The following is a 93,978-nucleotide window of genomic DNA, read 5'->3' as shown; positions in this document are numbered from 1 at the left end:
CCTGCAATTTCACTCTAATCCATACATACCAACCTTATCAGGTAGCGACTATACCAACACAGCCCGACCAAACGTTTCTAATCCCATGCTAAAAAACAAGACGCCCAACCAAAAATACAACAAAATAAAAACATTTGACACATTTTAGAAACAAAATTAAAGTAGAATATCTACGCTAAATTTTCTATTCAAAATAATAAATCTAACACGGGAACAATAAGAAAATGTTTAAAAAAGCGATTTTAGCATCACTCATTTCAGCAGTATGCGTACCAGCACATGCACAACTCATTATCTCTGAATATATAGAAGGCAGTAGTAATAATAAGGCTATTGAGCTTTATAATACTGGCACAGATACCATTAACTTAGACGGTTATGCACTCTCTTATTACTTCAATGGTAAAACGACCGCAGGCAGAACCATCAACCTTGAAGGCTCCATAGCAGCAAATACCACCTTTGTTATTGCACACACTAGCGCAACGGCAGAACTTGCGAATAAAGCACAACTACTCTCAGGTGGCAGTTGGTACAATGGTGATGATGCCGTAATACTGAGTAATGCAGGTAATACAATCGATAGCTTAGGCCAAAAAGGGGTTGATCCTGGTAGTAGCTGGTCTGATTCAGGTGTGAGCACTAAAGATCGCACTTTAATACGCATTAGCAGTATTTCACAAGGTGATAGTGACGATAGCGACGCGTTTATTCCTTCTGAACAATGGACAGCATTGGCAAAAGATGACTTTTCTAATATTGGCAAACATAACAATGAACAACCACCAGAACCGCCGACGCTCACTTGTAACGAAAACAATGTACTCATAAGTACAATTCAAGGTAACATCGATGAGAGCCCATTATTAGGAGAATATGTTGAGATACAGGGTGTTGTTACAACAGCACTGCAAGGGGACGACCAACTCAAAGGTTTTTTCATACAAGAAGAAACCACTCAGTATGATAATGATCCTCTCACTTCAGAAGGAATATTTGTAGCCTATACAGGCTCCACTGTGACTGCTGGAGATGTAATCAAACTTTCAGGGAAAGTGCACGAAGAGTACGGACAAACTCAAATTAATTCTGTCAATGGTATTACCAATTGTGGCACAGCACCGGTATCTTCAACGGATATCACCATGCCAGTACTTCCAAGCCTAGAAGCATACGAAGGTATGTTGGTTAATGTGACCAATGAACTCATTGTAAATGATACATATGGTTTAAAACGTTATGGTGAAGTGAAGCTCGCCAGTGAGCGACTGTATCAAGCAACTCAACTCGCCCTACCCGGTGAGCCAGCTAATGCATTAGAAGTACAAAATAAGCAAAAAGAGCTGACCCTCGATGATGGTATTTCAACTCAAAATCCAGAAGTGATCCCCTATCCAACTCCAGAGCTTGATGCTTACAATACTATGAGGCTAGGAGATAAAGTCAACAATATTCAAGGCGTATTAGGCTTTGGGTACGGGCAGTATCGTATTCACCCAGTACAGCAACCGAGCTTTATACAACAGAATCTCCGTACTGAAGCTCCTCATGTAGCCGAGCGGGGAGATTTGCGTATTGCCAGTTTTAACGTCTTAAATTACTTTAACGGTGACGGCCAAGGTGGCGGATTTCCAACGCCCAGAGGGGCCGACACTCAAGAAGAATTTGACCGTCAAAAAGCCAAAATAATCACTGCTATGCTTGATCTAGATGCCGATATCATCGGTATTTTAGAAATGGAGAACGATGGTTTTGATGAACTCAGTGCACTGGCCGATTTAACCTCTTCATTAAATGCACAAGATAGCACCAATCAATATGCTTATGTCAATTTGAACACCGCACAAGTCGGTGGCGATGCCATTATGTCGGCACTCATATACCGAAGTAATAAAGTCAAAGAAATAGGTAATCCGTCATTTACTGAAGCCGAACCATTTGATTACGGGAACCGTCCACCTGTCATGCAAACTTTTGAGTCGCTGGCCAGTCAAGAAGCGTTCAATGTGGTTATTACACATTTAAGATCCAAAGGGAGCTGTAGCCGTGCTGAAGGGTTAGATCAAGACCAAAATGATGGGCAAGGTTGCTGGAACCTTACTCGTATCAATGCAGTAAAAGCACTCTCAGCGTGGGTTTCAACTGAACCAACGGGCATATCTGATCCTGATACATTGATCTTAGGTGATATTAATGCCTATGCCCAAGAAGATCCTATTCGTACCTTCACTGAGCAAGGATATACCAATATCAAACAACAGTTAAATGGCAATACAGCTGACTATTCATATGTATATAAAGGACGCATTGGAAGCCTTGACCATGCCTTTGCCAGTACAGAGCTTATGAATAAAGTCATAGCCGTATCTGATTGGCATATTAATGCAGATGAACCAGCTGCACTTGACTATAACACTGAGTATAAATCTGATAAGCACAAGGCAAGTTTGTATTCAGAGCATGCTTATCGCTCTTCAGATCACGATCCCATTGTGATTGAACTTAATACGACGCCTGCCCAAGATATCATTGAAGGAGAATTTACAGATATCAATGGCTGGTTATGGTGGCAACGTTTTTCTATTGAACTTCCTGAAGGGTATAATACTTTAGAAGTGAATATTGAGGGACAAGGTGAAGCCGACTTGTATGTTCGACATAATAAAAAGCCTTATTTTCTCAGCTTTGATTGTCGTCCATATCTTTGGGGCAGCAATGAACAATGTACCTTAACCAATGCCCAAAGCGGTACGTGGCACTTTGGTATTCGCGGCATATTCCCCTATCAAAATGTCACACTAAAATATAAAGCAACGAAATAATATCAGTTGTATTAGGGGTTGTGTTAAATAATCGCTATAAGATATCCACACTGCAATAAAAAAAGCTGGGTTACTTAAACCCAGCTTCTACTGTTATCTGATAAAAGGTGACACCCTACAGCACTAAAACCTCATCAACTTTAACACCAATCATCTACTCACTTATTTTACATAAATACGCAGCTGGTCTTGCTCTGCACCACTGTATCGCGTGTCTAAATAAGGCCAAATATCAAATTTAGTGCTGTGCTGGTATAACGATGCACCAACAGTAAGGTAAGCATCGGCTCTAGAGGTATGTTTAGTACTCAATGAAATGTAAGAATAGTCAAGCCCTGTACTGCTGCAACCACTTACTTCATCATGCCATAAATATGCAGTATCGTAAGGCACCACGGGATAACTTAAACTAGAAACATCACTAATTTTTACGCACAAGCTACGCTGCAGTTTTTTCTTATTAATGAAAGCAACCTTGTTATTCTCATCAATGGTCATAATACCGACTTGCATTGACGTCAAAATACTCTGCCATTTATCATCTGTAAACACACCTAACTCAGTCGGTTCCACTAAGTGTTTGGTAACGAGAGTGTCTTGTGCATCCTTATGATTGGCGACCAGTGTCCAGCCTCCATCAAGGTTAGTCATATCACAATAAGCATTAAATCCATTATCTTTATGTAAGCCTGAGGGTTCTACATAATATATACCATCTGACGCATTAGGTGTTTGTGCATAGATTGATGCACAAGTAATGGCATTTGGATCTAGCGGTGTTGGCTCACTTAAATCAATGTGACCTTGCACAAATTTACCATAATATTCCAACTCACCAATCACGATAGCATTATGACCATAATTAGATTTAACAACCAACCTAACGTATCGGCCAAACGCGGGTTCATCCAAAGTAACGACACTTTGATTGACATTTTGTAAGGTAAAGCTTTCGTGATCCTCAAACGTTATATTGTCATTTGAAACTTGAAGTGTTACTTCCTGAGGCGCCATACCTCCTTTTCGTGCACCTTCATAAACAAATAATTTGAAGCCAGAAATGTAAGCAACTTGCGTAAAAGCAACTTGCAACCATTGAGGAGTATTCTTTTGATAACCAAGCCAAGCACCATTGCTTACTTTTCCTAAAGAATCAACATTCACCTTAGTGGCACTGTCATAGCCATCAAATGCACTGGCAGGTACATATCCCGGGTAGAACGTACTTGCACTATAGTGGCTGTCATTGAGTCCATTCGTCTTGTTTAGTGCTATATTTTTATTTGTACCTATTTCTTCCGCAGGGATAAACGTAAGCCCAGGGTACAAGTTTTCATTTCTAAAACTAAAAGTATCTCCACCGTATGCCGTGTTGCTGGTCGCAAATATCTTACCTTCAAAATCTAAAATACTGACCGATTCATTTACATGTGTCACTTCGCTGTCAGCGGTACGCTCTTCGTGAATAAATAATCGACTGTCGTTAATCCTTGTGCCACTGTGATTTAACAGCTCAGTTTTTACAATCAGTGACTCTCCATTAGGCATAGTTACATTACTTGATGGTGAATAAACGGCTAAGTAATTAACAGATTCCGCAGTAAAGTTAGTACTAACATTCTCTGCATAATCTAATGTAATTTTATAACTCTGCCTGGTTAAATCTGACGTCCTGACATTAAATGCATGGGCTGAGTTATTGCTCGTGGCACTCAAAAATAGCTTTGGAACTTGAGGGAACTCTTCTTGAAACACCAGTAGCTTATTCTTATTTGTTAAATTCAGCGTCCCCGCTTCCAGTATTGTGCCATCACCTAATGTATAGCGCCCTTGGCCTATAACTAAATAAGGTACGGTCTCTGTATCATGATGTTCATTTGCCGTACTCCATTCTCTAAACTTTACAGAGAAATTATGACTGGATGTTTTCTGAACACTTATGACTCCCGCTTCTTTGTCTCTATAAGAAGGCGCCCCCATAATAAGGATTGGCTCACTAATTTCATTAATAGCAAGCTGGTATGCTTGATCTGTTACTTCAATCGTGCCTACTGAGTATTCCATACCAGTACAAGTGCCAGCAAACATCGCACCAAGTAACATACATTTCTTTAACATCTTTATCCTTATTAACATTCGTCTTATTGTGTACTAAAACTCTAAAAGCACTCAAACATAGCGTTTACATTGACATCAAACGCTAATTTCACCTTGCAAATAATCGATGGCTTGACCTGACAGTACCACTTTTTCTCCTTTCACATTGCACTCAACAACACCTGTTCTTGCAGAAAGCTGCTTACCAACAAGCTCTGTCTTGTTGAAGAATTCAGCCCAAAAAGGTGCTAATTCACAGTGTGCGGAACCTGTTACAGGATCTTCGTTTACACGTAGTTTAGGAAAAAAGCAGCGACTCACAAAATCCACATGGTCTCCTTTGGCTGTGACGACAACACCTCGTTTGTCAAGCTGCTGCCATGCGCTAAAATCTGGGTTCAACGCGTTCACCGCTGCTTCATTCTCGAGTACAACCACATAGTCAAACCCAGATCTTACTTGGCAAGGTGTCATATTACCTAGCCCTTTTAACAAAACGTCAGGTGCATCAATTGGGTGGACCATAGTCGCAGGGAACTCCATTGAATACCCACCCGTTGCCTTGCTAACGTGAAGTGGACCACTGCGCGTTAAAAAGCAAATCTGCTCACGGTAATATCCCAAATGTGTAAATAATACATGTGCAGTGGCCAATGTAGCATGACCACACAGATCAACTTCTTCCATTGGTGTAAACCAGCGCAACTGATAACTATCCCCTTGGGCAACGAAAAAAGCCGTTTCAGATAGGTTATTTTCTTCCGCTATTTTTTGTAATAGCACATCATCTAGCCAATCTGTCAACGGTATAACAGCGGCAGGGTTACCTTCAAAAGCTTGAGTCGCAAATGCATCAACTTGGTATATAGGCAATTTCACTTTTTACTCCTTGGCGTTTTTAAACGTACTTGATACTTATTTTGGTAAAAGAAAACACGTGATAATTTTATACCTTAGTGATTTCACTATTTAAACGGTTTATTCTCACTGCTCAAAACTCAGATATGAAGTAAATATCGCATTTATTATATTTTATCATCAATACCTTACAAAAATACAACATAAATTAGTTGACACTAATTACTTTCACCCTCAACCTGTGGCCCACAGCACACCTGACGTATAAAGTCAGACCACTAAAACGCCATCAAAAGACAAAGAACCTCGCAACAATGAGTTATATGTTCCTGTATTTTAACTCCTATTACCCATATGAGAACCTATCATGGCCCACTGTAAATTAGATGATAAGATAAAACCTAGAACAAACCCATAATCGGTAATGACAACAATCATTGATGTAGGTATATCTGACCTATGTAACACATCTCGTTCAAAAACAATTTTTAGAACACTAAAAAGAGTATTAGAAGGTTAACGTTACTCCACTTTTTTCATTTCAGATCGCTTTGGCTGCTAGGCCTTTGTAGCTTGGAAATACAATAAAACACCATAAATAATAGATGTAATATAAAGTTAACTTTCAACAGCCCCCCATTTTGACTTTTATCACGTAACCGTTTCAGGTAAAAACACACCACACTCTCCTTTGAAATTGCATGTACTTGCATGTATAGTGCTTAACATAGATATGTAGAATTGGACTAAAAATGTCTCAAAATGTAGAAGAACATACAGTTGATGCTTGGATAGCCTTATTTCGAGCAAAAGAGCACGTTCTTAGTAATGTTGAAAAAGTATTCAAGCAAAATGGCCTACCATTGTTTCTGTGGTATGACGTGCTTTGGGAGCTTGACAAGGCGGGTAGTAAAGGCCTCAGACCTTTTGAAATAGAACAAGGGATGTTAATACCGCAATATGGCATGTCACGATTGTTAGCTCGGATGGAAAAAGCAGGGTATATCGTAAGATCTCCTTCTTCGGTTGACGGTAGAGGACACCTAGTGTCAATCACACAGTCTGGGAGTCAAACTCGCCAAAAAATGTGGCAAGTTTATTCTCAAGAAATTCAGAGTAGTGTCGGTGATAAGCTCACTGAGGAGGAATGTCATTCACTTCGTTCTATACTCGCTAAACTCTTTGAGCGAAGTGTTACAGAGGTTGAAACGAAGTGAAAAATGACTAGTACGTTGAAATACGAACCTTTTACAACAAAATTTTAATTGTGGTCTAATTTAACATATGCAGAGTCACTTATATAAAGTGAACTTAAAGCCCGTTGCATCTAGTCACTTTTTATACTCTGCAAGTTTTTCTCCAAGCGTAAAGAAGCATTCTTATGTGATCCATGACAAATAAGGTTATCTTTACCATGTATAGGAATACATGAATGCACGTAAGGGAGGTGATTTTGTATGTCTATTTTGTCATAGGCGTTTATTACATCTGGGTAAAAAAGTATAATTTTATTTACTCTACCTTTTTGAAGTAACTCAATATTTTCAATATTCACTCACTACTTTAAAAACTTTACCTGTACGCCTGAACATTTCCTATATTACGGAGTTTATAGGTTGGCCCCTTATGTAGCTTAAAACACCTTTATGGATACCATTTTCATTGAAAACAACTTTGTCATCTGACAGAGTCACTGCTATTGCGTGATTAGTTGGGTATCCATCTAATACTTGCAACTCTTCAAATAAAAGACGCGATCCCTAGACAGGAACAAATATGTTTTTTGATCAATCCTTGCGTTGCTCTTTCTAAGGGAATAAATCATAACTCTCATGTAATCCAGTATCATAAAGCAAGGAGCGGAAGAGTTCATTATATATACCGCTTTGTTCTGCGTATTCCTCATTTTTATATTCCACCTTAAACATTGATGATAATTTTGCTCCCGCAATAACAGTTTTTCCTCGAACACCTCAAAGCTACTCATAACCGTATTTGTTATGCCTTACTTTCAATCTAGCACCTAACTGTAACTAAACCTGTCAAAATTAGCAGTCTCAGAGTTAAGTGGCTATACAAGCTCATGTAATCATTGGGTATTTATTAACTCATTGTTACACCGCGTGTAATACCTTCGCTAATTTGTATATTGCCTGCGTCATATGCAAATTCTACAACTGCAGACATAGATTTAGATGCAACTGCATACTTGCTACTTGACAGTGAATGCACCTGCATTTAATATAGATGCACATGCATTCATATTTAATTTTAAATCTTTAATTATAGGACGACCCAATGAAAAAACTGACATCGGCATTTTTTATAATATTTACGTTATTCTTAAGCACTCATTCCGTTTCACAAGAAGTGAGTGTAAATAAGATCTCAAATAATGTTTATTCTATGTTTTTATACCACGTTCACTCTTTGGTAGTAATTGGTGATAAAGGTGTGTTATTGACCGACCCTGCAAACTCTGGTCGTGCGGCTGAACTTAAGGAAGAAGTTGCTAAATTAACCTCTTTACCAATAACAAAAATTGTACTGACTCATGAACATTATGATCATGTAGGTGGTACCGAAGTGTTTAAACATGCAGAGGTTTACGCCCATAGAGCAACAGAGCCTGTATTTCGTTTGGATGTGACAGATCAAGCTCCAAAAAAAGTGCATCATTACCTTGATGATAAAACCAGCTTAACTGTGGGGGAAACGCAGGTAGATTTGTTGCACTACGGCGCAGCAGATGGCGTGGGAATGCTAGCGGTACATTTACCTAAAGAGCGCGTTGTTTATTCAGCAGACCTTTACGAAACTGGTGCAATAACAAAAGGTGCGTTTATAGCAGACACCAATTTTCTTGGTAGTCGTATTTTGCTAAATTCTCTGATTGATTTTAACCCTAAATATGCAATCACTTCGCATTCAGCTGAACTTGACCCTCAGCATTTAAAAATCGCGGCTCAATTTTATAACGACCTATATAACGAAGTTCAACCTGTGTTGCTAAAAGCAATGTCAAAAGGGTATGGCCCGTTGATGCAAGCGGTTGGTTCCCTACCACAACAAGTGAAATTACCACATCACAAAGATCTGGGTAACTACAATGATTTGTCTAAACATGTAGAGCGTATGGTATTTTCAATATTCCACGGAGGGTAGTAGTACAACATTATTTTCTCCCTTTAACAAAAGCAAATGTAGATTTACCTTTGTTAAAGCACACAATCAGTTTATTACCCATGCACATATTCTGTTTGTGGGCTTCGTATTGTCATTTATCTATGGTTTATGCCATAAACTATGGCTAAATAACCTTGAATCTGGACTGACTAAAGTTTAATTTTTTGCTCACTAGCTTGGTTCAGCGACTTTTTTAGTTGGCCTCAACCTAAGTTTTAACAGTATGGTTGCTGAAAAAGAGATTGAGCCAGTCATGGCATTGGTATCTGTTGCAATATTGATAGGGATACTAACAATGACCCTCCTCCTTATTGAAACTAAAGAGAATCCATAGCACAGACATTTAACGCATTTTAGTAGCCTAATTATTATTCACTGGAAAAGGCTTTTAGTCAGTCGGAACAAAGATTAACGTTATTTATTGAACGCTTAGGAATAAAGAAGTCAAAGTAATGTTTTTGTTTGTTCCCTTTATAAATACTTCAATAAACTCACCATATTTATGTCAATATTGAACTGTAGCGCAACCACGTTGCCCAAGCTTATACCATGAATATAAGCTGCATATGAGCTCACCTAATATGCTAATCTAAGTCATTATTTCCCTTTTTAAAGCTGATTTAAAAAAGGTATATGGACTCCTACATTCATTTATCTGCGCTGGCACAACTGCTACCTAAAAAGTATAGTTTGGAGTTAGATAAGCTATTTTTTGGACGGGGAACACTCGAACGACGGATGCCTTTCAAGTGTTTTTCCCATCTTTATGTAGTTTGTTAAAAAGGTGATCAGTTAACGGCCTGTTTTACCCGCTTTGAGTGAATCAAATACCATGATGTGATACGTCTCAATAGATCGGTCCTTCCCATTATTAAGCACCAGTGAGCGATGTAATTGATTCACGGCTAATTAGATCGATAGTTATTGGGTTAACCCCTAAACGAGCTGGATACTCTCCCAGTATAATGATGCGACCTTCAATCACCATGTCTATATCTTCAGGCACTGTAAAGGTACCACTTTGTAGTACTCTTCTGGCATGACCTAATTTAATAGTTAGACGATAATAGCTACTTCTTGCCCCGCCGTGCCGGCGATATAACTATTATCAGTATCAACTGCCAAATCATTTAACAAGGAGCTTGCAACAGTGATTGGCTGTGGTAGGTAAATTATTTTGGCTGACTGTTCATTTTTTATATCCAGTCTACCAGCTTTCCTGAGCGGTCTGGGTGAGAAGCATCCCGCGGCTATAAAATGTCATTCTTGTCTACATTTAGGCCTAAAACGTCATGTAAGCCGTTATTTCCTGTTTTTGGTGCGCATGCCCATACTTTATTCGGGTAAGGTTTTACTGAGCCATTATCCATTAATTCAGCGAGCTTTACTTTGTTACCATAAAAGCCATGAATGCTAATAAACTTACCACCATTTTCACTAATGGCTATGTTACCGGGTTGAGTAAATTTAGGTAATTCAGCATACATTTCTAGCTTAGAAGTAGCCCGTGCTATGTCAGGGACAATACTGCCACTAATACTGTTGAGATGCCCTTTAAGTGGTTAATATTTAACCACGCAATTTGGCGATAGGTAAACAGAATACGACAAAAGCGACACTGATAAGTAATGCCGCTTTTTTAACTAACTTTCTATACAATTAGAAAGTATAAGTTAATGTTGCACTGAACTCATGAGCTTTTAGATCTGGAAAAACAGCTTGGTCACCAAGTGGGTCTAGGTTTGTTTGTGAGTCTTTAAAGTCAATATATTGGTAATCTAAACCAACAGAGACATTTTCCGTTAACTGATAATTGAAGCCGGCACCTATAGACCAAGCGAATTCGCTTGAGTCATTGCTAGGATAGCAAAACAGTGGGTTATCTGGACAAGCAGTAAGCGTAGAGAAATCGAGAGTTTGGAACCAAGGCTGAATATCTAATTCTGCATTTACATCATGTTTAGCAGTACCTACACCAGCTTTAATGTACGGTTTGAAGTTTTCTGCTGCCATGTCGAATTCGTAATATGCGTTAAGCATGATGGTGTCAGTTTCATTCTTGCCTAGTACTTGGAAGGTTTGATCAGCTAAGCCACCTGCTGGATTGGCTGGTTGAGGTGTGCTATCTGTTTCGTATTCACGAGTACGCCACTCTAGCTGTAGAGCAAACCCGTTACCAAAGCGATAACCAACACCGAGCCCATAAAGGCCGCCGCTATCAACATCATAGCCATTAACTGGCGTGTTACCTTGGTTAGTACCACGTTGTACAGCATTGTCTCCCGCAAAAGAAGAATGACCAGCTGTTAAGTTAATAAAGTAGCTTGGCTCAGAATTTGCGAAACTTGATGCACAAAAAAGTGCGCACGCTAAAGGAAGAAATGTTTTCATGATTATGTAACCCCTGTTTAAACCTTAAATTACTTAAAACATACACCCCTAGGGCTGTATACATTTATATTTGCATTATACATGCAAATGCATTTACCTTTAAATTATAGATGCACTTGCATTTATAATCAAGAGAAAAGCAATGCTCGTTCATGGACAAAGTGGTGCGGGTGTTGATTAAATACATCAGTTCAGAGATAAAAACGTTAAATCTAACTTTAAATCAAATGGTTATAAATTTAAAAACGCATATTGATCAAGTGGAGAAAATTACCGCCTCAAAGCAGGCTTTTCTAGTAGATGATAAGATGGATAAGCCAAAAAACTATTAAATTAGTCACTTTGGCTGTAAGTGGATATGCGGTATTGGCTGTATTAGACTACCAAGTAATTTTATCGATTCTTGCATTGTCACACACATTAAAGCCAGTCAACTAGGTAAGTTACTCCGTGTATTGGAAGTAGTTTATGCAAACCTAGATGCTAACTTCTTAATAGAAGTCATGACTCCAAGAGACAACCTTCCTAAATCAATTGCAATGGAAGCTGGTACATCTGTCGAAGAAAGTGAAATAGGTAACCCTAATTAGTCGCCTGCGGAAAAAGTTTAACTAACCCTAATATATAAAAGGAAGCTTCCTCCACATGCAAAGATACATGGTATATATCATTGCTATCAGCTTAGTAATATTCAATCACATTCACCTCCCTATTTTATGAATTTTCCCGTACGTTATCCCTTTTTCGATTCATAATTCCTTATATTCCTCACATATATCGGTGCCACATAGCAGCGAATAGGGCCGATAAACATAATACCTTGATTTAAAGGTAAAAATATATTTTTAATAGAAAACAATAACCTAAGCAAAAATATAAAAATGTAACCTGCTGTAATTACTTTTTCGTTAAGTATGAACTAAAGTTTATATGCTCAAAATTTGTAAACAAAAGGTAAAATTACAAATATAAAAAATTGAAACACTGGACAAAAATTAACAACAAGGAGCTATCTACATCAATGTGTTATCTCCTCTCATCCATATAAGGAACTATCATGACCCATTATAAATTTGGTAACGAGATAAAGTCTAAAACGATCCCGAAATCGGTAAAGGTGGCGGTTGTTGGTGCTGGTATGTCAGGTCTATATAGCGCGTGGCGGTTAGAAAAAGAACATAAAACACAAGACTTCGCGATATTCGAACGCTCAGATAGAACAGGGGGTCGCTTAGACTCCGATCTCATTAACTTTAAAAACCAACATACAGGAGAAGGTCAACCTGAGTTCATTACCGTCAAAGAAGAGCAAGGCGGCATGCGCTTCTTATTCGAGGGAATGGATGATTTAATGGCACTCTTTTTGTCGTTGGATCTACAGGATCAAATAGTTCCTTTTCCTATGAACAGTGATGGAAACAACCGTCTATATTTTCGTGGCGAGAGCTTCTCTGTTACAGATGCACAGCAAGATAACTATGCTATTTGGTCCGAGTTGTACAATTTGGCGCCATCTGAACAAGGCGTTAATCCGAAAGACATCATCAATGTAGTATTTAACCGAATTTTACAAGCTAATCCACATTTTGATGCGCGCCCTGAAGTACGCGGTCCTGAATTTTGGCAGGCATTTCGCTTAGATTGTCAGTGGCAAGATAAAGGTCTGAATGAATGGACTTTATGGGACTTATTCTCAGATATGGGTTACAGCCAAGAATGTATCACCATGCTATATCGCGTATTGGGTTTCAACGGCACCTTTTTATCGAAAATGAATGCTGGTGTCGCTTATCAATTGTTAGAAGATTTTCCTGCAGATGTACAATTTAGAACTTTTAAGGATGGCTTTAGTACATTACCTAACGCACTCGTTGATCAGATTGGTACTGAGCGCATTCACTTACAGACCAGTATTGAAGAAATTGATCACGACGAGGCATCTGGAAAATATATATTGCACTATATCCACATAGATGAACAAGGTGGCGAACATCGCAGTCAAGTCCATGCTGAAAAAGTTATTCTAGGATTACCACGCTTAGCGTTAGAACGCTTGTTTGTAAAATCAAATGCATTTAATCGATTGCCTAAAGAGCACAGTGAAAAACTCTGGAATACACTGCAAACCGCGTCCAATCAGCCATTGCTGAAAATTAACCTATATTATGATAATGCTTGGTGGGGTCGAGGGATAACAGGCCGTCCGGCGGTTGAGTTTGGACCCAACTTTGCCGACTTACCCACGGGATCTGTTTATCCATTTTATGCGGTAAACGATGAGCTTGCAGCGGCACTTATGTATGAAGAAAGAGATACCGACCCCAGTAAAAGTGTGCAACATCAACTTGATGCTATCAATAGTCAAAAATACGAACGCCCCGCCGCACTCACCATTTACTGTGATTATTTAAACATTAACTTTTGGAGTGCATTACAAAACAAAGGCGAACTTTATCATAACCCGAAACAAGAACAATCGGTAGAGAATGTCCCCAGTGACATGTATCCCGCTTCAGTTGCCGTGGTGCAACAGGCAACTAAGTTCTTCAAAGAAATCTTCAATACCCACTATGTGCCAGAGCCTATATTAACCAGTGCACGAATTTGGGAAGGCAGCGTAAATTTTGATCTTCCTGTAAGCCAACAATTTGGCTACGGTGTACACCAATGGGCCGTAGGCGCAAACGACAGACAAGTCATGGAAGATTTAATTGAGCCCCTTCCTAACTTATTCACCTGCGGTGAAGCATTTTCTGATTATCAAGGTTGGGTTGAAGGTGCTCTGCGCTCGACGGATCTGGTACTTGAACGTGGATTCGGACTGGCGCCTTTAAGTGAAGCATATGAAAGCACAACACATGTTTCTCCTTCAACCGCAATCAAAGCTGTATATGAAGAAAATTCAGCAAAACTGATCAACCAATACATTGATGGTCAATTTTCAGCAAGTGATGCGCCAATTGATAAACACCTCGACGAACACACGGTAATAGGGGTGAATTTAACCTATTTTGACAAACCATAACTTCCCTCGATAACAGGCGGTATTTTTGCCGCCTTTTTTGATCCAATTCAAGGAGCTGCAATGAATAACGTTATCAATGAATATTGTGTTGCTGATTATTTAAAAGATCGCCTCGAAGAAATTGGTGTTGAACAAATGTTTGGCGTAGCAGGTAATTATACAGCCGCTTTGCTCGATACTATTTTAGCCGATAAAGAAACGCCAATTACTATTTCCGGTAATGCTAATGAAATTTGTGCAGGATTTGCTGCTGATGCGTATGCGAGGCTAAAAGGTGTCAGTGCATTGTATGTTACCTATAGCGTTGGTGCTTTTAGCTTACTAAATACCATCGCGGGCTCATTTGTTGAACAAGTCCCGGTCATACTTATTAATGGCGCACCAACCAATAAAGAAGATCAAATATCAAAACAAACTGGTTTACTTTATTCACATACAACCGGGTATCAATTTGTTGATATTCATATGTTTAAGCCTATTACGGTAGCCGCTGAGCGTATAACTAACGCACAGCAAGCCCCTTTTCAAATAGACTCTGCAATTACCGCTATGCTCACTCAAAAGCGACCTATCTATTTTGAAGTCGCTGAAGATGTGTGGCGAACCCCCTGCGTAAAACCAACAGGAAAACTCAGCAGTGGTGTGAATGCCACAATAACCATCAGTGAAGCGGCTAATGCAGCAAAAGCAACCATTAATATGATGTTAAAGCGGCCAAAAAGTATTTTTTGGGCTGGCGTAGAGCTACAACGTTATGGGCTACAAGATAAGTTTTTGGCTTTGTTAGATGTGATCAACACCAGCCATACACTGCCGGCAAACCATATTCATTTCGTGACGTCTGCAATGAGTAAGTCTGTCATTGCTGAAACTCATCCTTGGTTTGAAGGCTGTGTCACACTTAAAAATGAAGAAATTGATACACTGGTTGGTGATGAAGGTGCACTCATTGGTATTGGCGCTTGGACCACCGGAAAAGATACAGGTAATGAAGACATACGCAGCGACAAAACGATTTTGGCAGCCCATGACGGTGTACATGTTGGTGCTGAGTTTTATCCATCAGTACAGCTTAGCGACTATTTAGATCAACTTATTGTCGCTTTTTCTGAACTCGAAATACAAAAAAACGCTCCCTTTTCGGGCCTACGACTAAAACAACAGCCTCCCCTCTTAGCCACCCAGTACCATGCTCAAAACACACTCGGGTATGACAATTTTTACCATACTTTAGGCCAATGGCTTTGCACAGATGATATCATGGTGGTCGATGCTGGTTTTCCACTTATCGGTGCCCAAAGTGTAAAAATTCCAAGTCAAAATGGGTTTGTAGCGCAGGCTTCTTGGCTATCTATTGGCTACTCGGTGCCAGCTGGCACCGGGGTTAAATGCGCTTATCCAGACAAACGCGCCATTGTAGTAGTGGGCGATGGCGCATTTCACGAAACGTGTCAGGCCGTTGCAGATCAACATGCCTACGGACAAAATACGGTGGTATTTGTTATTGCCAATGGCATTTATGGTATTGAGCAATACCTAGTTAATCCAAATCCTTTTAGAACACCGCCAGTCGATTATAAAGACCCACTCTTAGATGAAGTGTACCCTTATAATGAGCTGCCAAGTTGGAATATCGCCAATTTAACCGATGCTTTTGGTGGACAAGGCCGTAAAGTCAGTCAATTAGGAGAATTACTCAATGTTATGGAGGAAATTCGTGCTAATCCAGATACCAATTTCTTGGTAGAGGTGGTGATCCCAAAAGACAATGTGCCGAAATCCATTGCCATGGAAGCAGATACAGCTGTGGGGGAGGATGAAATAGATAATCCAAACTGGCCGCCATCTGGTAAATTTTAACCACACTAAATAATGAACAGCCTAATGTAACCCACCCTTAATGATGATTGGTCTAGCACTGATCATCATTATCCGGTTAGTTAATATTCAAGCTTCCCAGTTCACCCTATTTTTATGAATTTCGCCGTACTTTCTCACCTATTAGGCTCATAACACGTTATATTCTAGATATTGTACCTGTTAGGAATATCTATGACTTTTCATAAAAAAACGATCGCACTTGGCATTGCTGCATGCATCAGCACATCACTATACAGCCTGCCAGCTTATGCATCTGACAAACAAACCACAAAAGCTGAAAATAAGAAGCAGCAAACGATTGCTGACCTCACTAAAAACCATACTAAGCACGAAGGTCTTTTTACCTTATTTCAAAGTAATAAATCAGGCGCCGTTTTACTACAGTTAAACGAATCACAACTAAACAGCGAGTTTATACACTTTGCCCAAATACTAGATGGTTCTGGTGACTTTGGGTTCAGAGGAAACTACCGCGGCGGCACTGTTTATACATTCAATCGCGTCTTTAATCGCATTGAAATTCGCGCTGAAAATCAACATTTTTATTTTGATCCTAACAACGCAGTTAGCGGTGCCAAAGATGCAAATATTAACCGCCCAATCGTTGCCAGCGTAAAGATTAAAGCACACGATGAAAAAAGCGGCGATATCCTCATTGATGCCAAAAGTATTTTTTTGACAGAAGCCCTTAAGCAAATAAAACCATCTAAAAACCCCAAGCAGAAACCGGGAAAACGCCGGACACTTGGTAAGTTAAGCAAAGATAAAACAAAATATTTAGCACTGCATAACTACCCTAAAAATACCGATTTAAGCATTGAATATGTTTATGATAACGGTGCCCCAGTAAGACCGACGGTTACCAGACCAACTAGCGCGGATTTTGCCTTTACTGACGATCGAAGTATTAATATTCATGTGCGCCACAGCCTAGTCCCTATGCCGGAAAATAGTTTCAAGGCCCGTTTTGATGACCCCCGTATTGGTTATTTTGGTCAAACAAAATATGATATGACATCACTTCAAGACCCGACCCCATATCGTGATGTCATTAATCGCTGGCACTTAGAGAAAAAAGATCCAAACGCCGCAGTATCTGAACCGATAGAGCCCATTGTTTGGTGGATTGAGAACACCACACCACTAGAATACCGAGACACAATCAAACAGGCAGCATTAGCGTGGAACCCTGCATTTGAAAAAGCGGGATTTAAAAACGCCATCGTAGTGAAGATACAGCCTGATGATGCTAAATGGGATGCAGGAGATTTACGTTACAATGTAATGCGTTGGACATCGTCTCCAAAAGTGCGCTTTTCAGGCTATGGTCCTAGTTTTGCAAACCCAAAAACAGGCCAGATCCTAGGGTCAGATATTATGCTTGAGCTATCAAGCTTTAGACGCCGTTTAGATACACTTGATTTATTCAGTGGCACACAAGCAACAACATCTAACGACCATCATGACCACTCAGCATTGTTCGAATCAGCACAATTTGGACAAGCAGCCTTAAATGCCTCTTCAGCGAGCAGTGCTGATAAAGCACGCTTTATCAGCGAGTACTTACATTATTTGGTGCTACATGAAGTGGGTCATACGCTTGGGTTAAACCACAATATGCGTTCAAGCCAATTGCATTCAAAAGACAAAGTGCAATCAATTATGCCAAGTGACAACCTTCCTCTGACTGGGTCTGTCATGGAATATCCGGCGATTAACTTTGCCCCGCATGGAAAGAAGCAAGGGTTGTACTACACCACTATGGCTGGCCCATATGATAACTGGGCCATTGAATATGGTTACTCTAGTGCACTAGACAATGCGCACGCAGAGCAACAACGCTTAAATAAAATCTTAGCGCGCTCAACTGAACTGGGTAATGCGTTTGGCAACGATGCGGATGATATGCGTGCACCAGGCAAAGCCATCGACCCACGCGTTAATATTTATGACTTATCAAATGACGCAATCGGCTACGCCACCGATCGTTTAGAAACAGTAAATATACTGGTCTCCGATTTATTAAATCGCTCTATTGTTGAAGGTGAATCTTATCAAGGCTTAGTGACCGACTACGCGCTACTAAACCGTGAATATCACAACAATGTAGGTGTAATTTCTCGCTATATTGGCGGCGTATACGTAGAGCGTGATTTTGCGGGTCAAAAAAATGCAAAGACCCCATTCACACCCGTGCCTGAAAAAGAACAACGACGTGCTATGCAAGCATTAAGTAATTTTGTGTTCGCACCAAATGCATTCTCTGTCGATCAAGCGCTGGCACAACACCTGCAAACTCAACGCCGTTTCTTCTTTAACTACTCAAAAACAGAAGATCCAAAGTTTCATGATATGGCATTACGCACACAAAAATCGGTGCTCAATCATGTGCTTCACCCTGTTGTGTTAAAACGTATTGTAGATACCGAACTGTATGGTAACGAATTTAAATTAGATGAAGTATTTGCTGAATTGACGAATGCGATTTTCAAAGTCGATGCAAGAAAAGACGTTAATAGCTTTAGACGCAATCTACAACGTGAATATGTAAATCGTTTAATAAAAATTGCCAATAACGACAAGCTAGGTGCAAGCCAGCAAAGCATTCAAGCAATGGCCCGTTACAACCTGAAAGAAATTAAAGATATGATCAAGCGCCGTAAAGGTGACACGGTCAGCGCTGCGCATAAGGAACAACTGATTTATTTGATTTCTAAAACACTCAACCCAAATGGGAAAGCATAATTATGATGCAATAAGTCATAATTCCTCCGCTTACAAATGAGCTGTATACTTGAAAAAACGGTGCTAAATTAGCACCGTTTTTTATCTAACTTTCCAGTGTTTTTGAGTGGTTCTGACACCACGATAGATACGTTCAACTTACCATTAATCATACGCATTCTGAACAAGCTCATACACCAAATAAATTTCAAGCATCAACTTAGCGTGCACCACCAATAAACAAGTGTGAATAGCGCATTAAGATTGGTAATATTCATGCGAGAAAAACAGCTTTAAATCACGGTAAAGGGGGGTGAAAAAATAGACTAGAGAGGTCCATTCTTCAGCATTACCAATTAACCCAGTGCGTGACAATCTACCGAGTAATGCACCCACTACATCCCTTTTTACATTGAGTTCTCGTACACAATGATCGAGTGCGTCTGAGTATTGCTCATGCGGGTTTGGTAAACTGTCATCATCAGCCACTCGCTCTGGTTCTTTAACGTGTAAGTCGTCAGTGTAAGGTAACCCCCCTTCCGACAAATAGTGTAAAATCATGATCTCGCGATAAGATAGCTCAGAAAAAATCGCCAATATTTCTTGATAAAAATCAGGTTGGTGCTCAATAATTCCTTGGGTTTCACTAACAATAAATAAGTTTTTTAGCGCATTCACTTTGGCTTCAACAGATGCGCGCTCCACAGCTTCAATCGTACGAATTATACACGCCAAGTAACTCGGGCTTTTTAATTTTGCTTGTTCAATAGACAGCATGTTGCTCTCTAACATCGACAGGATCTGCTCTTGCTGGCGTTGCTCAGAGCGCTTTTTTAACGCCGAAAAAACTTTACCAGCGACTTTTGCTTCGGGGGCGATTAACCCAGTCATATTAATTCCTTTTTTATTATATATTGTGGCTCTGCTCGTTAACTTTAGCACCTTAAATACAACTTACCTGCAAGTCATCAATATTGAATTACTCAATTGCCATTATATCCAAAAACACGGCTACCCAATATATCTTTCCAATGACCTTCTCGTGTGCGAATATAATCCGCAGTCATGTGCGTATCTGCGATTTCTAATATACTAAATTGAAAGTGATGAGCATAATCAGGCCCATGAACCTCCAATACCTCAATTAAACGTTCATTGTATCCATGACCATGCTTTGAGTAGTCACACCAACGCTGCCAAATACCTTCGCAACCCGTTGCACTTCCAACATAATGCTTACCACTTGCTAGGTCGGTAATTAAATACACCCCAGACACACTTTCTAATGCCGTTTTCCAACTTTGTACTTGTTGCTTCACAATAATATCTAGATGCGCTTTTGACAGCTTTGTAAATTGATACCCTTTGAAATGCTCAACCGCCAATCGCTCTGGCATTAATGTATGCACCGTCATATCGTCGCACCAATTCTCTGCCAATAGGTAAGATTGCCTGCCTGTACGCTGAAACGCGACTTTTAACCGGCCTGCATAATCACTTGTGCCTTTTAATTTTTCTGTCGTATACACATAATGATCATTCGCCCAGCGGTTGGCAATAACACGGTAGGCACCAACAAATAGCCAGGTATTTGATTCGGGCAGTTGTATTAATGCCACAATATAATGGCGATTAAAGTTTTGCTTATTTTGCACCGCTTGCCATGCGTCAAACCTATCAGCAAAATACATATCTAACGGATTCTCATCTCCATTATTAACAGCGAGGTGTATTTTGGTATTTTTAGCGATTAAGTCTTTATCTAGCGCATTTAAAAATGTAAATAATTCCATATACTCTCTTATTTAAATAGAGTGAATGACCTCTTATTTATTCACCCACTCAAGATGGTTACGTTGAAATGTATTCATTCCAGTTTCTCGAATTTTCTCAATCCAGCTTTGTGCTTTATTAATGCCGACTTCAAAATGTTCTACCGCCGATTTTTGCAAGACGCGATGCTCATTTTGAATTGTGGTTGGCATTAGCGCAGCATCATCAGTATTAACACACACTGGAACAGCGCCTTTTCGTAAACCAAATCGGTTGAATTTGCTCCCAGTATTTAACCATGCTTGCTCTGGTGGGTCCCACCTAAAAATAGGATGTTCATGATAGTGCTCAAATCGACCGATATATATATTTGATGTTGGACATGCCTCTATCATTATTTCTTGTGCTGCATATTTTTCCATTTGCAGATCTTGAATAGCTTCAAATAATTCTAATTCTGCGGCCGATATAGAGTCATAAAATCGCCCTTCATCAACGCGATAAGGCTCTCCACTTTGTTTGGCTAAACAATCAATAATGACAGGGGTCTTTCTTAATTGATAGTATGCATCCTGTCTCACATGAGCCAGAATATACTTTCTCCATAACGTCATTTCTTTTTCAGACAAAGAAGCAGTCTGCTTAGGGTTAAAATCCACAATCCAATGCTGATAACCTGGGTTTAAAGCGTGCACCTCTGGAATGGCATGATGCTCTGTACTTAATTTCAATGTCTCTGGACAATTGCGTCTCAATTTCCATGCCTCATAAAGAGTACGAGCGGTATAAACATCCTCTTCATGTAGTTTGCCAGACCAATAGTTAATTTTTTCTTGTAATAAATGTAACACCCCAGTAAAACGCGAGGCTTTTTGAACCACTTCCAATGCTTTTTGATATCCCCATACCAAATTATCTACGTGATCTCCCAAAGTCACATAGGCCACCCGCTGCCTATTTGCCCAAAGTGTAGGTATAACACCCAAAGCCAGTGCATGGCCCAGCCTATCACCTGCTTTAAAATCACAAAAGTAAACAGCTTCATCAACGGCTCTTAACCCAGATAATAAATGGCTAAAATCTTCCCCTGCATGCACCGTTAAAAATGGTCGTTGAAAGCGTTTACTGAAAATATCAACCGTTGGATGTTTTGCACTTCGAATAACCCGCAGTGCGGGAGCAAACACTTCTATAGGCAAGTCATTTTCATTGCCTGCTACGTCATATCCGCGAATAGCTTTGCGTAAATCAATACTTTGCGGTGCTTTTAAAAGCCGATTTGCATTAAATGTTTGAACATCTTGATCCGAAAAAGTGACCGAGCCCTTAAACCGCTGCAATGCGCCCACTTGTTGTTTTATCTGAGCCCTAAGCGACTTATGATAACGATCGTCACGCTTGATACCATGGTGCTTTAAACTACGAGAAAAGTGCACCACAAAATGGATATTTTCAGCTAAAGCGTGTTTATAGGCTGATGACAAAGCTAAGTGAAGTATCTTGGAGTCTAACTTTGCTTGTTTATCTAATAGCAAATTAGGCGCAATACGAAACTCCCGAAAAGTGCTTTGTTCAATATCCGCAGATAAACTATCAAACATGTGAGTCATTTGATTAGGCCGATTTCGCTGTTTTCTCGCACTAAAATTAGATGTTTCCACAAACTGACTCAGCCCCGTCCCCCATACGACCATATAATTACGCAGGACATTTGCTACTCGCACAAATTGTGCCGCCATGTTGGGCGCTGACGTATTAAGCACCCCTAGGCAAAACAACAACCAACGTCTATCAGAACGAATTGGCCGCTTATGTGCGCTCATAAACGCTTTTTGTGCCAAGTTAGATGCGCCTTGAGTACGTAAGTAATATAAACCCAACTGAGTAGACGGCTCAAATTGGGTCACGGAGGTATCAATTGGCGTATCACTTCCCTCACTTGTAAAAGCACGCTCAATTAACTGACCACCTAACACATCACACCAGCGTGGTAAGCTATCCTTTGCATAGTGGCCGCTCTCAAATAAGGTATATTCAGGTCGTGTAGGCCAACCGGTATTTGGCAGCGACTCACCATATAGCGCAAAGCTCAGTAATGACGGCCCTATGTGACCATGCCCACCTAAATGCACATGATTGTCAGCATATGGCTTTTGTAGTTCTTCATTGGTAAATGCATGAGGGCATTGCCGTGAAATCACGCACTCTATAATATCGTGATCGCCAATCTGATAGTCTTGTGCTATATCCGTGTAAGCTTGCGCAATAATCCAACTGCCATCAACTAGTGACAACAGCTCTAACCATTGTTCTAGCTTATGTGGCTTTACATCAAAATGATCTCCCTGCCACTCTAAAAAGGTATTGGCTAAGCGAGATAATACCGACTGAATGGTTACTCCAGGTTTATCATACCCAAATGCAAGCAGCTGATTTAAAATATCTTCTTTACGTAAGTTACGCTGAATATAGGGCTGATAATTTGCAATGTAACGCGTCAAATTGCTGAAAAATGCATGCCCCAATTCACCCTTTTTATGCAATTGTTCAATCGCGCTATCAGAGGATAAAAAGGCAATATCACACAGCTGAACATCGTTAATTAAAATCATGATTGATGCTTCTCAACCACTTCTTTTATCACCACTAAAACATTATTAATGAAATCTCCATTCACTTTTTTAAGTGAGTCAAAGTTTAACTCCGTAGTTTCATCTAAATATAAATACAATTCACCTAGCGCTGAATTGTATTTAATGCGCTTTTTCATTTCAGTCAAATTGTTTGGCCGACACAGAGCTAAGCTGTGAAGGTCATGTTTCAAAATGTAGGCTTCAATACTCGTAACTATGCTATCCGAATGAATAGAAATTATTCTCTCACCTCGACGCTCTTCAAACGAAGCCTCGGCTTCTACTAACTCTAAAAGAGTAGCTGGTGCTCTAACATCACGTTTTCCTGTCTTCTCTGGTTGCTTCTCTTCTTGAGTTTTTCCCAGCTTCACTCTTGGTGGAACAGCCGAGTCATTTGTCTCATCAGCTCTTATTAAAGTAAACAGCGGGTGAGCCTTTAAACTGCTGATAAATAATCGCTTGACGCTGCTTTCATCCGCTTCCTGCGCTTCTAAAAGGGCGGTATTTCGACCGAGCGTTCGGTCGTATTTTCTAAATTCTTTAGGATCTCTAATCGTTTGCTGTCGTGGTGTAATTGCAACACTGGCGTGCACGGCTGTACTTTCTATCATTGCGGTATGAGCTGCATTAACGAGCATATACTCGAAGCGTTTTATATGATCGGTCAAATACTCGTTCTCGTAACTTCTCCCTTTAATGCTCCCTTTAATGAAATTATTAAATCTAAACGAATGAAATGCGGTAAACGTCTTATTAAACATATAAGCAAAGATGGGAATGAGTTTTTCACCGTTTATACCTTCAAACAAAGCTTGGTGTTTATTACGCCAGTTTAAAATTTCAACTTCAAGCACATCACAAATGGCATCTTTTCCAATCGCACCCGAATTATCCATATTACGAACAAACGTAAACTCATCTTTATCCTCAATTCTGTCACCTTGATCATCAATACTTTCATCTTCAAGGGCTTTTGTCGGTGACATATTAAAGATGCTATAAAAAGGCCTGCGATTTAAAATGCCTCTTACATTATCTGCCACTTTTAACCCACTGCCAGGCATTAAAAATGAATACACCAAAACCTCAAACGCTCTGCTTAAACAAACAAATCGATAGTTATTTACTAACGTTGAGTACGCATCTTCTTGGGTATATAAGGTCACCAAGAGTCCATCCAAACTACAGCTAGCAACTCTTGTTTGCTCTTTTTTAGCAACTGAGCCATCGACACCTTTGGTTGGCTGCAAAGTCGCTACTACATCAGCTGTAGTAGAAATTTGCAGCTGTTTAGACACCATACTTTTGGGGTGATAAAATTCCAGCGGCGGCATACTCATAAGTGCTCTATCGGTATAGGTAAATGCCGCCTTCAGTAACGCTACATTATCTTTTTTCCAACCATCAACGCCCTTATCACCTTTTAGCTCTGCTGCTTCTTGATTACTTTCAATACCCAATGCATGCATTTGAGAACGTAAGAACCGCTTGTCCGCCCACTGAATATGATCTTGTTTAATCTGCTTCTTTGGATTAAAACTCGGTAAATCCAATATATTAAACAAGTCATTTTCAGAGCCATTTTTAAAGGTTAGATAAGAGTTTGCATTGGTATACGCTAGGCCTTCTTGTTTTTGCTCAGCCCAGTTGATGTAGTTTTTCCACAGTTTATAGCTTAGCGATTTATCCGTCTTTGCCAGCACTAACTCATTAGGTGGAATAGCACGCGCCAGTTGTGTAAATTCACGGGCAAATTCAGGTTTGGGCCAGTGATGTAATACTTCTTCGTTTAAACAAAGCGGGTAAAATTCAGCGTAAATACTTTTAACATAATCACGATACTCATAATACTGACTTTGTTTATCTCGCATACTTTTATCTGGTGCACTACTATCTGGCGTAGCTTTAAAGCGCAGTGTCGGGTAAATATAGTGTATCGGTAGTAGCGTGATCCGCATTTGGCTCGGAAACACTTTGGTCAAATAGGCCTTGGTTAAATCACCAGCGAGTTCTTTCCCTTTTTCTACTTGTAATCCATCTTGAGTATCTTTCCTGTACGCTTTTTCATCAAAGTGAATACCCACCATTTGTTCATAAAGACTGTAATCACCACTCACAATGGGTATGATATATGGGCAGCCTAATAAACGTCTAACTTCATCAACCACTTCATAAGCCCGACCCAGTGCCATATCAACATCATCAATGGGTAACGCCAAAGCATTACAACCCAATATATGCAAAGCACTTTCTACATAACTGTGAAAATGCTTTTCAACACTGATCCCCGATTTATATTGCAAGATTTTATCTATACCTGTACAGCCGTCAAATTCTTCCTTTTTTCCTAATGAATCAGCCAGTTTCTGTAATGCCTTGTAAAAGCCACTTTTAGTTGCTTCATCGATTTCACGTATTGGCGAATGGCTCGCTTCACCAGTGAGACACGACTCTACGTCACTGTAAATTTGCGCTATGATCACATTGGCAAAATTATCTTGGTCAATCAGCATAGTGGGATCTATTGCGGGCAGAAAATAAATACTGGATGTCGCAAAATTCAAGCTTTGCTGACAATGTACCCGCCACATAGCTTGGCAATTTCTTAAAAAAACCGTTTTACCTGTTCCTCTTGTACCATTCACTAATATTGCATTGTGTGAGAGCCAAGTTTTATTTTTATCTTTAACCCGACTACTTTTATAAGCTTGTGCATCTAAAACAAAGTTTTGCAACTTTTCAAGCAACTTATCTCGTGCCTCAAATTGCCAAAACTCTTTGTATTCTTGATCTTCATGCGTATCCAAAGAGATAAAGTCGTCACGATATTCTTCTTTAATTAAATCTAATAAATATTTCGTAGCCATGTTACTTCCTTAATCCCTTAATCCAACTCACCGCGCTATCATGTACTTTATAATGGTCGCCCATCACTTCTTTGTCTCTTCGGTTGGTGCCTTGCTCAATCATTTCAAATAAATGTGCAAACGTTTGCTCTTGTATATAAGGTAAATCAGTCTTATTACCCTGACTACACGCAATTTCATACTCACGCTTTAAGCGCTCCAAGTGATGAACAAGCGTTTGGTTGCGAATTGAGCTTGAGGTATAACCAAACAGCCTATTGCACATATAAGTGATAAAGAAGCCAGCAAAGCATAATAACCCGGCGACAGCCACTGTCTCCTTACTGAACCCAAACAATAAGATCACAAAAAATGGCACGTTAAATAGGCATAACATACAAGATTGTGTTTTCTGCCATTTATCTTTTTTAGTTTTGCTATTAAAGGGGAAATTTCTGAAGCTTACTGCGATAGCTAATAATATAGAGGGGACGCTACTCAATATCATCCAATTAAAGTCATAGCCATCCCACAATACAGTTTGCGAGAATATCGCTAAACCTTTAAACAGTTCGGATGCAGAAAAGTAACTTAACAAGGTCAAAGCCCAAATAACAAATAACACCGATAGGCTTCGGGTCAATTTACTCAGTTTATTCATTTTATTATATGCGGGGAGGTAGATCTCGCATATTAACCAATTAATTTCGCTAATTACCGGATCATCATTACTCCCTTCTTTTACTCTACCGAGATATTCTGCTTGAGTCATATTTACCTCCTATTTTATTGTTTTTATTCATTCCATGGTGACTTTAAAACGTGAGCATTATATTTATGACTCTAAAAAGTAATCACTATCAAGTGCTTTAACTTCAAATCGATACTTGGTACTCACCCCTAAATTGTGGCTGAGCATCAGTGCGCTAAGCTGCTCGCCATCGACTAGCACAATGCGTTTTTCAATCATGTTTACGTATGCTTTGGCTTCTTTACTAAAACCACTGGTGGTGATAAATACGCCTTTTTTTGCACGATGCATATCTAGTGCCCCCGCAAAGGCTTGAATATCTGGCCGGCCAACCGTTTTATCCGTGTATCGCTTAGCTTGTAAGTAAATCATTTCAAGGCCGAGTTTATCTTCTTTGATAATACCGTCAATGCCGCCGTCTTGCGTATATTGGGTGGCTTGCCCTGCATCTTGACGGGAGCCGCCATAACCCATAGCCAGCATTAAATCGACCACGAGGTTTTCAAAAAATAGCGGGCTGGCTGCCAATATTGAATTAAGTAACTCATCACGTAATGAAGTATTCATTGTTTCAACAGCTGATTCAATGACCTCTTGTGGAGTTTGCTCATCATTCTCCACCGGCTTTTGCGTCTCGCTTTCACAGGATGTGACATTGGCTTTTTTTGAACGCTGAACAAAATCGTTAAACGACGAAAATTGCTTTAAATATGCATTATTTATTTGCTCACCACAGCTCAAAGCGGCTTTACCAGCATCACTGATAACACAATAGGCACGCTTCGGCTGTGTGATAAGCCCCGCTTGTACTAAATAGGTTTTTGCCCAATTTAAGCGATGATTTGAATAGGTTTGTTTACCGCTGGGTATGCGCTGTTTCAATTCCTCAGCTGTGAGGTTAAGCTGAGTATATACTTTATTTTCAATCTCACCCAGCTTCACAGGGTGAGGGTACTGCGCATTTAAAACATGCAATAATGGTTGCATAAATGCTTGATAATTAGGTACTGACATTGTCCTTACGCCCAGCAACTGCTTGGCTCTCCTTATAACAAAACGGTAACATAGTATGTAATTTCATGACGATGCGCAAACAATGTGCGTTTAATGGTAACACTTAGGTGTTCGATATTTAGGAGCCATACTTAGCCAAATGCCCACTTCTACCTATATAAAAAACGGTGTTAAGTTATGTGGTTCCTGAACAAGTTCGTACCTCACTTTTCAGGACGACGGAATGTGTAACAGCACTTCGATTACTAAGCATTTTTACTAAATTCAGCTCAAAACTTCCCCCTGCCGTCATCCCAAAACTGAGGAATGAGGTGTTTGGGATCCATGCTTGCGCAAATACCCACTCCGCTTGATAAAAAACCCACCGTAGTATGTTTACCCGATCTTGAACAAGCTGATAGCGCTCTTAAAGGCAACTGGCTTAGCGTTTTCTATGTATCTTTATGGTGTAAACCTAAGCGCTGTTTTGCTTTGGCTATAGAATGATGGAGGCGCTGTTCCAGCGGCTCCATAGAGACTAAATTAGTCAGGTACTCAGCAACATGAATATCGCCTTGCTCCATGCCTAACAATTCGATTTGCTCTTGTTTTTTACTGGTGCACAGAATGATCCCTAAAGGTGGATTTTCATCTTCTTCTACTTCATATTTATTGAGCCAACTCAAGTACAGTTCCATTTGGCTCTTATGGCTGTGCTTAAACTTCTCAAGCTTCAAATCGATGGCTACTAAGCGCTTTAACTTGCGGTTATAAAACAATAAATCAATATAAAAATCATCATTGTCTATCTGAATACGCTTTTGTCTGGCGATGAAGGTAAAACCAGATCCAAGTTCTAATAAAAATTGCTCAATGTCACGTAAAATAGCATCTTCAAGATCTTTTTCTAAGTAACGATCATTCAACTCTAAAAAGTCTAATATATAAGGGTCTTTCAGCACCAATTCTTGATTAAATTGCCCTGATGCACGCAATTCTGACAGCTCAGACACAATAGCATCATCTGGCTTTTTGGCTATGGCTGTGCGTTCAAACATAACAGCGCCAATTCGTTCGTCAAGTGTCCGTGTTGACCAACGTTCTTGAATTGCCATCGTAGTATAGAAATCACGCTTTATCGGGTCATGAATGCTACTTAACCTCAGCTCTGGATAAGTGAATTTGCCCAATAAAGCTATTTTTCTCACTCTCGGCGTTGCTTTCATTTGTAATAGCCCGCTATTACTGCATAAAAGCGCCTTGATATTGAACAAAATATCATCATTGGGTTGTACGTAAGTTTGTTTACAAAATATTTCCTATTCCAAAACCCTTATCCAAATCTGAGGTTACTTAAAATAACAAAATGGCTCCAACTCAATTGTGCAGACACTGTCTGCACAATTGATAACTCTCTAAAAACATCATAAAATTTAACCATTTGCATTAAGTTACGTTGACCCCAACCTCTACCAAATTGTGCTGTTAGCGACTTAGATAAAGTAGATACAACCTGTTTGCCATAATCTGCCCGCTCTCCTGCAAGCACCTCTTGGCTGATCCGCTGACCAACATGCCAATACAGTAGCGTCAGTTCATTATTTACTGCAATTGCTGTGCGTTGTTTTGCTTGCGCAATCAAAATTGACACATCATCAACAAAGCCATGGTTACTCGGTTATATCTTGTTGGTCATCTCCGGCCTTAAATAAAAGTATTCACACTCAATTAGTTTAACGTTTTAAGTCACCTGCATCCAGACCTCTCGGCAGAGGTAAAAGATGCAAAAAAAGTATAAGCCTATCAGGAAATTCATAGCGACACCTTGCTATATAAAAACTACAGAATTCGGTGTTTGAAAACCATGTTCAATATGAGTACCAAAAAACAAAGCTATGACTCACTTAATCGTGTTCCACAACCATACTGAGGCACTCTGTATTCAGCAAGTTAACTTGTTGGCTGTTTTTCAAGCGTATTAATGCTCACATGTGGCCATTTGATTAAGCCTTGACCATCCCGTCTCTCAAAGAAATCAAGCATAACAATTTGTGAATATTGCAGTAACATTTTAGGCTCACCATTTGGGTGCTTTTCTGTCAGTTCATATATCCAAAGTGTTGCTTCAACTTGATCGGCATTGGCTTGGCGTACCACAAATGGAATATTATTGACCCCACCGCTGGCGAGCCTAGAGTCTACTTTCAACTGTGTGACATTAGCCACTTTACCTTGTTGGAAAAAAGGCAAAATTGCTTTATTTAGCAAATCATTAGGCTGCGTCGGGTCGAACACATTTTCAAATAAATGTTTATGAAAATGTAAGTAAGGTATCAAATATGGATTTTCTTCTAAATTATCATTAACTCCTATCGGTAAACCACTAATCTTGGGGATTTCAAACCCAGTCTTACTTTGTGCACTTTGGCCTAACGCCATCAACGAATCACCATGGGGAATACTTGATAATCGAGCGATATTGAGATCATCCGTGGTATGGTTTTTCATATACAGCCACAGCCCCGGTTCATGATGAATAGCAAGCCCAGATCCACCAGCAAGCCCTGAATCAGGAAAATCAGCTGCTGCAATTTGTTCTATTTGCTGCACATAATCGATAGTTTCTACTTCTTGGTCACCATTCATACCTCTGTTCGGGACGTTTTTATCCACCAATTGGAAGGTAAGTGTTTCATTATACTGATTATTTAGAAGCCGATAATCAAGTTCACCAGTAGGAAACGGTAGCGCTATCATATTCCAACCATGACCACTAAATTGCCCCGTATTTTTCCACACTCCCGGTAAATTAGAAAATGGGCCAAGTGCTTCCTCTTGACCCATTACCGCTTTTAACACCCGCTGAGACGGTTTTTGCTCATTACTTGCTGAATCCGACATAATTTGCTCCTGCTATGGTTAATGCATAGTGCCCCTATGCTTGACTATGGTTTTAGCAAGTAAATCGTTTTTTGGGTATTACAGTCGATTACAGTTTATATATCATCTATTTACCAGATACAAAAAAGTCAGCATACTTTAACAGAACATGCTGACTTTACAGATGTTAGCGCGCTCAGGCTAACTGGCGATAACAGTCAGTTACATATTCCCCAGCTCCATCATCATTGCTGTATACATACGTAGATTTAACTTAATTTGTTCCACCGTTAAATATTCATGCTCAGAATGACCAGTATATTTTTTACCGGGCATGGATGGACCAAAGCTCACCGCATTATCAAACAGCTTGGCGTTAGTTCCCCCCCCAATTGATACAAACCCTGCATCTTCATCTTGGGTATAATATTTAAATATATCGAGTAACTTTTGTGCATGAGGGGCATTATCAAGCAACATCGGTTCGCCTATATCAACCGTAATATTCGCAAGTGTCACACCGTGTTGTTGCTGCCATTTTGTCACCGCGGTACTAATTTGATGCGCCAATATTGCTTTCTCTTTGCCAACAGGTCTGCGTAAATTAATAGCCACTTCCACAATATTACCACTGCGCTCAATGAGTGTGGGCGACACTGTCATAGGCCCCATAAAGTCATGCTCATAAGCTATATTACCAAATTGCTTACCATGTAAATCTAAGCCGATGAGTTGTCCTACAAAGGTGAGTGCTTGACCATCGCTATTCTTTTCAAGTTCAACCTCTGAGAGTAACGCTGCTAAGTAAGCTATCGCATTTACACCAGCAGCTGGTTCTGAGGAGTGGGCTGATACCCCCTTACTCGAAATTTTTATCCCATCTGCGACCACATTAAACGCAAATTTAGCTGCGCTTAGCTGCATTGCCTTTGCTTTTAACTGTGTGATCACCCCCTCGCTTGCATTATGCAAAACAACACTCGCATCCTCTGGGATTTGACTTTTAAAAGCGCCCCCCGTTAATTGTGATACATAAATACCTGTCTGCGCGGATGTAGCATTAAATGTCGGAGTCACTAAACTCCAGCCTTTTTCCGCAACCACAACAGGGTAGCTTGCGTCGATTGTTATAGCGTATTTAGGCTGTTGGTAAGTTTTCATAAACGCTTTAAGCGGTGCCCAATCCGACTCTTCAGCCAAATAAATCATCAGTTCCAAACGGTTTTCTAGCGCAATGCCTTTGTCTTTTATTGCTTTCATTGCGTACAGCGCTGTCGCAATAGGGCCTTTATCGTCTTCGGCGCCCCTGGCAATTAATTTGCCTGGCTGTGACGTCATATCAAGTAAATAAGGGCTTTTCTGCCATTTTTTTGCATCTGCTGGCTGCACATCACCATGTGTTACAATGGTCACCTTCTCACGCTGCTGCCCCAGTCCAATTAATACGGTATAACCCAGATCTTGATAATCTAAACCAAGTTCTGCAGCTTTCATTTTCAATAATTGTTTAAAGCCAATAAACTGTGGATTTTCAGGCGCTTTAATGCCTTGTTTATTGACTGTTTTAAATGACACCATGTTCGCAAGTGTGTGTATTTGCGTTTGCTGATAAGTATCCACCGCGTAGTCAGCGACCCTTTTGCTAGCATCTTGTAAATTTGCTTGTACGTTGCACGCAATCATTGATAACGCAAATAAAGAAAGTCGTTTCACTGGGTTTCCTTAAATAAAAATGGGGGCAAAGCCCCCGTTAATAAAATTCACGCTGGGTATTAAGTATTACCAAGCGTTTTTATCCATTGGTCGACATCAGCTTCTACAATTGCAAGCGGACGTGCGCCTTTTAATAGCACTAAATCATGAAACGCTTTGATGTCAAATTGACTACCCAATGCCGTTTTCGCTTTATTGCGTAACTCAACAAACTTTAACATCCCTAACTTGTAACCCAACGCTTGTCCTGGCCAAGCAATATAGCGATCAATGGCCGCTGTTACATCGCTCATAGCAGAGCCGGTTGCTTGCGCAAAGTATTCAATCGATTGCTGGCGAGTCCACTTTTTGTAGTGTAACCCTGTATCAACAACTAGGCGCGCTGCTCTATACGCTTCTGCTTGCAATCGCCCTAAGTCACCAAAAGGGTCATTTTCATACATGCCCATTTCATAGGCAACTAACTCAGAGTAAAGTGCCCAACCTTCAATATACCCATTAAACGATGCATTTTGTCGCATTAAACCAATATCTGTTTGCAGCATGTTCAGAGCGATTTGAAAGTGATGACCCGGCACAGCTTCATGGTAAGTTAACGTCTTCATGCCAAAGCTCGGAACCGCTTTCATATCTTTTAGATTGATTGCAAATACCCCAGGACGACTACCATCAAGTGACGGGCCATTGTAATAGCCACCAGGAGCGCCCGCTTCTACCGCTTTCGGGATACGCCTTACTTCTACTTTTTGTGGCGGTAAAGTTGAAAATAACGTTGGTGCCTTGGCATTAATAGTCTCAATTTCACCACGTAAGAAAGTCAATAACTTTTCACGCCCTTCATCTGTGTCATCATATAAAAAACGTGGTTCATCATTTAACTGTTGCATACGCTCACTCACTGAGCCTTTGCTATAACCATTTTCTTTAAGTATTTCATCCATACGCTGCGTAATGCGTGCAACTTCTTGCAAGCCGATGTCGTGAATTTGCTCTGCAGTCATATCCGAATCAGCAAGGTAGGTAATTTCATGCTGATAAAAAGCCGCACCATTGGGCTGTGCCCAAATACCAACCTCTGTAGGCGCTTTTAGTTCAAGTACCTGCATTGTTTTAACCACTTTGTTAAATGCCGGGTAAATTTCTTGCTCAACAATGTGCTGCGCTTTTGCCAATAAAGCCTGCTGCGCAGGTTTATCAATCGAGTCAACAGCTGCAAGTTTTGTCGCGAATGAACTCACTAATGGATGGTCAGACGCGTTCGGAGCTGTAAAATTATTCAAATAGCCAAAGGTGTTTTCAAATAAAGGTTTAGGTAACACTATGCCCTTTTTTGCATCCGCAAGTACTTTTTCTCTCACTTGTTCTGTCAATATTGCAAACGCCGATAAGCGCTTAATATAATCTGCTGCATCTGACGCTGTTGCTACACCATGCTGGTCTTTCAAAATGTTGGGTATATCAACCAAAGGGCCTGCTAACTGATTAATTATAAAAGGTAAGTGCCCACCCCATGTATCGATGTAACCGCCACTGAACTTTGCATCCCCTGCATAATAACGCGCAATAACTTCGTTAACACTGACATGCAGCCTGTCATTATCTGATAAGTTTTTACTCTGAAGTTGCTTTAGCTGCTCTGCTGCCTTATTCATATCAATTTGTAATGCTTGCATACCCGCCACTGAATAATCTGGTAATCGGTCGGCGTATGAACCATATAGATCATCAGTCAATTTCAATGAGGTCGCCAGTGCTGGTTGATGTTGTATAAAATTACGGGTGTATTGCGTAACCACTTTATCAACGCTTACTCTGCTGACGACTTGATTTGCCGAACTTTCTACATTACTAGCTTGCGATTGACTACGTTCACTGGAGCATCCAGCTAGTGCAGTAATAACCGCGAATGCAAGTAGGCTTTGTTTGATCATAGTAGAATTCCTTGGAGTGATGAACATACGAGTATTATTGTTATTTTTAGCACGTTTCTATGTTCTTGTTTGAGTTATTTATAATACATTGATGCTGTAATAACATTTATTGTATCCAATATACACAGCAATGCGATTAATCGCCGTTCATTTCAGCTGTTTCACAATAATTGCGGCTAATTCGGTAATGGCTTTACGCCATGGCATAGTGTCATGAAAGTTGGCCAAACTAAAGCGAATACAATGCTCAAACTGATGATTTGTTGCAAATAAACGACCCGGTAATATGCTTATGCCGTGTTGCAAAGCATCTTCATATACACGATAAGCACACACTCGTACTGGTAATGTTAACCAACACAAAAATGACCCCTGCGGATGCGTTAATTGATAGCAACCCTTCAATAGTGGGTGATGATCCAACGCTTGTCTTAAGAGTGTACAAAATACGTGTAAATTTTCTTGATATTGTTTTCTTGCACATTTGAGATGCTGTTTGTATTTACCACTGGCTAAAAAATCAGCCACTGCGGACTGAATTAAATTATGGCCTCCCATACTCTCGCTGATCAAGCGCTTACTAATGCTAGTCTGATATTGTGCAGATATGACCCACCCTACGCGCAATCGAGAATCGAGTGTTTTCGAAAGGGAGCTTACATAAATCACCGTATTATGCTTATCAAGCATTTTTAAACTCGGCAAGGAACCTGAGAAAGTCAATTCACCAAACACATCATCTTCAATGATCGGCGTATTGCCACATACACTTAGCAGCAGCTTTCTTTGTGCAAGCGGCATTAATGACCCTGTCGGGTTACTAAAATTGGGGGTTACTAACACGGCCTTGACAGGCCATTGCTTAAGCGCACGCTCTAAAGCGCTGACATCCATTCCGTTGTGTGTATCACATGGGATCTCCAAGATTTTCAAGCCGAGTGACTCTAGCATTAGTAACAAACCAAAGTAGCATGGGGTCTCTATCGCAACAATATCACCAGGTTCAGTGATCGCACGAAGTGCCAAACTGATAGCTTGTTGTGCCCCATTGGTTACTACAATGTCTGCCGGCTTAACGTTAATGCCCTGTTGTTGAGTTATTTTATAAAGCTGTTTCAGTAAGTTATCATCCCCTGGTGGCAGTTGATAATAACTTGGTGTGTGTGTTTGGCGACGACTATGGCGCCCAATCTCAGCGTAAAGTTGTCGAACCGCTGGCAACTCACTACTTGGATGTGCTGACCCTGCAGGCATGCTATGACGGAGCTTAGAGTACTTAAGCACTTCTTTAGAAACAGACAGTAAATCGACTTCTTTTGGCTGCGGTAAATTGGCTACCTCTTCAATAATGAGCTCTTTAACTCGATAACCCGATCGCGGTACGCTATATATAACATCCAATGCTTCCAGCATATCATATGCTTTTATTATGGAATTCTTACTCACACAAAGTAATTGGCTCAACCCCCGAATTGACGGGAGCTTTTCACCATACGATAAACTTCCCTGTCCAATTTCGTTTTTAATATACTCAACCACTTTTTGATACTTAAACCGACCGCGATTAGGGTTACCCAATTTACTACCTGTACCCTGAAAATCATTCAAAACTGTGCCTATTTATTTTATCTGTGCCCATTTAAAGTTACGATAAGTTAATTATTTAAGCCAGTTGTTTCATATGCTCATTAAATTTATACCCGTTTTGTTTGTTGTACTGTGGGCTTCTGGCTTTATTGGGGCCCGGTTTGGTCTCGCTTATGCAGAACCAGCAACCTTATTGTCAATTCGCATGATCATCAATATTATCTTCTTCATTGCCTTAGTCGCACTATTAAAAAGGCACATTCCTAAAGGACGAGCATTCCTACACAGCTGTGTTGTTGGCTTACTGATCCATGGCATGTACTTAGGAGGTTCTTTCCAAGCAATTTCACTTGGTATGCCTGCGGGACTCAATGCACTTTTAGTCGGTATTCAACCTATACTCACCGTTATCATTTTATTAGTGCTGTCACATAAGCATTTTTCTGTTGTTCAATGGACTGGATTATTACTGGGTTTTGTCGGGATCACTTTAGTATTACAAGGCAACATTCAATGGCAAGATGCTGCACAGAGTCGATTTGCTATCGGTATGAGTCTATTAGCATTAACCGGAATCACTTTGGGTACTTTGTACCAAAAGCGATTTTGTAAAAATGTCGATTTGGTTGGCGCCACATTGGTCCAATACATTGCTGCAAGCTGCTTATTTATTCCATGGGCGGTGCAATTTGAGACAATGCAAGTGCAGTGGACCATCGAATTTATAGCAACACTTGCTTGGTTGGTCTTGGTGCTATCGGTCGCGGCAATATTACTGCTGTTGTATATGGTTAAGCAGGGAGAGTCTGAAAGTGTCGCATCAGTGTTTTACTTGGTCCCGCCAGTTACGGCATTACAAGCTTGGTTAGCATTTGGTGAAACATTCGACATTTATGGTATAGCAGGCTTTATTTGTGCAGCCTTTGCAGTCTATTTTGTCGTTAAGGACCCAAAAATGTCAACAACTTCGAAAAATAGCAAAATACTCGTTGAGAATGATTAGCCTTGCTATGTTACTAAAGTAAATGCCTGAAGTGTCTAGTGTATTTTCTATTTCCCATTAGCTTAGCTAACCTCAGCTCTGGATAAGCGAATTTACCCAATAAAGCTATTTTTCTCACTCTCGGCGTTGCTTTCATTTGTAATAGCCCGCTATTACTGCATAAAAGCGCCTTGATATTGAACTAAATATCCTCATTGGATTGTCCGTAAGTTTGTTTACAAAATGTTTCCTATGCCAAAACCCTTATCTAAACCTGAGGTTAGCTAGTGACTTCTCCTTGCTATTCGTAAATGACTCACGTTAAATGATGACTCTATTTTACTGAGTGCTGTTACTTTAGGGCCATGATATTATCAGCACAAATCTCACTTTCGGATACCCGCTATGAATTTAGATAAATCAACAAAACGTATCGCTAAAAGAGTTAAAAATGGATTTCAAGGCTACCCACAAATCTCACTCGCTTATTATGGCACATCGAGTGACTGCGCAAACGAAGTCATTGTCGAGTTTATTGCAGAAGAAGGGGCGCAGCCACAAGCGCAAAAATTTTCCAGTAAAACAGATGCAAGAAAAGATGAAACGATTCAAACAACCCTTTTAAAAGTCATTGAACGGGCTGATGCAAAAACGGTGTTAGAAACAGCAGGGGTAGTAATTAAAACATGTTGATCTAATCGGCTGAGTATTAAGGTACTCAGTTATTTTTGTTTCGCGGGTCTAACCTGAGTTTTATTTAGTTGCCAGTTAGCGTTAACACTCACAGCTTATATCATCACATCTTATCTAAGTGCATGATACCAAGGTAACATTACTCCGTCAGTTAAGTTATCACTGTGGTTGCGTTGTGATCAGCGAACACGCTTTAATAACATACTTTTTAAGTTAGAACGAACGCGAATGAAGAAAAGCGAAGAAGGTAACACAATTAAACGAGTGGTTGCGTACAATTAAGAAGGCTCAAAAGCCAAGCTTCTGAGCCTTTTTAATGAATTAATTAACCTTAGTACCTAAGTCAATTAAGCCTAAGTCAGCTGATATAACAGTACCTTGCTTACGTAATGTATTCACAACTGCCGTTAGGTTAGACTCTGATGACGTGACAACATAAAATGTTTTGTAGGCTTGCTTCAATGTTAGCCCGTGTGCTGCTGCAACTTTATCTGCATCAGCAAATGATGCCAACTCGATAATGACTTCACCAGTTGCCTCATATGCGCTCAGACCATTTTCACCAATGATAACCTGACCTTTTTCAACACTTTGCTTGCCATTAACTGTGCCAAATTGACCGCCTTGTGCCAATAAAACACTGACATCTTGAAGTTGGTGTTGTGCAAGCTCGTCATTTGTCACCTCAGTGTTTGCGATTGCCACTGAAGATGCTGTCAAAGCAGCAATTACTAATAGTTGTTTCATATGCATCGACCCCTTAGTGACCATAAATTCTTAAAGACCAATCTTTTAATACGCCATCTACACTGTTATTTGCATTATTTGTCCCAAATAAGCCAATGTTTTGATTATAAATTAGCGTGTTACTTGTGCCTTTATCTGTATCTATTACTTTAATTGTCCAATTACCTTGCGACTGCTCACCGTAAAAATGGTGGCTTAGCATAATTGCGTCTGTAAACCCGCCATCTGTGCCATTTAAGAAACCGGTACGAGCACTTAGGACCACACTGCGAGTACCCGATGGTGACGTTAACTCTATCGCAATATCGCGTAAACGTTCGTGGTCAATGTTCAGTTTCAATTGTACCGCTTCAACCGTTAGATTTTCTTCAACAACGGTTGTGCTCTGTGCGCCTGCCAAACTTGCATCAGGAATAGTCACGTTCGCTTCTTGTCGCTGCCAATCAAGTGTTTGCAACTTAGGTAAAGACACACCTGTAAATAACGCTTTATAAACAGCATCATCGACATTGACTGCACCTAAGCCATAGAAGTTATGAAAGTGATACCCTGCCGCATTTGTTTGCCACGCAGGAATCGCATCATAGCTCACTTGCTCGCCTGTTGCCGATTCAAAATTAATGGTCACACCATTATGTGTTGGGTCAGTTTTACGTGCTGTAGAAGCGAGTAAATGGCGAACCGTACGAGAATCTAGCGCAGGGTTAGCCGACATGACCGTTGCAACCGCGCCAGAGGTATTTGGTGCTGCTGATGATGTACCGTTCATAGTACCGCGATAGTCACAATTTGGATCAAGCTCTGAACCACCATGTAGGACATTTTTGTGTGCACCAGCTACGTTACCGCCTTTGTCACAACCGGTTAAATCCACCGTCACCATCGCGGGCTTATCTTGACCATATTCACCACCTGGTGCTGACAAGAAAACATTCGCACCGGCCGATGAATATGACGATAACTTACCATCTGCATTTAATGCTGACACCACAAGGTTCCAATTGGTCGTATTACCCAAAGTAATATTGGCGTCATGAAATGGTAACCCTTGGTTATTGAAAAACTGGTTATTTTCATATGGTAATACTAAGAATCGGGTACCTTGAATGTAGGTCGAATAACTTCTGAATGAGTTACCCGCTGATTTTACATAAACAGCACCACGTCCCCAATGACTATCCAACGTAATATCTTGCATTACTTGCTCTTCTAACGCAAAACGCGGATTGTTTTCTAACTTGCCATTGACCGGTGCTGACGGTGTGCTGCCGTAGCTTTGGTTAAATACACGTGGATCTGTAAAGCGATCTAATGCACGGAAATCTTCATTTAGTCCATGAGATATCATCCAAGATTGGATCGACTGCTCATCTAAAAAGTTAAATCCGACTAAATTTGCATATGGTGAAACACCTCGTCCACCCAGACCATTACCTTCTTCCGCTGCAATTAAACCCGCAACAGCAGTACCATGACCATGGGTATCGGTTGGTGAATCAGTACCATCAATTAAGTTTTTAGAACCGGCTACAACATTGTTTACGAGATCTGGGTGAGAAATTTCAACACCAGTATCAATCACTGAGACTGTAATACCTCGACCTTTAATGCCCATGCGGTCAGAAAAGTCGACATTTAAATCTTCACCAACTTGGCCTGCTGATAATGAAAAACCAGTTTGACCTGTATTTTGTAGATGCCACTGTTGGTAAGTCAGCGGATCTTTTTTTATGAGTTCTTGTGTTGGTGCTGTGTTCGCGTTTGCCGCACACGTTGCAGAAAGCACGGCTGCTGCAATGATATTTTTTTTATGATTCATTATTTCCCCTAGAATTAAGCCCCGAAAGGGGAACTAAACATAACACTGAGGTCACAATTCAGCAACAGGAAAAGACATCGCTGTCATGTTAATATTTGCAATTATTCGAATTTACAGCAACTTATAGTAAAAAATAAATAACAAAAAACACAAAATAAAAACATAAAAACATAAAAAAGGAACTAACAGTGAGAATTTTTATCGTATTATTTCCATTGTGAATGCATTCGCAATACAATGGCGGGCTGTTATTGAGGAGCCACCAATGAACCGTAAAAAAAAGATATACGAAAAACTAAAGAAAAAAGACAAGCGCGCCAATGCAAAACTACATAAAAGCAATAAACCGCGTTATATTTCGAAAGCTGAAAGAGAAGCGCAACACGAAGTAGTCAATGAATCAGAATCTCCAGAGTAACAACAGCTGCTCTGCAGAAAACGCCCTCTTATCCTTTCCCTACTATTTATTTGTAATGCACTGTAATTACATTATTTGCTTATTATTACTACACTCGTTGTTAATTGGTCATCATTGAACTTTGAGCAAGTACTTGCCCGCTCAAAGCGATTACCGTCGTCTTAGATAATCATGATTGTGTAACAACAATTAATGAGCCGAAATTGCATGGCATGTGCCAATGCAACTAGGTGGTATTTTGTCTCATGTTCAACTATATATCCGTAGACTTTAATAATAAGGAAGTATCATGGCAACAAACACTCAAACAGTCCCTCTAAAGCAAGCAGTCAAAAACCCTAACAATGTTGAAGCAAAGAAATATTATGTTTTCAACGAAACTGGGAATATCATGATGTCTAGTACCATAGACGCTAGCACCCCTTTATCTGAGTCCGTTCAAAAGGTGTTTGCCGAAGTATCTGTATTTTTTGCAGGCATGTCACGCGCAATAACAACCACAAAAAACCCAGCAACTAAAAAGCCATATTCTCTATATAACTACGAAGCCCTACAAAATATCATTAGTGGCTCAGGGCTCTTTGTTCATGTTACTGAAGAGGATGTAAAATACGAAACAAAAAGTTTCGGTGCTGATTTTAGTAAGGAGCTTATCGAATCACTATTAGGTTTAGCAACTGGCGCTGGCGAAATGAGCTTTGCCTCAGCCATGGTCTCTTCAATTGGGAAAGAGGGCCTAAATATATCGGGTTCTAAAAGCCACTCAAGCAGTAAAGTAGGTAACATCGTTTTTGTGTGTGAATACTTACTAGGTATGCCTATAGTGAGTGCCATTGTCGTCTATGCAGATTGCGAGCAAAATAAGCAGCAACTTAAGTTAGGTCCTTGTTTTAGTGAGTCTTCAATCTCAACAACGTGGACACTACATAAAGATACTTATATGTTTGTTACCCCATCGTTCATTAAATCATATGCAGGGGACTTAGATGCCATCAACTCTGATCCTGACTACTTAGAGTTAATCAACTGGTTAAGTGGCTTGCTGACACAAACACCGACAATAAATGACATCGTTGATGCTAAAACATTCTCGATCATTGAATCTGGTTCAGCACTTTCTACGGGTACAACCTACCAAATCCAAGGTCAGTTTTTACCAGTAGAAGCTGGGAAGTTAAGATTTGCAGACGGTGACGGTGTGATCACTGCTGCTAATTGGGGTACTGATTCAATTAACTTTACCGTGTCAGGTACACAAGCAACGGTTTCTACTATAGAAGTACTTGATAAGTCGGGTAATGTCGTTGCTCAAAGTGCTGAAACATTTAACATAGCAACTTCATAAAGTAACCTCAGGTTTGGATAAGGGTTTTGGAATAGAAAATATTTTGCAAACAAACTTACGTACAATCCAATGAGGATATTTAGTTCAATATCAAGGCGCTTTTATGCAGTAATAGCGGGCTATTACAAATGAAAGCAACGCCGAGAGTGAGAAAAATAGCTTTATTGGGCAAATTCGCTTATCTAGAGCTGAGGTTAAAGTATACTTTTTGAGGCTTAGTCCACTTATGGCTAAGCCTTCAATTGATGGAGCATATTATTTTTGAAATGGTTTAGCCTATTTAGCCGTAAAAGCCGTGAAACATCAGCCAATACCCAGCTTTGCACCACACTGCCCCGTTATACTTACTTTAATGCAACTGGCCATATTTTGTTTTCCACACATCATGATCCAAGAAAACCATTACCGAGTACCGTACAGTTGCAATTTTTTAAAGCAGTCAGTTTATTCTCGGCAATGATGAAAACACTTTCGACAACACCGAATCCTGCAACAGGAAAGCCATACTCCGCATTTAATTATCACGCATTATCAACGTTAATTAATAAAACGGGTTACTTTGTGCAAACATCAAATATTGAGTTGACAATAAACCACCAAGATTTACGTCAAAATAACCACCCGAAATTATTTGAAACACTATTAGGCATTAATGTCTCAGGTCAAGAACTCGCCTTCGCCCCCGCCATTATTCATAGTATAGAAAAAGAAACACTACGAATGAGTAAAGCGGAGCAAAAAAAAGACTTTAAATCAGCATACTTGGTGTTTGTTTGCGAATGTATTGGTGGCATGCCACTCATTTCAATACAACTTTTTTCTTTTGATAGTATTAAGCAAAGCGATGTATTGAAGCAAAAAACATGCTCAACCAAAACGTCAAAAGATCTCGCTTGGACCTTAAACAAAGAAAGCTATTTGTACTTACCTGATCAAGTAATGTGAGCATAACATCATGTAATATTACATGATGTTATGATGTGCAACAGAGCTTAGGCAAACATTATGGGTTAGCTGAATTTCTTAATTCTTCAAGCATTCTCTCATCGCCTATAATGCTTTCTAACAACTGTTTCAATTTCGCATCAGGCGCATTGTCATAAAGTGCTAAAATATCTTCCGCAACTTTCTTACTGTATTCAGGCTGCTTGCTTTGCGCTTTATAATACTGAGCCACAAGCCCTTCCGCTGCCATACTTCTGATATAGTCATTTTGTTCTTTTTCTAACATAGTGACAAAGCTATCCGACACCCTTGGATCAGCAACAGGTGTATGTGCGACTACCTCAAGTGCTTGAATTTTAACTTTATCATCACTGCTGTTTTTACTAATTTTCAAAATAGCATCAACAGCTTCATAATCATATTCTGGCATTTCCGTCTTATTAAGCATAAACATTGTCATCTGTAACTGGCTCATAGCTGCAAGTCTATCCATTACCGGTAAGTTCTCATCGATGATCTGTCGTTTGAGATCCTTACCAACTTGTCGCGCATACTCCGGATCTGTTTTAATTCTGATTTCATAATCTTCTGGTAAATCTTCGTAGAACCCATACATCGGGTTTTGCTCACGAAGTTTTTCACGTTCTTTTTGCTCTTTATTTTCTAATACTTCTAATACCGCGTCAGCAAAGTTCCCTGATACAGCTGCGACAGTGCCTGTCTCTTTTTGACTATACTGAATATTATTTATGCGCTCTTCCAGATCTAAAATATAACGACGTAATTCCAATATTTCCGTATCAACATCATCATTGTCAGACAGTGTCCCCCATTGCTGAGTGTTCTCATGATCGGACGCTGCATTTACAACGCTAACCTCCGAGCTTCCTTGTTTAAAAAACGTACCATACACAACAACAGCCAACGCAGAAGCCGACAGAACCAGTGACAAATTAATTTTATTGGAAGACATAAAAAGCTCATTAAATATAAAAACTGAAAGTTATACAAAGAACAGGGACTGGTCACGCATAAAACTGTAAAAAGTTGTATGACTCAACATCAAACAATGATTTTACGGCGAATAACCACAAAACAATGCTAAGACATACGTCATTCCTTGTACTAATAGCCAACACACTAGCATTTAACACGCCAAACATGCGAACATTAAGCGATATATATAACAAAAACTTCAGCATTTTTTCAAACTCCGCTAATATTCATTACTCAATAAGAAAATACAGAACGCAAATGCCAATAATTAAAGTATGGATTTATCTCACGGTCACCATTTTTTTATTCAATATACAACAAGGACTTGCAAGTGATATTTATCTTAGCGCTTCACAAGTAAAACACACGATACCATTTCGCCAACAACATGTTGATTTTGACCCTATTGGGGTGAATGCACTTGCCTCATTTGACGTCACAGCAAAACATACCATCTCGTTCAATTACGGTTTATGGACACAAGGTACCCAGATCACTGAATCTCTCCAGGCAGATATTGAGGTTGATACATATGGCTTTGCCCTTACTTACTATTTCGATGATGCCTGGTATGGGTCTGTTTTTTACGATCACTGGCAAGATAATATTCACATACAGAATACGGCGCGCAAGGTCAACGCTTTAGAACAAAAAAACCGCGCTTATAGTTACACAGGTACCCTTGGCTGGGGTACAGAAATGGGATCTTTTTATTACAATGTATCCACAACAATACAAAGTAATAAATGGGAAAGTGATGAATATTTAACCCTTCCCAAAACTCGAAGCGCACGTACCGTTCAAGAAATTGACACAACGTTCGCCTCTATCGCGCTTGATGCGTCTCGCTATGCTGCATTGGGTCAACATAACGCACTTATCTATGGTGTTCAGGTCAGTTGGCACCAACTAGTAAAAGACAACAGTATAACTGCGCTAAACACCAACCCTATACGTCAGGGCAATACACGTCGAACTAATTCAAGACCAAACATTGGCATTACTGATCACCTGAGTACTGATAGCTATGGACAAGCACGTTTTTACACTATGTTGCTGCTGGGTGAGTTTTGGACAATAGATGTGTCATTCAGCCAAGATTTTTCAAGTGACACCTCTGGCAATGATTTGTCTATAGGCCTTGGCTATCAGTTTTAGGTTCATTCCCTGTTGGCATGTCAGCCCCCGCCTTTTCTTATACGTTTTCGCTGTATTGCTCTTTGCTTTTTCTGCTTCGTTTGTCGAAACTTATCTCGAAGTGCACGCTGCTGTGCTTTTGGCAACTTATTAAACTTTTTATGCACATCGCGCAGCTTTTTTTGTTGCGTGGCTGGCAACTTTTTGAATTTATCATATTGAATCTGCAGTTTTTGTTGTTGCTCTTTAGGCAAGCTTCGCCACTGTTCAAATTGTTTAGTACTACTTGTGCGTTGCTGTTCATTCATGCTTAACCAACGGTCTGCACCTCTCATAAGCTGCTGCTGTTTGCCAGTATCCAGCTCAGCCCATTGCTCCTTAACATTAACCAACACTTGCTTGTGCGCTTTACTCAAAGTCTCCCAGCTTTGCTGTGCATCCACACTCATACAGGTAAAACAAACAGCTAAAAAGACCAAAAAAATGATTCTCATTTTACTTCCTCCTTTACTTTCAATGGCTGTTTACTCTCTGCTTCAACGCGTTTCTCTGTATTTTCAAGCGTATCGGCTTCCTGCACTTTTGTCATATCTAAAGGCCCAACGATATCACCATTAACTAGTGTTAAATCAGATAAATATAGTAAAAATTCTACCGAAATAGCGCCTTTAGATACGGCGCCAGTATCTTGCTTTTTCAATGCAGTTACCTTGTGCTCATTAGTTTCATTCGCACTCAATAAGCTGGAAGCGCTTAACATCACCACCCATGCTATTTTATAGCTCATAGTCACTATTTGCTAACCATTGCACAAATTCGATATCTTCTAACATGGCAATATCCTCCGATGGCAGCATATCATTTGCGTGTAACATTGCTGTTGGGATACTCGTGACTCCCATCGGCGACTCTATTGACAAATTAGATAAAAATCCCCCTCCAATCATCAGTACAATCGCAAATGCCGAAGCATACTTTAATTGAACCTTCATTGGCTGGTGCTTTACATTCGCGCTTGCTTCAATGGCTTTTAGTCGCATATTTGCGAGTTGAGATGCTGTCAAGCCATCAGTATCATTTAGTCTCTGATCCAACACATTGCATATCTGTTGTTCATGCTGTGCTAATGGTCTATCACTCATTTCCTACCTCAATACCTACTTTCAGTTTTGCACTCGCTCTAGAGAAGTGGGTCTTAATTGTTCCTTGCGAACACTTCATTATCTGAGCCGTCTCTTTAACCGATAACCCTTCCCAAGCGCGCAATAAAAAGCACTGCTGCTGCTTCACTGGTAACTCATTTAACATTGCCAGCACATATTCACTCTGTTGTTTCTGTTGCGCACTTTGCTCAGGGCAATCGGCAAGTGAAGCCAGCCAAGGTTCCGGCGTCCCGTCTTCTTCACGCCAAAAAGTCATAATTCGACGCACCTTTTGCTTCCTATGCCAATCCATAATTAAATTTTGTACTATGCGGTAAAACAGCGGTTTCCACTGCTCTTGTGGTTTACAGTGATAATTAGTAGTAAACTTTAACATCGCATCTTGCACAATATCTAGCGCTTCAGCATGATTTGCCAAAGAGATAAGCGCCATATTATACGCTTTTTTCTCAACCACCATTAGAAAGCTATTTAACGACATTTGGCCAGGTGTTTCACCCATATTTGCAATCACCATTATTTCCTTTAGCCACCGCTAACTCTGTTGCTTTATGAATATTACCACCTACACATTACTGATCCTCATTCTATTAAACGTATCAGAAATTTGATGGTTGACAAACTGAGTCACATTTTTTGCACATTTACCCTTCATTTTAGATTTAACCAACACGAGACAATTGGTAGATGCGTTCCGAAAAATAAAATTGCCTTTATTTCATACAGTTAAAAATAAACAGTTTTTTTACGGTAACTTTGTCAACCATTCACTGACTTAACCGTTGTAACCTTTGAATCTACTAAAAAGAGAATGACTATGAAACTTTCAATCATCAATATCGCATTAATCGGCACTGCATTAACCGCGCTTACGCTCAGTAACCCTGTAGACGCACGTAAAGGTGGTAAAAGTAAAAAGAAAACCCCTGAAATCATGTTTGCACGCATCGATGTAGACGAAAGTACCACCATTACTTTGGATGAGCTACTTGCAAACATTGATAGTCGCGCACAGAAAAAGCTCGATAAAGCAGATACCGATACGAACTCTGAAATTGAGTTAAGCGAATTTTTGGCTAAAAAGCGCAACCAAACAGATTTATCAACTTATGCTGCTGCTATTGTACAATGTGTTCAAGACGCTAAAGATGCCAGTGGAGACAACAGCATAACGGTACCTGATGTCGATAAATTCGCATCACCTGAAGACAAATTTTCAGCATTAGATACTGATGTAAACGGTGGTCTAAGCTTATCAGAAATCACATCAGCAATGACAACACATAGAACAGATACTTTCACTGCAATGGACTCTGACACTAGTAGCGATGTCACTTTAGATGAGTTTACAGTCTATTTTGAAGGAAAGAAAGCCACGCGAATGGCAGTAAAAACATGTATCAATGAACTTGTTGACGACTCAGATCCAGTCTAGTTAAATTAGCTCGAACTACGCAGATAGTGTTCGACTAATTTAAGTGTTCACATGGACAAGTATCGATAGCAAAGCTGTCGGTACTTTTTCCCTCCTCATCAACAAACCCCAACAGACTCAAAGCTTAATAATAACTCCCCTCTAAAGTTGCGATATCAAGATATCTTATCTGGCATACTCATCAAACAGCACTCAATGCTTCAATATATGCCCACTTGTTAAAATTATGTAATGATGGCACCTAAATTGCTTGTATTATCACTTGATAATGTCTTGAAAACACTAGCACGGAAGGAGTTACCAATGATTGTCAATCAAACTAGTTATGTAAACCACTCATATACAACACAGTCTCAGAAGCCAATTGCAGCAAGTAGTCAAACAACAACATCGGCTGGTAAATCGGATCAAGTTTCAATTAGTGATGCTGGTAGGCAAGCACAAGGAAAGTGGCAAGAAATTGCCAATAAGTATGATGTGCACAGTATTACAGCTAAAGATATGCGCTCACTCTCTAAAGACCTATATGACGGGGGCTTTATTGGCACAGGTCAAATGATGGCTATAGGCGCGCCAACATCTATGAACGAAGACCCTAACCAAAAGCATGACTTACTTAATGATATGCGAGAAACATTTAAAATATCTACGGCAATGGGCGGCCATACCGAGCAGTCAAAGCAAATATATTTAGACTCAATAGCAGTACTAGAACGCTTAGTACAGAGCAAAAATCAATAAGCTAACAAGCATAATGCGCACATCACATTATGCTTTAGCTTCTACATCATTAATTAATGTAAAGCGAATCACTCCAGTTACCAAAAGGTGACGCGACTGAATTTGACGATATTTTAACCTGTCCATTTTGTTGACCTGAAAAATCCCAGCCATATAACCAACCAGTCACTGTCTCTCCCGCTCTACAACGGTGTAAATCGCTACCACACCGTGCTTCACTCAATGCTGCAGGTTTTGATTGGCCATTCATCGTTGCGTTGTTAGGGTTACCGTAACCTACCTGCCATGCGTATACATATAAATAACTTCCACCATGATCTGTTCCTGTCGAAAAGGCACTTTTGGTAATAGTTTGATCGCCACCATTTGCTGAACGTACCAAACCTATCTCAAAATAAGAAATACCTCTTGCAGGCCCAAACGGTGTGATCTCAGACTCAGCTGACATATCTTCATATTGCTTTGAAAATGGTGCATTCAACGCGATATTTGATTGTGCCTTCTCAAGTCCATAGTAATTATTCTCGTCTTTCATTACGCCCTGCTCAATGTCTGCCGCAACCGAAACGCCTGATAAAAAACCTGATGCAATTACAAGTGCAGATAATAATTTATTCATATAAATATCCTTTTTTAAATTTTAAATATTTCCCATTTGACAGCTTACATCACTGCTTTGGGGAATTATTTATTACATACTTTCTCAGAAAATGATACTAAACTAAACAACTAATAACCATGAGTTAATTAATGAAAAATAACTATTAAATCAACTCTAAACCCATTATTTAATGTTAAACGACCGCATAAATAAGCACTTTGTCATCAACAATTATCTTTGTGTAAAAATCAATAATATAAAGTCAAAATGTACACTTTATCATTTCCTAAGCTTATAACTTATAGTCCATACATAGGTCAAAAGCACCGTCTTCATATCGCTCTTCCGACATCCCCCTAGCTAAGTTTCAATAACCTAACTTATCCATACTGGCATTTAAAACTCTATAACATGAGCCTACTAAAACAGAAAAAGGTGCAGCAACTGCATTATAGATAATAGGTGTCACGCATTAAATTATACTTTTAATTGGAATAGAAATAGTCAGAATTAATAACTTCGATTTAGTGACGCTCGCCAGCGTCACACGTTACCGGAAATAAAGATAAATTAACTAGGGGCTGTTGATCTTTCAGGTTCATTTTTGCAGCAGTTTGATTGGGTTTTATATAAGGCAGAGGCTGCGTAGCATGGTTATTCCATGTGAGTCAGCCGATAACATAGTAGAAAAGCCAATCAAGCGCTGCCTACCGGTTCTTTTGAGCACCCCTTTCTCTTTGTTGCTTAATATTCGCTTAGATTACTAGGCCAAATATTAAGCCCCGCGATAAAAGCGCGCTCAAAGAGAACAAAAATAGAATAGCAACGATCAACAGCCCCTAAAAACCGCTCTTAAAAATATTGCTTTGTTACAAGGTATACGTGCAATCTAGGTAAAATTACTACCGTATATGAAATTTTCAACCATGCACCATTGAAGCAATTCTCGAAAGCACCGCTCACAACCTACTACAAGGACACTAATCGAACAAAACTATCACTAAGATTGGAGAACACAATTGGCCATATACAGGCCCTTAGTGACACCTTTCCCTTATTGATGGATATCACCATCAGGCCTAATTCAAATATAAAACCCGCTGTGATTAATTACACTGCTCGTCACCAGTTATATTTTTCAACGAAAGTCAAAGCTTGCATCGCAGGCGTCAATATAATACTCATACACTTACAACTCCATTGAAAATTTCCGCATATATAAATACAAAGACCATGTGATGAAACACTCAGCGCCCTACCATTATATAGACTAATCGTCGGGCTTTTTTATACACCTCAAGCACCGCAGTAAATCACCTTAAAACAACATAGAACAGATATAGTAATCAATACTTCTCTTTAGCTAATTTTATAGTAACTCTAAATTCTTCAAAATATTCATATTGAAAAAAATTTGAAAAAAAACTTTCATCTATTCTCTTTATGATGATGCGCTTTAAGTTTGAGACTCTAATATGAAAATAATCAATTATTGGTTTATTGGCCTGCTATCAACAACAGTGCACGCTGAACCTGAAGTTCATTACAACGAGTGCAAGCCAAGTTTTAATTATCTCGGCGCTGACTATCAAGGCACAACAAACAAAAATAACACCGGCAGCCAATGGTGCTACTTGAAAAAGCCTATCGATGGCGCTAGTTGGGGGAATGTCCGCGTCGAGACCATTCCCAAGTTTACTACTATATCAGGAACATCATGCAGATCACCATCGTCTTATATGGGAGAGCAGTTTTATGGATGTTCATCTCGCAACCATACAACACCTTGGTGCTACACTGATGAAAGAAACTGGGAAGAGTGTGAACGCACGCCACCGGCACAATTACTCTCTCATACCCACCCACAGCAAAGTAAACGGTTAGATCGTATTGCTTTGGGCTCGTGTTTCAAAACACAAGGCGATATGCCTGATGCCCTTGCTCGCCTAATAGGCCACAAACCCGACCTGTATTTATGGCTGGGAGATAATATTTACGCGGATACGACTGATATGAGTAAAATGCGTCAGAAGTATGATGATAAAAAACTTAATTCAGATTACCAACAATTTTTAGCTGCGAAAATTCCAACCATGGCCACATGGGATGACCATGATTTTGGCCTAAATAATGAAGGAAAGCACTACCCAAAAAGAGCGCAGTCTCAAGCCGCTTACTTACGTCATTTCGATGTTCCAGCAGACGATCCCCGTCATACAACACAAGCCGGTATTTATGAAGCGAAAATGTTGGGACAACCAGGAGAACAAACACACGTTATCACATTAGATGCCCGATACTTCCGTTCACCAACATTTAGTAGTTACGGTGAATGTGAAGGCTCAAGTAGCACTATTTTAGGCATGGCGCAGTGGCAATGGTTGGAAAATGAATTAGCAAAACCATCGCAAATAAAGTTAATTGCCAGTGGCATTCAAGTGCTTCCTCCCTTGTATCAAGGCAGACCCAAATCTAAATACTGTGCATATGCAGAAGGCACAACATTTGATAATGCGATTTCATCCCTCGGTGAAACCAATATGTCAGGTACAAGCTATGAATCTTGGGCTGAAATGCCTGCGCAAAGAGAGCGCCTACTACGTTTGGTGCAAAAATCAATAAATTCTGGTAAAACCAAAGCCGTCATCTTTTTATCTGGTGACCAACATTGGGGCGAATTACTTCAAAAAAATATACCAGCCAGTCATGAACATGGTAAAGCGACAACAGTCTACGAAATCACCGCATCAGGTTTTGGACAAAGTTGGCCGTATCACATTGAAAATCCATTGCGTCTTCCTATTTATGCCGACGCTAAAGGCGATAATAATTACACGCAGCAATGTCAGTTTCCAGCGAAACATGCAGGAAAAACATATCGAGGCTGTACTAGTGAAGGTCGCGAAAAGCCCTGGTGTTATACGCAACTGGATAACGATGGTAACGGCACCAATCAGCACTGGGGATTCTGCGCAACAACAGGCGACACTATTCCAACAGGCCGAGTCGGTACAGTGAGTCAAAATGTCAATCAAATGACAACCAGTGACCATCACTTAATCAATAAATCCGGTAGTAACTATGGAATGCTAGACATTGATTGGCAAAACAGAGAAATAAAACTCTCGATTCAAACAGCAACAGAAGAAGCCGTTTCCACAATAGTACGTTTCTAATACACAAATAAGTGAGGTTTTGTACCTCACTTATTATAGAAGTGGAATATCCAATTGGATTTCATAAAACCTATAGATGAGATTTCACAATAGAAATACCTCTATACAGATATTTTCACCGCAGATTCAAGTCTGAAGTGCACCACGCTTAAAATCAGAGCTAACTGCTTTTTATTATCGACCTATCAACAAATGAAAAAATTAAATTAGAGTCGAAACTCAACTTTAATTTATACAAATAATCAACAAGGTTATTTTCCCATTTACGCTTTTCCATTATACATTATTGAAATAAAACTCTAATCAGATGGTCACTGTAACTCAGTGGTAACCATCCATATCGACGGTAATAAATAGTGATTTCCACCCATACTGAAGAACTTAATTACCCCTTTTTACACACGTGTAATCTCTGGATGTTATTGAAAGATATGTTTGGCGTTTATGTAGGGAAAAAAGCTTAGAGTCTAAAAAAACCAAATAATTTAATATTAGCCACACTTTCATTTAAAAGGTAAGTAATAAAGTGATTGTTCTGATAAAAGTCGCTTATTCATTATACTATGGTACTAAAAATGGTTATTGACTTCTTATAAAACACCATTTAATAATACTGATTATTAAAACGATTATGTGTCGAACCGCGCTTAGAATAATAATAAGGAACACCATGTTTAGGATTGCACTCTTAATGACAGCGATGTCATCATACAGTTTCGCTTACGAAAAAAGTGATACTCAAGAAGTATTACAGCAATGGTTGAACCTAGAGCAACAAATTGGCAGTATTCAAAGCAACTGGAAAATACGAAAAGTCACTTTGGAACAACAACTTTCTTTACTTAACAAAGAGCAAGAAGCGCTTGAAAAGCTTATTGAATTTTCAAAAAACAATAGTACCAAAGTGAGCGAACGGCGTATTGAACTTGTTGAGGAACAAACCAAGTTAGAGCAACATCAAGCTAAATCAACAATAAATATTCAGGCTATTATTTCGCACCTCAATCGCACAAAGCCAACACTACCAGCCCCCGTACAGACTCTATGGGCTGCTGAATTACCCACTTTAGAAGCTAACAAAGACAACTCAAATCGTTTAGAGAGTATAACTAAGCTCCTCAAACAAGCTGATGATTTCAACAATCGAGTCGCATTGCACACAGGGCTATTAAATATCCCCACAAGTGGGGGAACACAGCAAATATTAGTAGATCAAATTTACTTAGGCCTTAGTCATGGCTGGTACATTTCTGCTGATAAGCAATTTTATGGTTATGGCCAAAGTAATAAGAATGGTTGGCGGTGGTGGCACAATAATGAAGCCCAAGAATTACTTACCTCCCCCATTTCAGCGGACCAAATAGCCCAAGTTGCCACGATTATTCGTACGCCAACCCAAGCAAAATATGTGCAATTGCCTCTGGCATTACTTAACAACGACCAGGGGAGTTTATAATGATAAAGCACCTTGCCATGTTAATGCTTTTCAGCAGCGCCAACTGTTTTGCCAATGACATTCTGTCAGATGAGATTTTGAAACGTATCGATACTGCACAATCACAACTTCATAAAGTACAACAAGATATTAATAATGAGCATCATATACTAGCAAAACAGATTCAAGAAAAATTAAGTAAAATTAAAGCACTACGTCAAAAAGCAGCGAACATTCAACGCGCAGAGGATGAACAGCTACTTAGCTTAGAAACATTAAAGTCACGCGTTCAAGCATGGCAAGCACAACAAAATTATCAGCAGCAACTTGTGCAAAGCTTTGCAAGTCAAACCCAGTCCCCCCTTGCTGATAGCAACAACATAATACAGTTTGAACAAGTAAAAGCGTTTCTAGAAAAAAAGCTTTCTCCTTCATGGAAAACCAAGCAAATCATTGACAATAGTAGCCAGTTACAACAGTTCGAAACCTTGGCCCTTGGCCCTATTTCTGTTGCTGTAAATGAAAGTAGTGCAGGGTTCATAAATGACGATAATGCGCTATTGCGCATTTCGACAAATACACTGAATGATAACGGTACTTTATTTAGCAGTTTATCTCAGTTACGCGCTCAAGGTCAGACAGAACTCCACTTTGACCCCACACTAGGTAATGCAGATAAATTAAATCAACAGCAGCTTTCAATATCAGCCTATATTCAAAAAGGGGGTATTTGGGCATATCCTATACTTTTATTTGCTTTTTTCGCATTGATGACTGCACTGTTTAAAGCACAACAATTCTTACGTTTACCCAAGTTGGCAAACGAAATGGTTGATAAGATAGAAACCTATATACATCAACAAGATTCAACAAGGCTACAAACATACGTTACCACATTAGCACCGATTCAAAAGTCGCTCGTTGAAATAGCACAATCTACGCCCATATCCCAAAAGCGCGATGACTCACTAATAGCGCAATTAAAAGACCAAAAATATCGCAATGAGAAGTACTTAGGTATTATTACGACGTGTGCAGCTGTTGCGCCACTGCTAGGATTACTTGGCACTGTATCTGGTATGATACACACTTTCATGATGATGAATGTGTTTGGTTCAGGTGATGCCTCGGTTGTATCTGGAGGCATCTCACAAGCACTTATCACTACTGAATTAGGTCTCATCGTTGCTATTCCTGCACTCATAGCCAGTGCGTTACTGAATAAGAAGTCTAAAAGTTTTGACATACGCTTGGAAGCAATTGCAACTAAATTAAGTAAAGTTGAGTTTAACTCTAATGAGCTTAAAAATGAGCAGTAATTATATTGACATACTCACTAACCCTATCATTTTAGCGCTGCTTGGTGTTGCTGTGGTGTCATACTGTTTATTGATTGAGCTACTATTAGTACGTCACCCTAGCACGCTGTGGTTGGCCAGAGTGAGTTATTGGAGTAAACCGATATCAACACTCATCGCAGCACTTCCCTTACTTGGATTATTGGGTACCATCAATGGGCTACTCACTACGTTTAATTATATTTCTGCTAATCATGGTCTTAGCCAAAATGAAATTATGTCTGGAGGCATATCAGACGCACTATTAACCACTCAATTAGGGCTAATACTAGCCGTTCCCGCTGTAGTGTTACAACAATACCTCTCATCTCAATATAAAAAGTCAATCATGGTGCTAAAATGAAATCTTCATTAGACGCTCGAACAACTGAACAAGAAAGCCAAGATATCGATCTTGCACCTTTACTCGACGTGGTATTTATACTCCTGATATTCTTCATTGTTACAACTGTGTTTGTTAAAGAGACAGGTGTAGAGGTCGACAAACCAACCGCAGTTTCTAGCCAGAACTTACAAAAGACCGTATTGCTTCTTGCTATCACCTCTGATGGACAGGTGATGTACAGTGGCACAAATATAGGGGTTGCAGGAATAAGGTCAACGCTTGGGCACATCAACGATAAAGATCCTCGCCCGCTTATAATTCAAGCTGATAAAACGGTTACCACTGAATTGCTTGTCAGCGTGATAGATCAAGCAAAACTAGCTGGTATCAATAATATTAACCTCGCTACCGTTGCAGGGGAATAAATCAGCATGAAACGCTATAAACTGCCTTTAATACGTATGTTCATCGGAGCCTGCGCTTTGCTCTGTGTCGCGACATTATTTATTATCATGTTACTGATCAAAGGCGTTGCAACGGCCCCAAAAGAGACCGTAATTCATACTAAAATCGATGTTGCAACATTGCCGCCGCCACCGCCACCGCCGCCAATACTAGAAACACAGCAATCAAGCAGTAGCACCGCAGCTTTAAACGTTGTTGGACTCACAGGCAATGTAGCTATGCAATATAGCGACACACCAACCATGGCTATGCCTAAGGTCAGTGATTTAAAGCGACCTGAGCTCGACTTAAAAGAGTTTAAAATCATCGATACATTTTCGTCCAGTATTCCGATGCTCCAAGTTGAACATTTAGACCGGGTTCCTATTGTCGTCCGTCAACAATATATTAAACCGCCAAAATCCATCCGAAAGTACGGTAATAAAAGAATTGAAACAAAAGTAGAGTTAATCATCGATCAAACCGGTAAACCCTATATAAAAAAAATCGTCGATGCTGTTTACCCCGAAATGGTCGATACAATTAGAGAGTGGGTAAGGCACGCGCGTTTTGAGATCCCAAAGAAAGAAGGTCGGCCCGTTCAAGCCGTATATTTCTATGGTATTAACTTTAATTACGGATAATCATATGAAACACATAATAACGATAATACTTGCGCTTACTTTCTCTCTATTTCATGAACCTGTGTTCGCAACTAAAACCCAACTCACCGTGGAATTAGATCCTGTGCGCTTCGTCATACCTGCATTTAATGAGGTATATTCAGAACGCGAATCCACGCTTGCACCTGAGGAATACGAGCTTGCTGAAGAATTAAAAGCCTTGCTGGCAAACAAAGATTTTCAAGCTGTCTCAAACAAACTAGATACATATTATGATATTGAGCTTAGCCCCGCCTTGTTGACACTCAAAGCACAAGTATACTTTACCATTAAAGTATACGATAAAGCAGAAGCCACTTATCTCAGTGTGTTAAAGAGAAAACCTCAATTTGTCCGTGTGCATGAAGATTTAGGGCAATTGTATCTCATTACACAGCAACTAAATAAAGCACAAAAACATTTTTCAACAGCCATATCTTTAGGCTCTTCAAGTGCTTTGATCCACGGTCAATTAGGGTATTTAAATTTGCAGCTTGACGGGGCTTTCTCTGCTATTTACGCTTATCAAAAAGCGCTTACATTAGAGCCGAAAAACCCTGATTGGCAACAAGGTATGTTAACCGCATTATTAGAATCAAAAATGTTCCCGAGTGCGCTTGCATTGCTTAATGAGCTGATCAAAAAACACCCGAAACAACAATCATTTTGGCTGACAAAGGCGGCAATAGAACTAGAGACTAAAGACTTTGATAGTGCACTAACTTCTCTTGAATATAGCCTGCTATTAGGTGATGTATCGCAACAGAATTTACAAACAACCGTCCAACTGCACCTTCGTACTCAGAGTTTTCAAAGAGCAATTACGTTAATTGATAAAAACATCAAAGAAAATGACGTGCCGATTGATGTGATCAAAGAATATTTATATTGGTTAAACCGAGCTAAGCTCTTTTCTGAAAGCGAACGTATTCTTAGTCGATACCTTATCAAAACCAACACTTCTGATGTCGACAAAAGTGCATTATCATTATATCGAGCGGCTATTTATGCACAAAAAAATCAGGTTGATAAAGCCATAAAATATTTCAATGATGCTTTGGATTTTGATAACAACAATGCCTCAGCGCTCATTCAATACGCTCATTTCTTAATGACAATAAAACAATTTGTCGATGCTGAATCTCTTTATTTAAGAGCACAAGCGTTTGAATCCACAAACTTAGCTGCAATGCTCGGCAGAGCACAAATATATATCAATACCAACGACATTAAATCCGCTCATCTGTTACTCATAGACGTCAGTCAAAAATATCCTGATACACCAGGGATCAAAGCCCAAATTGAAATCATTGAAAGCCTCGTAAGAGCTAATAACAAAACCCAACTCTAAGGAAGAAAAAATGCGATACCCAATAATTTTATTAACCTTATTCTTAAGTGCCTGCAGTAGCACTGAAACCTTTATCACAGCAGAACAATGTGGTACCCAAAACTGGAAGAAATTAGGTTATTCTTCAGCCATGAAAGGCGAAAGTATCAGGGTCTTTGACCAAGTTAAAAAAATATGTAACTCACAACAAGCAGCTCTTGCACAACCTATTTTCGTTGATGGCTATAGCGATGGTCTCATTGAGTACTGTACCTTTGATAATGGATTTAAAATCGGTGAAAGCGGTCTGACATCAGACTCAATTTGCCCTTTAGAATTACGAAAAGAATTTCTCGCTGGATATCGTCAAGCCAAACTGATTAGAGATCAAACACTCGCTGAAATGGAAAGAGAAAAACGTATGCGTGAGTCAATGCCGAATTCAGCAAATACACCACGCAGTGGGAATGGCAATTAACTTGGCAAAAATAAAGCATATTTAAAACCAGCGACGTTAGGGGCTGTTGATCTTTCAGGTTCGTTTTTGCAGCAGTTGGATTTTATACAAGGCAGAGGCTGCGTAGCATGGTTATTCCATGTGAGACAGCCGATAACATAGTAGAAAAGCCTATCAAGCGCTGCCTACTGGTTCTTTTGAGCACCCCTCTCTCTTTGTTGCTTAATATTCGCTTAGATTACTAGGCCACATATTAAGCGCCGCGATAAAAGCATGCTCAAAGAGAACAAAAATAGAACAGAAAAGATCAACAGCCCCTAATACTGCGTTGGTCTTTCGATGCTCTTTTCTGTGACATAGCGAAGTAAATCTGGGAAAAAATGCAGGAAAACATCATTAAAATACTCATAATTCTCAATAATTTCTTCAATACTCCCTTCAAACTGGTTAGAAAATCGGATCCGCAGCGCAATGCTATCCAACACGTCACTTAAGGAGGTGAGTTGCTCATATCGTGAAAACCAATCTTCTGCCACCATGCGTGTTATAACGTGAGACATATGATTTGGCATATTAGGCGCTGCTTCAATCAAGTAGGCATATCGAGAATGTTTAAATTCACTTAACGACACATCACTGTATGATGTCCAATGTTTTATCAAAAAGTGATCAAACAGTACATCTAAAACAACCCCTGAAAAACGTCGCCTCTTTGGTGTAAAGCATTGCTTTGCCGCTTTCACTGCAATATGGTTGTCAGTGAATGCATCAACCAACCGATGATTATCTAACCCTAATTTGACTGGTTTTTCAATGCATTCAATATTTACGCCTTTACAAAAATCGCCAAGCAAGTTGCCAAAACAAGAATGCGCATTTTCTTGGGCAAAATAAAGATGAGCTAAATAATTCAAATGGCACCTAAGTGATGACGTACAACATTTTTTACCGCTAGTTTACCAACAAATGAGTACGATTGAATAATAAACATACGTGATTTTTCCATATAAAACAGATTCGGATCAAGCCTATTTTACAAGCACTCTAACTCAATGCGCTCAAGTAGTGAACGTCCTAAACTATTTCGTTGCAAATAGCTAAATCTTACTTTTAATTCCCCTTTAAAATAAAAAGGTGACTACACTTAGTAGCAGAAGATCATGGGCAAAGGGTTTGCTGAAAAGTGAAAAATAATTATGCACAGCATATGGCTTATATGGCTATTGTCACTGTATTGATTATCGCGGGGTATGCGTGGTTAAAGTTAGCAAATGATTCTAAGGCAACATTAACGTCAACCTCTAATAAACCTCACTTTGAATTTATCACCGTTAACGGGCCTATTCAACCAATACCGGCGAAAGCGAACTTTGATCAAGCCTGGGTACAGTTAGGCAAATCGCTGTTTAATAGTAAGTTATTATCTGACGACAACACTGTTTCTTGCGCATCATGCCACCTTGTTGATTATGGTGGTGACGACGGTTTCGCACTTTCAACTGGAGTTAACAATGCGCTTGGTGAACGTAATTCTCCTACGGTACTCAACGCGGTATTTAATTTTCGACAATTTTGGGATGGCAGAAGCACAGATCTATTTGAACAAGTTGCAGGGCCTATTCATAGCCCGGTTGAAATGAACAGCAACTGGCAACAAATAATCGGCAAACTCAATAATGAGCCAAAGATTAAACAAGCCTTTAAAGATCTTAATGAAAACGACATTACGCAGCACAACATAAGTAAAGCCATTACCATTTATCAATCAAGCTTGATTACACCCAACTCCGCATTCGACCGCTTCATTTTAGGTAACTTGAATGCATTAACGGCACAACAAAAGAGAGGTTGGAGTGCTTTTCAGGAATTGGGGTGCATAAGTTGTCATCAAGGCAGGAATATTGGTGGTAACATGTATCAAAAGCTAGGCCGTATTGACGAAATACATGGTGTATTAAAAAAAGATTTAGGCCGTTACAACGTAACCAAGAACCCCAATGATAAGCATGTTTTTAAAGTCCCAAGTTTACGCAACGTCGCTTTAACCGCTCCCTATTTTCATAATGGCTCGGTTGCAACATTAGATGAAGCGGTCACTATTATGGCTAAAATACAACTGGGAACTGAACTATCAGCCCAAACCCAACAAGATATCGTCTCACTATTACACGCTTTTAGCAGTAAAGGAGTTGACCATGATACTCCGTGAATATGCGCTCGAAATTATCATTCTGATTTTCATCTTAGCAGTTTCTATTACCACAGTTGATAACCTTGCTTTGCAAAAGCACAGCTATGCAGAGCGTGATATTTACGCCCAACTCGAACCCGCTCTTAATGAACTAATTATAGAGACTTTGCTCGTTAATAACGACACGGTAACCTATTTTGACAAGCAAGCGACTCGACAGCTTACCGTCGATAAACTCATGTTATCTCCCATAATAGACACCGAAATTGCCAATAACTGGTACGGCTTAAGTCATACCATATCCCAGTACTTACAAATTGTAAGTGTCTTAAAAACATCTCGAAAAATCATCGCGCAGGCTCAACAAAATACGAACAAAAACAATGCGTCCAATATTTTATTTGGTAAAATTCTTTCATTTTATAATAAACCATCAATTACTAACCAACAATCAGTTGAACTGTATTTAAACAAACACACAAAGACACTAGCCAGTGCGTACCCTAATCAACAGAAATGGCAACAACTCAACAAACATATACTGTTTTTAATTTCTAATCAGCATGTGGTTAATGATGCAATATTAAAGCTAACACAACAAACACTCATTCAAGCTATCGTAATAAAAAAAATTAGGATTAGCAAAACCCTAGAGAAGCGTAATAAACAGATCATTTATTTTATTCTTGTGGTAGCACTACTTTTCATCTTACTGCTCAGCGTTATTTTTAGAAAAATAAACAACTTACTACGATATCGTTCGCACCAAGCAGAACAAGCATCAATCGCAAAAAGTCAATTCCTGTCTAATATGTCTCATGAAATTCGCACACCTATGAACGGTATTTTAGGGCTGAGTGAAATCTGCTTAAAAGAAACTGATGTAAGTAAAATTAAATCTCATTTAGGTATGCTCGATTACTCTACTAAAAACTTATTACGGATCATCAATGACATTTTAGATTATTCAAAAATAGAAGAAAATAAGCTTGATATTGAACTTCGTGATTTCCGCTTATCAAATGTGCTCAACCACTTAAAAAACCTATTACTTAAGTCAGCTACAGATAAAGGGCTGGATTTGATTTTTACAATCAATGATCATGGCTATGATCATTTTAATGGTGATGAAGGACGCATCAATCAGGTTTTATTGAATTTATTAAACAATGCCATTAAATTTACCCACACAGGCTTTGTGAAGTTAGATGTAAAAGTCACTATATCCAAAAAACGGCACGCGCATATTCTATTCAAAGTGATTGATACCGGGATCGGAATTACTCAAGCACAAAAAAGTACGCTTTTTAAACGCTTTACACAAGCACAAATGTCAACATCACGAAAATTTGGTGGCACGGGCCTTGGCCTTGCTATTTCGAAACAACTCGCCACTCTTATGGGTGGCAACATAAGAGTAAAAAGTAAGCATGGCAGCGGAACTGTTTTCCAATTTTCTTTACCTGTGACACTGCCAAATCCCATGCCCACTGAAGCATACTCACAGAAAAGCTGTGTGTTACTTTACCCCGATACTCCAACGGGTAAGTCCCTACAAAAACAACTCTTGTATTGGCGTTATGATGTGCATCTTGCGCAAGACATTGCGCACTTCAAAAAGCTGCTTAACAGGCTCAATCCTGCCATTGCATTTATTCAAGCCAAACTTCTCCAAGAAACGATAGAAATAACCCCCTCTGTAACAACATGCTTATATCAAATAACCGATAGCCGAACACATATTTTCGATAAAAGGTTCTCTGAGTTACACTTACCGCTATTACACAGTGAACTGAACCCATCCCGATTAAATAAACTTATTACCGAATCAAACTCTCAGATCCATAATGATAAACCCGAGCATCAGGCTTCTGATAATCCTGAGGCAAGTCGTGCAAAGCTGAATTGCTACAAAGTTTTGCTAGTTGAAGATAACCCGATTAATCAGCTCGTTAGCAAACGTTTATTGGAACAAATGGGGTTAACACCTGAAATGGTAGCGGATGGTCAACAAGCCATAGATGCAGTATTATCACAACAGTTTGATTTGGTACTCATGGATATTCAAATGCCGGTCATGGATGGAATTGCTGCAACAAAAGAAATCAGACACCATTTCAATAGCAAACAACTACCAATCATTGCACTCACAGCTAATGTTATGGAATCTGATATCAATACATACTTAAGTATCGGCATGAATGCCCATCTAGCCAAGCCCATAGACACACAAGCCTTGCAACAGCTTATTAGTCTTTACTTAACGAACAAAGATTTGAGTGCCTAATCTCAATGTTGAAACTCAGCTACTCACTCATATTTCGGAGTAAAAGCCACAAACACATCATTTTCCATATTCAGCATACTTACTGAATGGCGGTTATGATGATACTCGCTAATAACGCGCCAGAAAAAGTCCACCGTAACCACTTTGCCTGTACGGGTTTAGAAAAAAATGGGCGCAGACTTCCTCCAATAGCCATCCACAGACCATCCACGATTACAGCCACAACAAAACACACGACACCCGTTGCAATTACGCTAACGAAAGGGTCTTCAAGTACCAGTATATTATTAGCAAAAATCGCTAAAAAAGCGGCATATGCCTTAGGGTTGATCAAATTTAAAATAAACCCGTCTTTAAAGCTCGGGGCTGCACCATGTAACCCTGAAATCCCCCCTTGTGCCGACGCGATTTTGTATGCCACATAGCATAAATACGCAATACCGACTGTTTGACAAAATAGTCTGGCGGTTGGATAAGCCATAAATAAAGTACCCAGCCCACAGGCAACTGCAATGATCACCACCAACAACCCACACAATATACCGCTTAAAAAAACCATACCACGCTTAAAGCCGAAACTAGCACCAACCCCAGCTAATGCCAACGGCGCAGGGCCTGGAGAGCCTAAAAGCAATGCAGTAGTAAGTACGAGTGATATTATTGATTCCATGCATATTCACCCTAAAAATGAAATTATTAAAATAAAAAAGCCCAGTTGGGCTTTTTTTATTTTGATTGATAAAGACACTAATCGCTGTGCGGTACTCTTACATTGCCTTCCATCAATACACGAGCACTACGGCTCATTACTGCACTTTTTGCTTGCCACTGGCCATTCAGCTCACGGGCCACGGCACCTACTTTTAAAGTGCCCGACGGATGACCAAACGTCACACTGTCTCGTGCAATACTTCCTGCTGCACTATTCACCAAAGTGCCAGGTATCGCCGCCGCTGTGGCAATGGCGACCGCCGCTGTCCCCATCATGGCGTGATGTAATTTACCCATTGATAATGCACGTACACACACATCAATATTATTACTACCAATCGGCTTGCCACTTGATGAAGTATAACTTTTGGCATGACTGACAAATGCAATCTTTGGCGTGTGCTGTCGAGTTACAGCCTCTTCAATATCACTAATTAATCCCATTTTAACTGCGCCATAGGCGCGAATGGTCTCAAAGCGTTGAAGCGCTTGCTCATCATTATTAATCGCTTCTTGTAACTCTGTTCCTTCATAGCCTAAGTCTTCAGCATTAAAGAATAAAGTCGGGATCCCGGCATTGATCATCGTCACACTAAAGCGGCCTATATTTGGCACCTCCAAAGTGTCAACCAAGTTCCCTGATGGAAACATTGCACCACCACCCGCCGCCGGATCCATAAACTCCACCACCACTTCTGCTGCTGGGAATGTCACACCATCGAGTTCAAAGTCTCCGGTTTCTTGCACTTCTTTATTGGTGATCGGCACATGGGCGACAATGGTCTTTTGAATATTGGCTTGCCAAATACGCACAATCGCAATGCCATTTTCAGGGATCCGCTGTGCATCCACTAAACCATTGCTGATAGCGAACGACCCCACAGCAGCAGTTAAGTTACCGCAGTTACCGCTCCAATCTATAAAAGGTTTGTCTATCGCAACCTGACCAAACAGATAGTCTACGTCATGATCTGGCTGACTACTTTTGGATAAAATCACCGTTTTACTGGTACTGGATGTTGCTCCCCCCATACCGTCTGTTTGTTTGGCATAAGGGTCTGGACTGCCAATCACACGCAACAGTAATTGATCTCTGTCGGGGCCTGCCTGTTGGGCTGCTTCAGGTAAATCAGTTAAATTGAAAAACACCCCTTTACTTGTCCCACCACGCATATAAGTTGCGGGTATTTTGATTTGTGGTTTATAAGACATCAGAATTCCTTGGTAGAGCTTTTGTTGCATAAAAGCCCATTACATATCATGACTAAAAGAAGTTAGACCTGAAAAAATCATCGTATTTCAAGCCTAGACCGTCGTGCTCAGATGAAAGAAATTACGTATTTGCTTCTAAGAAATCTTTCGCGAAACGCTGTAATACACCACCTGCTGCATAAATCGACACTTCTTCTGCCGTATCTAACCGGCACAGCATCGGTACTTCAACACGTTCACCATTTGCGCGATGGATAATAAGCGTTAACGTTGCACCAGGGCTTGTATCACCCTCAACATCATATGTTTCGGTGCCGTCAATCGATAACGTTTTACGGGTTGTACCCGCAGCAAATTCAAGGGGTAATACACCCATACCAATTAAGTTGGTACGGTGAATACGCTCAAACCCTTCAGCGGCAATCACTTCCACACCCGCTAGGCGAACCCCTTTGGCTGCCCAGTCTCGTGATGAGCCTTGTCCATAATCAGCACCCGCCACAATGATCAAAGGCTGTTTACGTTCCATGTAGGTTTCAATCGCTTCCCACATGCGTGTTTGCTGCCCTTGCGGTTCAATGCGCGCTAATGAACCTTGTATTATTTCACCGTTATCATCACGTACCATTTCATTAAATAACTTAGGGTTGGCAAACGTTGCGCGCTGCGCCGTTAAATGGTCACCACGGTGTGTCGCGTATGAGTTAAAGTCTTCTTCTGGTAAGCCCATTTTTGCCAAATATTCACCTGCGGCACTGCTTGCCATAATGGCATTTGAAGGTGATAAGTGGTCAGTTGTAATATTGTCACCTAGCACGGCAAGCGGACGCATGCCTTTCATGGTGCGCTCAGCAGCTAATGCACCTTCCCAATAAGGCGGGCGGCGAATGTAAGTACTCATTTTGCGCCAGTCATACAATGGATCATTGTCTTCACCGTAATCGACTGTTAAATCAAACATCGGCTCATACACTTGACGGAAATGCTCTGGCTTTACACTTTTCGCAATAACTGCATCAATCTCTTCATCACTTGGCCACAAGTCTTTCAAAGTGATAGGCGTGCCATCTTGCTCATGTCCAAGTACATCTTTTTCAATATCAAAGCGGATAGTACCTGCAATGGCATAAGCCACCACCAAAGGAGGGGATGCTAAAAATGCTTGTTTTGCATAGGGGTGAATACGACCATCAAAGTTACGATTCCCCGACAATACAGCGGTTGAATATAAATCTCGATCAATAACTTCTTGTTGAATCTTCGGGTCAAGGGCACCACTCATCCCATTACAGGTGGTACAAGCAAACGCGACAATACCAAAACCAAGCTGTTCAAGCTCAGGGAGTAACTCTGAGTCTTCTAAATACAACTTTACAGCTTTGGAGCCCGGTGCCAACGATGACTTAACCCAAGGTTTACGTACCAAACCTTTCGCATTTGCATTACGCGCTAATAATCCAGCTGCAATAACATTGCGTGGGTTACTGGTATTTGTACAGCTTGTAATAGCAGCAATGATCACTGCCCCATCGGGCATTTTACCCTCTTCTTGCTCAACCTTACCGGCAATTCCTGTTTTAGCAAGATCAGCGGTGGCTACCCGTTTATGCGGATTGGAAGGCCCGGCGATATTGCGCCCAACCGCTGACAAGTCAAATTTTAAAACCCGCTCATATTCAGCACTTTCTAAACTATCAGCCCACAAACCGGTGTGCTTAGCGTAATTTTCTACCAGTTGAACTTGTTCATCATCGCGCCCTGTGATTTTTAAGTAATCAATAGTCTGCTGGTCGATATAAAACATCGCTGCGGTTGCACCATATTCAGGTGTCATATTAGAAATGGTCGCTCGATCGCCAAGGGTTAAACTGGCAGCCCCTTCACCGTAAAATTCAAGATAGGCTCCCACCACTTTTTCAGCACGCAAAAACTCAGTGATCGCCAGTACAATATCTGTGGCTGTGATCCCCGGTTGTGCTTTACCCATGAGCTCAACGCCCACGATGTCAGGTAAACGCATGTAAGAAGCACGTCCAAGCATCACACTTTCTGCTTCTAAGCCACCGACCCCTACGGCGATAACACCCAATGCATCAACGTGCGGCGTATGGCTATCTGTGCCAACCAACGTATCAGGAAAAGCAACACCATCACGCGCATGTACCACTGGCGACATTTTTTCTAAATTGATCTGATGCATGATGCCGTTACCCGGCTGGATCACATCAACATTTTTAAATGCCGTTTTTGTCCAATTTATAAAGTGAAAGCGGTCTTCATTGCGACGATCTTCGATTGCACGATTTTTCTCAAATGCATCTTCTTCAAAACCCGGATGCTCTACAGCCAGTGAATGATCAACAATAAGCTGCGTAGGTACAACTGGATTTACCTTTGAAGGATCTCCCCCTTTGGCGGCAATTGCATCTCGTAAACCGGCTAAATCAACCAAAGCTGTTTGACCTAAAATATCATGGCACACCACACGGGCAGGAAACCACGGGAAATCTAAATCGCGACGACGTTCAATAATTTGCGTCAAGCTCGCATCTAGCTTTTCAGGTTCACAACGACGTACAAGGTTTTCGGCCAATACGCGAGAAGTGTAAGGCAGCGTATCGTATGCGCCAGGTTTAAGCGACTCAATGGCTTCGCGCGTATCGTAAAAGCTTAACTGGCTATTTGGCAACAGTTTACGGAATTTTGTGTTCATAACTACATCCACAGGCAAAATAAGGTGACGGTTCTAAAGCAAAGAGGCAAAACACCAGAGTAGGTGTTTTGCCAAAAGTATCAAGCGTGCAAATTAACGTTCAGCAATCGGAGTTACTGGACGTAAATCTTCACCGGTGTAATCTGCAGATGGACGAATAATACGATTGTCTGCACGTTGTTCCATGACGTGTGCAGCCCAACCTGTCAATCGAGACATCACAAAAATAGGCGTAAACAATTTAGTTGGAATACCCATGAAGTTATAAGCTGATGCATGGAAAAAATCTGCATTACAAAATAACTTTTTCTCACGCCACATCACGGCTTCACAGCGCTCAGAAGCCGCATATAACACAGTATCTCCCACTTCGTTGGCCAATTTCTCTGACCATTGCTTAATAATTTCATTGCGCGGATCTGACTCAGAATAAATTGCATGCCCAAAGCCCATGATCTTCTCTTTACGAGCCAATTTACCCATCATTTCTTCTTCGGCATGATCAGCAGACGTAAAGCCTTCAATCATTTCCATTGCTGCTTCATTCGCTCCGCCATGCAGTGGACCACGTAATGATCCAATTGCTCCCGTTACACATGAATGCATATCAGATAACGTTGACGCGCACACTCGTGCAGTGAATGTTGACGCGTTAAACTCATGTTCTGCGTAAAGAATAAGTGAAACATGCATCACACGCTCATGCAGTTCGTTTGGCTTTTTACCATGCAGCATATGTAAGAAATGTCCACCGATTGAATCATCATCGGTTTCAACTTCGACACGCACCCCATCGTGGCTAAAGCGATACCAGTAACAAATGATACTCGGGAAACACGCCAACATGCGGTCAGTGACTTGACCTTGAATATCAAAGCTAGATTCACCTTCTAAATTGCCAAGCATTGAACAACCTGTTCTTAACACATCCATTGGGTGTGCATCAGCTGGAATGCGTTCTAACACTTCTTTTAACGCAACAGGTAAACCACGCATCGAACGTAGTGTATTTTTATAGCTGTCTAGTTCCGCTTGTGTTGGAAGATGACCTTTTAAAATAAGATGTGCAACTTCTTCAAAATCACAGTTTTGCGCTAAGTCTTTTACATCATAGCCGCGATACGTTAAGCCTGATCCTGACACACCTACTGTTGATAATGCCGTTTTCCCTGCTACTTGACCGCGAAGGCCAGCACCACTGAGTACTTTTGCCATGGTATTTTCTCCTGAAATTTTTAACCTGCTGGGTATTGATAGTTATTTTGTATAATTTTGCTGTTTTACGGACCTGTATCTACAGGCCCTTAATAAAAATATCTATTACTATTTATTTTTACCTTCAGCGAACAGTGAATCGAGTTTTTGCTCATACACGTGATAACCAAGGTAATCATATAAATCCATACGAGTTTGCATGGTATCGATGACAGCTTTTTGATCGCCATCTGATAAAATTGATTGGTAAACGTTTTCGGCTGCTTTGTTCATTGCCCGAAAGGCGCTAAGTGGATATAGCACCATGTCCACACCCCATTGGCCTAACTCTTCTTTATTCCACAATTCTGTTTGACCAAACTCGGTAATATTCGCCAAAATTGGTACGTCAAGCGCTTCACTGAATGCGCGGTAATGAGCCTCTGTTTTTACCGCTTCAGCAAAAATACCATCGGCACCTGCGGCCACATAAGCTTTTGCTCTCTCAATAGCAGCCTCAAGCCCTTCTTGTGCAAATGAATCTGTGCGCGCCATGATAAAGAAATCAGGATCTGTTCTAGCATCTACCGCAGCTGTAATTCTATCTACCATTTCTTCGGTCGAAACAATTTCTTTATTCGGTCGGTGACCACAGCGCTTTTGCGCAACTTGATCTTCCATATGTACAGCGGCTGCACCTGCTTTTTCCATATCTTTAATGGTTTTTGCGATGTTGAATGCGCCACCCCAACCCGTGTCAATATCTACCATTAAAGGTAAGTCACATGCAGCTGTAATACGCTGAACATCGACAATCACATCATTTAATGACGTCATACCTAAGTCAGGCAAACCATAAGAAGCATTCGCTACACCGCCACCCGATAAATAGATTGCTTGATGGCCAATCTGCTTAGCCATAATCGCACTGTAGGCATTAATAGTACCGACAATTTGCAATGGCTGGTTGGCAGTCAGTGCGTCTCGAAAAGTCTTTCCTGGGCTTTTATATCCTGTGCTCATGATGTTCTCTCTTAGCTTGATCTTATGATTGAAGTTTTGCTTTTATATTATTTTTTGAATACATAATATGCCGACGCATTAGCATTTCTGCCAACTCTGAGTCTCGAAGACTTATCGCCTTTACTATGCTTTTATGCTCATCAAATGCGCTCGTTACTCTCGGACCAGCCATCCCCAACTGAACTCGATACATGCGCACCAAATGATATAAACCGTTTACTAACATTGAGATTAAATACGCGTTTTTGCTACCTTGAATAATACGATAATGAAAATCTAGGTCACCCGCTTCTTGATAATAGAGTTCGGCAGTTTTCACTTCATCGGATTGACTATTCAGCAGGGTATTTAGATCTAAAATTTCCTCTTCTGACATATTTTGTGCAGCAAGCCTTGCTGCCATCCCTTCAAGCGACTCACGTACTTGATAGAGCTCTATTAGCCCGTCGGGAGTTAAAGAAACCACCCGCGCACCAACGTTCGCCTTACGCTCGACTAAATGACATGCTTCAAGGCGGTTAATTGCTTCACGCACAACAGCACGGCTTACCGCATAGTTTGTCGACAATTCCATTTCACTCAACTTAGAGCCCGCAGGGATAACCCCATCAACAATCTCTTTTCTCAACCGAAAGAATGCTTTATCAGATGCTGTTATTGCCTGCTCTTTAAAAATGGCCATTGCTGCCTTTTGAAGTTTGTTGGTGATGCTTATGGGCAGATAATATAGATCTAGTTTACGTTTACGTCAACATTCAAAACCACAGATTGTCGACAAAACACCAAATAGTCTTTATAAATATGGTGAATATAGGTAAATTCGCGACCATGGCGATGTTTGCTACACTTAAATGCACAACATATAAATTAAATAACAATTGACGAAGGGAGGTTGAATGACAAAGTACCTACTCTTCGCATTGCTCTTCATACCTCAATGGGCCTTGGGTAAAGCTAATATAAACACTGTTAGTGTGGAGGTTGTCACTGAGCTTTCTCCTCCAAATCAGCTCTTACAAAACGACCAAGTAGCAGGAACTAGCACCGAATTAGTAAAAAAAATTCTGACACATGCACAAATCAATGCACGATTTACCATGTACCCTTGGGCTCGCGCCTATCTACTAGCAAAAAAGCATCCCAATACACTCATTTACAGTATGGCCAGAACAACTGAAAGAGAGCCACTGTTTCACTGGATTGGGCCCGTAGCGCTTTTTAAATTAGGTTTTGTAAGCCTTAAAGGACGAACGGACATAAAAATAGCAAGCCTTACTCAGGCAATCCCTTACCGACTCGCACTACAAAGAGGGGATATTTCAGAACTTGTATTGAAATCTCACGGGTTTGACTACATATTGACAGCAGACATAGCTCAGTCTTACAAATTATTGATGGCGAAAAAAGTCGATATTATTTTAGACGATGCCCGTTACCTAGCGCCACTGGCAAGCTCATTTGGGTTACCGGGCGACAGTTTTAGATTTGTTTATGAAGTCCCTGAGTTAACGCTAAACGGTTACTTAGCAGCCAGCGTTACAACACCTATGAGTATTGTGCGGGCACTGAGAGCAGCCCATAAAACAATGCAAAATTCAAAGGAATACAAACGCGTCATGTCACAATAAAACACTGTGAAAAACGATACCCAGAGCTACCTTCTATCGTCGGTAAATCGATTACAGACGATGATGAGTGAGGCTAAGCAAGCATATATATGCGCCGTCATAACGCAGGGTGATCCATATCCATTCTTCAATTGGGGCAAGCGCGATTGAACGTGTTACCCGACCAATTTGCTATCGAGATACCCTCGCAATGTTTTTGTCTGACGCGTTAAAAGATAATAATCTGGGAAGTATTCTTCACCCTGTAACTGGTAAATGACACAAAGCTCTCCCTCTTATATCACATCATATATACTGGGCATTTATCGCTAGGCACAAAAAAAGCAAGCCTCTGCTTGCTTTTTTTTCTCAGCATTTATCGCTTAAAGCAGCGTAATGTTCTCTGCTTGTGGACCTTTTTGGCCAGTAGCTAGAGTGAACTCAACACGTTGGCCTTCAGCTAGCGTACGGAATCCGTCACCTTTGATAGCGCTGAAGTGAGCAAAAACGTCTGGGCCATTTTCCTGTTCGATGAAACCAAAACCTTTAGACTCGTTAAACCACTTAACTGTGCCAGTTACTGTATTAGACATATCTGATATCCTGAAAAAATTATAACTATGCCCATATGGGCGCATAGAGCAAAAACTAGACGGTACTTAAAAACTTCAGGACGGTACTACAAGTTAGACTTATACAACAACGTAATGGAGATTTATAAACACTGACATATTTTTTGTCTATACCTAATAGTATAGATATGCAAGTCTAAGTCAATGCTTTTTACCATCAAGGTACATGAACTTTCCATTACATTTAACATCTAAATCACCAAACAAAGCGAAAAATAAAACAACAAACATCAGAAAAACAACAATAAAGCTCAATAAATAAGCAGCCTCCGTATTGAGCAACCCTACGCCGTTTAAACCTTAAAGTAACCGATAGGTACCCATTTTCCATTGGTTATTTTTAAGGCAGTTAATGAAAAAAGCCAGTATTGTACTGGCTTTTACATCTTTACTTATATGCTATGTGCATACGAAAAACATTTTATCTAGGCAATTTCACGCTTGCTTTGTATTAATTTATCACACAAAGCTTGCCACTCTGAACTCTGTGTATTTCCCTCTGCGCGACGACCAAACAACGTCAGTACCGTGTTATTCATTTTATCAAAGAATTCAATAGATGACACGATGGTGTTGCCATTGTCCGTCGGTTTTCGTACAACAAACGCACGACTAATCTGTTCTATTTTCACATGGAGGTTAAAGCGTTCATCAAGTACATTGAACCACGGACCTACTTGTTTTAAGTTTTGCACTGTACCGGAGAAAATCTGCACTGCACCGTGATTTCCTACAAATGCCATTATTTCCAGGCGCTTATCTCTGGCTTGTGTCAAGACAGTTTCTAAAACATTATGTATCACCTCGGCACTCCAAGGCTCGCCCGCAAGCTCTAATGCCTGTAGCCGAGCGAGCTTAAACTCCCTAAGTAAATTAGGGAAGTGGTGCACATCATTTAAATCTGACCAAGCTTGTGTAAATGCTAACGTTTGTTGCTCACTTGGTATATGCCACTGAGCCCTATCTGCTTCGTTAACTTGTTCCGTGGCATTGTCGGCACTAAAATCCAGAGCCTCTGTTAATTTAAAGCGTTCTCGTAAATTCAAAAAGGCATTCAAATCTGACTCAGCTGTGGTAAACACTTTATGGACTGCTTGGCCATAGGCGTCAAAAAACTGAATACTAGAATAGCTGTCCGTTTCAACCGAAAATACGCTGCGCCAATTATGAATGAACAAACGCATATCAATCCCACCAGGGTTAATAGCAATCCCCATCGTTTTGTCTTGATGCTCAGAAATATATAACTTGTCGTAAACACCTTTTATTTCATTTACTACTGAGCCATTGCGGGTTAGCGCCATAATGTAACCAAGTCGTTTCAAGTTTTTCAGAATCGCGGGGATCTGATTATCGTCTAATCTCGCAACACCTTGGCCAACCTGCGCATTAAGTAACTGCGCCTCACTGACGCCTAATGTTTTTGCCGCTTCTACAGCCCGAAGTTTCGGGTTATCACTGATCAGCTTTTGATACTGCTTTAATAGCGTGCTCATAAATCCTCCTTAAAAACGCCAGCTCACTTGAGTTTTAACACTTCGACCAACACCATAATCACCAATACCACCACCTGTACCCGCAATCACTGTATATTCTTTGTCAAAGACGTTATCAATCGCTAAACGCAAGTTTACGTCTTGTGTTACATCCCAGCTGGCATATAAGTCCCACAATGTATGGCTTTGATGCTTTACAACACCATACTGACGCGTACTGCGGTTATAACTTTCAACATCTCGGTTGCTAGTATGAACAATTTTTGCCCCAAGCATTACCGTGTTGTCTAGCATTGAAAACCCAGTATCCACACTTAATTTATCTGCCGGTAAATACCAAAGCGCTTTACCTGTATTATCTTCCCCGTCAATCGTGCTGTACGTTAGGTTCGAATATAAATATTGGTTCGCATAATTGAGTTCAAGTTCAAATCCGTCTCTGTCGTTACTTGCACGATTGGCGTATCTTGGATTGGGCATTGGGTTTTGCGTTTCGCTGGTTAGTGAAGTAATTTCGTCGTCAACACTAATATCAAAATACATCACTCGTAGATTTAAAGTGTCAGTGTTGTTTAGGACATTATCAACGCTATATGTCATCCCTAACTCACTATTATCACTGTACTCAATGTCTAAATTAAGTGCACTTTGACGACCGCCATATTGATCGTATAATTCATCAATAAGCGGCGCCCTAAAGCCTGACTGTCGATTCACAAATATTGCCAGTTCAGGCGTTACTTGGTAATTAAGGCTAATTGAAGGAGCCCAATCACTGTGCGTAACATTCGTATCTAAATCATTGAACTTTGACGAAAAACTGGCTGTTGGATTTGTTTCATAACGCTCATAACGAACGCCGGTAATCACAGTCAAATCCTGTAGCTTAAACTCATCTTGAATATACACACCTGTACGTACTTGGTCACCGCCAGGCTGAGAAGTCATTTCACCTGTTTGGGCAACCGTGCCATATTGCTCACATGCATAGGTCTCAAAGTTAATACGCTCACAGGGCAGTGCTGTTTTTTCGCCAATACGTTCTTTGTCGGTATATTGCACGCCATAAGTCAATGCATGACCAGCTACTTTTGATGTGTTCATTACATCTAACGTCGTAATGTTATATTCATATGTCGATTTTATACCGACAAAATCTTTCAACATGCCCTCACCGTCAGTCTCTGTTACCTGACTTGTTGTGAACCCTAGCTTTGCAGTTAAATCTAAGTAAGGGTTATCACTTGGCATAAGTTCATAACTTAAGTTTGCCGCAGTTTGATCGACTTCTCGATAAACCGTTCCCCATGCGCCAGCATCCGTTGTATTAAACTCAGTTCGTTGTGCATCCTGTGTGGTTGTGTAAGTCACACCTAATAGAGAGTCATCTGTAAGGAAGTATTCACCTTTAAGTAATACCGAACTATTTTCAATCCCTGAATTATCTAACATTTCACCATTAGATAGTTCAAAATCATCACTGTCTCGTTTGACTACTGCTGCAAGTAAATCTAGCGTTTCTGTTGGTCTTGCAAAAGCAAATACAGAACCATTTTTTTGTTCGTTATTGCTATCGTAACCCAATTTCACCTTCGCTCCAGCGGTTTCTCCATCACGTAAAAAATCGGCTGCATCTTTGAGCTCAAGCTGTACAACGCCACCTAATGCACCACCACCATGCAATACTGTACTCGTGCCGCGTTTAATACTAATCGTTCTATACAATTCAGAATCAGTGAACAAGCTTCCCATTCGATATTTTTCAAATGTTTGTACCATGCCATCGACGGTTACCAACACATCTTCAGCATCACTAAAACCTCGAATATTGAACTTTTGACCACCATTTCTAGGGCCACCATTTGCACTGACATTTGGGATCATATCCAAGGTGTTAAATAAGCTACTTTCTAATTGCTTCTCTATTTGCTCACTCGAAATGACATTAACAGCTTGTGCTGATTGCAACACGGTTTTTTCAGTGCGCGTAGCCGTTACCGTTACCGCATCTAACGATGTCACGATAGCAGCATCATTGGTATTTTGAGTATTAGCGTGTGCCATCAGAGGAAGGGAAAATGTTGCCAAGCACAAACTAATTTTTGATAAACGCATGGGGTACTCCTGATTAAATATTAATAGCAAAAACAAACCGTGCTCTTCAGTGCCCCATTTAACTCAGTTCCTTCACCAATGCGAAAGCATTGGTGTTAACTCCATACTGAAAGATGCGCGGTTTTAACTTATGGCGCGCAATATACCATAACAAAATAATAATGATAACTATTTTTATTTGCGTTCAATTAATATATTCGCAATAGATCGATTTTCTTGGCTAAGGTTGGCTAATAGTTGCACCAGAGCCTCACTGGGCACATGCTTATCAACAGCAATAAATACTGGGCTTACGTACTCTATGTGCTTAACTGCCTGCATTAAAGTTTCTTGGGTGCTAAAAGGCTGATCGTTTAGTGCATAGCTAACATGATTGTCGTGATACATGAGACTTAGTACTACTGGCGTTTGCTCTGACACAGCACTACCATTATCTCCAGCATCAGGTAATGACACTTCCATCACATTAACTTGGACTGCGACACTTAAAAGCAAAAAAACCAGTACAATAAATAACACATCCAACAACGCAGTTAAGTCTGGGACTAACGCATTCTCTGAGGGTTTTGGTAATTCAAGCATGTTGCGCCTGCGTAGTAACAATTTGCTCATTAGCAAACAAAGTCAATTCTGTTTGCATATGCTCAACCAATGCTTGGCAAACCCCATTGAAAACAATGCAAGGCATTGCAATGGCTAATCCAACGACCGTTGAATACATTGCCCCCCATAACCCATCAGCCAATAGTGCAGGCGTAACCGCTTGTTGCGTATCTGCAATGCCTTTAAACATCACAACTAACCCCCAAACAGTTCCGAAAAGCCCCATGAGTGGACTTAGCATGCCTATTAGGCTGATCAATGATAAACGCTTCCGCCACCGAGCAACTTGTTTCTGAATATGAAGTTGTAATCGTTCGGGAGTTGCCTGTATTTCCCGTAAAGATGTTTTAATACTCGCCAATCGCCAAACGCCCTCGCTCAGCACCCACCCTCTTTCTAAAATCAGTGTCAGTGCCACTGATGACAAAACAAGAAATGGCCATTGCATCATTCCTAACTGCGTAATTATTTCATTCATAGTACTTACTCCAGTTGATAAAATTAACTTGTGAGGCTAAATTCGACAGGCACAGTGAATTTTGCTTTTACGGCATGTCCGTAGCGCTCTACAGCGTGAAACTGCCATTGTTTTACATTATTCAGGGCTGCTTTATCTAGTACCGAAAAACCACTGCTTTTGACCAACGCAACAGCGACAATAGCCCCGTATTCATCTAATTCAATAGAGACAATAGTGACGCCTTGCTGGCCTCGGCGTTTAGCTCGCAACGGATATTTCAATGCAGGTCTTGGCATTTTAAAAAGCGGCAACTGAGTAACATTAATGGGAGCATTACTCGCACTATGCTGCGCCGCAAGTTGAATAGCTGTCGCTTCAACCTCAGTAACGGTATCTTCATCTATTTTTTTCTGCTCTGATGGCTCTATCGATACATCTGTCGGCGCTACGGCATCAACGACGGGATGAACTGGCTGGTGGTCTATCTTAGCGACTCGCTCTACGGACTGCTTAGCAGGTAACACCTTTGCAATTACGGCTTGCTCTTGTAAGGCTAATTTATTTTTCTCACCATTAAATATGGTTTTATTTAAGTCGGCTTCTGAACCTGACTCGGTCGGTTGCTTTACGAGCGAGTAAGTCGCAACCTGTTGTATTTTAACTTTTAATGCAATTAATTTGGCGTTGTCGCCACCATCAAATTGCATGCTTTGAGAGGGCGTTACTAACCATAATAAGCTATGGGCTATAACGGAAATACTGGTACAGGTTAAGATCTTCATGTTGATTACTGATAATGATAACTGTTATTATTCTCATTATTATAATAGCAACTTTGGAATTGTTATGAAAGTTAAAGCTTGGTCTTGTTATTCTGTTTTTTGTATTTACTTCGTTAGTTTATTCATTTTATTCCCCTCAATAGCCGCCGCTCAGAATTATCAGCGGGTGGTCGTTTCAGGCGGTTCAATCACTGAAATTATTTATGCATTAGGCGAGCAAGATCGTATTATCGGCGTAGACAGCACCAGTGTTTTCCCTGCAATAGCAACAAAAAAAGCGCAGGTCGGTTATGTACGTAACATCAATGTTGAAGGGGTATTATCTTTAAACCCAGACTTACTACTCGGCGAAGCTGATACGGGTCCTGATAAAGTAGTAAAGCAGCTGCAAGATACGGGTCTTAAAACGCATATTTTCTCTAATAATGATAACTTTCATGGTATTGAAACCAAAATTAGTCAAATTGCAAAATTACTTAATGTCGAACAAAAAGGCCAAATGCTTAATACCTATATTCAAGCAGATCGCCAAGCGCTTAAGCACATTTTGTCGCAAACTCAATTAAAACCTAACGTACTGTTTGTCTTAAGCTTAAAAGCCGGACAACCACTTGTTTCTGGCGCTGATACATCGGCACATGAGGTGATCACCGCAGCCGGAGGCCATAATATAGCCGGCGCTCACTTCACTGGTTGGAAACCGCTGTCTACGGAGTCTGCAATGGCAATGAACCCAGATATCATTGTTACCATGGGCCGACATGGCGCCAACAAATCTATAGATGTATCTAAAATTACGCACTTTAAATATTCTAACGCGGTTAAAAACAAACAGGTGTTTACATTTGATGGTTCTTATCTTTTAGGTATGAGTCCAAGAACGCCTCAAGCTGTTGTCGAACTTGCCAAGGCTATTCATGCGAATGTGACCTACCCAGCCGGTTACCAATTACGCGCAGCGCAAACGTCTCATAACAGTAAGGCACTATAGTGTTAGCCCTTAGCCAATCATTTATACCTGCTCAGTCGGTAAAGCGCCTTTTTCTGATCGGTTTATTATGTCTATGTATGGTCGTTTGTTTCACGGCACTCGCCACGGGCGGGGTAAACATCGCGTTCAGTCAGTTGATACATATTTTAAATAATGTCGGGTCTGATTCCCTACAGCATGCTGTTATCTGGGAAATTCGACTACCACGATTGTTACTCGCTATGGCGGTTGGTGCTGGATTAGGTGCTAGTGGAGCCGCCATGCAGGCAATATTTAGAAACCCTCTCGCGGATCCTGGTTTAATTGGCATAACCAGTGGTGCCGCACTAGGTGCCATTGCCACCATCGTATTGGGCAATACCTTACTCAGTAGCTTTAGTGACACATATGGTATATACGCGGTCCCCATAGGTGCATTTTTGGGTTGCTTAATAATTTGTGCAATGATTTATCGCCTATCTAGTCAAGGCAACCAGTTTACTATTATCAGCTTATTACTCGCTGGAATAGCCGTAAATGCCATTGTTGGGGCTTTAATAGGCATTTTAACCTTAATAAGTACTGATGCTGAATTACGCGATTTAACCTTTTGGAGTATGGGGTCGCTCGCTGGCAACAGTTTTGAAATGATCTTACCGTCATTAATCATCATCTGTATATGTTGTGTGCTATTAACTAAAATGGCCAAGCCACTCAATATTTACTTGCTTGGTGAACAACAAGCAAAACACTTAGGAGTTAATGTTGTCGCCTTGAAAAAAAAGGCATTTATTTATACTGCATTGTGTACCGGCTCAGCAGTCGCCCTTACTGGAATGATTGGCTTCGTGGGGTTTATAGTACCTCATATCATGCGCTTAATTATGGGTCCTGATCATCGCTATCTCATGCCGGCTTCTATATTAGGTGGCGCAATATTGTTAAGCCTTGCTGATATTCTTGCTCGTACTCTCATATTGCCCTCTGAACTGCCTATTGGCTTAATCACCAGCGCCATTGGCGGACCTTTTTTCTTAGTTATGTTACTAAAAACCTATAAATCGAGAGGGTTTTAGCATGATAGAAGCTAAAAATATTACCGTAAAAGTAGCACAGAATACGTTACTTCATGACGCTAACTTAACGTTAGACTGCGGGCAACTGACTGTCATCTTGGGCCCTAATGGAGCTGGTAAATCAACACTGTTAAAGTCACTATGTGGTGATATACCACTGACGGCTGGGCAAGTCGAATATCAACAGCTAAACTACCATGAATATGACGCAAAACAGTTCGCTCGCATGCGCGCCGTTCTAACGCAGAACTATGATTGTGACTTCCCATTTACAGTACAAGAAATTGTCGATATGTCTCATTTTGTACATGCCGATTCAACACCTTTTACCACATTACAAGCTTATTCTAAACAGGCCATTAATACGTTAAACGTGTCGCATTTGATCAATAAACCATTTACACAGTTATCTGGTGGAGAGAAGCAACGAGTGCAATTTGCACGTGTGTTATGTCAACTATTGCCAGCATTAGAAAATCAAGAGCCGTGCTACTTACTCATTGATGAACCAACCGCAAGTCTAGATTTGTTCCATCAATATCAGGTTATGCAATTAGCCAGAAATATTGCCAACAAAGGGGCTGGTGTGTTGGCTGTCGTACATGATTTAGCACTTGCGGCTAGTTTTGCTGATAACATTACCATGTTAGAAAACGGACGCGTAGTGGCTTATGGTAAACCAGATGAAGTTTTGACAGAAGCACAATTGGCACAAACCTACCAAATCAAAGCGCATATTTTACAAAACGTCGGTAGTCTACCCAGCTTACAAGTTGCCAAGCAAGCATTGTCTAACGCCTAACCTCGGCAATGTTGTAATAAGTAGAAATATAAAAGGCAGCACTGTTAACTGCGCTGCCTTATTATGCTTAAAGTCTAAGCACTACTTTCGCTGAATAATTGAATCACCACCACATACTAAGTAGCCTGTATCACAACCAAAAGATGGCGGGTCCATTCTACCACCTACTATGTTCGGTGTTTGCTGGTGAAAAATAGCGTGGTTATTATCCGACAAACCCTTTAGGTTTTTCTTTTTGATCGTTAGCTTGATTTTCATGACTTTCCTTTTCGTTGCTATTATAGTCAATTCAACGTTAGCAGGTGTTTAAGATAATTCAACAATATACGCTAAAATTAACGCCCTTTTTCAGGCCACAACTTTCAAGCTTTATGTTATAGAAGCTAACCTATCGCCCACTTTCTCAACAATCTCATCTGTATAATCATTGATGAAAAAGTGCCCACCTTCAAACCAAGAAAACTCACCTTGCTCAAAAAAAGTTAACCAATGGCGTGTATGTTCTTCAAGAATAGGATCTTGTGTACCCGCAAAAACACTCACCGCGCATGGTAATATCAATGCTTTATGGTACCCATAAGTGTCAGCGAGCTTAAAGTCTGCGCGTAACATTGGCTCAAACAAATCCATCAATTCGCTATGTTCTAAGATTTCTTTCGGTGTGCCATTCAAACTCGCCAACTCAGCCCTAAATTCGGCTGAAGGTAAATCGTAAATTGCTTTTCTATTTCCGCAATAACTTGGACTTGCACTGCCTGATGCAAAAAAGTGCTTCGCGCACGGCAATCCTCGCTTTAATGCTTGACGTAAAAGTTCAAAAGCAACACGACTACCTAAACTATGACCATACAGTACATAATCACCCTGCATGTAGGGATCCAAATGCACCTGTAACGCACTAATTAACTGCTCCATATCATCTATGGCTGGTTCACCAAAATGCCCACCTCGGCCTGGCGGTTGTACAATAACCAAACGAACATCATCTGGCAGTAACTTTTGCCATCCAGCATATATATTAACCCCGCCACCTGCATATGGAAAACAGATAAGGGTTTTCTTGGCATGCGCATTACTGATGCTTAACCATTTGCTCGTCATACATAATTCCTTTCTAAAACAAAACGTCATAGTTAAAAGAGAGATACGCTAAGGCATCTCACTTTTAACCTTTGTATTAGTTATCAGCACGACCCATAAATTTCTTTTCGTCGGTATTAATTTTAATGCGATCTCCATTTGAAATGTGCTCAGGAACTTGTACGATTAAGCCTGTACTCATGGTCGCAGGTTTGGTACGCGCACTCGCTGAAGCGCCCTTAATTGAAGGAGAAGTGTCTTCGATCACCAATTCAACACTTGATGGTAAATCGATTGAAACTGGGCTGCCTTCAACAATGACCGCAAGTAACCCTTTTGTATCCTCTGAAACAAATAGCACTTGCTCTTCAATCGAAGATTTATTCAAATTATATGGCGTATAATCTTCTTCATCCATAAATACATATTCATCACCGTCAATGTAAGAAAACATCACTGGACGGCGAATTAAATCGGCAAGCGTCAGCATTTCATCTGCTTTAAACGTTTCATCAACTTTACCGCCTGTTACAACATCATACATGCGCATTCGGTATAAACTGCCACCAGAGCGTCCTTGTGGTACTGAACGTTCAATATCTCTGACGATCATAACGCGACTGTTATATTCTATCGCTGCATGTTTTTTTATTTCACTGGCCTTTGGCATCGTATTTCTCTTAATTTATTTTTGCGAAAAACTATCATGAAGTTGCGTTCTAGCCAAGTAACTTAACCATAATTTAGCGTACTTATAACGACCACATGATAACGTTGGCTCTGGGTTAATACTTAACGTTGACAATTTGCACGCTAAACAGCGGATACTTTGGACTAAATTGCCAGTAGTGGTAAACGTCTATAAGGAAATGTCACAACATACTCGAACAATTATGCTTAATTTAAATGTCATATCACTCAAACCATTTATTCCAGCTAAAGATTTTGACGTATCAATACAATTTTATAAAAGGTTAGGGTTTGAGCTCAAATCTCAAGACGCAGGCATTGCTTTCTTTCGTTACCAAACATATACGTTTTTACTACAAGACTTCTATGAGCCTCAGCATTGCGAGAATTATATGATGCATTTACAGGTTGCTGACGTGAATGCATGGCATGAGCATATTCTCACTCTTAATTTAGAGCAAGAATTTAACTGCAAAGTAACCCCTATTGTTACACAACCTTGGGGCATGACAGAGTTTTGTTTACTTGACCCGAGCAAAGTACTGTGGCGTATTGCACAAAATAATTGAGAAAATACGTGTCTGCTAGACCGAACAGCCATGTAAAAACAGACAAATTATACGGTGAAGGAAATTCATAGGTTTATAAATTGACGCGCCCTATTTAACCTAATTATCTTTATGTATTGTACTAAATACTTGCCCATGCTCAATCATATGGGTCATTGCCTGTGCATCAGTCGGTTCTGAAAAAAAATAGCCTTGTAGCTGCTCGCACCCGCATGCTGTCAGCGCTTTCGCTTGCATCGCATTTTCTACCCCTTCTGCAACACTATTGACTTGAAGGCTTTTCGCCATATTAACAATGACCATCGCTAAATCAGCATTTTTCTTACTGCCACTGATGTCTGCAACAAATGATTCATCTATTTTTATTGTGTCAAAGTTAAGATGTTTCAAATAGCTCAAACTAGAAAACCCCGTACCAAAATCATCAATCGCAATTGCAAAGCCGTATTTTTGTAATTCCAGTAATGTTTTTTTCATCGCGTCAACATTTGATACCAGTGCCGACTCAGTGATTTCAATTTCTAAATTTGTCGGCGGAACATTATATTTAGCAGCTGTATCAAGCAGTTCCTTTACAAAGTGTGTTTCACTGAGCTGTAAAACTGATATATTAATGCTTAAAATTAAGCCTGGTTTAATTAACAACCATTGAGCAAATTGTGGAAATGATTTCTTCAGCAATTGTAGGCTGAGCTTGCTAATCAAATTGGCATCTTCCGCAATAGCAATAAAGTGAATTGGGTCGAGCAACTGATCTTGTTGTTGCCATCTAGCCAACATTTCTAACTTTTCAAGCTCAAATGTTTTCGCATTTACAATAGGTTGGTAATAAGGAATAAACTCGCCTTTTTCAATGCTCTTATGAATTGCACTTTCTATTTCCACACGCAATTCGGCTTCATGATCTAGTTTTGCGCTATAGAATTGAAAATCAGTCTTAGCGACTTTCTTAGCCCTATACATAGCTGTATCGGCATGCTTCATCAGTGTTTCCGCATTATCACCATCGTCAGGGTATATCGCAATACCAGCGCTTAAAGACACTGTTAATTGAATACCTTTAAGCTCATATTCTCCCGTCGTGCTCGACAGTACTTTTTTAATCACTTTACGTACATGGCGTTTGTCTTCAATGGCATCGAGCAATAATACAAACTCATCTCCCCCCATACGTGACACGGTATCGCATGCTCTTACACACCCAGCAAGCCGCTCTGATACTTGTTTCAGTAACAAGTCGCCATAATCATGCCCCAACGAATCATTAATTTTCTTAAACTTATCGAGATCAATAAACACCAACGCGAATTGATGTTTACAGCGCCGGGCTCGTTTACATGCTTGAATTAACCGATCTTGCAATAACAATCGATTAGGCAATCCAGTTAATGCGTCGTGATGAGCCAAATGATTCATTTTACGCGACATCATTCGTGACTCAGTCACATCTTGAAAAACCATCACAGATCCCATTATTTTGCCACTTTTACCGTAAATGGGCGAAATAGAATCTTGGATTGCAAATGTTAGTCCTAAGTGGTTTTTAACACACGTAAGCTCTGGTAACCCTAATGTTTGATGGTTACCCATACAATAATCAGTCAAGTTTTCTATCGGCTGTAATGTATCTTCGTTAAAAAGTGGCATTACTTCTTGAAATGGCTGCCCAGCAACCTCAGCTGTTAGCTTTGCCAAAATAGCTTCTGCAACAGGATTCATATAAGTCACATTACTATCTACATCAGTGCAAATAACACCATCTCCAATTGAACTTAACGTCACTTCTAGCAGCTCCTTCTCTTTTGATAGCGCTTCGGCCAGCTTTTGCCGCTCTGACATATCTTGAAAGAAACATAATGTGTGCCCACCACCTTCATGGTCGCTAAAAACCTCCGCTTCTAATAAACACACCACCTGTTGATTGCGGCTGGTCACTAAGACAATTTCTTCAATCGAAAACTGAGTGTTTCCTTGCAATCCGCGGTGATGAATTAAGCTCGCAGAATGATCCGTCATAAAATCTGTAATTGGTTTATTTAGAAGTTGTTCACGCCGGTATTCAAGGTTGCATATAAACCCATCACTAATATGTAAGATTCTACCTTCATCATCGAGCGTAACTAACATGACAGGGCTTTGTTCAAAAGTATGTTGATAATGACTATCCAGCGCGCGCATATGTGTGAATGAGCATTTATTTGATAAGTCATACATGCAAATTATTAAAGCATTACAATAGCCCAAAAGCATAGTAACCAAGACTGTCAATTTGGTGTTACTTTCGGCTTTGGTTAATAAATCTCCATGACTAAACGCAACAGCTATTACGACAGCTAAGATAAGCCCCGCCAAACTCAGTGCTTTAAAACCACGAAAAACAGCGCACAGTGCCAACAAAATCACAGTAAATACTGCAAACATCGCCCAAGAGATATAAGCGGAACATATAGCAATAGCTGCCACTGACACGCCCCATGCAAGGTCACGCAAATTATAGATAAACGACCACTTTAATTTATCATTTTGCGTACATAACAAAACCACTGGCAAACCTACTACTAATGTGACAACTGACCCTTCAAACCACTCCATCAACACTCGCTGTGCACTCATGTTTGAAAACACAGGAATCAACTGGGTACCGGCTACACCTAGTATTAATGAAGGGAGAAACACAAACTTTACTAAGCACATTACTAAATAACTAGGCTGGTTAACTGTTTGTTGAAATTGAAAATGTTGTTTAAAGAAAAAAGCAATGAAATAAGCTTCAAAAATATTTAACGTCAACACAATGAATGCGTCAACACTCACGAAGTCAAAAGCAACGTAACCTAAAAAAGTAAATGCTAACGCAAGCGTGGATGTTTTCCACCAACTCCCGTACTGAAGTGTCATGAACCCCGCAATTAACCAAAGGTCCGCGCCCCAAAGACTAGCCCATACTCGTTGAGGGGGCCCGTATAATATAAATAGTACAGCGATTACTAAGTAACCTATCGCCCAAAATATATGCCGTTTCATCCACGTAAACCTTAGTCGGCTACTTGCCCAATGCTTATCAACTCAATAAGCCATTACTCTGTTCATTGCCTACTAAAACTATTGGCGACAGAGCAAAATTAATCAAGTTTCCAACAAGATAAAGCACTATATACACCATGTTTTATAGGCAATAAATTGGGAAATAAAATAAAAGTTATCTATGCTGTAAAAATTGCAACAACCGAGTCATACAATGATCAATTCTCAGCAAGCCACATCAGCAATGAATAATTTTGTGCGAGTTGCTAATATCATTACAAATTTAGATATGATTTTAAGTCAGGCAAAAAACCTTTCTTTGACGGCAAAGAACGCTCGAGTCGTCGCATTAAGAGCCGGTGATGCGGCATACGGCTTTAAACCGATAACAAACTTTATTGACGAGTTTTCTGAACAAACAATTCGCACCACTTCTGAGATATCAAAACTTTCAAATCAACTGTTTACATTGGCATTAGCCGTGGTTCGCTGTACTGACTATCAATACCAACTAACAAAAGCACAAAGTACTTCTGCGCACAAATGCGTTATCACCTTGCAACAACAAAGTTTAATGGACTTAAAACAAAAAACGCGCAATTTAGAGCAGGCTATTTTTTCGCTCGAAAGCTACTTTGAAGACATTCAAAAGCAAATGCGTAGTGCCGAATACATAGCGGTCACCAGTCGAGTTGAAGCCTCTAATGCCGGAGAATTTAGTCATAGCCTAGAGTCAGTGTCTGACTTCATTGCTGAAGCCGCTAAAAAAATAAAAAAAGCCGTCAATGATAACCTACAAGAAATATATAAATTACGAGGAGCTCTGCGTTGAAATCAAACGAGTTATATTCAGAAGAATCTCATCAGTGGCTAGTCCTAGGCCGAGACCCAGCGAAACCTGAAAAAATAATAGACACGAATCAATACCTAATTAAAAGCGCTGAAGAAGCAATTATTCTAGATCCAGGTGGCATTGAATTATTTTCGCCAATGCTTGCTGGAGTTTTACACCATGTAAAACTAGAAAATATCACCACGTTATTTGCATCCCATCAAGACCCAGATATCATTTCTTCGCTAGGTTTATGGGATAAAACAGTGCCCAACGCTAAGCTATATGCTCCATGGCTTTGGGAAGGGTTCATACGTCACTTTGGTATGGAAAACATCCAATATATGCCAATCAAAGACGAAGGCGGCGAGATTAAGCTTGGCACTGCGACGCTAAAGTTTATTCCTGCACATTACCTGCACTCATCGGGCAATTTTAATGTTTACGACCCCCAGGCAAAGATCTTAATGAGCGGAGACATTGGCGCTTCTTTAGAGCATGGTGACGTGCCATTATTCGTTGAAAATTTCGCACAGCACATCAAGTATATGGAGTACTTCCATCGCCGTTGGATGCCTTCAAATCGCGCAAAAAACAACTGGGTTGCGAGGGTTCGAGAGCTTGAGATTAATATGATGGCACCTCAACATGGTCGTATTTTTAAAGGCGAGATGGTGAATGAGTTTTTAGAGTGGTTTAGCAAGCTGGATGTAGGCATTGCCTAGGGGCTGTTGACCTTTGCTGTTCTATTTTTGTTCTCTTTGAGTATGCTTTTATCGCGGCGCTTAATATGTGGCCTAGTAATCTAAGCGAATATTAAGCAACAAAGAGAAAGGGCTGCTCGAAAGAACCGGTAGGCAGTGCTTGATTGGCTTTTCTACTATGTTGTCGGCTATGGAATAACCATGCTACGCAGCCTCTACCTTGTATAAAATCCAATCAAACTGCTGCAAAAATGAACCTGGAAGATCAACAACCCCTAATACTTTTGGAGAAATAGCCTTTTCAAAAATAGAACATACACACCACATATTAAACTAACATTCCCATCAAAGGTGGGAAGTCAGCCATGCTGTTTTCAGTGTTGTTAACGTTGCGACTTAATCCATGCCTTTACAGGGGTGACCCACTCTGGCCTCGGCCGATAAAAAGCGCCATGACTCAGACCGGTGTTAATTTCAAGCTCGGTAAATGATTTTACGGACGTACTTTTTTCTGCTAATGCACTGCAGCTATTAGATTTGTCCGTTTTTTCATAAATAGATAACACGTGGCCATACACTTTAACATCCGTGTGCTTTTTCCAAACTAAACGACCACACCCTGCAAGAATTATCGTATTAACGCCTAAATCAGACAACTTATCAGACGCAACTCCGGTAATAAACGCCCCCCGAGAAAACCCCATAATGGTAATGTTACTTGGCTTTACTCCCTGCTCAACCAAAGTTCGAACTTGCCCATTCAGTGTGTATGCATACTCAAACGGGTCCGTATTTTTGCTTCGATGGTGCGCAATTAAATGATAGCTAGGGTCTGACAACGCGTCCTTGATTGCCGGAAAGTCATATACTCCCCAGCCAAATCGAGTATCCACTGGCTTAGGATTTGTTCCCTCAACAATGTAACCGTGAGAATAAAACACATATTTCGCGTGCTTATCAATACTATCTGGTAAATCGGCATAAATCTGGCGAGCCTCAACCAAGGTCGTTGTTAATACTGAGCTGGCTGATAGAATAATAGCGGTTAGTATGGTTTTGATTACAATATACCCAATAAAAAGTGTTATTTACCAATAGTATACCAAATTTATATCAAACTCATAGGTCAGACCATACGGCTAATTCATTACCACTTGGTTCAATAAAGTGAAAACGTCGACCTCCTGGAAAGCTAAAAATAGCCTCACATATTTCACCGCCCGCTAGCTCAACATCTTGTAAAGACTGCTCCAGGTTTACACTATAAATAACCACTAATGCACTCCCTAATTTTGTGCAGGCTCTTAACTCTGACTTATAAAACCCACCAGTCAAGCCTGAGCTGCTAAATGCCCGGTAATCTGGCCCGAAATGCTCAAACTGCCAGTTAAAAACACGAGAAAAAAAATGTTCTGTTTTCGCTAAATCACACGCAGCCATTTCAATGTAATTAATATGGTGATGAGTCATGTTGTCGCCTCGTTATTGAGATAGGCTTAGCATAAAATGACTTTGCTACATAAGCAAATAACCACTCGTCTAATCAAAAACGAGAACTTGGGTTAAAGTATGAATTTGTTTTATGAGATACGATAAAAACCCGTCGTTCTCAATGTTAGGCGTATTAATGTCAAGCATGCACAATAAAAAAAGGCACAGTCAATGTGCCTTTTGATACAAGCGAAAGGTTAAAATTCAGCTTTAAAGTTCACTGCAGCTGTACGAGGAGCACCTATCCATCCAGACTGATTCGCCACGCCTCCTAAGTAACTTTTATCCGTAACGTTATTTAAGGTAAAGCGTAATTCCATGGCTTTAATCCCTGATATCGGTGCATCAATCGCAACACCTGCATAAAAATCAGATACTGTATATGCATCAATTTTCTTAGTATTTGTCGCATCCATCCAACGATCTCCAACCCACTTTGTTGATAAACCAGCAAAATAATTACCTTTGCTCCAATCAAATGAGATAACAGCTAAGTTTTCCGCTGAACCAAACACTGTGTTCCCTTGTGGGAAAGTACTTAACCCGCCTGTGTACGTTGAGTCGTTATAGGTATATGACGTATACATTCCCCATTCATTGGTCATGTACCATGTCGCAGAAGCTTCAAACCCATTCGATTCAATACCACCGACATTCTCAAACGAACCATTATTACCAATCGAATAATTAATACCATCAGGTGAGTCTGGCGCAATAAAATTTAAACGGTTTTCAAAAGTAACATCATAATATGTCACACTGGCGTTGAGTTTATCTGAGCTATAACGCAAGCCTAAGTCAATATTCTCTGCCGTCTCAGGCTCAATTTCATCCAGTGCGGATGCATCTCTTTCCAAAACGGTATCTTTAATTGCAGCAAAGTTTTCTGCATACCCTGCAAAAAGCTCTAAGCCTTCAATAGGGGTCGGTGCCACGATGCCTGCAGACAATAAAGTTTCTGAATCCGACTCAATCGAGGTGTTTTTACTCCCATCAAATAGGTTAATACCTTCAAGGTCGACTAAGAACTTTTTCGCGCCAACGCGCACTCTTGCAACTTTAAAGTCCAATTCATTTTCAATATAGAACATGGTTGTATCCACATTGAATTCTCTGTTGTACTGTATCCAATACGGCGTACTATCGAAGTTTACGCTCACTCGTGCATCAATTCTTTTATGCCAGTCTCGCCACTCTTGACGCTGGTAATCTTCGTACCATATTCCAGCTCGAACCGTATTGTCCATATCAGCTAGCTTGCCGTAAAAGCTAAAATCAGCGTTGAACCCTAAGCGGTCTTTACCATAATGAGTATGGCGATATGAGCCCACTGGTATTGCACCTGCTTGATAACAAGCTGGATCATACTCTGCCCCAGCGCCACCATATGGAAAAGTAATGCTCGACTCACATCCTGAAATCGGACTAAGTTGTCGGCCAGCTTTGTCGACAAAATATATTCGACCATTAGAGCTACCCCCAGTGTACGATTTATCAGATGTGATCTCGCTATGAGGTTGATTAAAACCATCAGCCGAAATATCTTCAAGGTAAGGCGGGATCCAGTCACCACGCCCTTCATTATGGTGATAATAAACATTGCCGGACAATTCCCAGTTACGCGCTTCATAGTTTGCTTGAACATAACCAAAGGTATTTTCCCTTAACGTTTGCCAGCCATTACGAAAAACTTGATCTACATAGGGAGTACCTGTTATCGAGTCAGTTAACCTATCCCATGTAGGGTCTATTGCGAATTGTTCTGTGCTGATCCTTTGGTAATTCGCTTCTTTTACATCATCATAAGATGCATATGCTTTAACGCTTAATGGACCATTGCTGTGTAGCACTTTAGCCGCGATATGGTCTCGCTCACTATTTGCCACTTGTTGTACCCAATCTGAATTACTCGAACTAGATATACTCACCCAAGCATAGGTATTGTCAAATACTTCCCCTGTTTGATAGCGCGCAAAATACTTCTGTGCTTCGAAGTCCCCGTTGGTGAATGAAAGAGTTAAGCCTGCATCTTTTGTCGGGTCTATCGTTGTGAAGTTAAGTGTGCCCCCTAATGCTTCATTTGAACGAGACGCGACATCCGCTGTACCTTGAGATACTTGTACCGTGCCAAGGTTTTCTGTATCAATATAGCGGTTTGCTTTGGCTCCGCCACCATAATTAGAGTTACCATTGGCAATACCATCAATCGTAATACCAATTTGCTGCTCATCTAAGCTCAGCTGAAAACCACGAATAGATACCGTGGTAGACCAATCATCAGAGCCAAATGTATCGCCTTCATTTATTAAAACACCGGGTAAGTTATCAATAATCGCTAATGCACTGGTCATCGCAGCTTGTTGTTTTGACATTTCTTGAGTGGTGGCGTTATTTGCAAACGACACGCTCTGTCCAACGACAGTAACTTCTTCAATGGTGTTATCTTCTACTGAGCTATTTTCAACAGCATTGCCTTGAGCAAAACTGCTTGCAGAAAAGCTCGTTAATAATGCAGCAGTGATCAGGTTAAGCGAGAGAGTATTTTTCATGATTTCCCAACTTCTAATTTAAGGTTAAATGGCTGAACGCAAAGCAGTATGGGAAATAAATATGACAAATAGGGACAACTTATTTGAACGTTCAATTAATAAAAATTTAAAGTAATAAGACAAATGTATCAGCCATGCTTGCTCCTTTACCCTCTCGCCAGAAAACTACGACCCTATTCGATAAACTGAGCATCCATCACACTACCAACTTTAAATTTGCCATCTAATTGTCACAGAGATAGGCGATAATGTTTTCGACAAATACAGGTGTCTCCCCTGCACCAAATTTTTCAGTTTTGTATGTTTTTTTGGGTCATTATTTGATGACCCAACTTTTCTTTGTTACCTAAAATCTAGGGGCTGTTGATCTTTCAGGCTCATTTTTTCAGCAGTTTGATTGGCTTTTATACAAGGCAGAGGCTGCGTAGCATGGTTATTCCATGTGAGTCAGCCGATAACATAGTAGAAAAGCCAATCAAGCGCTGCCTACCTGCTCTTTTGAGTAACCCTTTCTCTTTGTTGCTTAATATTCGCTTAGATTACTAGGCCACATATTAAGCGCCGCGATAAAAGCGTGCTCAAAAAGAACAAAAATAGAACAGCAAAGATCAACAACCCCTAGACCAAAGTCTATGAGGCGATTATTTAGCCACCGCATAGAGTTAAGGTTCACAACATGTAAAAGAGGAACACTTCAATGAACCTGTCAAAAACGACATGCGTACTTTATATACTTGCATCACTGCTCGCCATGAAACAGGCATACGCCGCTAACTGTAGTTCAATCAATGAATACCCAAATTGGACCGCTAAAAATTGGTCAGGCCAATACGATCATGCTAATGCTGGAGATTTAATGCAGTATGAAAATAAACTATATAGGGCCAATTGGTGGACAAAGGCGGTACCTGGCTCGCACCAGTCATGGCGCTATGAAGGCATATGTACAAATCCAACTACTCCCATCCAAGGTGCTTTTGATACTCATGGTAAGCTCTCCGTATGTGGTAAACACCTGTGTAATAAAAATAATCACCCTATACAATTACGTGGTATGAGTAGCCATGGTCTGCAGTGGTATGGACTAAATAAATGCCTGACACCACAGTCACTCGATACGCTCGCATATGAATGGCGTGCAGATATTGTAAGGCTCAGTTTATACGTACAAGAAGGGGGATTCGAAACAGACAAAACTGGCTTTATTAATCAAGTCAACGAACTGATCGCAATGGCCAGTGACAGAGGAATGTATGTTTTAGTGGATTGGCATCAATTGTCTCCTGGAGACCCTAATGCCAACACTGCACTAGCCAAAGAGTTCTTTAGTCGTGTTGTACAACAGAATAAGCATCGAGATAACATCCTCTACGATATTGCCAACGAGCCTAACAATGTATCATGGGATGCTGTTCATAACTATGCCGAGCAAGTTATCCCGATTATTCGCAATATAAAAAGTGATGCTGTTGTATTAGTAGGCACTCACGGCTGGGCCACATTTGGCATCTCTGATGGCGGGTCTGTACAAGAGGTTATTCAAAAGCCACTCTCTTTCAACAATATCATGTACACCTTCCATTTTTATGCAGCCTCACATTTTGACGCTTACCTCGAAGCACTTGATACAGCATCGGATGTATTACCGGTTTTCGTCACAGAGTGGGGAACTCAGCTTTATACGGGAGATGGCGACAATGATTTCGAACGCGCACAAGCGTATATTAATTTGATGAAACGGAAAAAAATCAGTTGGATTAATTGGAACTACTCTGACGACCCACGCAGTGGAGCAGTATGGAAACAAAGCACTTGCAGCGCGGGGAGTTTTTCTGACAGTCAGCTCAAAGAAGCTGGAATTTGGATAAAACAACAAATCTTATTAGAAAGATAACCGCTTTACCAATGCGGGTACGTTCATCCGTATTGGTTTTTCTGTGTCTGATGCATCTAGAGCGGCGTTCATATTTTCTCAAGCTGACTGTAAGCAATCAACAAAGAATGCGCATGACGTTTATCAGCAAGCTCTTGATATTCTTAAATCATTAAATATATGCAAGTTTATTGCACGATAAACCATAACGACAGCCATTCACACACGCCAACAAATCTATTTGTGACGCAATGGCAAGATAACCCAAGTTTGGCAAAATTTGATTGGCGCACTCAATACAACTACCTAGAGTTTAATGCCACATCATTTACCCAGAAGCAATACGTCTTAGAAGCGGCACTGACAGGTCAAGACAGGGGTTTATAAAGCAACCTATTGCAAGTTCAACAGTAACACAGCAATGGTTGCACCCCGTCGCTAAATAGCCAAAGTTGACCGGTTATAGTTACGCACTTAGGCTGTCCCGTCATGCGCAAAGTCGACAAGCCGTGCATAGTGTAAGTGAGTGGTTACAAAAAAGTATGCAATTTAGTGAAGCGTCACGCGTAAAGTGTATATATCAACGATCGCACTGCTCAAAAGTAATAAGGCACATAACTACGCTATTAATTGCCAAACTTCCTGTATAAAGTCAAAGGTAAATCTCATCGCTTGATTTAATCACACTCTGCATCGTAACAAAATATGGGTCACCAATTCATGATGACCCATAGTAGCAATCGTCTTATTTATCTATTTAACCTCAGCTCTGGATAAGCGAAATTTGCCCAATAAAGCTATTTTTCTCACTCTCGGCGTTGCTTTCATTTGTAATAGCCCGCTATTACTGCGTAAAAGCGCCTTGATATTGAACAAAACATCATCATTGGATTGTACGTAAATTTGTTTTCAAAACATTTTCTATTCCAAAACCCTTATCCAAACCTGAGGTTATTTATTCAGTCAATAATCACTATAGGGATTTTTTCTTC

The 93,978-nt window shown here is 40.3% G+C and carries 81 protein-coding genes (1 of these 81 running past the window's edge); 35 read left to right on the top strand and 46 right to left on the bottom strand.

What is annotated here, in order from left to right; all coding sequences use genetic code 11:
- Positions 1-224 precede the first annotated feature (224 nt).
- Positions 225-2,822, top strand: coding sequence for an ExeM/NucH family extracellular endonuclease (locus tag J8M01_RS06845; protein WP_211057471.1), 2,598 nt, complete (start codon positions 225-227; stop codon positions 2,820-2,822).
- Positions 2,823-2,984: 162 nt separating this feature from the next.
- Here the strand turns inward: J8M01_RS06845 and J8M01_RS06840 are convergent, their stop codons facing one another.
- The gene (locus J8M01_RS06840; protein WP_211057470.1) at positions 2,985-4,940 is read right to left on the bottom strand and encodes a fibrinogen-like YCDxxxxGGGW domain-containing protein; all 1,956 of its coding nucleotides are present in this window, start codon (positions 4,938-4,940) and stop codon (positions 2,985-2,987) included.
- A 75-nt stretch (positions 4,941-5,015) separates the two neighbouring features.
- Positions 5,016-5,798: a PhzF family phenazine biosynthesis protein gene (locus J8M01_RS06835; RefSeq protein ID WP_211057469.1), complete on the bottom strand. Its 783-nt coding sequence runs from the start codon at positions 5,796-5,798 to the stop codon at positions 5,016-5,018.
- Between the two features lie 731 nt (positions 5,799-6,529).
- Here J8M01_RS06835 and J8M01_RS06830 point away from each other — a divergent pair.
- Both J8M01_RS06830 and J8M01_RS06825 read left to right on the top strand, forming a co-directional pair.
- Positions 6,530-6,994 (top strand): helix-turn-helix domain-containing protein, encoded by a 465-nt coding sequence (locus tag J8M01_RS06830; RefSeq protein WP_211057468.1) that lies wholly within the window; start codon positions 6,530-6,532, stop codon positions 6,992-6,994.
- 1,081 nt (positions 6,995-8,075) lie between these two features.
- On the top strand, positions 8,076-8,942 hold the full coding sequence (locus tag J8M01_RS06825) for an MBL fold metallo-hydrolase (protein ID WP_211057467.1): 867 nt from the start codon (positions 8,076-8,078) through the stop codon (positions 8,940-8,942).
- An 892-nt stretch (positions 8,943-9,834) separates the two neighbouring features.
- Here the strand turns inward: J8M01_RS06825 and J8M01_RS24180 are convergent.
- The 3 genes from J8M01_RS24180 to J8M01_RS06815 all read right to left on the bottom strand — a co-directional run bounded on the left by J8M01_RS24180 (position 9,835) and on the right by J8M01_RS06815 (position 11,354).
- Positions 9,835-9,969 (bottom strand): hypothetical protein, encoded by a 135-nt coding sequence (locus tag J8M01_RS24180; protein WP_282100517.1) that lies wholly within the window; start codon positions 9,967-9,969, stop codon positions 9,835-9,837.
- Positions 9,970-10,213: 244 nt separating this feature from the next.
- Positions 10,214-10,450 (bottom strand): hypothetical protein, encoded by a 237-nt coding sequence (locus J8M01_RS06820; protein WP_211057466.1) that lies wholly within the window; start codon positions 10,448-10,450, stop codon positions 10,214-10,216.
- Positions 10,451-10,622: 172 nt separating this feature from the next.
- Positions 10,623-11,354 (bottom strand): porin, encoded by a 732-nt coding sequence (locus J8M01_RS06815; RefSeq protein WP_211057465.1) that lies wholly within the window; start codon positions 11,352-11,354, stop codon positions 10,623-10,625.
- Between the two features lie 152 nt (positions 11,355-11,506).
- On the opposite strand from J8M01_RS06815, the gene J8M01_RS06810 reads away from it, so the two are divergent.
- The 5 genes from J8M01_RS06810 to J8M01_RS06795 all read left to right on the top strand — a co-directional run bounded on the left by J8M01_RS06810 (position 11,507) and on the right by J8M01_RS06795 (position 19,005).
- Complete coding sequence (locus J8M01_RS06810) at positions 11,507-11,686, top strand: hypothetical protein (RefSeq protein ID WP_211057464.1); 180 nt, start codon at positions 11,507-11,509, stop codon at positions 11,684-11,686.
- 123 nt (positions 11,687-11,809) lie between these two features.
- The gene (locus J8M01_RS24175; RefSeq protein ID WP_282100516.1) at positions 11,810-11,944 is read left to right on the top strand and encodes a hypothetical protein; all 135 of its coding nucleotides are present in this window, start codon (positions 11,810-11,812) and stop codon (positions 11,942-11,944) included.
- Positions 11,945-12,411: 467 nt separating this feature from the next.
- Complete coding sequence (locus J8M01_RS06805) at positions 12,412-14,379, top strand: FAD-dependent L-amino acid oxidase (RefSeq protein WP_211057463.1); 1,968 nt, start codon at positions 12,412-12,414, stop codon at positions 14,377-14,379.
- 60 nt (positions 14,380-14,439) lie between these two features.
- Positions 14,440-16,239 carry a thiamine pyrophosphate-binding protein gene (locus J8M01_RS06800; protein WP_192509711.1) on the top strand — a complete coding sequence of 600 codons (1,800 nt, stop codon included), beginning with the start codon at positions 14,440-14,442 and terminating at the stop codon, positions 16,237-16,239.
- A 192-nt stretch (positions 16,240-16,431) separates the two neighbouring features.
- Positions 16,432-19,005 carry a zinc-dependent metalloprotease gene (locus tag J8M01_RS06795; RefSeq protein ID WP_211057462.1) on the top strand — a complete coding sequence of 858 codons (2,574 nt, stop codon included), beginning with the start codon at positions 16,432-16,434 and terminating at the stop codon, positions 19,003-19,005.
- A gap of 237 nt (positions 19,006-19,242) precedes the next feature.
- On the opposite strand, the gene J8M01_RS06790 is transcribed toward J8M01_RS06795, so the two are convergent.
- The 12 genes from J8M01_RS06790 to J8M01_RS06735 all read right to left on the bottom strand — a co-directional run bounded on the left by J8M01_RS06790 (position 19,243) and on the right by J8M01_RS06735 (position 36,112).
- Positions 19,243-19,875, bottom strand: coding sequence for a hypothetical protein (locus J8M01_RS06790; protein ID WP_192509709.1), 633 nt, complete (start codon positions 19,873-19,875; stop codon positions 19,243-19,245).
- Between the two features lie 92 nt (positions 19,876-19,967).
- The gene (locus J8M01_RS06785; RefSeq protein ID WP_211057461.1) at positions 19,968-20,777 is read right to left on the bottom strand and encodes a GIY-YIG nuclease family protein; all 810 of its coding nucleotides are present in this window, start codon (positions 20,775-20,777) and stop codon (positions 19,968-19,970) included.
- A 33-nt stretch (positions 20,778-20,810) separates the two neighbouring features.
- Positions 20,811-23,369 (bottom strand): antiviral RADAR system adenosine deaminase RdrB, encoded by a 2,559-nt coding sequence (gene rdrB, locus J8M01_RS06780; RefSeq protein ID WP_211057460.1) that lies wholly within the window; start codon positions 23,367-23,369, stop codon positions 20,811-20,813.
- The gene (gene rdrA, locus J8M01_RS06775) at positions 23,366-26,257 is read right to left on the bottom strand and encodes an antiviral RADAR system adenosine triphosphatase RdrA (protein WP_211057459.1); all 2,892 of its coding nucleotides are present in this window, start codon (positions 26,255-26,257) and stop codon (positions 23,366-23,368) included. Before rdrA ends, rdrB begins: the two co-directional genes overlap by 4 nt.
- Position 26,258: 1 nt before the next feature.
- Complete coding sequence (locus tag J8M01_RS06770) at positions 26,259-27,008, bottom strand: hypothetical protein (RefSeq protein WP_211057458.1); 750 nt, start codon at positions 27,006-27,008, stop codon at positions 26,259-26,261.
- A 63-nt stretch (positions 27,009-27,071) separates the two neighbouring features.
- Positions 27,072-28,001 (bottom strand): restriction endonuclease, encoded by a 930-nt coding sequence (locus J8M01_RS06765; protein WP_211057457.1) that lies wholly within the window; start codon positions 27,999-28,001, stop codon positions 27,072-27,074.
- A gap of 431 nt (positions 28,002-28,432) precedes the next feature.
- Complete coding sequence (locus tag J8M01_RS06760) at positions 28,433-29,206, bottom strand: PDDEXK nuclease domain-containing protein (RefSeq protein WP_247671031.1); 774 nt, start codon at positions 29,204-29,206, stop codon at positions 28,433-28,435.
- 107 nt (positions 29,207-29,313) lie between these two features.
- On the bottom strand, positions 29,314-29,631 hold the full coding sequence (locus J8M01_RS06755; RefSeq protein WP_348772722.1) for a DUF1016 N-terminal domain-containing protein: 318 nt from the start codon (positions 29,629-29,631) through the stop codon (positions 29,314-29,316).
- A 299-nt stretch (positions 29,632-29,930) separates the two neighbouring features.
- Positions 29,931-30,881, bottom strand: coding sequence for a heme-binding protein (locus J8M01_RS06750; RefSeq protein WP_211057456.1), 951 nt, complete (start codon positions 30,879-30,881; stop codon positions 29,931-29,933).
- A 201-nt stretch (positions 30,882-31,082) separates the two neighbouring features.
- A complete protein-coding gene (locus tag J8M01_RS06745) occupies positions 31,083-32,573 on the bottom strand; it encodes a dipeptidase (protein ID WP_211057455.1) in 1,491 nt (496 codons plus the stop codon).
- Between the two features lie 59 nt (positions 32,574-32,632).
- A complete protein-coding gene (locus tag J8M01_RS06740) occupies positions 32,633-34,504 on the bottom strand; it encodes a DUF885 domain-containing protein (RefSeq protein WP_211048391.1) in 1,872 nt (623 codons plus the stop codon).
- 147 nt (positions 34,505-34,651) lie between these two features.
- The gene (locus J8M01_RS06735; protein ID WP_247671030.1) at positions 34,652-36,112 is read right to left on the bottom strand and encodes a PLP-dependent aminotransferase family protein; all 1,461 of its coding nucleotides are present in this window, start codon (positions 36,110-36,112) and stop codon (positions 34,652-34,654) included.
- A 73-nt stretch (positions 36,113-36,185) separates the two neighbouring features.
- On the opposite strand from J8M01_RS06735, the gene J8M01_RS06730 reads away from it, so the two are divergent.
- Together J8M01_RS06730 and J8M01_RS06725 are read left to right on the top strand one after the other, a co-directional pair.
- Entirely contained in the window at positions 36,186-37,094 is a 909-nt protein-coding gene (locus J8M01_RS06730) for a DMT family transporter (protein ID WP_211057454.1), read from the top strand.
- 384 nt (positions 37,095-37,478) lie between these two features.
- Positions 37,479-37,766, top strand: coding sequence for a hypothetical protein (locus tag J8M01_RS06725; protein WP_211057453.1), 288 nt, complete (start codon positions 37,479-37,481; stop codon positions 37,764-37,766).
- A gap of 321 nt (positions 37,767-38,087) precedes the next feature.
- Here J8M01_RS06725 and J8M01_RS06720 read toward each other — a convergent pair whose 3' ends face one another.
- The gene (locus tag J8M01_RS06720; RefSeq protein WP_211057452.1) at positions 38,088-38,513 is read right to left on the bottom strand and encodes a hypothetical protein; all 426 of its coding nucleotides are present in this window, start codon (positions 38,511-38,513) and stop codon (positions 38,088-38,090) included.
- Between the two features lie 13 nt (positions 38,514-38,526).
- Positions 38,527-40,332, bottom strand: a complete 1,806-nt coding sequence (locus tag J8M01_RS06715; protein ID WP_211057451.1) for a S8 family serine peptidase — start codon at positions 40,330-40,332, stop codon at positions 38,527-38,529.
- 265 nt (positions 40,333-40,597) lie between these two features.
- Between J8M01_RS06715 and J8M01_RS06710 the strand changes: the two genes are divergently transcribed.
- From J8M01_RS06710 to J8M01_RS06700, 3 genes are all read left to right on the top strand, one after another.
- Positions 40,598-40,750 carry a DUF2986 domain-containing protein gene (locus J8M01_RS06710; RefSeq protein ID WP_192509696.1) on the top strand — a complete coding sequence of 51 codons (153 nt, stop codon included), beginning with the start codon at positions 40,598-40,600 and terminating at the stop codon, positions 40,748-40,750.
- A 289-nt stretch (positions 40,751-41,039) separates the two neighbouring features.
- Complete coding sequence (locus J8M01_RS06705) at positions 41,040-42,095, top strand: hypothetical protein (protein WP_210995158.1); 1,056 nt, start codon at positions 41,040-41,042, stop codon at positions 42,093-42,095.
- A 261-nt stretch (positions 42,096-42,356) separates the two neighbouring features.
- On the top strand, positions 42,357-43,040 hold the full coding sequence (locus J8M01_RS06700; protein WP_192509694.1) for a hypothetical protein: 684 nt from the start codon (positions 42,357-42,359) through the stop codon (positions 43,038-43,040).
- Between the two features lie 58 nt (positions 43,041-43,098).
- Here J8M01_RS06700 and J8M01_RS06695 read toward each other — a convergent pair whose 3' ends face one another.
- Positions 43,099-44,013, bottom strand: a complete 915-nt coding sequence (locus J8M01_RS06695) for a hypothetical protein (RefSeq protein WP_211057450.1) — start codon at positions 44,011-44,013, stop codon at positions 43,099-43,101.
- Positions 44,014-44,294: 281 nt separating this feature from the next.
- On the opposite strand from J8M01_RS06695, the gene J8M01_RS06690 reads away from it, so the two are divergent.
- Entirely contained in the window at positions 44,295-45,194 is a 900-nt protein-coding gene (locus J8M01_RS06690; RefSeq protein WP_211057449.1) for a hypothetical protein, read from the top strand.
- A gap of 20 nt (positions 45,195-45,214) precedes the next feature.
- Here the strand turns inward: J8M01_RS06690 and J8M01_RS06685 are convergent, their stop codons facing one another.
- From J8M01_RS06685 to J8M01_RS06670, 4 genes are read right to left on the bottom strand one after another with little or no spacing between them, the layout of a single operon-like run.
- Positions 45,215-45,667 (bottom strand): DUF3106 domain-containing protein, encoded by a 453-nt coding sequence (locus J8M01_RS06685; protein WP_211057448.1) that lies wholly within the window; start codon positions 45,665-45,667, stop codon positions 45,215-45,217.
- Positions 45,664-45,960, bottom strand: coding sequence for a hypothetical protein (locus J8M01_RS06680; protein WP_211057447.1), 297 nt, complete (start codon positions 45,958-45,960; stop codon positions 45,664-45,666). The genes J8M01_RS06685 and J8M01_RS06680 overlap by 4 nt, the downstream gene beginning before the upstream one ends.
- The gene (locus J8M01_RS06675; RefSeq protein WP_211057446.1) at positions 45,950-46,315 is read right to left on the bottom strand and encodes a hypothetical protein; all 366 of its coding nucleotides are present in this window, start codon (positions 46,313-46,315) and stop codon (positions 45,950-45,952) included. The genes J8M01_RS06680 and J8M01_RS06675 overlap by 11 nt, the downstream gene beginning before the upstream one ends.
- A complete protein-coding gene (locus J8M01_RS06670; protein ID WP_210995151.1) occupies positions 46,308-46,853 on the bottom strand; it encodes an RNA polymerase sigma factor in 546 nt (181 codons plus the stop codon). Before J8M01_RS06670 ends, J8M01_RS06675 begins: the two co-directional genes overlap by 8 nt.
- Positions 46,854-47,153: 300 nt before the next feature.
- Here J8M01_RS06670 and J8M01_RS06665 point away from each other — a divergent pair, with 300 nt between their 5' ends.
- Positions 47,154-47,771: a hypothetical protein gene (locus J8M01_RS06665; RefSeq protein WP_211057445.1), complete on the top strand. Its 618-nt coding sequence runs from the start codon at positions 47,154-47,156 to the stop codon at positions 47,769-47,771.
- Between the two features lie 303 nt (positions 47,772-48,074).
- Complete coding sequence (locus J8M01_RS06660) at positions 48,075-48,512, top strand: hypothetical protein (protein WP_211057444.1); 438 nt, start codon at positions 48,075-48,077, stop codon at positions 48,510-48,512.
- Between the two features lie 49 nt (positions 48,513-48,561).
- Here the strand turns inward: J8M01_RS06660 and J8M01_RS06655 are convergent, their stop codons facing one another.
- Positions 48,562-49,131 carry a DUF4879 domain-containing protein gene (locus tag J8M01_RS06655; RefSeq protein ID WP_247671029.1) on the bottom strand — a complete coding sequence of 190 codons (570 nt, stop codon included), beginning with the start codon at positions 49,129-49,131 and terminating at the stop codon, positions 48,562-48,564.
- 1,457 nt (positions 49,132-50,588) lie between these two features.
- On the opposite strand from J8M01_RS06655, the gene J8M01_RS06650 reads away from it, so the two are divergent.
- The 8 genes from J8M01_RS06650 (at position 50,589) to J8M01_RS06615 (ending at position 58,321) form a co-directional block, all read left to right on the top strand.
- Entirely contained in the window at positions 50,589-52,289 is a 1,701-nt protein-coding gene (locus J8M01_RS06650; RefSeq protein ID WP_211057443.1) for an alkaline phosphatase D family protein, read from the top strand.
- A gap of 670 nt (positions 52,290-52,959) precedes the next feature.
- Positions 52,960-53,745: a DUF3450 family protein gene (locus J8M01_RS06645; protein WP_192509685.1), complete on the top strand. Its 786-nt coding sequence runs from the start codon at positions 52,960-52,962 to the stop codon at positions 53,743-53,745.
- Positions 53,745-55,043: a MotA/TolQ/ExbB proton channel family protein gene (locus tag J8M01_RS06640; RefSeq protein WP_211057442.1), complete on the top strand. Its 1,299-nt coding sequence runs from the start codon at positions 53,745-53,747 to the stop codon at positions 55,041-55,043. The genes J8M01_RS06645 and J8M01_RS06640 overlap by 1 nt, the downstream gene beginning before the upstream one ends.
- A complete protein-coding gene (locus J8M01_RS06635; RefSeq protein WP_211057441.1) occupies positions 55,033-55,425 on the top strand; it encodes a MotA/TolQ/ExbB proton channel family protein in 393 nt (130 codons plus the stop codon). The genes J8M01_RS06640 and J8M01_RS06635 overlap by 11 nt, the downstream gene beginning before the upstream one ends.
- Complete coding sequence (locus tag J8M01_RS06630; protein ID WP_192509682.1) at positions 55,422-55,832, top strand: biopolymer transporter ExbD; 411 nt, start codon at positions 55,422-55,424, stop codon at positions 55,830-55,832. The genes J8M01_RS06635 and J8M01_RS06630 overlap by 4 nt, the downstream gene beginning before the upstream one ends.
- Positions 55,833-55,838: 6 nt before the next feature.
- Positions 55,839-56,495 carry a hypothetical protein gene (locus J8M01_RS06625; RefSeq protein WP_192509681.1) on the top strand — a complete coding sequence of 219 codons (657 nt, stop codon included), beginning with the start codon at positions 55,839-55,841 and terminating at the stop codon, positions 56,493-56,495.
- A 4-nt stretch (positions 56,496-56,499) separates the two neighbouring features.
- On the top strand, positions 56,500-57,864 hold the full coding sequence (locus J8M01_RS06620; RefSeq protein WP_211057440.1) for a tetratricopeptide repeat protein: 1,365 nt from the start codon (positions 56,500-56,502) through the stop codon (positions 57,862-57,864).
- 10 nt (positions 57,865-57,874) lie between these two features.
- Positions 57,875-58,321 carry a DUF2799 domain-containing protein gene (locus J8M01_RS06615; protein WP_211057439.1) on the top strand — a complete coding sequence of 149 codons (447 nt, stop codon included), beginning with the start codon at positions 57,875-57,877 and terminating at the stop codon, positions 58,319-58,321.
- 296 nt (positions 58,322-58,617) lie between these two features.
- Here J8M01_RS06615 and J8M01_RS06610 read toward each other — a convergent pair whose 3' ends face one another.
- On the bottom strand, positions 58,618-59,214 hold the full coding sequence (locus J8M01_RS06610) for an ACP phosphodiesterase (protein ID WP_211057438.1): 597 nt from the start codon (positions 59,212-59,214) through the stop codon (positions 58,618-58,620).
- Positions 59,215-59,483: 269 nt separating this feature from the next.
- On the opposite strand from J8M01_RS06610, the gene J8M01_RS06605 reads away from it, so the two are divergent.
- Both J8M01_RS06605 and J8M01_RS06600 read left to right on the top strand, forming a co-directional pair.
- Entirely contained in the window at positions 59,484-60,509 is a 1,026-nt protein-coding gene (locus J8M01_RS06605; RefSeq protein WP_211057437.1) for a cytochrome c peroxidase, read from the top strand.
- Positions 60,496-62,778 carry an ATP-binding protein gene (locus J8M01_RS06600; protein ID WP_211057436.1) on the top strand — a complete coding sequence of 761 codons (2,283 nt, stop codon included), beginning with the start codon at positions 60,496-60,498 and terminating at the stop codon, positions 62,776-62,778. The genes J8M01_RS06605 and J8M01_RS06600 overlap by 14 nt, the downstream gene beginning before the upstream one ends.
- A gap of 79 nt (positions 62,779-62,857) precedes the next feature.
- Here J8M01_RS06600 and J8M01_RS06595 read toward each other — a convergent pair whose 3' ends face one another.
- From J8M01_RS06595 to J8M01_RS06570, 6 genes are all read right to left on the bottom strand, one after another.
- Positions 62,858-63,448, bottom strand: coding sequence for a LysE family translocator (locus J8M01_RS06595; RefSeq protein ID WP_211057435.1), 591 nt, complete (start codon positions 63,446-63,448; stop codon positions 62,858-62,860).
- Between the two features lie 77 nt (positions 63,449-63,525).
- On the bottom strand, positions 63,526-64,701 hold the full coding sequence (prpF, locus tag J8M01_RS06590) for a 2-methylaconitate cis-trans isomerase PrpF (RefSeq protein ID WP_211057434.1): 1,176 nt from the start codon (positions 64,699-64,701) through the stop codon (positions 63,526-63,528).
- A gap of 121 nt (positions 64,702-64,822) precedes the next feature.
- A complete protein-coding gene (gene acnD / locus J8M01_RS06585) occupies positions 64,823-67,414 on the bottom strand; it encodes a Fe/S-dependent 2-methylisocitrate dehydratase AcnD (protein ID WP_211057433.1) in 2,592 nt (863 codons plus the stop codon).
- 93 nt (positions 67,415-67,507) lie between these two features.
- A complete protein-coding gene (prpC, locus tag J8M01_RS06580; protein ID WP_192509672.1) occupies positions 67,508-68,629 on the bottom strand; it encodes a 2-methylcitrate synthase in 1,122 nt (373 codons plus the stop codon).
- Positions 68,630-68,737: 108 nt separating this feature from the next.
- Positions 68,738-69,631: a methylisocitrate lyase gene (gene prpB, locus J8M01_RS06575; RefSeq protein WP_192509671.1), complete on the bottom strand. Its 894-nt coding sequence runs from the start codon at positions 69,629-69,631 to the stop codon at positions 68,738-68,740.
- 22 nt (positions 69,632-69,653) lie between these two features.
- Positions 69,654-70,313 carry a GntR family transcriptional regulator gene (locus tag J8M01_RS06570; protein ID WP_192509670.1) on the bottom strand — a complete coding sequence of 220 codons (660 nt, stop codon included), beginning with the start codon at positions 70,311-70,313 and terminating at the stop codon, positions 69,654-69,656.
- A gap of 214 nt (positions 70,314-70,527) precedes the next feature.
- Between J8M01_RS06570 and J8M01_RS06565 the strand changes: the two genes are divergently transcribed.
- Positions 70,528-71,259: a transporter substrate-binding domain-containing protein gene (locus J8M01_RS06565; RefSeq protein ID WP_211057432.1), complete on the top strand. Its 732-nt coding sequence runs from the start codon at positions 70,528-70,530 to the stop codon at positions 71,257-71,259.
- Positions 71,260-71,621: 362 nt separating this feature from the next.
- Here the strand turns inward: J8M01_RS06565 and J8M01_RS06560 are convergent, their stop codons facing one another.
- The 6 genes from J8M01_RS06560 to J8M01_RS06535 form a co-directional block, all read right to left on the bottom strand.
- The gene (locus tag J8M01_RS06560) at positions 71,622-71,831 is read right to left on the bottom strand and encodes a cold-shock protein (protein WP_192509668.1); all 210 of its coding nucleotides are present in this window, start codon (positions 71,829-71,831) and stop codon (positions 71,622-71,624) included.
- Positions 71,832-72,295: 464 nt separating this feature from the next.
- Entirely contained in the window at positions 72,296-73,366 is a 1,071-nt protein-coding gene (locus J8M01_RS06555) for a ChuX/HutX family heme-like substrate-binding protein (protein ID WP_211057431.1), read from the bottom strand.
- A gap of 9 nt (positions 73,367-73,375) precedes the next feature.
- Positions 73,376-75,481 carry a TonB-dependent receptor gene (locus tag J8M01_RS06550; protein ID WP_211057430.1) on the bottom strand — a complete coding sequence of 702 codons (2,106 nt, stop codon included), beginning with the start codon at positions 75,479-75,481 and terminating at the stop codon, positions 73,376-73,378.
- 174 nt (positions 75,482-75,655) lie between these two features.
- On the bottom strand, positions 75,656-76,063 hold the full coding sequence (locus J8M01_RS06545) for a biopolymer transporter ExbD (protein WP_211051640.1): 408 nt from the start codon (positions 76,061-76,063) through the stop codon (positions 75,656-75,658).
- On the bottom strand, positions 76,056-76,562 hold the full coding sequence (locus J8M01_RS06540; protein WP_211057429.1) for a MotA/TolQ/ExbB proton channel family protein: 507 nt from the start codon (positions 76,560-76,562) through the stop codon (positions 76,056-76,058). The genes J8M01_RS06545 and J8M01_RS06540 overlap by 8 nt, the downstream gene beginning before the upstream one ends.
- 23 nt (positions 76,563-76,585) lie before the next feature.
- Complete coding sequence (locus J8M01_RS06535; protein ID WP_211057428.1) at positions 76,586-77,326, bottom strand: energy transducer TonB; 741 nt, start codon at positions 77,324-77,326, stop codon at positions 76,586-76,588.
- Between the two features lie 64 nt (positions 77,327-77,390).
- Between J8M01_RS06535 and J8M01_RS06530 the strand changes: the two genes are divergently transcribed.
- The 3 genes from J8M01_RS06530 to J8M01_RS06520 are packed head-to-tail and all read left to right on the top strand — an operon-like array spanning position 77,391 to position 80,174.
- Positions 77,391-78,317, top strand: coding sequence for an ABC transporter substrate-binding protein (locus J8M01_RS06530; protein ID WP_211057427.1), 927 nt, complete (start codon positions 77,391-77,393; stop codon positions 78,315-78,317).
- Positions 78,317-79,372 (top strand): iron ABC transporter permease, encoded by a 1,056-nt coding sequence (locus tag J8M01_RS06525; protein ID WP_211057426.1) that lies wholly within the window; start codon positions 78,317-78,319, stop codon positions 79,370-79,372. The genes J8M01_RS06530 and J8M01_RS06525 overlap by 1 nt, the downstream gene beginning before the upstream one ends.
- Position 79,373: 1 nt before the next feature.
- A complete protein-coding gene (locus J8M01_RS06520) occupies positions 79,374-80,174 on the top strand; it encodes a heme ABC transporter ATP-binding protein (protein WP_211057425.1) in 801 nt (266 codons plus the stop codon).
- An 81-nt stretch (positions 80,175-80,255) separates the two neighbouring features.
- Here J8M01_RS06520 and J8M01_RS06515 read toward each other — a convergent pair whose 3' ends face one another.
- The 3 genes from J8M01_RS06515 to yeiP all read right to left on the bottom strand — a co-directional run bounded on the left by J8M01_RS06515 (position 80,256) and on the right by yeiP (position 81,924).
- Positions 80,256-80,432 carry a hypothetical protein gene (locus J8M01_RS06515; RefSeq protein ID WP_192509659.1) on the bottom strand — a complete coding sequence of 59 codons (177 nt, stop codon included), beginning with the start codon at positions 80,430-80,432 and terminating at the stop codon, positions 80,256-80,258.
- Positions 80,433-80,543: 111 nt separating this feature from the next.
- Positions 80,544-81,275 carry an alpha/beta fold hydrolase gene (locus tag J8M01_RS06510; protein ID WP_192509658.1) on the bottom strand — a complete coding sequence of 244 codons (732 nt, stop codon included), beginning with the start codon at positions 81,273-81,275 and terminating at the stop codon, positions 80,544-80,546.
- A gap of 76 nt (positions 81,276-81,351) precedes the next feature.
- Positions 81,352-81,924: an elongation factor P-like protein YeiP gene (yeiP, locus tag J8M01_RS06505; RefSeq protein WP_192509657.1), complete on the bottom strand. Its 573-nt coding sequence runs from the start codon at positions 81,922-81,924 to the stop codon at positions 81,352-81,354.
- Positions 81,925-82,147: 223 nt separating this feature from the next.
- On the opposite strand from yeiP, the gene J8M01_RS06500 reads away from it, so the two are divergent.
- Positions 82,148-82,513: a VOC family protein gene (locus J8M01_RS06500; protein ID WP_192509656.1), complete on the top strand. Its 366-nt coding sequence runs from the start codon at positions 82,148-82,150 to the stop codon at positions 82,511-82,513.
- Positions 82,514-82,612: 99 nt separating this feature from the next.
- On the opposite strand, the gene J8M01_RS06495 is transcribed toward J8M01_RS06500, so the two are convergent.
- Positions 82,613-85,411, bottom strand: a complete 2,799-nt coding sequence (locus J8M01_RS06495) for an EAL domain-containing protein (protein WP_211057424.1) — start codon at positions 85,409-85,411, stop codon at positions 82,613-82,615.
- A gap of 340 nt (positions 85,412-85,751) precedes the next feature.
- On the opposite strand from J8M01_RS06495, the gene J8M01_RS06490 reads away from it, so the two are divergent.
- Entirely contained in the window at positions 85,752-86,369 is a 618-nt protein-coding gene (locus tag J8M01_RS06490; protein WP_192509647.1) for a chemotaxis protein, read from the top strand.
- Positions 86,366-87,094, top strand: a complete 729-nt coding sequence (locus J8M01_RS06485) for an MBL fold metallo-hydrolase (protein WP_192509646.1) — start codon at positions 86,366-86,368, stop codon at positions 87,092-87,094. Before J8M01_RS06490 ends, J8M01_RS06485 begins: the two co-directional genes overlap by 4 nt.
- 362 nt (positions 87,095-87,456) lie before the next feature.
- On the opposite strand, the gene J8M01_RS06480 is transcribed toward J8M01_RS06485, so the two are convergent.
- The 3 genes from J8M01_RS06480 to J8M01_RS06470 all read right to left on the bottom strand — a co-directional run bounded on the left by J8M01_RS06480 (position 87,457) and on the right by J8M01_RS06470 (position 91,113).
- Positions 87,457-88,077: an alpha/beta hydrolase gene (locus tag J8M01_RS06480; RefSeq protein WP_247671028.1), complete on the bottom strand. Its 621-nt coding sequence runs from the start codon at positions 88,075-88,077 to the stop codon at positions 87,457-87,459.
- Positions 88,078-88,192: 115 nt separating this feature from the next.
- The gene (locus J8M01_RS06475; protein WP_211057423.1) at positions 88,193-88,543 is read right to left on the bottom strand and encodes a VOC family protein; all 351 of its coding nucleotides are present in this window, start codon (positions 88,541-88,543) and stop codon (positions 88,193-88,195) included.
- A gap of 218 nt (positions 88,544-88,761) precedes the next feature.
- Positions 88,762-91,113 (bottom strand): TonB-dependent receptor, encoded by a 2,352-nt coding sequence (locus tag J8M01_RS06470; protein WP_211057422.1) that lies wholly within the window; start codon positions 91,111-91,113, stop codon positions 88,762-88,764.
- Positions 91,114-91,810: 697 nt separating this feature from the next.
- Here J8M01_RS06470 and J8M01_RS06465 point away from each other — a divergent pair.
- Both J8M01_RS06465 and J8M01_RS06460 read left to right on the top strand, forming a co-directional pair.
- On the top strand, positions 91,811-93,007 hold the full coding sequence (locus J8M01_RS06465) for a cellulase family glycosylhydrolase (protein ID WP_211057421.1): 1,197 nt from the start codon (positions 91,811-91,813) through the stop codon (positions 93,005-93,007).
- 159 nt (positions 93,008-93,166) lie between these two features.
- Positions 93,167-93,373, top strand: coding sequence for a hypothetical protein (locus J8M01_RS06460; RefSeq protein WP_211057420.1), 207 nt, complete (start codon positions 93,167-93,169; stop codon positions 93,371-93,373).
- Between the two features lie 586 nt (positions 93,374-93,959).
- Here J8M01_RS06460 and J8M01_RS06455 read toward each other — a convergent pair.
- A protein-coding gene (locus J8M01_RS06455) for a S8 family serine peptidase (protein ID WP_211057419.1) crosses the window boundary here: on the bottom strand, positions 93,960-93,978 show its end. 2,108 nt of this gene lie beyond the right edge of the window; the window shows 19 of its 2,127 coding nt (coding positions 2,109-2,127); its start codon lies beyond the right edge, outside the window; it ends in the stop codon at positions 93,960-93,962.

It is taken from the genome of Pseudoalteromonas sp. MMG005, from assembly GCF_018101015.1.
Classification (GTDB): domain Bacteria; phylum Pseudomonadota; class Gammaproteobacteria; order Enterobacterales; family Alteromonadaceae; genus Pseudoalteromonas; species Pseudoalteromonas aurantia.
This window is presented reverse-complemented; position numbering and strand designations above follow the sequence as displayed.

Excerpts from the sequence above, each read along its gene's own strand:
- J8M01_RS06845 (WP_211057471.1), top strand. The coding sequence starts at position 225 with ATGTTTAAAAAAGCGATTTTAGCATCACTCATTTCAGCAGTATGCGTA.
- J8M01_RS06840 (WP_211057470.1), bottom strand. The coding sequence starts at position 4,940 with ATGTTAAAGAAATGTATGTTACTTGGTGCGATGTTTGCTGGCACTTGT.
- J8M01_RS06830 (WP_211057468.1), top strand. The coding sequence starts at position 6,530 with ATGTCTCAAAATGTAGAAGAACATACAGTTGATGCTTGGATAGCCTTA.
- J8M01_RS06825 (WP_211057467.1), top strand. The coding sequence starts at position 8,076 with ATGAAAAAACTGACATCGGCATTTTTTATAATATTTACGTTATTCTTA.
- J8M01_RS06820 (WP_211057466.1), bottom strand. The coding sequence starts at position 10,450 with ATGTATGCTGAATTACCTAAATTTACTCAACCCGGTAACATAGCCATT.
- J8M01_RS06815 (WP_211057465.1), bottom strand. The coding sequence starts at position 11,354 with ATGAAAACATTTCTTCCTTTAGCGTGCGCACTTTTTTGTGCATCAAGT.
- J8M01_RS06810 (WP_211057464.1), top strand. The coding sequence starts at position 11,507 with ATGGACAAAGTGGTGCGGGTGTTGATTAAATACATCAGTTCAGAGATA.
- J8M01_RS06805 (WP_211057463.1), top strand. The coding sequence starts at position 12,412 with ATGACCCATTATAAATTTGGTAACGAGATAAAGTCTAAAACGATCCCG.
- J8M01_RS06800 (WP_192509711.1), top strand. The coding sequence starts at position 14,440 with ATGAATAACGTTATCAATGAATATTGTGTTGCTGATTATTTAAAAGAT.
- J8M01_RS06795 (WP_211057462.1), top strand. The coding sequence starts at position 16,432 with ATGACTTTTCATAAAAAAACGATCGCACTTGGCATTGCTGCATGCATC.
- J8M01_RS06790 (WP_192509709.1), bottom strand. The coding sequence starts at position 19,875 with ATGACTGGGTTAATCGCCCCCGAAGCAAAAGTCGCTGGTAAAGTTTTT.
- J8M01_RS06785 (WP_211057461.1), bottom strand. The coding sequence starts at position 20,777 with ATGGAATTATTTACATTTTTAAATGCGCTAGATAAAGACTTAATCGCT.
- rdrB (WP_211057460.1), bottom strand. The coding sequence starts at position 23,369 with ATGATTTTAATTAACGATGTTCAGCTGTGTGATATTGCCTTTTTATCC.
- rdrA (WP_211057459.1), bottom strand. The coding sequence starts at position 26,257 with ATGGCTACGAAATATTTATTAGATTTAATTAAAGAAGAATATCGTGAC.
- J8M01_RS06770 (WP_211057458.1), bottom strand. The coding sequence starts at position 27,008 with ATGACTCAAGCAGAATATCTCGGTAGAGTAAAAGAAGGGAGTAATGAT.
- J8M01_RS06765 (WP_211057457.1), bottom strand. The coding sequence starts at position 28,001 with ATGTCAGTACCTAATTATCAAGCATTTATGCAACCATTATTGCATGTT.
- J8M01_RS06760 (WP_247671031.1), bottom strand. The coding sequence starts at position 29,206 with ATGAAAGCAACGCCGAGAGTGAGAAAAATAGCTTTATTGGGCAAATTC.
- J8M01_RS06750 (WP_211057456.1), bottom strand. The coding sequence starts at position 30,881 with ATGTCGGATTCAGCAAGTAATGAGCAAAAACCGTCTCAGCGGGTGTTA.
- J8M01_RS06740 (WP_211048391.1), bottom strand. The coding sequence starts at position 34,504 with ATGATCAAACAAAGCCTACTTGCATTCGCGGTTATTACTGCACTAGCT.
- J8M01_RS06730 (WP_211057454.1), top strand. The coding sequence starts at position 36,186 with ATGCTCATTAAATTTATACCCGTTTTGTTTGTTGTACTGTGGGCTTCT.
- J8M01_RS06725 (WP_211057453.1), top strand. The coding sequence starts at position 37,479 with ATGAATTTAGATAAATCAACAAAACGTATCGCTAAAAGAGTTAAAAAT.
- J8M01_RS06720 (WP_211057452.1), bottom strand. The coding sequence starts at position 38,513 with ATGAAACAACTATTAGTAATTGCTGCTTTGACAGCATCTTCAGTGGCA.
- J8M01_RS06715 (WP_211057451.1), bottom strand. The coding sequence starts at position 40,332 with ATGAATCATAAAAAAAATATCATTGCAGCAGCCGTGCTTTCTGCAACG.
- J8M01_RS06710 (WP_192509696.1), top strand. The coding sequence starts at position 40,598 with ATGAACCGTAAAAAAAAGATATACGAAAAACTAAAGAAAAAAGACAAG.
- J8M01_RS06705 (WP_210995158.1), top strand. The coding sequence starts at position 41,040 with ATGGCAACAAACACTCAAACAGTCCCTCTAAAGCAAGCAGTCAAAAAC.
- J8M01_RS06695 (WP_211057450.1), bottom strand. The coding sequence starts at position 44,013 with ATGTCTTCCAATAAAATTAATTTGTCACTGGTTCTGTCGGCTTCTGCG.
- J8M01_RS06690 (WP_211057449.1), top strand. The coding sequence starts at position 44,295 with ATGCCAATAATTAAAGTATGGATTTATCTCACGGTCACCATTTTTTTA.
- J8M01_RS06685 (WP_211057448.1), bottom strand. The coding sequence starts at position 45,667 with ATGAGAATCATTTTTTTGGTCTTTTTAGCTGTTTGTTTTACCTGTATG.
- J8M01_RS06680 (WP_211057447.1), bottom strand. The coding sequence starts at position 45,960 with ATGAGCTATAAAATAGCATGGGTGGTGATGTTAAGCGCTTCCAGCTTA.
- J8M01_RS06675 (WP_211057446.1), bottom strand. The coding sequence starts at position 46,315 with ATGAGTGATAGACCATTAGCACAGCATGAACAACAGATATGCAATGTG.
- J8M01_RS06670 (WP_210995151.1), bottom strand. The coding sequence starts at position 46,853 with ATGGTGATTGCAAATATGGGTGAAACACCTGGCCAAATGTCGTTAAAT.
- J8M01_RS06665 (WP_211057445.1), top strand. The coding sequence starts at position 47,154 with ATGAAACTTTCAATCATCAATATCGCATTAATCGGCACTGCATTAACC.
- J8M01_RS06660 (WP_211057444.1), top strand. The coding sequence starts at position 48,075 with ATGATTGTCAATCAAACTAGTTATGTAAACCACTCATATACAACACAG.
- J8M01_RS06655 (WP_247671029.1), bottom strand. The coding sequence starts at position 49,131 with ATGAATAAATTATTATCTGCACTTGTAATTGCATCAGGTTTTTTATCA.
- J8M01_RS06650 (WP_211057443.1), top strand. The coding sequence starts at position 50,589 with ATGAAAATAATCAATTATTGGTTTATTGGCCTGCTATCAACAACAGTG.
- J8M01_RS06645 (WP_192509685.1), top strand. The coding sequence starts at position 52,960 with ATGTTTAGGATTGCACTCTTAATGACAGCGATGTCATCATACAGTTTC.
- J8M01_RS06640 (WP_211057442.1), top strand. The coding sequence starts at position 53,745 with ATGATAAAGCACCTTGCCATGTTAATGCTTTTCAGCAGCGCCAACTGT.
- J8M01_RS06635 (WP_211057441.1), top strand. The coding sequence starts at position 55,033 with ATGAGCAGTAATTATATTGACATACTCACTAACCCTATCATTTTAGCG.
- J8M01_RS06630 (WP_192509682.1), top strand. The coding sequence starts at position 55,422 with ATGAAATCTTCATTAGACGCTCGAACAACTGAACAAGAAAGCCAAGAT.
- J8M01_RS06625 (WP_192509681.1), top strand. The coding sequence starts at position 55,839 with ATGAAACGCTATAAACTGCCTTTAATACGTATGTTCATCGGAGCCTGC.
- J8M01_RS06620 (WP_211057440.1), top strand. The coding sequence starts at position 56,500 with ATGAAACACATAATAACGATAATACTTGCGCTTACTTTCTCTCTATTT.
- J8M01_RS06615 (WP_211057439.1), top strand. The coding sequence starts at position 57,875 with ATGCGATACCCAATAATTTTATTAACCTTATTCTTAAGTGCCTGCAGT.
- J8M01_RS06600 (WP_211057436.1), top strand. The coding sequence starts at position 60,496 with ATGATACTCCGTGAATATGCGCTCGAAATTATCATTCTGATTTTCATC.
- J8M01_RS06595 (WP_211057435.1), bottom strand. The coding sequence starts at position 63,448 with ATGGAATCAATAATATCACTCGTACTTACTACTGCATTGCTTTTAGGC.
- prpF (WP_211057434.1), bottom strand. The coding sequence starts at position 64,701 with ATGTCTTATAAACCACAAATCAAAATACCCGCAACTTATATGCGTGGT.
- acnD (WP_211057433.1), bottom strand. The coding sequence starts at position 67,414 with ATGAACACAAAATTCCGTAAACTGTTGCCAAATAGCCAGTTAAGCTTT.
- prpC (WP_192509672.1), bottom strand. The coding sequence starts at position 68,629 with ATGGCAAAAGTACTCAGTGGTGCTGGCCTTCGCGGTCAAGTAGCAGGG.
- prpB (WP_192509671.1), bottom strand. The coding sequence starts at position 69,631 with ATGAGCACAGGATATAAAAGCCCAGGAAAGACTTTTCGAGACGCACTG.
- J8M01_RS06570 (WP_192509670.1), bottom strand. The coding sequence starts at position 70,313 with ATGGCCATTTTTAAAGAGCAGGCAATAACAGCATCTGATAAAGCATTC.
- J8M01_RS06565 (WP_211057432.1), top strand. The coding sequence starts at position 70,528 with ATGACAAAGTACCTACTCTTCGCATTGCTCTTCATACCTCAATGGGCC.
- J8M01_RS06560 (WP_192509668.1), bottom strand. The coding sequence starts at position 71,831 with ATGTCTAATACAGTAACTGGCACAGTTAAGTGGTTTAACGAGTCTAAA.
- J8M01_RS06555 (WP_211057431.1), bottom strand. The coding sequence starts at position 73,366 with ATGAGCACGCTATTAAAGCAGTATCAAAAGCTGATCAGTGATAACCCG.
- J8M01_RS06550 (WP_211057430.1), bottom strand. The coding sequence starts at position 75,481 with ATGCGTTTATCAAAAATTAGTTTGTGCTTGGCAACATTTTCCCTTCCT.
- J8M01_RS06545 (WP_211051640.1), bottom strand. The coding sequence starts at position 76,063 with ATGCTTGAATTACCAAAACCCTCAGAGAATGCGTTAGTCCCAGACTTA.
- J8M01_RS06540 (WP_211057429.1), bottom strand. The coding sequence starts at position 76,562 with ATGAATGAAATAATTACGCAGTTAGGAATGATGCAATGGCCATTTCTT.
- J8M01_RS06535 (WP_211057428.1), bottom strand. The coding sequence starts at position 77,326 with ATGAAGATCTTAACCTGTACCAGTATTTCCGTTATAGCCCATAGCTTA.
- J8M01_RS06530 (WP_211057427.1), top strand. The coding sequence starts at position 77,391 with ATGAAAGTTAAAGCTTGGTCTTGTTATTCTGTTTTTTGTATTTACTTC.
- J8M01_RS06520 (WP_211057425.1), top strand. The coding sequence starts at position 79,374 with ATGATAGAAGCTAAAAATATTACCGTAAAAGTAGCACAGAATACGTTA.
- J8M01_RS06515 (WP_192509659.1), bottom strand. The coding sequence starts at position 80,432 with ATGAAAATCAAGCTAACGATCAAAAAGAAAAACCTAAAGGGTTTGTCG.
- J8M01_RS06510 (WP_192509658.1), bottom strand. The coding sequence starts at position 81,275 with ATGACGAGCAAATGGTTAAGCATCAGTAATGCGCATGCCAAGAAAACC.
- yeiP (WP_192509657.1), bottom strand. The coding sequence starts at position 81,924 with ATGCCAAAGGCCAGTGAAATAAAAAAACATGCAGCGATAGAATATAAC.
- J8M01_RS06500 (WP_192509656.1), top strand. The coding sequence starts at position 82,148 with ATGCTTAATTTAAATGTCATATCACTCAAACCATTTATTCCAGCTAAA.
- J8M01_RS06495 (WP_211057424.1), bottom strand. The coding sequence starts at position 85,411 with ATGACACTTCAGTACGGGAGTTGGTGGAAAACATCCACGCTTGCGTTA.
- J8M01_RS06490 (WP_192509647.1), top strand. The coding sequence starts at position 85,752 with ATGATCAATTCTCAGCAAGCCACATCAGCAATGAATAATTTTGTGCGA.
- J8M01_RS06475 (WP_211057423.1), bottom strand. The coding sequence starts at position 88,543 with ATGACTCATCACCATATTAATTACATTGAAATGGCTGCGTGTGATTTA.
- J8M01_RS06470 (WP_211057422.1), bottom strand. The coding sequence starts at position 91,113 with ATGAAAAATACTCTCTCGCTTAACCTGATCACTGCTGCATTATTAACG.
- J8M01_RS06465 (WP_211057421.1), top strand. The coding sequence starts at position 91,811 with ATGAACCTGTCAAAAACGACATGCGTACTTTATATACTTGCATCACTG.
- J8M01_RS06460 (WP_211057420.1), top strand. The coding sequence starts at position 93,167 with ATGCAAGTTTATTGCACGATAAACCATAACGACAGCCATTCACACACG.